The organism is Bacillus salipaludis (assembly GCF_004358205.1).
In genome coordinates, this window is sequence record NZ_SMYO01000005.1 from 57672 (window position 1) to 173014 (window position 115343).

Annotated in this window: 110 protein-coding genes, 1 other RNA gene, 1 pseudogene and 2 other annotated features (2 of these 114 cut by a window edge); of the genes and pseudogenes, 87 read left to right on the plus strand and 25 right to left on the minus strand. The window is 38.6% G+C overall.

The window, feature by feature from the left end; genetic code table 11:
- Together leuS and E2K98_RS10930 are read left to right on the plus strand one after the other, a co-directional pair.
- Nucleotides 1-2268: the 3' portion of a leucine--tRNA ligase gene (gene leuS / locus E2K98_RS10925; RefSeq protein ID WP_133334279.1), read on the plus strand. The gene continues 150 nt to the left of window position 1, outside the view; the window shows 2268 of its 2418 coding nt (coding positions 151-2418); its start codon lies off the left edge, out of view; it ends in the stop codon at nt 2266-2268.
- 58 nt (nt 2269-2326) lie between these two features.
- Entirely contained in the window at nt 2327-2632 is a 306-nt protein-coding gene (locus E2K98_RS10930) for a rhodanese-like domain-containing protein (RefSeq protein ID WP_133334280.1), read from the plus strand.
- A gap of 30 nt (nt 2633-2662) precedes the next feature.
- Here E2K98_RS10930 and E2K98_RS10935 read toward each other — a convergent pair whose 3' ends face one another.
- Nucleotides 2663-3559 carry an FAD:protein FMN transferase gene (locus tag E2K98_RS10935; protein WP_133334281.1) on the minus strand — a complete coding sequence of 299 codons (897 nt, stop codon included), beginning with the start codon at nt 3557-3559 and terminating at the stop codon, nt 2663-2665.
- On the minus strand, nt 3559-3918 hold the full coding sequence (locus E2K98_RS10940; protein WP_133334282.1) for a hypothetical protein: 360 nt from the start codon (nt 3916-3918) through the stop codon (nt 3559-3561). The genes E2K98_RS10935 and E2K98_RS10940 overlap by 1 nt, the downstream gene beginning before the upstream one ends.
- Before the next feature lie 140 nt (nt 3919-4058).
- Between E2K98_RS10940 and E2K98_RS10945 the strand changes: the two genes are divergently transcribed.
- Complete coding sequence (locus E2K98_RS10945; protein ID WP_133334283.1) at nt 4059-4244, plus strand: sporulation protein Cse60; 186 nt, start codon at nt 4059-4061, stop codon at nt 4242-4244.
- A 10-nt stretch (nt 4245-4254) separates the two neighbouring features.
- On the opposite strand, the gene E2K98_RS10950 is transcribed toward E2K98_RS10945, so the two are convergent.
- The gene (locus tag E2K98_RS10950; RefSeq protein WP_133334284.1) at nt 4255-5526 is read right to left on the minus strand and encodes a BaiN/RdsA family NAD(P)/FAD-dependent oxidoreductase; all 1272 of its coding nucleotides are present in this window, start codon (nt 5524-5526) and stop codon (nt 4255-4257) included.
- 371 nt (nt 5527-5897) lie between these two features.
- Between E2K98_RS10950 and E2K98_RS10955 the strand changes: the two genes are divergently transcribed.
- Nucleotides 5898-7508: a putative polysaccharide biosynthesis protein gene (locus E2K98_RS10955; protein WP_133334285.1), complete on the plus strand. Its 1611-nt coding sequence runs from the start codon at nt 5898-5900 to the stop codon at nt 7506-7508.
- A gap of 26 nt (nt 7509-7534) precedes the next feature.
- Complete coding sequence (locus E2K98_RS10960) at nt 7535-8254, plus strand: pseudouridine synthase (RefSeq protein ID WP_133334286.1); 720 nt, start codon at nt 7535-7537, stop codon at nt 8252-8254.
- 50 nt (nt 8255-8304) lie between these two features.
- Here E2K98_RS10960 and E2K98_RS10965 read toward each other — a convergent pair whose 3' ends face one another.
- Nucleotides 8305-9570, minus strand: a complete 1266-nt coding sequence (locus E2K98_RS10965) for a TolB family protein (protein WP_133334287.1) — start codon at nt 9568-9570, stop codon at nt 8305-8307.
- Between the two features lie 148 nt (nt 9571-9718).
- Here E2K98_RS10965 and speD (E2K98_RS10970) point away from each other — a divergent pair, with 148 nt between their 5' ends.
- Nucleotides 9719-10528 (plus strand): adenosylmethionine decarboxylase, encoded by an 810-nt coding sequence (gene speD, locus E2K98_RS10970; RefSeq protein ID WP_026572142.1) that lies wholly within the window; start codon nt 9719-9721, stop codon nt 10526-10528.
- A gap of 317 nt (nt 10529-10845) precedes the next feature.
- On the opposite strand, the gene E2K98_RS10975 is transcribed toward speD (E2K98_RS10970), so the two are convergent.
- Nucleotides 10846-11592 (minus strand): AAA family ATPase, encoded by a 747-nt coding sequence (locus tag E2K98_RS10975; RefSeq protein WP_208025355.1) that lies wholly within the window; start codon nt 11590-11592, stop codon nt 10846-10848.
- Nucleotides 11593-11715: 123 nt separating this feature from the next.
- Here E2K98_RS10975 and E2K98_RS10980 point away from each other — a divergent pair, with 123 nt between their 5' ends.
- The 3 genes from E2K98_RS10980 (at nt 11716) to E2K98_RS10990 (ending at nt 13343) form a co-directional block, all read left to right on the plus strand.
- Nucleotides 11716-12237, plus strand: a complete 522-nt coding sequence (locus E2K98_RS10980; protein ID WP_133334289.1) for an LURP-one-related/scramblase family protein — start codon at nt 11716-11718, stop codon at nt 12235-12237.
- Between the two features lie 314 nt (nt 12238-12551).
- Nucleotides 12552-12968 carry an SRPBCC family protein gene (locus E2K98_RS10985; RefSeq protein WP_133334290.1) on the plus strand — a complete coding sequence of 139 codons (417 nt, stop codon included), beginning with the start codon at nt 12552-12554 and terminating at the stop codon, nt 12966-12968.
- Nucleotides 12969-13343 (plus strand): ArsR/SmtB family transcription factor, encoded by a 375-nt coding sequence (locus tag E2K98_RS10990; RefSeq protein ID WP_133334291.1) that lies wholly within the window; start codon nt 12969-12971, stop codon nt 13341-13343.
- A gap of 93 nt (nt 13344-13436) precedes the next feature.
- Here E2K98_RS10990 and E2K98_RS10995 read toward each other — a convergent pair whose 3' ends face one another.
- Nucleotides 13437-14774 (minus strand): amino acid permease, encoded by a 1338-nt coding sequence (locus tag E2K98_RS10995; protein WP_133334292.1) that lies wholly within the window; start codon nt 14772-14774, stop codon nt 13437-13439.
- Between the two features lie 226 nt (nt 14775-15000).
- Between E2K98_RS10995 and E2K98_RS32030 the strand changes: the two genes are divergently transcribed.
- The gene (locus E2K98_RS32030) at nt 15001-15135 is read left to right on the plus strand and encodes a hypothetical protein (RefSeq protein WP_268884070.1); all 135 of its coding nucleotides are present in this window, start codon (nt 15001-15003) and stop codon (nt 15133-15135) included.
- A 108-nt stretch (nt 15136-15243) separates the two neighbouring features.
- Here E2K98_RS32030 and E2K98_RS11000 read toward each other — a convergent pair whose 3' ends face one another.
- Complete coding sequence (locus E2K98_RS11000) at nt 15244-15465, minus strand: DeoR family transcriptional regulator (protein WP_071358441.1); 222 nt, start codon at nt 15463-15465, stop codon at nt 15244-15246.
- Nucleotides 15466-15897: 432 nt separating this feature from the next.
- On the opposite strand from E2K98_RS11000, the gene pepV reads away from it, so the two are divergent.
- From pepV to E2K98_RS11025, 5 genes are all read left to right on the plus strand, one after another.
- Nucleotides 15898-17319, plus strand: a complete 1422-nt coding sequence (pepV, locus tag E2K98_RS11005) for a dipeptidase PepV (protein ID WP_133334293.1) — start codon at nt 15898-15900, stop codon at nt 17317-17319.
- Between the two features lie 406 nt (nt 17320-17725).
- On the plus strand, nt 17726-18295 hold the full coding sequence (thpR, locus tag E2K98_RS11010) for an RNA 2',3'-cyclic phosphodiesterase (protein WP_133334294.1): 570 nt from the start codon (nt 17726-17728) through the stop codon (nt 18293-18295).
- A 15-nt stretch (nt 18296-18310) separates the two neighbouring features.
- Nucleotides 18311-19261: a diacylglycerol/lipid kinase family protein gene (locus E2K98_RS11015; protein WP_133334295.1), complete on the plus strand. Its 951-nt coding sequence runs from the start codon at nt 18311-18313 to the stop codon at nt 19259-19261.
- A 15-nt stretch (nt 19262-19276) separates the two neighbouring features.
- Entirely contained in the window at nt 19277-21421 is a 2145-nt protein-coding gene (pulA, locus tag E2K98_RS11020; RefSeq protein WP_133334296.1) for a type I pullulanase, read from the plus strand.
- 239 nt (nt 21422-21660) lie between these two features.
- Nucleotides 21661-22434 carry a phosphotransferase family protein gene (locus tag E2K98_RS11025; protein WP_133334297.1) on the plus strand — a complete coding sequence of 258 codons (774 nt, stop codon included), beginning with the start codon at nt 21661-21663 and terminating at the stop codon, nt 22432-22434.
- On the opposite strand, the gene E2K98_RS11030 is transcribed toward E2K98_RS11025, so the two are convergent.
- A complete protein-coding gene (locus E2K98_RS11030; protein ID WP_026572154.1) occupies nt 22435-22713 on the minus strand; it encodes a YtzH-like family protein in 279 nt (92 codons plus the stop codon).
- Nucleotides 22714-22881: 168 nt separating this feature from the next.
- Between E2K98_RS11030 and trmB the strand changes: the two genes are divergently transcribed.
- Nucleotides 22882-23544: a tRNA (guanosine(46)-N7)-methyltransferase TrmB gene (trmB, locus tag E2K98_RS11035; RefSeq protein WP_133334298.1), complete on the plus strand. Its 663-nt coding sequence runs from the start codon at nt 22882-22884 to the stop codon at nt 23542-23544.
- Between the two features lie 66 nt (nt 23545-23610).
- Nucleotides 23611-24447 carry a YtnP family quorum-quenching lactonase gene (locus tag E2K98_RS11040; RefSeq protein ID WP_133334299.1) on the plus strand — a complete coding sequence of 279 codons (837 nt, stop codon included), beginning with the start codon at nt 23611-23613 and terminating at the stop codon, nt 24445-24447.
- Nucleotides 24448-24491: 44 nt separating this feature from the next.
- Here the strand turns inward: E2K98_RS11040 and E2K98_RS11045 are convergent, their stop codons facing one another.
- Nucleotides 24492-24806: a PepSY domain-containing protein gene (locus E2K98_RS11045; RefSeq protein ID WP_133334300.1), complete on the minus strand. Its 315-nt coding sequence runs from the start codon at nt 24804-24806 to the stop codon at nt 24492-24494.
- Between the two features lie 183 nt (nt 24807-24989).
- Between E2K98_RS11045 and E2K98_RS11050 the strand changes: the two genes are divergently transcribed.
- The 7 genes and pseudogenes from E2K98_RS11050 to murC all read left to right on the plus strand — a co-directional run bounded on the left by E2K98_RS11050 (nt 24990) and on the right by murC (nt 32965).
- On the plus strand, nt 24990-26063 hold the full coding sequence (locus tag E2K98_RS11050; protein WP_133334301.1) for a M42 family metallopeptidase: 1074 nt from the start codon (nt 24990-24992) through the stop codon (nt 26061-26063).
- Between the two features lie 56 nt (nt 26064-26119).
- Entirely contained in the window at nt 26120-26635 is a 516-nt protein-coding gene (locus E2K98_RS11055) for a DUF84 family protein (protein ID WP_133334302.1), read from the plus strand.
- Nucleotides 26636-26814: 179 nt separating this feature from the next.
- Nucleotides 26815-27249, plus strand: coding sequence for a hypothetical protein (locus tag E2K98_RS11060; RefSeq protein WP_133334303.1), 435 nt, complete (start codon nt 26815-26817; stop codon nt 27247-27249).
- A 16-nt stretch (nt 27250-27265) separates the two neighbouring features.
- Nucleotides 27266-27580: a thioredoxin family protein gene (locus E2K98_RS11065; protein WP_133334304.1), complete on the plus strand. Its 315-nt coding sequence runs from the start codon at nt 27266-27268 to the stop codon at nt 27578-27580.
- 267 nt (nt 27581-27847) lie between these two features.
- Nucleotides 27848-28642, plus strand: coding sequence for a DUF1444 domain-containing protein (locus tag E2K98_RS11070; RefSeq protein ID WP_235824786.1), 795 nt, complete (start codon nt 27848-27850; stop codon nt 28640-28642).
- Between the two features lie 1412 nt (nt 28643-30054).
- A pseudogene (locus tag E2K98_RS32310) lies at nt 30055-31479 on the plus strand (DNA translocase FtsK); the annotation flags it as partial.
- A gap of 187 nt (nt 31480-31666) precedes the next feature.
- On the plus strand, nt 31667-32965 hold the full coding sequence (gene murC, locus E2K98_RS11080) for a UDP-N-acetylmuramate--L-alanine ligase (protein ID WP_133334306.1): 1299 nt from the start codon (nt 31667-31669) through the stop codon (nt 32963-32965).
- Between the two features lie 36 nt (nt 32966-33001).
- On the opposite strand, the gene E2K98_RS11085 is transcribed toward murC, so the two are convergent.
- Nucleotides 33002-34117 (minus strand): aminopeptidase, encoded by a 1116-nt coding sequence (locus E2K98_RS11085; RefSeq protein WP_133334307.1) that lies wholly within the window; start codon nt 34115-34117, stop codon nt 33002-33004.
- Nucleotides 34118-34320: 203 nt separating this feature from the next.
- Between E2K98_RS11085 and E2K98_RS11090 the strand changes: the two genes are divergently transcribed.
- From E2K98_RS11090 to ccpA, 5 genes are all read left to right on the plus strand, one after another.
- Nucleotides 34321-34782, plus strand: coding sequence for a DUF948 domain-containing protein (locus E2K98_RS11090; RefSeq protein ID WP_133334308.1), 462 nt, complete (start codon nt 34321-34323; stop codon nt 34780-34782).
- 29 nt (nt 34783-34811) lie between these two features.
- On the plus strand, nt 34812-35300 hold the full coding sequence (locus tag E2K98_RS11095; RefSeq protein ID WP_133334309.1) for a YtxH domain-containing protein: 489 nt from the start codon (nt 34812-34814) through the stop codon (nt 35298-35300).
- Nucleotides 35301-35464: 164 nt separating this feature from the next.
- The gene (gene ytxJ / locus E2K98_RS11100; RefSeq protein WP_133334310.1) at nt 35465-35797 is read left to right on the plus strand and encodes a bacillithiol system redox-active protein YtxJ; all 333 of its coding nucleotides are present in this window, start codon (nt 35465-35467) and stop codon (nt 35795-35797) included.
- A 303-nt stretch (nt 35798-36100) separates the two neighbouring features.
- The gene (locus E2K98_RS11105; RefSeq protein WP_133334311.1) at nt 36101-37177 is read left to right on the plus strand and encodes a bifunctional 3-deoxy-7-phosphoheptulonate synthase/chorismate mutase; all 1077 of its coding nucleotides are present in this window, start codon (nt 36101-36103) and stop codon (nt 37175-37177) included.
- A 265-nt stretch (nt 37178-37442) separates the two neighbouring features.
- On the plus strand, nt 37443-38432 hold the full coding sequence (ccpA, locus tag E2K98_RS11110; RefSeq protein WP_026572169.1) for a catabolite control protein A: 990 nt from the start codon (nt 37443-37445) through the stop codon (nt 38430-38432).
- Nucleotides 38433-38468: 36 nt separating this feature from the next.
- On the opposite strand, the gene E2K98_RS11115 is transcribed toward ccpA, so the two are convergent.
- The 3 genes from E2K98_RS11115 to E2K98_RS11125 form a co-directional block, all read right to left on the minus strand.
- A complete protein-coding gene (locus E2K98_RS11115) occupies nt 38469-39641 on the minus strand; it encodes an acetoin utilization protein AcuC (RefSeq protein WP_133334312.1) in 1173 nt (390 codons plus the stop codon).
- Nucleotides 39638-40285 (minus strand): acetoin utilization AcuB family protein, encoded by a 648-nt coding sequence (locus tag E2K98_RS11120; RefSeq protein WP_133334313.1) that lies wholly within the window; start codon nt 40283-40285, stop codon nt 39638-39640. The genes E2K98_RS11115 and E2K98_RS11120 overlap by 4 nt, the downstream gene beginning before the upstream one ends.
- Nucleotides 40286-40443: 158 nt before the next feature.
- Complete coding sequence (locus tag E2K98_RS11125; protein ID WP_133334314.1) at nt 40444-41076, minus strand: N-acetyltransferase; 633 nt, start codon at nt 41074-41076, stop codon at nt 40444-40446.
- 199 nt (nt 41077-41275) lie between these two features.
- Between E2K98_RS11125 and acsA the strand changes: the two genes are divergently transcribed.
- Nucleotides 41276-42994 (plus strand): acetate--CoA ligase, encoded by a 1719-nt coding sequence (gene acsA, locus E2K98_RS11130; RefSeq protein WP_133334315.1) that lies wholly within the window; start codon nt 41276-41278, stop codon nt 42992-42994.
- A 38-nt stretch (nt 42995-43032) separates the two neighbouring features.
- Here the strand turns inward: acsA and E2K98_RS11135 are convergent, their stop codons facing one another.
- Nucleotides 43033-45822: a transglycosylase domain-containing protein gene (locus tag E2K98_RS11135; protein ID WP_133334316.1), complete on the minus strand. Its 2790-nt coding sequence runs from the start codon at nt 45820-45822 to the stop codon at nt 43033-43035.
- 149 nt (nt 45823-45971) lie between these two features.
- Nucleotides 45972-46188 (plus strand) — a binding site (T-box leader).
- 44 nt (nt 46189-46232) lie between these two features.
- Here E2K98_RS11135 and tyrS point away from each other — a divergent pair.
- Nucleotides 46233-47489 (plus strand): tyrosine--tRNA ligase, encoded by a 1257-nt coding sequence (gene tyrS, locus E2K98_RS11140; RefSeq protein WP_133334317.1) that lies wholly within the window; start codon nt 46233-46235, stop codon nt 47487-47489.
- A 214-nt stretch (nt 47490-47703) separates the two neighbouring features.
- Nucleotides 47704-47886, plus strand: a complete 183-nt coding sequence (locus E2K98_RS11145; protein ID WP_407921210.1) for a DUF6954 family protein — start codon at nt 47704-47706, stop codon at nt 47884-47886.
- Between the two features lie 43 nt (nt 47887-47929).
- Here E2K98_RS11145 and rpsD read toward each other — a convergent pair whose 3' ends face one another.
- Complete coding sequence (gene rpsD / locus E2K98_RS11150) at nt 47930-48532, minus strand: 30S ribosomal protein S4 (RefSeq protein ID WP_026572176.1); 603 nt, start codon at nt 48530-48532, stop codon at nt 47930-47932.
- Between the two features lie 389 nt (nt 48533-48921).
- On the opposite strand from rpsD, the gene E2K98_RS11155 reads away from it, so the two are divergent.
- Nucleotides 48922-50358 (plus strand): sensor domain-containing diguanylate cyclase, encoded by a 1437-nt coding sequence (locus E2K98_RS11155; protein WP_235824787.1) that lies wholly within the window; start codon nt 48922-48924, stop codon nt 50356-50358.
- Nucleotides 50359-50479: 121 nt separating this feature from the next.
- Nucleotides 50480-51664, plus strand: a complete 1185-nt coding sequence (megL, locus tag E2K98_RS11160) for a methionine gamma-lyase (RefSeq protein ID WP_133334320.1) — start codon at nt 50480-50482, stop codon at nt 51662-51664.
- Nucleotides 51665-51710: 46 nt separating this feature from the next.
- On the opposite strand, the gene E2K98_RS11165 is transcribed toward megL, so the two are convergent.
- Entirely contained in the window at nt 51711-52193 is a 483-nt protein-coding gene (locus E2K98_RS11165; RefSeq protein WP_133334321.1) for a GAF domain-containing protein, read from the minus strand.
- A 159-nt stretch (nt 52194-52352) separates the two neighbouring features.
- Between E2K98_RS11165 and refZ the strand changes: the two genes are divergently transcribed.
- The 7 genes from refZ to rarD all read left to right on the plus strand — a co-directional run bounded on the left by refZ (nt 52353) and on the right by rarD (nt 60711).
- Nucleotides 52353-52982 (plus strand): forespore capture DNA-binding protein RefZ, encoded by a 630-nt coding sequence (refZ, locus tag E2K98_RS11170; RefSeq protein ID WP_133334322.1) that lies wholly within the window; start codon nt 52353-52355, stop codon nt 52980-52982.
- A gap of 171 nt (nt 52983-53153) precedes the next feature.
- On the plus strand, nt 53154-54842 hold the full coding sequence (gene ezrA / locus E2K98_RS11175) for a septation ring formation regulator EzrA (RefSeq protein ID WP_208025356.1): 1689 nt from the start codon (nt 53154-53156) through the stop codon (nt 54840-54842).
- A 153-nt stretch (nt 54843-54995) separates the two neighbouring features.
- A complete protein-coding gene (locus tag E2K98_RS11180; RefSeq protein ID WP_133334324.1) occupies nt 54996-56138 on the plus strand; it encodes a cysteine desulfurase family protein in 1143 nt (380 codons plus the stop codon).
- Between the two features lies 1 nt (nt 56139).
- Nucleotides 56140-57348, plus strand: coding sequence for a tRNA uracil 4-sulfurtransferase ThiI (gene thiI, locus E2K98_RS11185; RefSeq protein ID WP_133334325.1), 1209 nt, complete (start codon nt 56140-56142; stop codon nt 57346-57348).
- Nucleotides 57349-57438: 90 nt separating this feature from the next.
- Entirely contained in the window at nt 57439-57645 is a 207-nt protein-coding gene (locus tag E2K98_RS11190; protein ID WP_133334326.1) for an alpha/beta-type small acid-soluble spore protein, read from the plus strand.
- A 185-nt stretch (nt 57646-57830) separates the two neighbouring features.
- Nucleotides 57831-59414, plus strand: a complete 1584-nt coding sequence (gene mbcS / locus E2K98_RS11195) for an acyl-CoA synthetase MbcS (protein WP_133334327.1) — start codon at nt 57831-57833, stop codon at nt 59412-59414.
- A gap of 367 nt (nt 59415-59781) precedes the next feature.
- On the plus strand, nt 59782-60711 hold the full coding sequence (gene rarD, locus E2K98_RS11200; protein ID WP_133334328.1) for an EamA family transporter RarD: 930 nt from the start codon (nt 59782-59784) through the stop codon (nt 60709-60711).
- 41 nt (nt 60712-60752) lie between these two features.
- Here rarD and E2K98_RS11205 read toward each other — a convergent pair whose 3' ends face one another.
- The gene (locus E2K98_RS11205; RefSeq protein ID WP_133334329.1) at nt 60753-61553 is read right to left on the minus strand and encodes an NAD kinase; all 801 of its coding nucleotides are present in this window, start codon (nt 61551-61553) and stop codon (nt 60753-60755) included.
- Nucleotides 61554-61715: 162 nt separating this feature from the next.
- Here E2K98_RS11205 and sppA point away from each other — a divergent pair, with 162 nt between their 5' ends.
- From sppA to E2K98_RS11250, 9 genes are all read left to right on the plus strand, one after another.
- Nucleotides 61716-62726: a signal peptide peptidase SppA gene (gene sppA / locus E2K98_RS11210; RefSeq protein WP_133334330.1), complete on the plus strand. Its 1011-nt coding sequence runs from the start codon at nt 61716-61718 to the stop codon at nt 62724-62726.
- A 131-nt stretch (nt 62727-62857) separates the two neighbouring features.
- Nucleotides 62858-63298: an RDD family protein gene (locus tag E2K98_RS11215; protein ID WP_235824798.1), complete on the plus strand. Its 441-nt coding sequence runs from the start codon at nt 62858-62860 to the stop codon at nt 63296-63298.
- 162 nt (nt 63299-63460) lie between these two features.
- Nucleotides 63461-64075 carry a DUF2953 domain-containing protein gene (locus E2K98_RS11220; RefSeq protein WP_235824788.1) on the plus strand — a complete coding sequence of 205 codons (615 nt, stop codon included), beginning with the start codon at nt 63461-63463 and terminating at the stop codon, nt 64073-64075.
- 17 nt (nt 64076-64092) lie between these two features.
- Nucleotides 64093-64575, plus strand: a complete 483-nt coding sequence (gene ytfJ / locus E2K98_RS11225) for a GerW family sporulation protein (RefSeq protein WP_133334332.1) — start codon at nt 64093-64095, stop codon at nt 64573-64575.
- A gap of 168 nt (nt 64576-64743) precedes the next feature.
- Entirely contained in the window at nt 64744-65244 is a 501-nt protein-coding gene (tpx, locus tag E2K98_RS11230; RefSeq protein ID WP_026572190.1) for a thiol peroxidase, read from the plus strand.
- Between the two features lie 61 nt (nt 65245-65305).
- Nucleotides 65306-66298, plus strand: coding sequence for a class I SAM-dependent methyltransferase (locus tag E2K98_RS11235; RefSeq protein ID WP_133334333.1), 993 nt, complete (start codon nt 65306-65308; stop codon nt 66296-66298).
- Between the two features lie 1139 nt (nt 66299-67437).
- Nucleotides 67438-68625, plus strand: a complete 1188-nt coding sequence (locus E2K98_RS11240) for an acetate kinase (RefSeq protein ID WP_133334334.1) — start codon at nt 67438-67440, stop codon at nt 68623-68625.
- Between the two features lie 109 nt (nt 68626-68734).
- Nucleotides 68735-69592, plus strand: a complete 858-nt coding sequence (locus tag E2K98_RS11245; protein ID WP_133334335.1) for an EcsC family protein — start codon at nt 68735-68737, stop codon at nt 69590-69592.
- Nucleotides 69573-70088: a MogA/MoaB family molybdenum cofactor biosynthesis protein gene (locus E2K98_RS11250; RefSeq protein WP_133334336.1), complete on the plus strand. Its 516-nt coding sequence runs from the start codon at nt 69573-69575 to the stop codon at nt 70086-70088. Before E2K98_RS11245 ends, E2K98_RS11250 begins: the two co-directional genes overlap by 20 nt.
- Nucleotides 70089-70116: 28 nt before the next feature.
- Here E2K98_RS11250 and E2K98_RS11255 read toward each other — a convergent pair whose 3' ends face one another.
- Nucleotides 70117-70431 carry a hypothetical protein gene (locus tag E2K98_RS11255; RefSeq protein WP_133334337.1) on the minus strand — a complete coding sequence of 105 codons (315 nt, stop codon included), beginning with the start codon at nt 70429-70431 and terminating at the stop codon, nt 70117-70119.
- 247 nt (nt 70432-70678) lie between these two features.
- On the opposite strand from E2K98_RS11255, the gene E2K98_RS30910 reads away from it, so the two are divergent.
- Together E2K98_RS30910 and ald are read left to right on the plus strand one after the other, a co-directional pair.
- The gene (locus E2K98_RS30910; RefSeq protein ID WP_165976245.1) at nt 70679-70828 is read left to right on the plus strand and encodes a hypothetical protein; all 150 of its coding nucleotides are present in this window, start codon (nt 70679-70681) and stop codon (nt 70826-70828) included.
- 163 nt (nt 70829-70991) lie between these two features.
- On the plus strand, nt 70992-72113 hold the full coding sequence (gene ald, locus E2K98_RS11260; RefSeq protein ID WP_133334338.1) for an alanine dehydrogenase: 1122 nt from the start codon (nt 70992-70994) through the stop codon (nt 72111-72113).
- Between the two features lie 49 nt (nt 72114-72162).
- On the opposite strand, the gene ssrS is transcribed toward ald, so the two are convergent.
- Together ssrS and E2K98_RS11270 are read right to left on the minus strand one after the other, a co-directional pair.
- A non-coding RNA gene (gene ssrS, locus E2K98_RS11265) (6S RNA) lies at nt 72163-72358 on the minus strand.
- A gap of 54 nt (nt 72359-72412) precedes the next feature.
- The gene (locus tag E2K98_RS11270) at nt 72413-73510 is read right to left on the minus strand and encodes a M24 family metallopeptidase (RefSeq protein WP_133334339.1); all 1098 of its coding nucleotides are present in this window, start codon (nt 73508-73510) and stop codon (nt 72413-72415) included.
- A gap of 222 nt (nt 73511-73732) precedes the next feature.
- Here E2K98_RS11270 and E2K98_RS11275 point away from each other — a divergent pair, with 222 nt between their 5' ends.
- The 3 genes from E2K98_RS11275 (at nt 73733) to E2K98_RS11285 (ending at nt 76340) form a co-directional block, all read left to right on the plus strand.
- Complete coding sequence (locus tag E2K98_RS11275; RefSeq protein WP_133334340.1) at nt 73733-74413, plus strand: metal-dependent hydrolase; 681 nt, start codon at nt 73733-73735, stop codon at nt 74411-74413.
- A gap of 79 nt (nt 74414-74492) precedes the next feature.
- Nucleotides 74493-74729 (plus strand): hypothetical protein, encoded by a 237-nt coding sequence (locus E2K98_RS11280; protein ID WP_133334341.1) that lies wholly within the window; start codon nt 74493-74495, stop codon nt 74727-74729.
- 291 nt (nt 74730-75020) lie between these two features.
- On the plus strand, nt 75021-76340 hold the full coding sequence (locus tag E2K98_RS11285; RefSeq protein WP_133334342.1) for a CBS domain-containing protein: 1320 nt from the start codon (nt 75021-75023) through the stop codon (nt 76338-76340).
- 298 nt (nt 76341-76638) lie between these two features.
- Here E2K98_RS11285 and E2K98_RS11290 read toward each other — a convergent pair whose 3' ends face one another.
- Nucleotides 76639-76944 (minus strand): YtpI family protein, encoded by a 306-nt coding sequence (locus E2K98_RS11290; protein ID WP_133334343.1) that lies wholly within the window; start codon nt 76942-76944, stop codon nt 76639-76641.
- A gap of 100 nt (nt 76945-77044) precedes the next feature.
- Here E2K98_RS11290 and E2K98_RS11295 point away from each other — a divergent pair, with 100 nt between their 5' ends.
- A complete protein-coding gene (locus tag E2K98_RS11295; protein ID WP_133334344.1) occupies nt 77045-77986 on the plus strand; it encodes a DHH family phosphoesterase in 942 nt (313 codons plus the stop codon).
- 299 nt (nt 77987-78285) lie between these two features.
- Here E2K98_RS11295 and ytrI read toward each other — a convergent pair whose 3' ends face one another.
- The gene (gene ytrI, locus E2K98_RS11300) at nt 78286-78789 is read right to left on the minus strand and encodes a sporulation membrane protein YtrI (RefSeq protein ID WP_026572203.1); all 504 of its coding nucleotides are present in this window, start codon (nt 78787-78789) and stop codon (nt 78286-78288) included.
- Complete coding sequence (locus E2K98_RS11305) at nt 78786-79121, minus strand: YtrH family sporulation protein (RefSeq protein ID WP_133334345.1); 336 nt, start codon at nt 79119-79121, stop codon at nt 78786-78788. Before E2K98_RS11305 ends, ytrI begins: the two co-directional genes overlap by 4 nt.
- Nucleotides 79122-79503: 382 nt before the next feature.
- On the opposite strand from E2K98_RS11305, the gene dnaE reads away from it, so the two are divergent.
- From dnaE to E2K98_RS11345, 8 genes are all read left to right on the plus strand, one after another.
- The gene (dnaE, locus tag E2K98_RS11310; protein ID WP_133334346.1) at nt 79504-82869 is read left to right on the plus strand and encodes a DNA polymerase III subunit alpha; all 3366 of its coding nucleotides are present in this window, start codon (nt 79504-79506) and stop codon (nt 82867-82869) included.
- Between the two features lie 117 nt (nt 82870-82986).
- Nucleotides 82987-84225: an NAD(P)-dependent malic enzyme gene (locus tag E2K98_RS11315; RefSeq protein WP_133334347.1), complete on the plus strand. Its 1239-nt coding sequence runs from the start codon at nt 82987-82989 to the stop codon at nt 84223-84225.
- 56 nt (nt 84226-84281) lie between these two features.
- Entirely contained in the window at nt 84282-84866 is a 585-nt protein-coding gene (locus tag E2K98_RS11320) for a FadR/GntR family transcriptional regulator (protein WP_133334705.1), read from the plus strand.
- A 187-nt stretch (nt 84867-85053) separates the two neighbouring features.
- On the plus strand, nt 85054-85929 hold the full coding sequence (gene accD, locus E2K98_RS11325) for an acetyl-CoA carboxylase, carboxyltransferase subunit beta (RefSeq protein ID WP_133334348.1): 876 nt from the start codon (nt 85054-85056) through the stop codon (nt 85927-85929).
- The gene (gene accA, locus E2K98_RS11330; RefSeq protein WP_133334349.1) at nt 85923-86900 is read left to right on the plus strand and encodes an acetyl-CoA carboxylase carboxyl transferase subunit alpha; all 978 of its coding nucleotides are present in this window, start codon (nt 85923-85925) and stop codon (nt 86898-86900) included. Before accD ends, accA begins: the two co-directional genes overlap by 7 nt.
- Nucleotides 86901-87209: 309 nt before the next feature.
- Nucleotides 87210-88169: a 6-phosphofructokinase gene (pfkA, locus tag E2K98_RS11335; RefSeq protein ID WP_133334350.1), complete on the plus strand. Its 960-nt coding sequence runs from the start codon at nt 87210-87212 to the stop codon at nt 88167-88169.
- Between the two features lie 28 nt (nt 88170-88197).
- Nucleotides 88198-89961 (plus strand): pyruvate kinase, encoded by a 1764-nt coding sequence (pyk, locus tag E2K98_RS11340; protein ID WP_133334351.1) that lies wholly within the window; start codon nt 88198-88200, stop codon nt 89959-89961.
- 82 nt (nt 89962-90043) lie between these two features.
- The gene (locus E2K98_RS11345) at nt 90044-90430 is read left to right on the plus strand and encodes an FxsA family protein (protein ID WP_133334352.1); all 387 of its coding nucleotides are present in this window, start codon (nt 90044-90046) and stop codon (nt 90428-90430) included.
- Nucleotides 90431-90460: 30 nt separating this feature from the next.
- Here the strand turns inward: E2K98_RS11345 and ytvI are convergent, their stop codons facing one another.
- Nucleotides 90461-91576, minus strand: a complete 1116-nt coding sequence (gene ytvI, locus E2K98_RS11350; RefSeq protein WP_133334353.1) for a sporulation integral membrane protein YtvI — start codon at nt 91574-91576, stop codon at nt 90461-90463.
- Between the two features lie 145 nt (nt 91577-91721).
- Between ytvI and E2K98_RS11355 the strand changes: the two genes are divergently transcribed.
- From E2K98_RS11355 to E2K98_RS11465, 23 genes are all read left to right on the plus strand, one after another.
- On the plus strand, nt 91722-92183 hold the full coding sequence (locus E2K98_RS11355) for a DUF441 domain-containing protein (protein WP_133334354.1): 462 nt from the start codon (nt 91722-91724) through the stop codon (nt 92181-92183).
- Between the two features lie 360 nt (nt 92184-92543).
- Nucleotides 92544-93662 carry a citrate synthase gene (gene citZ / locus E2K98_RS11360; protein WP_026572215.1) on the plus strand — a complete coding sequence of 373 codons (1119 nt, stop codon included), beginning with the start codon at nt 92544-92546 and terminating at the stop codon, nt 93660-93662.
- Between the two features lie 145 nt (nt 93663-93807).
- A complete protein-coding gene (icd, locus tag E2K98_RS11365; protein ID WP_133334355.1) occupies nt 93808-95076 on the plus strand; it encodes an NADP-dependent isocitrate dehydrogenase in 1269 nt (422 codons plus the stop codon).
- A gap of 90 nt (nt 95077-95166) precedes the next feature.
- Nucleotides 95167-96105 (plus strand): malate dehydrogenase, encoded by a 939-nt coding sequence (gene mdh / locus E2K98_RS11370; protein WP_133334356.1) that lies wholly within the window; start codon nt 95167-95169, stop codon nt 96103-96105.
- Between the two features lie 78 nt (nt 96106-96183).
- Nucleotides 96184-96660 (plus strand): MaoC/PaaZ C-terminal domain-containing protein, encoded by a 477-nt coding sequence (locus tag E2K98_RS11375; RefSeq protein ID WP_133334357.1) that lies wholly within the window; start codon nt 96184-96186, stop codon nt 96658-96660.
- Between the two features lie 160 nt (nt 96661-96820).
- The gene (locus E2K98_RS11380) at nt 96821-97534 is read left to right on the plus strand and encodes a response regulator transcription factor (protein ID WP_133334358.1); all 714 of its coding nucleotides are present in this window, start codon (nt 96821-96823) and stop codon (nt 97532-97534) included.
- Nucleotides 97531-98946, plus strand: coding sequence for a two-component system histidine kinase PnpS (gene pnpS, locus E2K98_RS11385; RefSeq protein ID WP_133334359.1), 1416 nt, complete (start codon nt 97531-97533; stop codon nt 98944-98946). Before E2K98_RS11380 ends, pnpS begins: the two co-directional genes overlap by 4 nt.
- A gap of 280 nt (nt 98947-99226) precedes the next feature.
- Nucleotides 99227-101863: a DNA polymerase I gene (polA, locus tag E2K98_RS11390; protein WP_133334360.1), complete on the plus strand. Its 2637-nt coding sequence runs from the start codon at nt 99227-99229 to the stop codon at nt 101861-101863.
- 16 nt (nt 101864-101879) lie between these two features.
- Complete coding sequence (gene mutM, locus E2K98_RS11395) at nt 101880-102707, plus strand: DNA-formamidopyrimidine glycosylase (RefSeq protein ID WP_133334361.1); 828 nt, start codon at nt 101880-101882, stop codon at nt 102705-102707.
- Nucleotides 102708-102797: 90 nt separating this feature from the next.
- On the plus strand, nt 102798-103433 hold the full coding sequence (gene ytaF, locus E2K98_RS11400) for a sporulation membrane protein YtaF (RefSeq protein WP_133334362.1): 636 nt from the start codon (nt 102798-102800) through the stop codon (nt 103431-103433).
- 173 nt (nt 103434-103606) lie between these two features.
- On the plus strand, nt 103607-104209 hold the full coding sequence (coaE, locus tag E2K98_RS11405) for a dephospho-CoA kinase (protein WP_133334363.1): 603 nt from the start codon (nt 103607-103609) through the stop codon (nt 104207-104209).
- A gap of 217 nt (nt 104210-104426) precedes the next feature.
- On the plus strand, nt 104427-105458 hold the full coding sequence (locus E2K98_RS11410) for a glyceraldehyde-3-phosphate dehydrogenase (protein ID WP_133334364.1): 1032 nt from the start codon (nt 104427-104429) through the stop codon (nt 105456-105458).
- A gap of 316 nt (nt 105459-105774) precedes the next feature.
- A complete protein-coding gene (speD, locus tag E2K98_RS11415; RefSeq protein ID WP_026572226.1) occupies nt 105775-106149 on the plus strand; it encodes an adenosylmethionine decarboxylase in 375 nt (124 codons plus the stop codon).
- 114 nt (nt 106150-106263) lie between these two features.
- Nucleotides 106264-106662 carry a hypothetical protein gene (locus tag E2K98_RS11420; RefSeq protein ID WP_133334365.1) on the plus strand — a complete coding sequence of 133 codons (399 nt, stop codon included), beginning with the start codon at nt 106264-106266 and terminating at the stop codon, nt 106660-106662.
- 99 nt (nt 106663-106761) lie between these two features.
- Nucleotides 106762-107223: a transcriptional regulator NrdR gene (nrdR, locus tag E2K98_RS11425; protein ID WP_026572228.1), complete on the plus strand. Its 462-nt coding sequence runs from the start codon at nt 106762-106764 to the stop codon at nt 107221-107223.
- A gap of 68 nt (nt 107224-107291) precedes the next feature.
- Nucleotides 107292-108689 carry a replication initiation and membrane attachment family protein gene (locus E2K98_RS11430; RefSeq protein WP_133334366.1) on the plus strand — a complete coding sequence of 466 codons (1398 nt, stop codon included), beginning with the start codon at nt 107292-107294 and terminating at the stop codon, nt 108687-108689.
- 13 nt (nt 108690-108702) lie between these two features.
- Nucleotides 108703-109632 (plus strand): primosomal protein DnaI, encoded by a 930-nt coding sequence (gene dnaI / locus E2K98_RS11435; protein ID WP_133334367.1) that lies wholly within the window; start codon nt 108703-108705, stop codon nt 109630-109632.
- Nucleotides 109633-109883: 251 nt separating this feature from the next.
- Nucleotides 109884-110765 carry a putative sporulation protein YtxC gene (locus tag E2K98_RS11440; protein WP_133334368.1) on the plus strand — a complete coding sequence of 294 codons (882 nt, stop codon included), beginning with the start codon at nt 109884-109886 and terminating at the stop codon, nt 110763-110765.
- 436 nt (nt 110766-111201) lie between these two features.
- Nucleotides 111202-113136: a threonine--tRNA ligase gene (thrS, locus tag E2K98_RS11445; protein WP_133334369.1), complete on the plus strand. Its 1935-nt coding sequence runs from the start codon at nt 111202-111204 to the stop codon at nt 113134-113136.
- Between the two features lie 161 nt (nt 113137-113297).
- Nucleotides 113298-113430: a sequence feature (ribosomal protein L20 leader region), on the plus strand.
- 132 nt (nt 113431-113562) lie between these two features.
- Entirely contained in the window at nt 113563-114081 is a 519-nt protein-coding gene (infC, locus tag E2K98_RS11450; protein ID WP_165976260.1) for a translation initiation factor IF-3, read from the plus strand.
- Nucleotides 114082-114098: 17 nt separating this feature from the next.
- Complete coding sequence (gene rpmI / locus E2K98_RS11455; RefSeq protein ID WP_026572234.1) at nt 114099-114299, plus strand: 50S ribosomal protein L35; 201 nt, start codon at nt 114099-114101, stop codon at nt 114297-114299.
- A 35-nt stretch (nt 114300-114334) separates the two neighbouring features.
- Nucleotides 114335-114694 carry a 50S ribosomal protein L20 gene (gene rplT, locus E2K98_RS11460; protein WP_133334370.1) on the plus strand — a complete coding sequence of 120 codons (360 nt, stop codon included), beginning with the start codon at nt 114335-114337 and terminating at the stop codon, nt 114692-114694.
- 60 nt (nt 114695-114754) lie between these two features.
- Complete coding sequence (locus E2K98_RS11465; RefSeq protein WP_235824790.1) at nt 114755-115030, plus strand: DUF1294 domain-containing protein; 276 nt, start codon at nt 114755-114757, stop codon at nt 115028-115030.
- Here E2K98_RS11465 and E2K98_RS11470 read toward each other — a convergent pair.
- Nucleotides 115027-115343, minus strand: partial view of a sigma-w pathway protein ysdB gene (locus E2K98_RS11470; protein WP_133334371.1) — the 3' portion only. It continues 43 nt past the right edge of the window; only the last 317 of its 360 coding nucleotides appear in the window; the start codon falls outside the window, past its right edge; it ends in the stop codon at nt 115027-115029. The genes E2K98_RS11465 and E2K98_RS11470 overlap by 4 nt on opposite strands.

Below are 115343 nucleotides of genomic sequence, written 5' to 3' on the forward strand. Positions count from 1 at the left end.
CACCCTGAAGGCTATACAGCAACAGATATTCTTTCACGTACGAAACGGATGCAGGGCTATAATGTTCTTCACCCAATGGGCTGGGATGCCTTTGGTTTACCTGCAGAACAATATGCGTTGGATACCGGAAATGACCCGGCAGAATTCACCGAACACAATATTAACACGTTCCGCAGACAAATTAAATCACTAGGTTTTTCTTACGATTGGGACCGTGAAGTAAACACAACTGATCCTGAATATTATAAATGGACCCAGTGGATTTTCTTGAAACTATGGGAAAAGGGTCTTGCTTATATTGATGAAGTGGCGGTTAACTGGTGTCCGGCACTTGGAACCGTATTAGCAAATGAAGAAGTCATCGATGGAAAAAGCGAACGTGGAGGACATCCGGTAGAACGCCGTCCAATGAAGCAATGGATGTTGAAAATTACTGCCTATGCTGACCGTTTGCTTGAAGACCTTGAAGAACTTGATTGGCCGGAAAGTCTGAAAGAAATGCAGCGCAATTGGATTGGCCGCTCTGAAGGTGCTGAAGTCACCTTCCAAATCGATGGACATGATGAAACCTTCACTGTATTCACAACCAGACCCGATACACTATATGGAGCAACCTATGCAGTACTTGCCCCTGAACATACTTTTGTTGAAAAAATTACAACCGCTGAGCAACGTTCAGCAGTGGATGCTTATTTAGATAAAGTAAAAACCAAAAGTGATCTTGAGCGGACAGATCTTGCAAAAGAGAAAACAGGCGTATTTACAGGTGCTTATGCCATAAATCCAGTAAATGGTGAAAAAATGCCGATTTGGATTGCTGATTATGTATTAGTAAGCTATGGAACTGGTGCAATTATGGCGGTTCCGGCACACGATGAACGCGACTACGAATTCGCTAAACAATTCGACCTGCCTATTAAGCAAGTAGTTGCTGGCGGTGATATTGAAAAAGAAGCGTACACAGGTGACGGGGAACATATTAACTCTGAATTCTTAAATGGTTTAGATAAAACAGAAGCAATTCAAAAGATGATTGCTTGGCTTGAAGAAAAAGGAATTGGCACTAAGAAAGTAACCTTCCGTTTACGTGACTGGTTATTCAGCCGCCAACGTTACTGGGGTGAACCAATTCCAATTATCCATTGGGAAGATGGCGCAATGACCGCTGTGCCGGAAGAAGAACTTCCGTTAATGCTACCAAAAACAACGGAAATACGACCTTCTGGAACAGGTGAATCACCACTTGCTAATATCGATGACTGGGTAAATGTGGTTGATCCAGAAACTGGTAAAAAAGGCCGTCGTGAAACCAATACGATGCCGCAATGGGCAGGCAGCTGCTGGTATTATTTACGCTATATTGATCCAAAAAATAATCAGGCACTTGCTGCTGAAGAAAAATTAAAGCATTGGCTTCCAGTTGATACCTATATTGGCGGAGCAGAGCATGCGGTGCTTCACTTACTTTACGCTCGTTTTTGGCATAAGTTTTTATATGATATTGGTGTTGTGCCAACGAAGGAACCATTCCAAAAGCTATTTAATCAAGGAATGATTTTAGGCGAAAATAATGAAAAAATGAGTAAATCTAAAGGAAATGTCGTCAATCCGGATGATATCGTGGATAGCCATGGTGCTGATACGCTCCGCTTATATGAAATGTTCATGGGACCTCTTGATGCCTCAATTGCATGGTCAACGAATGGCCTTGACGGTTCACGACGCTTCCTAGACCGGATTTGGCGTTTATTAGTGGAAGAGAATGGCGAGGTAAATCCGAAGATCCAGCCAAACGAGGAAGCCGCTAATTTGGAAAAAATTTATCATCAAACTGTAAAAAAAGTTACAGAGGATTATGAAGGTTTACGTTTTAATACGGCTATTTCACAAATGATGGTATTTATCAATGAAGCATATAAATCAACGGTCCTTCCAAAGGATTATATGGAGGGCTTTGTGAAATTACTTTCACCAGTCTGCCCGCATATTGCAGAAGAGCTTTGGGAAAAGTTAGGCCACAGTGGTACAATTTCCTATGAAACATGGCCAGCATATGATGAGGCAAAGCTTGTCGATGAAGAAGTTGAAATTGTCATCCAAGTAAATGGCAAAGTGAAAACAAAGCTAAAGGTACCAACAGATGCGAGTAAAGAAGCGTTAGAAGGTATCGCCATGGACGATGACCGGGTGAAGGAACAAATCGAAGGAAAAACTATTCGCAAGGTCATAACGGTTCCGGGTAAGCTAGTCAATATCGTGGCAAACTAATACAATTGAACATCCTCCAGCAAAAAGCTGGAGGATGCTTTCTGAAAGGATGGTTAATATGGAGGAAATTCAAATTATTACTCCGGAAGAATTAAAGTCGAAGCTTGAGCAAGGGGAAAAGCTGGAGCTTGTTGACGTAAGGGAAGATGAAGAGGTTGCTGAGGGAATGATTCCGGGTGCAAAGCATATCCGGATGGGAGATATCCCGGTCAACCTTGATTATTTCGATAAGGATAAAGAATATATCTTCATATGCCGCTCAAGCCGCCGTAGTGAAAATGTCTGCTACTACCTGCAGGAACAAGGCTATAAAGTTCGCAATATGATTGGCGGCATGATGAACTGGACAGGTGAAACCAAATAAACGATTCCACAAGTGGAATCGTTTTTTCTTTTACCTAACATTTCCCTCAAAAATTCCTCCTCTCCAAATTTTTCCCTCCTGATCAATGAGTACTGCTTGGGTTCTTTTTTCGCGGATATAACTCTTTCCATCCTTATCTCCTAATAAAAGAACGGTCTTTGCCCATACATCCGCTTCAACAGCGGTGGGGGCGGTCACGGTCGCTGAAACAATATTGCTCTCAGACGGCTGGCCGGTTCGAGGATCTATCAAATGATGCTGCCACTCCCCGTTTAACTTCCACCTTCTTTTCATGGAAGTTGAGGTTGCAACCGCACCACTTTCAATCTGAATGGAGGAGAGGAGGTTGGAAAAATCAAATGGACTCTCAATTCCAATATTTAATGACCGCGGCAATGCTCCAAAAATGCGTATATCCCCGCCGACATTAATAAAGCCAAATCCTATTTTTTCTAATAATTCTGCTGCCCGGTCAATCACCCAGCCCTTAGCAATTCCGCCTAAGTCAATTTTTGAAAAAAGAATGGCTGATTGCTGTTTCTTGTCTAAAACAAATGGTTTATTATTATGAAATACATTCGGGGAAAGGCCGGGTAATTTAAATGATTGTCCTTTAATATGCTCAATTGATTTTACATAACCGCTGCTTTCAAGCGAAGTTAATACTCCCGGATTGAAAACACCACAAGTTTCAAGAAAATATTGTTCAGCATCTGTTAGGATCGAAAACATTTCAGGAGAAACGGTTACTTGTTTGCCTATTTGTTTATTTAATTGGGATAATTCGCTATCCTCTATAAACCGGCTGCAGGTGGACTCGATTAAATCAAAAAGTTTATAGATCGGCATCAAATCATTCGCAAACATTTCTTGGTTAATCGAGATTTTCACCATTGTACTCATGGAGTTAAATTGATATTGATACATCAGGTACCACCCGTTGTTGTGTCAAAGCCATCATGATGCCCAAATGAATGACTACCGCCAGAAAATTGATCTTGATTTTGCTGAAAAGAATCATCGCGGTTCCCTTGCCCATATTGCGATGCTTGATCATCATCAAAACTAAAATTTGAATTCGAATTGGAATCTCCTGATGACTGATTTCCACTGGAATCAAGATTATTTTGTGCTTGTTGATTTGTATTTTGATTAGCCTGAGAGTTTTGACTCACTGCTGCTTGATTATTATTTCCATTTGATAGTCCGAGATAGGATACCATCCCTGCGACTAATGCCAAGCTCCCAAAGCTGACGCCCCAAGAGATTCTTTGTTTTTTATCCAATTTTCTTATCTCCTTTCCTTCTTTCTGATAGTAGTTTAAAAGCCGAACCTTAAATTATTCTTAAATTTTTGCGGGTTTTGATTTTTAAAATTCTGAAAATGAGGAAATAATGATAGGAAAAAACAAAAGGAGAGAGTAAAGTGATTCAGGTTAAACTGTTTGACCGGGAGCATGAAAAGGATTTGGAAAAGGAAATGAATCGTTTTTTAAAAGGTTTAGATGAGAAAAGCCTGCTGGATATAAAATACAATGTTGCGGCAATGACAGAGGATGAAGAGGAGGAACAAATTTATTGTTTTTCTGCGATGATTATATATAGATCCTGACAATTATTTGTCAGGATCTAGCTTTTGCAGAAAGTGCGGCATTTGTACCGGCAAGCCTTCCGGTTACAAGTGCAGAGGTAATATTGTATCCTCCTGTATATCCATGGATATCAAGTATTTCCCCACAAAAATATAAACCATTCATCATTTTAGAGCCCATCGTTTGTGGCTCAATTTCTTTTACTGAAACTCCGCCACCGGTGACAAATGCTTTTTCAAGTGGCAGGGTGCCATTCACTTTAAAGGTAAATTGCTTGCAGCTTTTTGCGAAATTACGAATTTTTTCATGAGAAACAGTTCCACACTGTACAGCAGGATCTATCTCATTGTTCTCCAGTAAAAATAGAAGGTATCGCTCTGGAAACATCCCTTTTAAGGTGTTTTTTATACTCCTCTTTGGTTCATTTTTTACCAGCTTACTAATTTCTTGAAAAAGGACCTCCTCTTTTTTGTCCGGGATGACATCTAGGCTCATCGTTACCTCTTTTAAATTCCACTTCTTCATCGCTTTGACAACAAATTGGCTGCAGCGTAAAACAGCTGGGCCGCTTACCCCAAAATGAGTAAAAATCATATCCATACGATGAGATATAATTGGTTTGCTTTTTGGATTTAAAACACTTAATTCAATATCCCTTAAAGACAGTCCCTGAAGGGTTTTCTTTTGGATAAACGCTTCGCTTGAAGTGACAGGTACTTCTGTCGGGAACAACTCGGTCACATTGTGCCCGGCTTTTTCTGCCCATGCGTATCCATCCCCGGTTGACCCGGTATGGGGAACAGATTTTCCACCTACCGCAATTACAACCGATTTTGAGGTTAGCTTTTGACCATCCCTTAGTGTAACGCCTGATACCTGCCCGTTTCCATAGAGGACTTCCTTTACGGCCGTATTTTTAAAAACCCGGACCTTCAGTTCTTCTAATTTTTGCAAGAGAGCATCTACAACTGATTGAGCTTTATTCGACGCTGGAAACATCCGCCCGTGATCTTCCTCTTTTAAGGTTATCCCGAGTTTTTCAAAAAAAGCAATAATATCCTCATTACTAAAAATGGAAAACGCACTATATAAAAATTTACCATTCCCTGGAATATGTTTTATAATTTCATCAACAGGGAGCCGGTTTGTCACATTGCACCGTCCTCCCCCTGAAATAGCAAGCTTTCGTCCAAGCTTGTCTCCTTTATCAATCAAAAGAACTCTTGCACCCTTTTCACCGGCGGCTATTGCTGCCATCAGGCCTGACGGACCACCGCCAATGACTATACAATCAAATTCCATTCTCTCACCAACTTTATGTTCCTAGAAATTTTTGGTTAAACTATTGAAATACATTATTTTATTATAAACCTTACCATTTTTTCTGAAAAGAAAACGGAAAGTCAATATTTAAAAAAATTTAATATGGTTGCTAGTAGCGTCAAAGGGAAAACAGTTGTAAACTACTATAGTGTGCAAAAAAAGTCGAATTAACTTTGAGGAAGAACATATTTTAAAATTATAACATGAATACTGTCTAGCTCCAGCGCCTGGCCCTCGAGGTCGCGTCGGGCCAGCCGATGAATTCAAAGAACGACTTCACCGGCTGGCCCGCAAGCAGCTGCCTTAGGCTGAACAAGGCGCTTACGCTTTTCGAAGTAGGAAGGGATTCTATGTCGTCTAAGCTTTTAAGAGGAACATTTATATTAACCTTTGGAACGATTTTATCAAAGGTTCTTGGCTTATTCTATGTCATACCTTTTTATCAAATTGTCGGGTCTTCGGGAACAGCGCTTTATCAATACTCGTATGTTCCTTATACGATTTTTATCAGTATTGCAACAGCTGGGGTACCGCTTGCCGTTTCAAAGTTCATTTCCAAATACAATGCTCTAGAAGAATACGCTGTTGGCCGCAAGTTATTTAAATCAGGCTTAGTGATTATGCTGTCGACCGGATTTGTCTCATTCTTAATCCTCTATTTTTCTGCCCCGCTTTTCGCAGAAATGATGTTTACGAAAAATGAGGATGTTGGTTCAAGTTTAAAGGATATCACAACGGTTATTAGGGCAGTAAGCTTTGCATTGATCGTCGTTCCGTTTATGAGTCTAATCCGCGGATTTTTCCAAGGCCATCAATCGATGGGGCCATCCGCAGTTTCGCAGGTAATTGAGCAAATTGTCCGGATTGCCTTTACACTTGCAGGTGCATATGTTGTCTTGCATTGGTTAAATGGCAGTACGGTTCAAGCGGTTAGTGTTGCAACCTTTGCTGCATTTGTTGGAGCTATCGGAAGTCTATTGATGCTATTTTGGTATTGGTATAAGAGAAAACATTATTTGGATGAACTTCTCATCCATGATAAAGGAACCATTAATATTTCATTGAAAGAAATTTATAAAGAAATCGTTCTTTATGCAGCCCCATTTGTATTTGTAGGAATCAACAATCCGTTATTCCAGGCCATCGATCAATTCACCTTTTACCGTGCATTAGGGGCAACGGAATTTGCTAAATCAGCTTTTTCCATTTTAAACTTTGAGTCTCATAAGATTGTTATTATTCCAGTCTCACTTGCAACTGGATTTTCGTTGGCACTGGTGCCAAGTATTACGAAAGCATTCGTTGAGCAAGACCGAAGTGGTTTGAATCGCCAATTAAATCAAGCATTTCAGGTACTTCTTTATTTAACTTTGCCAGCAGCCATTGGACTTTCTTTACTGGCTGAGCCTGTTTATACCGTATTTTATGAGCATAAAATGCTGGGAGTGGAAGTATTAAGAGCATATGCTCCTGTAGCAATCTTGTTTTCCTTGTATTATGTAACGGCCTCCATTTTACAAGGGATTAATGAGCAACGCTTTACTGTTTTAACCTTGCTGGTAGGATTATTGATAAAATTATCATTAAATATTCCACTGATACAAAAGTGGGGACCACAAGGGGCAGTACTGGCAACGACTCTTGGATATATGGCAGCCATTGCGATTAACTTATTCGTAATTAAAAAATTTGTAGGGTTTCAGTATCGGCTTGTCTTTCGGAGAAGCTTACTAATCTTCATTTTTGCCGGCTGTATGTGGGCAGGCTGTGAAATCGTTTATCGGTTATTAACGTTATTCCTTTCACCTGCTTCTAAAGGGCAGTCTCTTATTATCATTGTCATTACGGCAGCAGTGGGAGCAGTAATCTATTTTTATCTTGGTTTAAAATCAGGATTGATCAACCGATTATTTGGTGACCGCGTTGACCGGATAAAGCAAAAGCTGCATTTAAGAGTTTAAAAACCTTCTCAAAAGGGGTGTAAGCCATGAGAATTGATAAAATGCTGGCGAATCTTGGATATGGGAGCCGTAAAGAAGTAAAACAGCTTCTAAAAAGCGGTGCCGTAAAAGTAAACGATGTTGTTGTAAAAGATGCGAAACAGCATGTGGAGCCTAATCAAGAAACCGTGACACTAAATGGTGAAGTAATTGAATATAAAGAGTTTATTTATTTGATGATGAACAAACCGCAAGGGGTTTTATCAGCTACTGAGGATAATTCCTGTGAAACGGTTATTGACATATTGGAGCTTGAGGATCAAGTGTATGAGCCCTTTCCTGTCGGTAGACTGGACAAGGATACAGAAGGTCTGCTTTTGATTACGAATGATGGTCAATTGGCCCATCGCTTACTTTCTCCTAAAAAGCATGTCCCAAAGACATACTTTGCCGTAATTGACCAAGAGGTAACGGAGGAAGATGTCCGTGCTTTCGGAGATGGGGTCACACTTGATGATGGCTATAAAACAAAGCCAGGCGAGTTAAAAATTTTAAAATCAGGGATTCGTTCTGATATTGAACTTACGATTACCGAAGGGAAATTTCATCAAGTAAAGAGAATGTTCGAAGCGGTTGGGAAAAAGGTCGTATACCTTCAGCGAATTTCGATGGGGCCGCTGGCTCTGGATGAGACACTCGAACTTGGCGAATATCGCGAACTAACGAAGGAAGAAGTGGAGTTATTGATGGAGTTTCAAGTGAAATAGAATAAAGCTAGGAAAAAGCAGCCAGTCCTGGCTGCTTTTCCATTTGGTTGCTAATGTTTTTGATTTTCGTAAACCGAATAACCGCCGATATTTTTAATCCATAGCTTTGCATTTTTTCCATCCTGATCTGCAATCCATAAATCTTCCTCAGCAGATGCAATATCTTTTTTTCGCAACCAAGTTACCTTGCTGACAGAAGGAATATAAACCGGGCTGTAATCCCCCAAGCCTGCTGGTGGATGAGTAATCTGAGTCTGCTTCTGGTCATTTATATTGATTAAAAATAAGGATGGATCGGGGCGTTTGATTGCTTCGTTTGACCACTCTTTTTCTTTTACCCTTGAAACGTAAAGTGCATTGTCATCTTTCCATCCGAATCCTAATTCAGCAAAATTCACTGGGGTCAGACTGAGGGTATTGTAGGCCGGAAGTTCAGTGACCTTCATGGTTTTATTCTTGAAACCAAAAACAATTCTTCCACCACCGGCAATGTAACCGATTAAATCTTTATGTAATGCCCACTGTGGATGATCCACTCCAAGGATAACCTCATCTAAGACCTCGAAATTCTTTCCATCCGAAGAAATAACACAAACCATATTACTGTCCATTGACCAAGACGCTGTTGGCCCCACAATAAAAGAAATCCACTTGCCATCAGGAGAAAACTGAAAATCAGTTCCATCAATTGCGATAATACTGATATTGCCTTTCTTCAATTCTTTCGGGATTGTATAAAAAGGCTTTACGTTTTTAGTTAAGCTTGTAATCTTTTTTAAATTCTTTTCCAGTGTTATTTTATAAAGGACTGGATTTGTCCATCCATCAGGGCGTAATGATGCACTTGAGGAAGTAATTAAGGAACGGCCATCAGGGAACCAATTATAATCCCCAACTCCTAAAGCAATATTATAAAAATGTTTAAGATCCGAGACATTTAACACGCCACCGCTTTTAAAGGCTACCAAATCCTCGACAGGTGACCATTTCGGATTCGTGCCATTCACCGTAATCCTTTTATGCTTTTTCGTTTCGATATTATAAACCCATATTTCTGTACTATGTTCAGAGGCCGAGCTGGCTTTTTCTTTTGTTTGGATTTGGTACAAAATCCACTTTCCATCATGCGACCATTGTGGGGCATAAGGGTAAGTACCCGGTTCTTTCGTTTGTTTCTCTTGCTTGCCATTCATCATTGTCCAAAGGAAGCCATTTTTGATATAGGCCATTTTTATATGAGCCTCAATTGGTTCTGCCTTTGCAAAGGTTGGCATGAGCAAAAATAAAATAAATACGATGGAAATTTGTTTTTTCATTCTTTCACCTCATCTTCAATTATTTTCCACAATAAAGGGAAAATTATGTTGGAAAAAACAAATGAACAATATTTGCAAATAACATGATTAGACAGTGGGTAATCTATAAATATTTACTTGGGATTTTTGAAAAGGGGGAAAGTATATCATGAAGCTAACACATGAGCAGCGGATTGAGTTACATGGCTTTAATAACCTGACAAAATCACTTAGCTTTAATATGTATGATATTTGTTATACAAGAACGAAAGAAGAACGTGAGGCCTATTTGCAATATATTGATGAGGAGTACAGTGCGGACCGATTAACCAAAATGTTAAAACATGTTTCGGACATCATTGGAGCCCATGTCTTAAATATTGCCAGTCAGGATTTTGAGCCGGCTGGAGCAAGTGTGACTCTATTAGTATCAGAAGGTCCTGTTGAGCACGCGCCATCTGAATCCTTTGAGGAATCTCCTGGGCCGTTGCCGGAATCAGTCGTCATGCAGTTGGATAAAAGTCATATTACCGTTCATACATACCCGGAATATCATCCAGATGAAGGCATTAGCACCTTTAGGGCGGATATTGATGTTTCTACCTGCGGAGAAATTTCACCGCTTAAGGCACTTCATTATTTAATCCGGTCGTTTGAGACAGATGTGATGATTGTTGATTATCGCGTTCGCGGATTTACTAGGGATAAAAGTGGCCATAAGTTATTTATTGATCATGAAATCAGTTCGATTCAAAATTATATTCCTGAAGATGTTGGCGAAATGTTTGATATGATTGATGTAAATGTTTACCAAGAGCATATTTTCCACACAAAATGTAAGCTGCGGGAATTTGATTTAAATAATTACTTATTTGGTTACACAAAGGACAAGTTATCCCCTGACGAACACATTGAAATTACCGAAAGAATTAAAATGGAAATGGACGAAATTTTTTATGGGAAAAATATTGTTCAATAGCCAAGAAAGAGGGTGCCCCAAAAGTATAACTTATAGGGGCGCCCCCTTTTTGCAAATGGTTCCTTTGACTTGTCCGTTGATTTACGCTTCAGGCGCTTCGCCTTTCCGCGGGCGTGCCGGGGAGCCTCTCCTCGTCGCTTTCGCTCTTGCGGGGTCTCCCCAGCCCCTTACTCCCGCAGGAGTCTCGCGCCTTCCGCTCCAATCAACTTTGTACAAAAAATAAGAAAATCATATTCATGAATAGATCCCCGTTTCGGTAATAGGAAATCAAAAAAGAGAGCAACAAAGTTTACGAAATCAGCCTTCTTTTATGGAAATTATCCATTTAACAAATGATGAAGCATTCTTTCCTTGTTATCAAAAAACTGTTTCATCATTTTATAGTGATTGGTCTCTTCTAGAGGGCATTCATGAATCCCTTCTTCTGTAAACTCAAAAATTTTCGCATTAGGATATGCCATGATTATTGGAGAATGGGTTGCAATAATAAATTGGGAATGATCTTTAACTAGGTCATGAATTCTTGTTAGCATCGACATTTGCCTCAGCGGTGAAAGAGCGGCCTCAGGTTCATCCAATAGATAAACCCCATTGCCACGAAACCGATGAAGAAATGTGGCAAAGAAGGCCTCTCCGTGAGATTGTTCATGCAATGAGACTCCCCCAAAAGAATCGATGACTCGAGGACCGCTGCCTTCCATATCTAATTCCTCAATAGTTGAAGCAACATTATAAAAACTTTCTGCCCGCAGGAAAAAACCATCACTCGGTCGATTAACTCCTTTTATAACCCTCATATAATCCCCAAGAGGTGAGTGAGAATCATAGGTTGAAAAATTGAAGTTTAGGGAACCTCCTTCTGGATTAAAACCTAATGCAAGGCCAATTGCTTCAAGCAAGGTTGATTTTCCCATCCCATTTTCCCCAATGAGAAAAGTTACATTTGGGTGGAATTCTAATTCATCCAACGACCTAAGACTGGGCAGGTTAAATGGATATTTTTTAAAAGAAGGCACTTGACTCCTCTTTAATTGGACGCATCGTAAGTATTGATTTTTTATCATAAATATACCTCAAGAGGAAATTTTACTTTGATTGTATCAGAAACTTCTGCTTCTATTAAATGAAACTTTTTCCAAAATTTAACGTAATATTGGTAGAGAGAAAAAGTTACGAGGAGTGGCAGAATGAACAAGGATTCACTTTATTTTAAAGATAATTTTTTTTCGTCTGGCAGGACGGAGGTTTATAATAGTTTAAAAGAAAAGGTAGGGGATTTAGATCTTAAGAGCGCCTTTTCTTCTAGTATTGACGTAATAGATGGGAATGGGAAAAAGATTATTAGTGGTAGATTTGGTTTATTTAGCAATAAATGGAGAATTTTAAACGGCTGTGAGCAAGAAATAGGGATCCTTAAACAAAAGTTAACCTTCTTTGCTAAAAAATATGAATATAATGCCTTTGATCGAGGTGTTTATATCATTGAAGCAGAGGCTTTCTCCCGTGAATATGAGGTATTTGATGAACAATCGAACCAAATAGCCAAATTTGAAAAAGTAAGCGGATTCTTTGCCTCCCCAGCTTTTCAATTAACTAATCTTAAAGAGAGTCTCCGTTCAGAGGAATTAATTGCGGTTATAATGGGAGTCAATGCCATTCAAAAAAGAAGAAGTAGTAATGGAACTGCTGCAGGCAGTACGGGAAATTGATTTTTTTTAAGTTTTTAATAAATCTATTTATTGAATGAAACAGGTCTATTAAGGTGACTTTACTAATTGTAGAGTTGCCTTTTTTATTAAAAGGCTTTGTTAAAGAACAATGTTGATTTTTTAACAAAGTTGATTGGGGTGGAAAGCGAGCGCCTGGAGAGGAAATCAACAACTATGTTTAACATCCTATTAAAAAAATAATTGACATGAAACCAAAGGGTGTTATATATTTTAAATGCGAAACCAAATGGTTTCTTATTTGTTTGTACAAATCTCTTATTAAAACCGGAACATTTTGAGGAGGACTTTTAAAAATGACGAATGAAACACTACAGGATATTAGATATACAGAAATCTACAATGCTCCCATTGATAAAGTATGGGCCGCTGTTGCCACTTCAGAAGGTCTTTCTGCATGGTTCATGCCGAACGATATGGAACCGGTAGAAGGCCATGAATTTCATTTGAATGCCGGACAGTTTGGAATGTCCCCTTGTAAGGTTACACTAGTCGACCCGCCTAATCGTCTTTCTTTTAATTGGGGAAAGGATTGGACCCTTACATTTGAATTAAAAGAGTTAGAGGGCAAAACTGAATTTACCTTAATCCATGGCGGCTGGGATGCGAATAAGGTTACTGAATTTGGTGCACCGCATACTCCAATCCGTGAAAATATGAACCAAGGCTGGGCAGGTCTTGTTAAAAAATTACAAGGATATGTTGAAGCATAAATGGAAGCTTCTTCGGCCAAACATGATGTCTTTCAAGCCATCGCTGACCCAACTCGCCGAAGGCTGCTAAAACTTTTAAGCCAGCAGGAAATGCCTGTTAAAGATATAAGCGATCAATTCCCAATTAGCCGGACCGCCGTTTCCAAGCACTTAAGAGTATTAGCTGATGCAGGTCTGGTTAAGGAGCGAAAGGTTGGAAGAGAAACTCGGTACAAGCTTGAACCTGAGCCATTATATGAATTAAAGGACTGGCTCCAATATTTTGAAATCTTTTGGGAGAACAAACTCTCGGCGCTCAAGCGCTTTGTGGAATCCGATGAGCCCAATAATCGTAATTTATCGGGACCTGCCGGGGAAATCAAGTCTGAAGAATAGAAAAAGTGATACCCATAACAAATGGGTATCACTTTTTGGTTTAATATGAAGTGTCCACTACCTTTTTAGAGTGCTGGATATGGTTTTTTATTGCTAATTCATTTTTCGAACAGTAAAAGAAAGAACAATCAAAATTCCCATGATTACCAAACAAACAGTTGATCCTATTAGATTATTTGAATTTAAGAGAAATCCAATAAAAATGACACTTAAAGAAACAATCGCAAAAATAGTAATGAATGGGAATCCTATTACCCTGAAAAACGGTTTGCTTTTATAATGTGGTCTAAGCTTTAACTGAGCTGCACAGATGCTAATCCAAATTAACATCACTGTAAACCCTGGAATCGTCATTAAGTAACTAATTACCTGGTCTGGGGTGATATAGGCTAAAAAGATTCCGACTAAAATCCATGCACTTGTAATCAAAATCCCAGCAATCGGGGTTCCATTTTTAGAAATTTTTAATAGACTTTTCGGTGCTACACCGCTTTGTGCCATTGAAAATAAGGTTCTTGATGTAGCATAAATACCGGAATTGGCTGCTGAAAGAACTGCCGTTAAGAGCACAAAGTTCATAATATGTGCGGCACCTGGCAGCCCGGTAATACTCAATACCTGGACAAAGGGACTATCTACGCCTGATACCTTGTTCCATGGTATCATTCCGCAAATGATAAGGATTGGGAAGATATAAAAGATAATGACTCGCCATACGGCCCCTTTAATGATCTTTGGCAAAACTTTTTCAGTATCTTTTGTTTCCGTAACAGCAACCCCAATTAATTCTGCTCCGCCATAGGAAAACATTACAACTAAGAAGGCGCTGGCCACTCCGTGAAAACCGTGCGGGAAAAAACCGCCATATGCCGTATAATTGGACAGCGGGTCGTGAATCGAGCTTGGGATTATTCCTACTAGGATTAATACACCCAAGATAATAAAAGCCGTTAAAGCTAAAATTTTGATTCCTGCAAACCAAAATTCAAGCTCTCCATAGTATTTAACTTGAAATAAATTAATTCCCACAATCAATAATCCACAAAAAAGACTTAACAGCCATAATGGCGCAGAAGGGAACCAGAATTGCAGGAAACTTCCCGCAGCGAGCAACTCAACGACGGTAACAATGATCCAGTTAATCCAATAGAGCCAACCAACAATGAACGAAACTTTGAATCCAAATGCTTTATTAACCAAAAGCTGTACGTTTAAGTTTGGATAGGAAACTGCCATTTCCCCTAATGCTGCCATAATGATTAGCAATAATATTCCGCCAATAAAGTATGTTAATACAACACCTGGACCAGCGATATTTAATGTATCTGAACTTCCTTTGAAAATTCCGGTCCCAATCATTCCAGCTAAGGCAATAAGCTGAACATGACGAGGTAATAACCCTCTTTTTAATCCTTGATGATTTTTTTCCAAAATGCTCCAACCCTTCTATATTCAACAAGTTTTCTTTTGCGCTTAAACGCTTTTATGTGTTAAAGATTTTTATATTAATATAATATATTTTAAAAGTTTATAAATCAAGTATAGTCTGATATCTTTGCCATAATGATAAATAATTTCACTTTAAGAATTTTTTTGCCTAAAGGAAACTTTTTAGATTTCACGAATAAAATAATAGTAAAATTGGAGGGTGATAGAAATGAATTCGACACCGCGTATCCATAAAAAAATCTTAAAATATTCTTTCCTTTTTAAAATGCTGGGCATTATAAATGACCAGGAATTTAAAGCAATAACGGGTGTAGATTTTTTACATGCTGACGGTAAAAGGTAAGTGGCGGAATTTTTCTAGGAATGACTTATTTTAAAAAGGGCAAAAAAATAGCAAGCGAAATCATCGCATGCTATTTTTTCATTATTTTGTTATTCATTAATAAACTGTTTAAGAAGTCATTTTTACTTTCTTTTCTGTGGTGGTCCATTTTCCGCGGCTTGGGCTTATAACCAAGTCATTATAGGCTAAGACATTTAAATCTCGTTGTATGGTGCGAGGAGTGATACCAAATTCCTCTACAAGTTCCTGCGTTGTCACAGTGCCATTATTGCGAATAAACATGTAGATACATTTGATGCGGTTTAACATCCGGTTAGTTGAAGGTTTCAAAGAACCACTCCCTATCCTTTTTTCAAACCTATGGCGAATTCCCTCTACCGACAGCCTCTTTGAAGAAGTATTCTTCAAGAATATGTAGTTTCTTTTCCGCAGACATCTCCTTTGCATGGACGTTTAAGTGGACACTTAGATGTCATACATCTAACCTTATTGTACCCACAATTTCTGAAAATTTCCACCATTATACATCATTTTACAAATAATCTTTTTTTATTTATAGATAGTGGTTACTCCCCCTCCTTTAAATTCTCTTAGTATAGAATATGGGGAATCAAGCTAGAAATATGATAAATTAATTGAATTTTTTGTAAATTTATCATAACAAAAACTATCCGGATTTCGCTTTTGTTATGAAAATTGGTAAGATATTTGCAATAATAATATTGTCTTTACGTATCATATTTGCTTTAGGAGGCATTTGAATTGACAAAGATTGATTGGATCATTGAGGTGGAAAAAAGAAAAGAGGCACTGCTCAAAGATGCACAGGGACTATTACATATTAAAAGCCTATTAGATGAAGAAAATGCTACGCAGGATGCCCCACTTGGTAAAGGGGTGAAAGAAGCATTAGATTACATGCTGACTCTAGGGGAGAAGGATGGGTTTATCCCTAAAAATGTTGGGAATCTAGCTGGTCACCTGGAGTTTGGAGAGGGGAGGGATTTGCTAGGAATTCTCTGCCATGTCGATGTTGTTCCAGAGGGGGACGGCTGGACAAGTAATCCTTATGCAGCTGAAGTGCGAGATGGAAGAATCTATGCAAGGGGAGCGATTGATGATAAAGGGCCGACAATAGCAGCTTATTATGCCATGAAAATTGTGAAGGAACTTGGTCTGCCGTTGAAGAAACGGGTACGAATGATTATTGGAACGGATGAAGAAAGCAATTGGCGCTGTGTGGAACATTATTTTCAGCATGAAGAAATGCCTTCTCTTGGGTTCGCTCCGGATGCTGACTTTCCGATTATTAACGCAGAAAAGGGAATTTCCGACTTTGATATGGTTCAAATAGGAACGGATCAGGTTAATACAGATGCAAATGTTGAAGTTCAAACCTTTCTTTCAGGGAAAAGATATAATATGGTTCCTGATTACGCAAAGGCAGTAATTCAGATTAAGGAGAATCAGGCAGAGATCACTGAAATGTTTACAAATTTTATGAACCAATATAAACTCGATCATCAATATTCAGAAGAAAATCAAGAGCTCACTTTAGAAGTAAAGGGAATTTCTGCTCACGGAATGGAGCCAAGAAACGGTAAAAATGCAGGCCTATTCTTATCAGAGTTTCTTTCAAAGCTCAATTTAGATCGAAAAGCAGCCCGATATTTTCAATTTGTTTCCCGTTATTTTTTTGATGATTCAAGGGGAGTTCATTTGGGAGTTGCTTTTTCGGATGATATTTCAGGGGAATTAACCATCAATCCTGGTAAGTTCTCTTATACAAAAGAGTCCGGTGGGACAATCGGAATGACATGCAGATACCCTGTCACTAACAAGATGGAAGCAACAAAAGAAAAATTAGACGCGCTGTTGAAAAACGAAGGTTTTACGATTGAAAACTTTTCAGATTCTAAACCGCATTATGTTGATGAAAAGGATTTCTTGATTCAGACGTTAAAGAAGGTTTACGAAGAGCAAACGGGTGAGCAAGCGGATCTGCTGGCAATTGGCGGTGGAACCTATGCACGTTCTCTTAAGGCAGGTGTAGCCTTTGGGCCATTATTCCCGGGAAGACCGGATGTAGCCCACCAAAAGGACGAATATATTGATCTTGAGGATTTATTCAAAGCCACAGCCATCTACGCACAAGCAATCTATGAACTGGCAAAAGAAGAATAAGCAAAAAAGTAAAGACGTGTCAGCAACCCACTGCTGCACGTCTTTTTTTAAGGATATTTGTGAAGTTTGCAAAATCCAATTATTTAAAGATTACCTATGTTAATGGGCCTGTTGATTTCCGCTCCAGGTGCTTCGCTTTCCGCGGGCGTGCCGGGGAGCCTCCTCGGCGCTTTGGCGCCTGCGGGGTCTCCCCTGCCCCGTACTCCCGCAGGAGTCTTCGCACCTTCCGCTCCAATCAACAGGGAGCGATTCAATATAAAACTTGCCACACACCTTTTCCAATCAGTTTGTTGCAATTTTTTATAAAACTCTTAAACAATGTAAAAAATATCGGAAACCTCTGGATTTTGTTTTAGATACAAATGGAGGCAAATCGACTAAAATTAAGTAAAGGAAGGAATTAGAAATGAATCATCAAACTCATTTTTTTTACGCTGTACCAATTCCAAAAGAAATAAAATTAATTATGAAAGACCATTGTGAAAAATTAAAACAGTCCCTTCCTTTTAACCGCTGGGTACATCATGAAGATTTACATATTACTTTAGCCTTTTTAGGATTTGCACCTTCAGATCAACTTGAAAAATCAATAGAAAACGTCAGTAAAGAACTATGGGGAACATCTTCTTTTTCACTGCAAATCAACCAACTTGGAACTTTTGGACGTAAAGAATCCCCCCGTATCTTTTGGGCGGATACGATAAAAAGTGATGAACTTCAATTGGTAAGAAGAAAAGTATTTACAGCATGTGAAAATTCAGGTTTTCAGCTTGAAACAAGACCGTTTCGTCCTCACATCACCCTTGCAAGGAAATGGACAGGGGATCAAGCCTTTCATCATGATAAACTTGATGTTTGGCAGGAACTACAGCCGGAACCCCTTGCTTTTATAGCTAGTGAAGTGGTTTTATTTCAAACCCATTTAGAGAAAACACCAAAATATGAAGTAAAGGAAATTTTCCCTCTAATAAAATAAAAAGGTTGATTCGGTATGAAGACCATCTACTTTATTATTAATCCCAAGGCAGGAAACGGGACCTGTAAAAAAATCTGGAGGAAGATTGAGAGCCAATTAAAGGTCGAGCAAATACCATATATAGCGTTTTTTACGAATTCCCCGGGACATGCAAAAACACTTGCATCGCAAATTGCGGAGAGTGTTGAGGAGCACACCATCATCGTTGCACTTGGCGGTGATGGAACCATGCATGAAGTGATGAATGGAGTTGTAAACTATAATAATATCACTCTTGGATTTATTCCGGGAGGATCAGGAAATGATTTTTCGAGAGGATTTGAAATTCCTTCTAATCCGAAGCTGGCCCTTAATGCACTACTCCATTTAATGCAAATTGAAGCCAGCGTTGATATTGGGAAAATCGATAGGGGGAATCAAGCAGTTTGCTATTTTATAAACAATATGGGTGTTGGGTTTGATGCGCTGATTTCATATGATGTGAATCGTTCAAAGATTAAATCCGTCTTAAATAGCCTATCCTTGGGAAGGTTAGTATATGTTTATTTTTTATTGATTAAACTTTTTAAGTATAAACGTTCAACAATTCGTTTATCAATTGATGGTAAAACGCATATATTTGAACATACATGGTTTGTCACAGTTTCGAATCAACCCTTTTATGGCGGTGGTATGAAGATTGCTCCAGATGCCAAGCCAAATGATGGCGTTTTTGATATTACAGTTGTCCATCAATTATCAAGGCTGAAACTGTTATTAGTATTTATTAGTGTTTTTTGGGGAAAACATGTTCTTTTTAAGGAAGTAAAAATGCTTAAAGGCAAGAATATTTCTATTCAATCATCAGCCCCCCTTTTTGCCCATGCTGACGGGGAGTTTATTGGTTATACTCCGATAAAGATACAGCTCAAATCAAAGGCATTAAAAATTCTGACAGTAAACAAAATTTACAAGAATTTGGTTTGAAAGAGAGGGATTCGAATGATTTCCAGTGAACGAAATTTTCTTGCCTACTTGGATGAGATGAAGATCATTGCGATTCTTCTTCCTCTTTCATATTACCAAGGTATGTCCGCAACATTTTCGATAAGTGATGGAATTAAGACACAGCCTCTAAAGATACTCGAGAAGAGACGAATTGAAAATAATAATAAATATGTTTGTCAGCTTGCAGATGAAATTAGTTTTGGAAAAGTATACTGGATAATGGATGAGCATGGTGGTAAAACAGACCTACAAATAGGTGCAGTGATTCGTACAGAATTATTCGATAAAAAATATTATTACGATGGAGATGACCTTGGGGCAAAATGTACGGAAACTTATACCCAATTTAAACTATGGGCACCGACTGCTACCCAAGTGAAAGTCAAACTACGGCAGCCTCAGGGTCCATATGCTGAAATTGTAAAAATGAAGCGACATGATAGAGGGGTTTGGTCTGCAATAGTCCATCGTGATTTAGACTATCATCACTATACTTTTCTAGTCCTTGTGAATCAAGTATGGCAGGAAGCTGTTGACCCATATGCTACAGCTGTTTCGGTCAATGGGGAGCGAGGAGTAATCGTTAAGTTGGAAAAAACGGCGAGACCGAAAATCCCCTTGCCTGAATTGGAAAATCCAGTCGATGCGATTATTTATGAAACACATATCAGGGATTTTACCATCCATCCCAATAGTGGAGTAAGGCACAAAGGGCTTTATCTTGGTGCAGGGGAAATTGATACAAAAAGAAAAGAAGGAGACGTGACAGGTCTATCTTATTTAAAAGATTTAGGAATAACTCATATTGAATTTTTACCCTTTCATGATTTTGCCGGGGTAAATGAATTAGAAGCAAAAAAGGAATATAACTGGGGCTATAACCCTGTACATTTTAATGCCCCTGATGGAAGCTATGCTACCGACCCAACTGATCCCTATTCCAGAATTAAGGAACTAAAGCAGTTAATTGATCAAGTTCATTATAAAGGTTTAAAGGTAATAATGGATGTCGTATATAATCATGTGTACAGTCGTGAAAACTCCCCATTTGAAAAAATAGTACCGGGCTATTATTTCCGTCATAATGAATTTGGGATGCCCTCAAACGGTACAGGAGTTGGAAATGATATTGCATCAGAAAGAAAAATGGTAAGAAAGTTTATTCTTGATTCCATTCGTTTCTGGCTGGAAAAATACCATATTGATGGTTTCCGTTTTGACTTAATGGGAATTCTTGATGTGGAAACCATGTCCGAAGTCAGAAAGATGTGTGATCGATTGGCTAAGGGGATTTTGTTAATTGGTGAGGGTTGGAATTTAAATACGCCCCTTCCGCTTGATAAAAAGGCAATCATTCAAAACCAGTCCAAACTTCCCACTATTGCTCAATTTAATGATAAATTCCGGGATACGATTAAAGGGAGCACCTTTAATTTATTTGATAAAGGATATGCCTTTGGAAATGAACATCACTATGAGGCAGCAGCCGATTTAATTGCCGGCAGTGTTGGGGTTTTGAAAAAGGAAAATAAGTTATTTAATGAGCCCTCTCAAACAGTCAATTATGTGGAATGTCACGATAATCATACAATGTGGGATAAACTATTGGCATGCTATCGAACGGAAGATGAATCCATTCGAATAAAATATCATTTGCTTGCAACAGCCCTGGTGATTTTGTCACAGGGAGTTCCTTTTCTTCATAGCGGGCAAGAATTCTTTCGCACGAAGCAAGGTGAAGGGAATAGCTATCGATCACCTGATTTTATAAACCAAATGGATTGGAATCGAAAAAGCCGTTATATAAATAGTGTTCAATATATAAAAGGTTTAATAGAAATTCGAAAAAAATTATCCTGTTTTAGATTACGCACCGCTGAGGAAATCCGCTCATCCATGAAACAAAGTCCCCTTCACGCTCCGCTCATCACCTTTGTCTATCAAAATAAAAATGGAGAATATCGTGAAGTCATTCTTGCCATAAATCCAAGAAAAAATGAAGAAATAATCAGCCTTCCAGAAGGAGAATGGTACGTGTTAGCTGACCATTATGAGGCTGGGATTTCTATGAGCAAAAGGATTTCTGGGGGAGAAATAAAAATTCAACCTATCAGTATAAATATTTTTGCGAAAAAATAGATTCTTTAGATTTACTTGACGAAAAAAGCTCTTTGGGGATAAAATTTATTAAGATGGCTATTGTGTGAAATGATATCAATAGCTTTTTTTATTTTAATTATTTAGTATAAATTCTCCTTAAATTTTTAAGCTGTGAAGTATTACAGGGAAAGAAAGAACCTTCCAGCAGCAAGGATTTTACTTCGGAATAAAATGGGCTAGTACCCCATTAGAACGGTCATAATTGAAGGTGAACAATTTTGGAACATTTACTTGGACAAGAATGGGAAATTGTCCCGGCTGGTGGAGCGACTGGAGAAGCTTTTTTTGCCCGGTATCAGGATCAAAAGCTTTTTCTGAAACGTAATTCTTCTCCATTTCTTGCAGTCTTATCTGCTGAAGGCATTGTCCCGAAGCTTGTTTGGACAAAACGATTGGAAAATGGTGATGTGATAACAGCACAGCAATGGCTTTCCGGAAGAGAACTTAAGCCGGCTGAAATGGATCAAGAAGTCGTCGCAAAACTTTTGAAGAAAATTCATCGCTCGGAGCCAATGCTAGGCATGTTAAGCCGCCTGGAAAAAACGGCAATGTCTCCTGAAACGATTTTTCAATCCGTGCAATCACAATTAGATTCAGAGGTCCTGGGATTACCGGAAGTGCAAAAAACGATGGACTTTTTAAAAGAAGAAGTATCAAATATTTATAGCGAGGAAAAGGTTGTTTGCCATGGTGATGTTAATCATAACAACTGGCTGCTCGATGAAAACAACCAGTTGTATTTGATTGATTGGGACGGTGCCATGATTGCTGACCCTGCTATTGATTTAGGATTACTGCTTTATTGGTATATTTCAGAAGAAAGCTGGGACAAATGGTTAGCGATGTATGGAAAAATGTTAACAGACGATTTAAGACTGAGAATGAAATGGTATGTGGCCATTCAAACTATATCTTCCATACAATGGCATAAAAATAAAAGTAGATTTCAGGAAATGGATAAGTGGGTTAAGTTTTTAAATGTCATTCTTTAATTATGAGAATTGATCAATATTACTAACCCACCCGGATAGGTTTTCTTGGTTTGAAAGGATATGCTGGTCTAAATCAGCAGTCTGAGCTCCATTTTGGCTGTACTGATAAACTTCCTGCAAAATGCTTTTTACATTTTGATCGACTTGTGTATTAACCATAAGGGATTTTACTAAACGTTCCAATTGTTCACATTCAGCAACAGATCCACAGCAATCTGTTTGATGATTGCTTAATATATCTTTTAGTAACGTAACTTGGTCTTGGTGACTTAATGGCATAGCGTAACACCCTTTCAAGTGATAATAAGTAGAATTCACAGTTAGGTTGTGAATTCTTTTTTTGTTTATACATTGCATCTAAGTTACTTGATTTCCAAAAGATTCGCCTTGCACTTATGGATCATAGCATGTTAAAGTTTGAACGAAAATATTTTTAGGAGTGTAAAAATGAGACTTCGAAATAAGCCTTGGGCAAAGGAGAAAATAGAGCAGCACCCACAATATATAGTTCCCAATCCTGAAGATTTTAAAGGAAGATGGAAGGAAGCATTTGTGAAAGATCAGCCGCTTCACATCGAAATTGGAACAGGCAAAGGCCGTTTTATTACAGAAATGGCGAAGGCTCACCCGGACATTAATTATATGGGGATTGAGGTATACGACAGCGTGATTGTTGCGGCTTTAGATCGCTTAATTGAAGCGGATTTACCGAACCTTAAGCTATTAAATGTTAATGCAGAGGATTTAGAAAAATACTTTGCAAAAAACGATGTGGCTCGCGTGTATTTGAATTTTTCCGATCCATGGCCAAAAGTACGTCATGAAAAAAGAAGATTAATGTATAAAGACTTTTTGAAAAAGTATGAGGACATATTAATCGATGGTGGGGAAATTCATTTTAAAACGGATAATCAAGGTTTATTTGAATATTCGTTAAGGAGCTTTTCGGAATATGGTTTATTATTGAAATTTGTCAGTCTCGACCTTCATAACAGTGATTATGAAGGGAATATCATGACAGAATATGAACAAAAATTCTCTGAAAAAGGCAACCGCATATACCGTTCAGAAGTAAAATATCAAAATGAAGGAAAGGACAGTTCTTTATAGGGCTGTCTTTTTTGTTTTCCTGAATTATCAGACAATGGTAAAATAAAGGAAGAGGAGGAGAGGTCCGTGGAAAAATTACAAATTGGAAGGGTAACGCTTACATGGCTTACCGGAGGAGTTACAAACTTGGATGGCGGTGCGATGTTTGGTGTTGTTCCAAAAATATTGTGGGATAGAAAATATCGGGCTAACGAAAAAAACCAAATTGAATGTCCGACAGATCCGATATTAATTCAAATGGATGGGATGAAAATATTAGTTGAGTCCGGAATCGGAAAAGGAAAATTAACAGAAAAACAATTGCGGAATTTTGGGGTAACAAAAGAATCGGAATTGGATTCATCTCTTGAAAAAGTAGGACTAAAACCGGAAGAAATTGATTACGTTCTTATGACTCATTTGCATTTTGATCATGCAGGCGGTCTTACGAAACTTGTTGATGGGGAATATGTTTCAGCTTTTCCAAATGCGAAAATTATTACGTCAAAAATTGAATGGGATGAAATGCGTACCCCTAATATCCGCTCCAAAAATACATATTGGAAGGAAAATTGGCAGGCAATTGAAAAACAGGTCATACCCTTTGATGAAAAGTGGAACTTAGGTTCCCTCACCTTGATTCATACCGGTGGACATAGTAATGGACATTCGATTTTACTCATTGAAGATGGCGATGAGGTTGCCATTCATATGGCGGATTTACTGGCAACTCACGCCCATCAAAATGTGCTCTGGGTAATGGCCTATGATGATTACCCAATGGATTCGATTGCCGCAAAAGAAAAATGGCTGCCATATGCCCTTGAGAAAAATGCCTGGCTTACCTTTTATCATGATGCTTTTTATCGTGCAGTTAAATGGGATCTAGACGGACAACTAACGGATGCCATTAAAAGAAACTAAAAAAAATGGGGCGTACCTATCAGTACGGCCCGTTTTTATTCTATTTACTTGGTAACATGAACGTCTATGACCGTTCCCGTTTTAGCATCAGCGACAAATTCATATTGCTCGGCTGTACCCTCGTTATTTTTGGATATGCCGCCTTTATATACTTGATAATGGATATGTTGCTTTTGGTAGGGCACAGCTTCCATATGTATCCATGACCCGTTGATGTCTCCGTTTTGTTTAAACTGTTTTTTTACATTTGCTAATACCCGCTCAGGTGAAACTGTTGAATTTTTTGAAATGATTTCTCTTACTGCTAAACTGCTTATTGCTCCTGCTGCCGCACCAATGATAAATGATTTCCAGTTCATACCTTCTGTACCTCCGAAATATGATTTAGAAAAGAAAACGTTTCGGTTAAGAATTCTCCTTTTAGTATATCGTATTTAATGGTCTGAACATAATATAACCATTGGCGATTTGAAATGTTGGTCATCTAGGAAATGATTCTGTAAAATAAATGTATACATAAATAAATTTTAAGGAGTTTGAAAATGAACGAACAAACATTAAAGCTTTTTCAAACCTTGACAGAGCTTCCCGGCGCTCCTGGAAATGAACATCTTGTGAGAAAATTTATGCGGGAACATTTAACACCTTATGCGGATGAAATTATTCAAGATAACCTTGGAAGTATTTTCGGTGTGAAAAGGAGTAATGAGAGTGGTCCCACCGTAATGGTAGCAGGACATATGGATGAAGTGGGCTTTATGGTTACTTCCATTACCGATAACGGAATGATTCGTTTCCAAACACTTGGCGGCTGGTGGAGCCAGGTTCTTTTAGCACAGCGGGTTCAAATCATGACGAAAAATGGCCCAGTTATTGGCGTCGTGGGCTCAATTCCTCCTCATTTACTCGATGATTCAAAGAAAAATAAACCGATGGAAATCAAGAATATGCTGATTGACATTGGTGCGGATGACCGTGAGGATGCGAAGAGGATTGGCATTAAGCCAGGTCAGGCAATTTTACCGATTTGTCCATTTACTCCAATGGCCAATGAGAAGAAAATTTTAGCGAAGGCTTGGGATAATCGTTATGGCTGCGGATTAGCGATTGAACTACTTCAGGCAGTAAAGGATGAAATTTTGCCAAATACTCTATATTCCGGAGCTACGGTCCAAGAAGAAGTAGGATTAAGAGGTGCACAGACTGCTGCCAATATGATTAATCCTGATATCTTTTTTGCACTAGATGCAAGCCCTGCTAATGATATGTCAGGGAAGAAGTCAGAATTTGGCCAGTTAGGAAAAGGGACATTGCTGCGAATCCTTGATCGCTCAATGGTTACCCATCGTGGAATGAGAGAATTCGTCCTCGATATGGCTGAAACCCATAGTATTCCATATCAATATTTCGTGTCGCAAGGCGGTACAGATGCAGGAAGGGTTCACTTGTCCAATGAAGGTGTTCCAAGCGCCGTAATCGGAATATGCTCTCGCTACATCCATACCCATGCTTCGATTATTCATGTAGATGATTATGCCGCAGCTAAAGAATTATTAGTCAAACTTGTAAAAGCATGTGACAAATCAACGGTAGATTCTATAAAAGCAAATAGTTAAATATTAAGAGGGGGCATTTGGATATGCCTCTTTTTAGCGAAAAAAGGAGCGGCACCATGAAAATCATTATCGGAACTAAGAACCCTGCTAAAATTTCCGCAGTTAAAAATGCATTTGTTGAAACAGAAGCGGAGTTTCTCTCCTTAGATATCCCGTCAGAAGTAAGTGACCAGCCGTTTTCGGATGATGAAACAATTCAAGGAGCAATCAATCGGGCACAGGGGGCTCTAGGACAAGGAAATGGTGATCTAGGTATTGGACTTGAAGGCGGTGTCCAAGAATCCAAACATGGGCTATTAATTGTAAATTGGGGGGCACTTGTTGCAAAAGGCAGAGAACCGATTATTGCTGGAGGAGCAAGAATTCTGCTCCCTGAAGAAGTTGCGGCACGTTTGAGGGCAGGAGAAGAATTAGGGCCAGTAATGGAGGATTTCTCCAACAAGGAAAATGTCCGTAAAAAAGAAGGTGCAATCGGAATTTTTACCAATGGATTCATTAAACGGGATGAAATGTTTACCCATATCGTGAAGCTGCTAGTTGGACAATACACCTATCAAATAAATAGGGAATAAAGAAATTTCTCCTTGTTTCGACAACAAATATCGACAAATACCTTGTCATGTAAAGAATGTGAAAGGTATGATGTATATAGGAATGGTCGAAAAAGGAGGGAAATCATCTGAAATTCTTTAAGACAATTTTTATTTGTATCCTAGCTATTCTCATATTAAGTTCCTGTGGGAAGCCATCATTGAAAGAGGCAAGTAAGACCGCTGTTGAAACTGTCAAAACTACTTTTAATGAAGACACGAAGAAGCCTAACAAAAAAAGCGGAGAATTCCAATTTTACCTGCCATTTGGCTATGAGATTAATGATAAATCGCCTAATAATATAGTTTTAAAAAATGGTTCAAGAACTTTTATCCTATTTAATAATCCGCAAGAAGATTTGGCAAGTGAAGTAGTTTACAAAGCAACAGTGGCACAATATAAGCATCTTTATACAAATGAAAAATTTAAGAAAAATAATGAACTTGGATTTATCTTGGTAAAACATTTGAAGGATGATTTGAATGAAGTTACGGTAGGAATTGGTGGAACCAAGATGACCACTCAAACTAAAACAAGCAGTTTAGCAGATGACGCTAAAACGATGATGCAGATTGTTCATTCAATAAAAAAATAAGCAGGAGGTAATGAAATTGAAAAATTTAGAGTCTATGGAGCAATTTGAACAACTTCGGGATAAGGGAAAAACGATTTTTATGTTTTCAGCAAACTGGTGCGGGGATTGCCGTTTTATTGAACCGTTCCTGCCTGAAATCGAAGAAAATTTTAAAGAATATACTTTTGTTCATGTTGACCGCGATCAGTTTATAGATCTTTGCCAGCAGCTTGATGTATTTGGAATTCCGAGCTTTATTGGCTTTGAAAATGGAAAAGAACTTGGTCGCTTTGTTAGTAAGGATCGAAAAACCCAAGAGGAAATCGAAAACTTCATCAAGGGCCTAAAATAATTACGTTTCTCTCTCCATCTCCTTTTGAGATGGAGTTTTTTTAAAAGAAAATTTAACATTCGACTTTGAGAATTGTCCAGCTCCAGCGCCCAGCGACTAGTGTACTTCACTCGCCTCCCTACGATAAGTCAACATCGAATCGCTAACGCTCTTCGTGTTTCCTTTATCTCAATCGACTCGCTCCAGTCCTGTCGTGTGCTAAACGGGCGCTTCCGCTTTTCTTATGTTACAATAAGTGCGCATCTCCTTTGATATGGAGGGATAAGGATGAAAATGGATAGTAAGAAAATGCGAAAAGAATTAGAACAGCGATTGGCGGCTCCTGGTCGGAACTTTACGTATAACCGTGATAAAGATCAGCTCCGAATCGAAAATTCTGCGGCTGGAAAAGGAATTACGGTTTCTTTATCTGGAATAATTGCTAATTGGCATACCAATAAAGAAAAAGCGATTGATGAAGTGGTTTATTATGTTGAAGAAGGCCTAAAGGCGATGGAAGATAAAATCCAGTTAACAAACCACGAGAAACATATTTTCCCTGTTATTCGTTCTACATCATTTCCGGCTGAAGCAGAAGAGGGTGTTCCTTTTTTAGTCGATGAGCATACAGCGGAGACGAAAATCTATTATGCGATTGATATGGGAAAAACGTATCGTTTAATTGATTCACGTGTGCTGGAAAATGAGGGTTGGGAAGCAAATCGGATAAGAGAAATTGCGTTATTTAATGCCAGATCCCTTCCAACCCCATTAAAGGAAGATCATGTTGCTGGAAATGTCTTTTATTTCCTTAACACAAATGATGGGTATGATGCCAGCCGGATTTTAAATAAAGGCTTTTTAAATGAGATGCAAAAGAAAGTTTCAGGAACAATGGTATTAGCTGTACCGCATCAGGATGTGCTGGTCATTGCGGATATTCGAAATGACAGAGGCTATGATGTTCTAGCACAATTAGCGATGAGCTTCTTTGCTAATGGCCATGTGCCCATCACGGCATTGTCATTTTTGTACGAGGATGGGGAACTAGAACCAATCTTTATTTTAGGAAAAAATAAGTGACAAAAATGAGGAAGGATCACAACAAAAAGTGGTCTTTTTTCATTTGTATTTTAAGAATTCCAACCTATTCCACTATATTTCGACTGATTTTTAGATTTCTTGTCGAAATATTATCAAATACTGCTAAAATAGAATAATAGATGAAAGTAGAAAGAGTGATAGTTTTGAGCTGGATCCAAAACTTTTTTCAAAGGTTTAAAAATGATGAGGAAGATGAAAATGATTACGAATATGAACTGAACCATTCTAGAATACATAATGAAATGAGAGACTTTCCCTCTAAAAAAAATAATGAAGGCGGCAGGGATATAGATGCCCGTATTTCCTACCAATATCCAAAAGGGAAAATTCGTTTACCTATTATCCCGGATGAAAAGTCAATCGAAAATAAGGGTGCAGCTTCAAAGAAGCGAACAGAAAGACAGCAAAAAAGTAAAGAGACAGAGCATTTTGAGGTTGTGCAAGAGAAAAAGGCAGCTCCTAAAATACAAAAGGAGCAGGAGCCAAAAAAAAGCAGACCTTTTCATGCAACCGAAATTCCATCTCCAGTTTTTGGATTTAAAAGACCTGTGAAAAGCAGCAATTCAATCATTGTTGAGCACGAGCTGACTCATTTTATAAAAGAGGATACAGAATCAACCCAAAACAGTCAAAAAATGATGGAAGAGATTCAAGTTCCACCACAGGAACAAAATGAAAATCCTGTTATCCTGGTAACAGAACCCGGTCCGTTAGTTGAGGAGATTGAAAAAGAGGAAGATTCAAGGTTGGAGCCATCCTTAAATATTTCATATTCAATACCGGATCGTGAGCAAGAGATTCCTTCAGTTCAAGCGGTTGAACCTGAAAACTTACCACCACAAATAAGTGTAGAAACCGTTCAGGTGCATACGGAGAACCCAAGACCAAAACAGTCCCATTTACCATTCAATGTCATGATGTTAAAGCAGGATAAGGAGAAATGGGAAGAAAGAAAAATACAAAGAAAAATGGGCATGGATTCCCGAATACCGCCTGAAATAAACAAGCCGATAGAAACGGTTAAGAAAGTAAAAGTGGTTCATGAGGAATTGAAGGAAGTGCCAATTTTTCAAATAGAGAAGGCTGCACCGAAAAAAGAGGCATTCATTAATGATGAAATCAAGGTCCATTTTGAAGAGGCAACCACTCATGATGAACCTGATGCTCATAAAGAAGAGGCAACCACTTATGATGAACCCGATGCCCATAAAGAAGAGGCAACCACTTATGATGAACCCGATGCCCATAAAGAAGAGGCAACCACTTATGATGAACCTGATGCCCATAAAGAAGAGGCAACCACTTATGATGAACCTGATGCCCATAAAGAAGAGGCAGCCACTTATGATAAAACTGTGGCCCATGAAGAAGTGGCTATTTCGGCAGCGGATACCTATCAATTTCCTGAATTTTCTTTGTTGAGTCCACCAGTTGTAGTTGAAAAAGATACAGAGTGGATTCAAAACCAGGAAAATTTATTAAACCAAACCTTACAAAATTTTAACGTTGGAGCAAAGGTGGTTAATGTAACACAGGGTCCAGCCGTTACACGCTTTGAGGTTCAGCCTGAGCCGGGTGTCAAGGTAAATAAAATTACAAACCTTAGTGATGATATTAAATTAAGTCTTGCAGCTAGAGATATCCGGATTGAGGCTCCTATCCCAGGAAAGCATACGATTGGTATTGAAGTTCCTAATCAAAAGTCACGGCCGGTCTTTATAAATGAAATTATCCAAAGTAATGTTTTTAAGGAATCCACCTCGCCCTTAACGGCTGTATTAGGGCTCGATATTTCAGGAAAACCAATTGTAACTGATTTGAAAAAAATGCCGCACGGCTTAATTGCCGGAGCTACGGGGTCGGGAAAAAGTGTTTGTATTAACACAATCCTTGTTAGTTTATTATTTAAAGCTAGTCCTGAAGATTTAAAGTTATTGCTGATTGATCCCAAAATGGTTGAATTAGCTCCTTATAATCGAATCCCACATTTGGTCAGCCCGGTTATAACGGATGTAAAAGCTGCAACAGCTGCCTTAAAATGGGCTGTTGAGGAAATGGAAAGACGCTACGAGCTTTTTGCCCATACAGGTGTCCGAGATATCAACCGCTTTAACGAACTAGCAATGGAACATAAGAGATATTCCGACAAGCTGCCGTTCATTGTCATTATTATTGATGAGTTAGCTGATTTAATGATGATGTCACCGGCAGATGTTGAGGAAGCCATTTGCCGAATTGCCCAAAAGGCTAGAGCGTGTGGGATCCATTTAATCGTGGCTACCCAAAGACCTTCTGTAGACGTTATTACAGGGCTAATCAAAGCAAACATTCCAACACGAATTGCTTTTTCCGTTTCATCACAAATTGATTCGCGAACAATCATTGACATAAGCGGGGCGGAAAAATTGCTTGGACGGGGGGACATGCTCTTTTTAGAAAATGGTTCATCGAAGCCTGTCCGTTTGCAAGGTACATTTGTTTCTGATGAAGAAATTGACCTTGTTGTTGCACATGTAAGGGAGCAGCAGGAACCGGATTATTTATTTGAACAGGAAGAACTTTTAAAGAAGGCGCAAGTGACAGAGGAGGAGGATGAACTTTTTTATGAAGCCTGCGAGTTTATCATTGACCATGGCACGGCCTCAACCTCTAGTTTGCAACGCCGTTTTAAAATCGGGTACAACCGTGCAGCAAGATTAATGGATATGCTTGAAGCAAATGGGTTTATTTCCAGTGCAAATGGAAGTAAACCGCGTGAGGTTTTAATTACGGCATCGGATTTAGAAGCCTTTTATGAGGCGAATTCAAATGGATAACCCAATACTCTTTGAATTAAAAAATGAAATATTTGAAATAAAAGTAAATAGTTCTTAAATAGTTTTTAAGAACGAAGAGTGTTATAATATATAAATGTGATTACAATGAGAATATAGTTAAAATTAGCAAATAAAGTAAGATGTCATATACTGTTTTACAGATAGACGTTTGTTGGAGGTTCTTTAGATGACTATTTACCATTTTGTAGGTATTAAGGGGTCTGGAATGAGTGCGTTGGCACAGGTTCTGCACGATATGAATTTTGAAGTGCAAGGCTCCGATGTCGAAAAGCGCTTTTTCACTCAGGTAGCCCTTGAGCAATCAGGAATAAAGATCCTTCCCTTTCAAAAAGAAAATATTAAACCGGGAATGACCATTATTGCAGGAAATGCTTTTCCTGATACCCACGAAGAAATTCAAGAGGCGATGAAGCTGGGGCTTCCGATTGTCCGTTACCATCGCTTCTTGGGAGATTTTATGCAAAACTTTACAAGTATTGCGATTACAGGTGCCCATGGAAAGACGTCCACTACTGGGTTGCTTGCTCATGTTATGGAAGGAGCCAAACCTACATCGTTTTTAATTGGCGATGGTACAGGGAAAGGGCAGGAAGGCGCTGAATATTTTGTATTCGAAGCATGCGAATACAGAAGGCACTTTTTATCGTACTTCCCTGATTATGCAATCATGACCAATATAGACTTTGACCATCCTGATTATTTTGCCAATATTGATGATGTTTTCTCTGCCTTCCAAGAGATGGCCATACAGGTAAAAAAGGGAATTTTTGCATACGGTGATGATGAGCAGCTTCAAAAAATCCAAGCAAAGGTTCCGGTATTATTTTATGGTTTTGATGAAGAGAATGACTATCAAGCCAAAAATCTTGTGAAAACAACAGATGGAACTAGCTTCGATGTGTTTATCCGGAATACTTTTTATGATTCCTTTACAATTCCAACCTTCGGTGATCATAGTGTCTTAAATTCTCTTGCTGTCATTGCCCTTTGCCACTACGAAGAAATTGATGTGGCTATTGTCAAGGAGCAATTAAGCACGTTCCAGGGAGTAAAAAGAAGATTCTCGGAAAAAAGAATTGGTTCACAAATTTTAATTGATGATTATGCACACCATCCTACTGAAATTAAAGCAACAATTGAAGCGGCTAAACAAAAATATCCTGATCGTCAGTTGATTACCGTTTTCCAGCCGCATACCTTTACAAGGACGCAGGCGTTTCTTGAAGATTTTGCTGAAAGCTTACGCAAGGCGGATAAGGCCTATTTATGCGAAATTTTTGGTTCTGCACGTGAAAACCATGGAAAGCTTACAATCAAGGATCTTCAGGACAAAATAGAGGGAGCGGAGATTCTTTCAGAAGAGAATACATCTGTCCTTAAAAATTTTGATAATGGTGTGATTATTTTTATGGGTGCAGGAGATATTCAAAAATTTCAAGAGTCCTATGAAAAGCAATTATCTTAAAAAAGGATGCCAGGCAATACCTGGCATCCTTTACCTTTATACTAAATGATCTGGGTTTAATTTTTCTAATTCGGGGATCACGAATAGACCGTCCTTGCGAATTAAGACATCATCAAAATAAATTTCGCCTCCGCCATATTCAGGACGTTGAATATTGACCATATCCCAGTGAATATTTGAATGGTTCCCGTTAAAGGCATCATCATAGCATTGACCAGGTGTAAAATGGAAGCTTCCTGCAATTTTTTCATCAAATAAAATATCCTGCATTGGATTTAAAATGAATGGATTTACGCCAATGGCAAATTCCCCGATATAGCGTGCTCCCTCATCCGTATCAAAAACTTTATTGATTCGTTCTGAATCATTTGCTTCTGCTTCAACAATTTTTCCATCCTTGAAGGTTAATTTAACATTTTCAAACGTAAATCCCTGATAGGGGGATGGGGTATTATAAGAAATCATGCCGTTTACAGAGTCACGAACAGGAGCTGTATATACTTCTCCATCCGGAATGTTTAATCTTCCTGCACATTTAATGGCTGGGATATCTTTTATGGAGAAGCTAAGATCTGTTCCCGGTCCGGTTAAACGAACTTTGTTAGTACGGTTCATAAGTTCAACAAGGCTGTCCATTGCCTCATCCATCTTTCCATAATCCAAGTTACAGACATTGAAGTAAAAATCTTCAAATCCTTCAGTGCTCATTTTAGCTAATTGAGCCATAGAGGATGTTGGGTAACGAAGCACAACCCATTTTGTTTTTGGCACCCGAATGTCACGGTGGACTTTCTTGCCAATTGTATTCCCGTGAATCTTCATTTTTTCATCTGGTACGTCTGCATGCTCATTTATGTTATTGCCGGAACGCAGTCCTATGTATGCATCCATTTGACTCATTACATTGGCCTCAAATTCAGCCATCATATTATATTGTTCTTCCTTTGCACCGAGTAATAAAGAGCGGTCCACTTGATGATCTTTTAAAAGAACAAATGGGTAGCCTCCAGCTTCATAAGCTTCTTTTACTAAAGCGGTTACAAGTTCACGCTGCAATCCGAAATTCTCAATTAGTACCTTTTCACCTTTTTGAAGCTGGACAGAATAGTTAATTAAATTTTTTGCGAGTTTCTCAATCCGTGTATCCTTCATTTCATACGCCTCCGAAAGAAAATTTCTTATACTGCTTCTCTATTTTACCCGAATATGGATGAATGTTGAAAAATAACGATATTTTATAAATGTGTTGGCAGGAAAACAAGACAAAAAGATTGAAGTAGTATAAAATGTTGATGAGGTTTATGCCCAACATCGTTGGGTAATACATATAGGTAGAATCAAGCGGAGGTGCCACAATGATTATTATTTTATACTTAAGTGTTGCATTGATTGCAATTGCCTTTCTAGTACTTGTGATTTATGTTTCCAAAATGCTTACGTCTCTAAGGGAGACATTGAAAAGCGTTTCAAAAACTCTTGAAGGGCTCGAAACACAGCTTGAAGGAGTCACAACAGAAACAACCGTACTTTTACAAAAAACGAATGCTCTTGCAGATGATTTAAAATATAAGTCAGAAAGCTTAAATAGTGTTGTGGATGCTGTAAAAGATGTTGGTACAACAGTGAGTAAGTTTAATGGAACTTTACAGGACATTACCCAATCCTTTGACAAGCAAGTTGAAGAAAGTAAAGAAAAAGTTTCTCAAGTTATTCAATGGAGTAATGTGATTCTTGAACTTAGGGATAAATGGAAGGCAAAAAGGCAAGAAAAAAATATGATTACCCCAAGTGAAACCGGCAGAGTTAGGTCAAGATAATATAGGTTAACTCAAGGAGGGCGTTTTTTATGTCTAATAAAGATAACGAAACACGAGAAACGAACCAAAAAAGAAACGAAGATTCCGGTAATAGTTTTTTACTTGGCGCCTTAGTAGGCGGGATGGTTGGTGCGGCTGCCGCACTGTTTTTTGCACCAAAAGCAGGGAAGGATTTGCGAAACAAACTAAGTAACCAAACGGGTTTTCTAATGGAAAAAACCGCAGATTTGCGGGGAAATATGATGAACAAAAGCAGCCAGCTTGCTTCCAAGACAACATCGATCACACAGGGCATCGTTCAACAATCAAGTGATCTTTTAAGCAAAACAAAAATCAAACCGAAGGCAAGGGAAGAAAAAGAGGACAAGTCAGATGTCATTTATATTCCCATTCAAACCCACCAACAAAAAAATGTAAGCATAAAGACAGAGGCACCACTAAACAACGAGGATATTAAGAGAAAACTAGACGAAGCAAAAAAAGCCCTCGATGAAGAAGAGTTAAAGGTAAAACAGTAAGAATTTTTAAAATTTAAAAGACAGTGTTTTCTTTTGAACAACGTTGATTGGAGCAAAAATCAACAACTAGGTTTAAGACAGCCAAAATCTAAACTGATTATTTGTGATAGAAACGGTGAAGTGATAAAATGACTTCACCGTTTATTTTTTAGGAGGGAATAAGAATGGTTGACAAAATAGAAACACAAGAACAGTTTGAAACATTACTGGAAAAAGAAGAGAAATTTCTTCTTTTAAAACATAGCTTAACATGCCCGGTTAGTCAGGCAGCTTATCAGGAATATCAAAAATTTGCCGATAATGAAAATAGCATTCCTGCTTACTTTTTAGCTGTACAGGATTCACGCCCATTATCAAATGATATTGCAGAGAAGTTTAATATTAAGCATGAATCACCACAGGCTATTCTTTTTACAAATGGGGAGCCACGCTGGAATGCCTCGCATTGGAAAATTACCAAGCGTTCATTGACAGATGCAGTGGGTGAAAATCAGTAGTATTTAAAGGCATCCATAATATGGGTGCTTTCGTTTTGAAAAATGTACAATTTTTTCTATAAGCATCACATAATTCAAATATCAACATATTTTAATTTAATATCCCTTATAAATACTTTAGTGCTTAAAAGCGTTTAATCAATAAAGAAAAAAGTGGTGACAAAAATAATTTTTTCCGCTATAATAAAGCCTAATTATTGAAAAAATAGAAAATTTATTTCAATACAATCTTAAAAAAGTAGGACACCGTTCAGTATTTATGAATATAAATATCTGATGGGTTATGAAAGGACGGGGAAAATATTGAGCACAAATGAATTGGATCACTTACGATCACGTGTGGATGAATTAAACTTGGAATTGTTGAGGTTAATTAATGAAAGAGCTCGACTCGTCCAAGAGATTGGGCAAGTAAAGGGGAACCAGGGAGTTTACCGTTACGATCCAGTCCGTGAAAGAAAAATGTTGGAGGTTATTAAGGAGCATAATGATGGTCCTTTTGAAAATTCAACAATTGATCATATTTTTAAAGAAATTTTTAAAGCTGGGTTAGACCTGCAAAAAGATGATCATAGTAAAGCATTATTAGTTTCGAGAAAGAAAAAGCCTGAAGATACAATTGTTACGTTAAAGGGTGAAAATATTGGAGACGGTAAACCGCACTTCGTTTTTGGTCCTTGTGCAGTTGAATCTTATGAGCAAGTTGCAACGGTAGCTAAAGCAATGAAGGAAAAAGGACTAAAACTTCTACGTGGCGGTGCATATAAGCCAAGAACCTCTCCATATGATTTCCAAGGTTTAGGCGTCGAAGGCTTAAAAATTTTAAAACGTGTTGCAACTGAATTCGATATGGCTGTAATCAGTGAAATTGTAAACCCTGCGGATATTGAAATGGCAGCTGAGTACCTTGATGTGATTCAAATTGGTGCCCGTAATATGCAAAACTTTGAATTATTAAAAGCAGCCGGAGCTGTAAAGAAACCTGTTTTATTAAAAAGAGGCCTTGCAGCAACCATTGAAGAATTTATCAATGCAGCAGAATACATTATGGCACAAGGAAACGGACAAATTATTCTTTGTGAACGCGGTATTCGCACATATGAGCGTGCAACAAGAAATACATTAGATATTTCTGCAGTACCAATTTTGAAACAAGAGACACATTTACCAGTTATGGTGGACGTAACACACTCCACTGGAAGAAGAGATTTATTGCTTCCTGCTGCTAAGGCGGCGATTGCAATTGGAGCTGATGGAGTTATGGCTGAAGTTCATCCAGATCCAGCCGTAGCATTATCCGACGCCCAACAGCAAATGAATCTTGAACAATTTGATAATTTTTACAATGAGTTACTAGCATCACACTTTGTTCGGATCTAAAATTAATAGTAATTATTTCTAAAAAACCTTCTGCAAACTTGTGCAGGAGGTTTTTTTACTTAAAATATCCGAAAATAGAGGAATCTCATTGCGGCTTCTACGTTCTTGTCGTATCATTAAATAGATAATTAAGATTGTTTATTATATCACAAATTAAAATAGCGGAAACGATAGACTAAGCTAAGGAAAAAGAAAATGACTAGGCTTTGTTAAACTGCTATAAAATAAAGAAAAATAATGTATCGTTTTAAGGAGAGTGTTGAGCGTGAATGTGACGATTTACGATGTTGCCCGGGAAGCAAATGTTTCGATGGCAACCGTTTCACGTGTTGTGAATGGAAATCCCAATGTTAAACCGGTTACCCGTAAAAAAGTATTAGAAGTAATTGAACGGCTTGGATACCGTCCGAATGCTGTTGCAAGAGGATTAGCTAGTAAAAAAACTACTACTGTAGGTGTCATTATCCCGGATATATCAAATATTTTTTATGCTGAATTAGCACGGGGTATTGAAGACATTGCAACAATGTACAAATACAATATTATCTTAAGTAACTCTGACCAAAATAAAGATAAAGAATTACATTTGTTTAACACGATGCTTGGGAAACAAGTGGACGGCATAATTTTTATGGGAGGAAATATTACTTCTGAACATGTAGAGGAATTTGAAAAATCACCTGTCCCTATTGTGCTTGCCGGCTCTATGGAAGAAACCGAAACGATTCCTTCCGTGAATATTAATTATGAACAAGCCGCTTATGATTCGGTTAAAGAATTTATCGATAAGGGCCACAAGAATATTGCCTTTGTCGTCGGTCCATTATATGAACTGGAGAATAAGGTAAAAGGGTATCAAAGAGCGCTTGAGGATGCCGGGATTCCATTTAACGAAGAATTGGTTGTTGAAGGAGATTACACATACGATTCAGGAATTGAAGCCTTTGAAAAGTTATTGGAAGCACAAGAACGGCCAACTGCCATTTTAGTGGCATCTGATGAAATGGCACTTGGGGTTGTCCATGGTGCTCAGGATAAGGGGTACAATATACCTGAAGACTTTGAGGTCATTACCTCGGATAATACAAGATTGGCCCTTATGGTACGTCCACAGCTAACAACTGTTATTCAGCCATTATACGATATCGGCGCAGTGGCAATGCGTCTGTTGACTAAATATATGAATAAAGAAAAAGTGGAGCGGCATACTGTTGTTCTTCCACACCGAATTGAACATCGTCAATCAACAAAATAAATTTAAAAGGGCTATCTGCAGATAGCCCTTTTAATATTAGCTGGATTGACTCTTTTGCTGATTTCGAATCGGATATAAAGCCTTTTCAAGCGTCTGTAAATTTTTTTCAGTAATTTCTGCCTTTCTTGGAATCGGCAAATATAGATTGTCTGGATCGTCCCATTCTCTTGGTATTTCAACAGGGGAGTCCTTCTGCCAGAAGTGGACCCATTCCTCGGGTAAATTACCATAACAATTGGAGTTTTCAGTCATTTCCAGCCAAATAAGGGCCCATGCACGTGGCACCACTCTCCAGATGTCATACCCGCCGCCGCCAACAGCAATCCAGCGGCCATTACAATATTGATGGGCGATTTCATGGGCAAGCTTTGGTATTTCGCGGTAGATTTTCATCGTTGCGGATAAATGTGTCAATGGATCAAAGTAATGAGCATCTGCCCCATTTTGGGTGAGAATAACATCTGGCTTAAAGAAATCAGCGACTTCCCTAATTGCATGTGAATAGGTGTGAAGCCATGATTCATCTTCGGTAAAAGCATCAACAGGGATGTTAAACGAATAGCCATAACCTTTACCTTGGCCGCGTTCATTTACGTTTCCTGTTCCGGGAAATAAATATCTGCCTGTTTCATGTATAGACAGGGTACATACATTAGGGTCATCATAAAAAGACCATTGGACACCATCCCCATGATGAGCATCCGTATCGACATATAAAACGCGCGCATTATATTTTTGCTGCAGATACCTAATTGCTACAGAGCTGTCATTATAAATGCAAAACCCGGAAGCTTTTCCTCGAAACCCGTGGTGAAGCCCCCCTCCCAGGTGAACTGCATGAACTGCTTGTCCTGTCATTACCTGGTCAACTGCTGTTAATGTTCCGCCAACTAGTAATGAGCTTGCCTCATGCATATTTGGAAAAATTGGAGTGTCCTCGGTTCCTAAACCATAATTTTCTGCTATTTCAATAGGTAGTTGATCATGACCAGCCTTAAATACGGCGTCAATATAATTTGGATCATGAATAAGGCTGAGATCCTCTAAAGTAGCCGTTCTGGGTAAGATAATTTGCTTTTCATCCAGTGCATTTAATTTTTTTAGTAAATCTACTGTTAATTTAAGCCGAAACTGATTAAAAGGATGATGGCTGCTGAATTTATAATTCAACAGTTCTTCTGAAAAAACAAATGAACATTTATCTGTCATAGTGAAATCCCCGGAAGATTTGGCCATAGAACATGGTGTCCTGCTTTTTTTAAATCTTCAATTAGCCCCGTTGGGTTCATCATTTGCACGCGAATAACGAGTATTTTAAATTGATCATCCTTTTTGTCTGGGTAAACAAGCACACTAAGAATATTTGCGTTACGTTTTCGTATTATACAAGAAATTTCACTAAGCATTCCGGTTATATTTGGGACCTTTATTTCAATTTGTGACCCGGGCTGATGGGCACCGGTTAATTCCACCATTGTTCTTAGCAGGTCTGTTTCTGTGATAATTCCAACGAGCTTTTGATCATTGATGATGGGAAGGCAGCTGATTTTATGTTCATAAAATAGACCTGCCACCTCTTCTACAAAATCAAGCGGATGGCCTGTAATCACATTTTTTTTCATTATCGTCACAACTGGTTTTTGTAAATCCTCCAAGTGTTCATTGGCATGAAATATAGAGGGCATTGCATCACGGATATCCACGACTGTAACTAACCCTACTAAATGATTTTCGGAGTCTATAATGGGCACATGGCGAATTTTTTTTGATTCCATAAGGCCTAAGGCATCCTTAATCGAATCTGTTGGAAAAAGTGTTGCAACGTTTGGTTTCATGATTTCTTCTACGATCATTGGAAAATCCCCCTTCATAAAAACAGTTTCAGTGTCCAGCTCCAGCGCCTAGCCCCCTCGATGGTCTACAGTCAATCCGTCAAGAAGGTTAAAGAGCAACCTTCTCGCCGGCTTGTCTTATGCTTGTCGGGGCTGACCAAGGCGCTTCCGCTTTTCGTTTAATACATAAACCGATTCATAAAGCGCAGGCGGTCAAATTTTTGGACGGATTCGTTATCTACCCTTTTGCCGATCTTGACCATTAAGCAATTTGCAGGATGGGAACAAATTTCAGGATCATCGGTTGCATACCATTCAAGTCCACCGGCATTCATCATTTTCTCCATAACCTTTCGATATTCCCATACATTCAGACCTGTTCCTTTTAGATCCCAGTGCCAATAATATTCAGTCGTAATCGTAATATAATCTTCCATCGCATCATCCATCATTGCCACGAATATGAGATTTTTCCCAACAGCACAGCCCCTAAATTGAGGAATGACTTCAATGGCACCTAATTCTATTAAATTATCCATTTTTCCTTCAGACCATCTTTCAAGCGGGTCTGGATAGAGGTAGGTAACATAGCCAACAATTGTATGGTGAGATCTGGCGATAATAATTCTTCCTTCCGTAAGATCGGCAATTCCCACCAATGCTTGGTGTTGCTGCCTGGGCGGACGAAAGGCGGTAAGGTCCTCATGAAATTCGTAACCTGCAAGCTTTTCCGCTGAGATTGGTCCTTCTATAATTAAATTTCCGTGAGGGGTCTTTAATTCTTTTGCATTGTACGTTTTCTTATGTTCCATTTGATCACCACCTGGAAATGTGTTTCAAATATAATTCTATTATACAAAAAATCTATTTATTAGAAGCGTTTTCACAAAATTTTTAGACACTTTTTATAGATTTCAAAAAAATTATCATACAAAAAAATAATTTTAAAAATTGAGAATAGTCTCTTTTTGTAATATAATTATCTCAATAAAACTTAAGGGGGAGAATTAGATGAGAGTGGAAGCGCTGCCAGTGGTACAGGGAGAGTATAACCTACCAAATTATGAAGAATTGTATAAGAATTTTAATTGGGAAGAAGCTGAAAAGGAATTTTCTTGGCACGAAACAGGATTGGTAAATATGGCTTACGAGGCGATTGACCGCCATGTAAAAACCTTCCGGAAGAACAAAATTGCTCTTTATTATCGTGATGGAGTAAGGGACGAAAAGTACACATTTAAAGAAATGAAAGAACTGTCAAATAAGGCAGGCAATGTTTTGAAAACCTATGGCGATGTCGATAAAGGCGACCGTGTATTTATTTTCATGCCTCGCTCTCCAGAGCTTTACTTCACTGTTTTAGGTGCGATTAAATTAGGAGCGATTGTTGGTCCGTTATTTGAAGCATTTATGGAGGGGGCCGTCAGAGACCGTCTTCAGGACAGTGGTGCAAAGGTACTTGTTACCACTCCGGAATTGCTTGATCGTGTTCCTGTAAGTGAATTACCTGATTTAAAGCATATTTTTGTAATCGGTAAAAATGTAGATGAGCAGGGACCGGTTATTGACTTCTTGAAAAAATTGGAAGAAGCAGAGAAAGAGTTAAGAATTGAATGGGTTGAAAGAACAGACGGCATGATTCTACACTATACCTCCGGTTCTACTGGGAAACCTAAAGGAGTTTTGCATGTACATAATGCGATGGTTCAGCATTACCAAACAGCTAAATGGGTTCTTGATTTAAAAGAAGACGATGTTTACTGGTGTACAGCGGACCCTGGCTGGGTTACAGGAACCTCATATGGTATATTCGGACCATGGTTAACAGGAACCTCTAATGTCATAGTTGGCGGACGTTTCAGCCCTGAATCATGGTATCAAATGATTGAAGATTTTGGTGTTACAGTTTGGTACAGTGCCCCAACTGCTTTCCGGATGTTAATGGGAGCCGGCGATGAACTTGTGAAAAAATATAATCTTAGCTCACTCCGTCATGTTTTAAGTGTAGGGGAGCCGCTAAATCCTGAAGTTGTAAAATGGGGAGCAAAGGTATTTAATAAACGAATTCATGATAACTGGTGGATGACGGAAACAGGGGCACAGCTGATTTCAAATTACCCATGTATGCCGATTAAACCAGGATCAATGGGGAAACCGATTCCAGGAGTAACCGCAGCGATCGTTGATGACCAAGGTAACGAATTGCCACCTTACCGTATGGGCAATCTTGCGATTAAAAAAGGCTGGCCTTCCATGATGTACACAATTTGGAATAACTCAGAAAAGTACGAGTCCTATTTTATGCCTGGTGACTGGTATGTTTCTGGCGATTCAGCGTATATGGATGAAGAAGGGTATTTCTGGTTCCAGGGACGTATTGATGATGTGATCATGACTTCCGGTGAACGTGTTGGTCCTTTTGAGGTTGAAAGCAAGCTTGTTGAGCACCCAGCAGTCGCGGAAGCAGGCGTTATTGGAAAGCCGGACCCAGTTCGTGGGGAAATTATTAAGGCCTTTATCGCCTTAAGAGATGGCTTTGAAGAAACGGAAGAATTGAAAGAGGAAATTAGACAGTTTGTGAAAAAAGGTCTTGCAGCACATGCGGCACCTAGAGAGATTGATTTCCGAGATAAGCTTCCAAAAACTAGAAGCGGTAAAATTATGAGACGTGTTTTAAAGGCATGGGAGCTTAATCTGCCTACTGGTGACCTTTCAACAATGGAAGATTAAAAAGTAGAAAAAACCGCACTCTGTGCGGTTTTTTCTACTTATTTATTTTTCTCTTTGTTGTTATTTTCCTTTTGGTCGGTGTTTTTATCGGTACCCCCCACCTCCACCAAATTAGAGGGCGGGGATTCCTTACCGGCAATATCGACTGCCGTAACATAATAGGTTCCGCTTGGGACCGAAAGAGAAAGGCTTGATCCGCTTTTAATACTGGCTATCTTCAATTTTAAAAGCCCCGCGTGATAAACCCGGTAGCCAATGACATCATTTTCCGAAGATGTTGACCAAGCTAGTGTATTTGCGTCAGCACTTAGCCTTACGGATCCCGGAGTCTTGCCGTTATCAACAATCTTAGCGGTTGGGACAAGAATATGCGCCCAACGGCTTCTGTTTGGAATGAGCTGGCTTGGATTATGAAAGTTCCTTCCAACCATTCGGGTAATGAAATCGGGATTTAAGACAAGACCTCTTTGCGCAAACTCTGCAGGTGTTGAATCCAATGCTAAATATTTTCTGTCGCCAATCATAACATATTTTCCGGCAACTAAACTATCATCCACTTTTGTCGGGACATATTTAGCATTGAAGTAGTCACTCTCAACCAAGCCCGCATTTACGCAAGCTGCCGATGGCAAGAGACCTGATACAGCGCAATAAGAGCGTCTAACAATTCCGTTTGGCATTTTAAATTGCTTTTTCGGAGCAATTAAGGACGGCTTGATCTTATAGGCAGAATTGATTAAATCAACCCAAAGATTGTTTGTCCGCTGACTATACGACATATATCCGTAAGATTGAAGGGATTTTGGCGTATCATAACCCGTCCAGATTCCAAATGTTACATTCGGATTGGTTCCAACCAGCCATGAGTCTTTATAATCGACTCCTGTACCTGTTTTTCCGGCCCAGTCTGTTCGAAATTTAAGACGGTAATTAATGCCCGCAGCCGTACCCATTCGCATAACATCACGCATCATATCTAATGTTAAATAAGCGGTCTGAGGTGTAAAAACCTTAACAGGTTTAACCTGATGCTGATAAATCACTTTCCCATTTTTATCGACGATACTGTCAATCATATAGGCGTCGATAAATTTCCCGCCATTTGCAAAAGTTGTAAAAGCATTCGTATTTTCTTCAACTGTAACTCCGTTGCTTAAAGAACCAATAGCCGTTGAAAGGTTCGTATAGTCTTCACTTCTAAGTGAAGAAAAACCCATTTTTTCCAGGTATTTAGCCGGCCGTTGATTAACAATGTCCCTGTATAACTTCACAGCAGGCACGTTATAAGACCATGCCAGGGCGTATCTTGCAGAGACTAAACCACTATACCTCATGTCATAGTTATGGGGCCATGGGCTGCTGCTTGCCGGGTTAAGGCTCAAAGCAACATCTGGTAAAGTTGTCCCGGGGGCAGCCTTTCCCATTTCAATTGCCGGTCCATAAACAAGGAGCGGTTTCATGGTCGACCCATTTTGACGAATCGCGTTGGTAGCGTGATTAAGCTGCTGTTTATCATAATCTCTTCCGCCAACAAAGCTAATGATTTTACCGGTTTTATTTTCAATCAAGATAGCCCCAACTTCCACGGGCTCCATGACGGTTTTGACCTTACCTGTCTCCGGATCCTTCTTTTCTTCCGGTTTATCAGGTCCATAATATGGATATCGATCCTTAACTTTTTGCATGGCGTCATACATTTTTTTGTTAATGGTTGTGTGAATCTCATAACCATTTTGTTTTAAATCATGACTGGCTAAAGTTTGGTACTTGTATTGGAGATTGCTGTCTTTCTTTAATTCTTTTTCACTGATTCCGTCCTTTTGGGCCAAAACCGTAGCAAGAACATCGATTGAACGTTTTTCAATTTCAAATGTCAACCAAGGATATTTTTCCAAAGGATTTGGACGCGGTGGTGTAAAATCTTTTGTAATGTCATAGGCCGCCGCTTCAGCATACTGCTTTTTGTTAATGTAACCGCCATCATACATCCTTTTTAAAACGGTTTTCATCCGGTTGATTCCCGGTTCCAAATTTTCTTTCACTTTTCCGTCTCTTGTAAAAGGGGTGTATCCGAAGGGGCTTTGCGGTAACCCTGCGATAAAGGCTGCTTCTGGTAGTGTGAGCTTGTTTGCGCTTTTCCCGAAGATTCCTTTTGCTGCTGCCTGTACCCCTGCAATATTTCGTCCGGATGAATTTCGACCGAATGTTGAAACATTTAGGTAGGCCTCAAGAATTTCTTTTTTGGAGAAAAATTTTTCTAAACGAAGGGCAAGTAAGATTTCATTTGCTTTCCGTTGAAAGGAGACCTCATTGGTTAAAATTTGGTTCTTAATAAGCTGCTGAGTTAACGTACTGCCGCCTGATTGAACTGCTGAATTGGTGACTTCCTGAAATAGGGCGCGAAAAACGGCTTTTGGAACCACACCATGATGCTTGTAAAAATACTCGTCCTCTGTTGAAATGACGGCTTTTACAAGGTAATCAGAGACCTGATCCAAATTTACTTCTTCACGTTCAAGATCTGATCTTAGTTTTCCAAGGTAAACATTATCAGCAAAATAGAGGTCAGAAGTCTCAGTATAATTATAAATATCTTTTTTCAAACTACTGTAAGAGCGGACGGGTTCATCCTTCACAAGTGAGGCAAAGTACCCTGCACCAACACCGGTAGCAAAAGAGCCTCCAAGAATAAATACAGTTAAAAAGATTAGAAAAAGATTCCAAACCACAGAATATGTAATTCGAGCACTCTTTACTGTTTTTTTATGTGTAATCAAGTTTAGGGATGATTTTAAAACTTCCATCCAAGCCTGCAGTCTTTCTTTCATTAAGAGCATCACCTCGACTTAAATCACATACATTATAGCATATACATGTTCAAAAAAATGACAAAGTTCTACATTTATCTTAATTTTCCAATTCAAGTTTGACAAAAGTCATGGAAATATGGTAAAAAAGGTATAATCAATTTTATAATTTTAATGCTGTGAAGGGAATCAACAGTAGATTTTCTATCCCTGTTTGTAGAGAGTCAGCGGAGGGTGAAAGCTGATACATATAGAAAATTGAATTACGTCCTGGAGCTTTCTCTGTGAAGATTAGAGTAGCAGAGAACGGATAAGCCGTTAATTTTTCGAGGTGGAGGAATTTTTTTCCTCAAGCCGGGTGGTATCGCGTATTTATACGTCCCTGCATGTTTGCAGGGGCGTTTTTTATTTTCTTTTAGGAGGCTATTTTAATGAATTTATTAGAGGATTTGGCATGGCGGGGAATAATCTATCAGCAAACCGATGAAGAAGGTTTAAAAGATATTTTATCAAGTGAAAAAATTTCATTATATTGTGGTGCAGACCCAACAGCAGACAGCTTGCATATCGGCCACTTAGTTCCGTTTTTAACACTTAGAAGATTTCAGCAACACGGGCATCGTCCTATTGTGCTAGTCGGTGGGGCCACGGGTTTAATCGGTGATCCTAGTGGTAAAAGTGAAGAGCGTAACTTGCAAACATTAGAAGCCGTACAAAAAAATGTTGAAGGCATTCAAAAGCAATTAGCAGCGATTTTTGAGTTTGACGGAGAAAATGGAGCCACTATGGTAAATAACTATGACTGGGCTGGTTCCATGGATATCGTTTCGTTTTTACGTGATATCGGGAAACATATCGGTGTAAACTACATGTTGGCGAAAGATACTATTGCGAATAGACTTGAAACAGGGATTTCTTTTACTGAATTTACTTATACGATTTTACAAGCGATGGATTTCAACCATTTATATGAGCACCATAATTGTAAATTACAAATTGGCGGCAGTGATCAGTGGGGGAACATTACCTCTGGGCTGGAATTGATCCGTAAAATGCAGCCTGAAGGCTCAAAAGCTTTTGGATTGACAATTCCATTAGTAACAAAAGCGGATGGTACCAAATTCGGTAAAACCGAAGGCGGTGCCGTTTGGCTGGACCCTGAAAAAACAACACCATATGAATTTTATCAGTTCTGGATCAATTCAGCTGATGCGGATGTGGTTAAATACTTGAAATACTTTACTTTCCTGTCGCATGAGGAAATTGAGCAACTAGAAAAGTCGGTAAAGGAAGAACCTCATCTACGTATGGCGCAAAAGGCTTTGGCTGAAGAAATGACTCGATTAATTCATGGTGAAGAGTCATTGCAGCAGGCAATTAAAATCACCCAGGCATTGTTTAGTGGTAATGTGAAAGAGCTTTCTGCTGCAGAAATTAGACAAGGATTTAAAGATGTTCCTTCATTTGATGCTTCCGATTTTGAAGGGAATCTCGTTGACCTGCTTGTGGAAGCAGCGATTTCACCATCAAAACGTCAGGCGCGTGAAGATATAACAAATGGAGCGGTGTCTGTTAACGGTGAACGTATTACAGATGCTTCCTACTCCCTAGCTGAGAATGAGCGGATTGAAGGACAATTTACCATCATCAGAAGAGGGAAGAAGAAATATACATTAATTAAATACTAAAATAAAGGGGCTCTTGGAGAATTTCCGAGGGCTCTTTTGTTTGAGTTTTTGATGGGAGCCTTTAGGAGACAAAATAGAGGTGGAAAGTGTCGCCAATACTGTGTTAAGAAAAGAAATCTGTAACTAAATAGTAAATTTCATTTTATGTTACAACAGATTAAATTAAATCGTCTAATATTATAGGAGAAAGACGGGGGTGAGGTATTTGCGGTTAATGTTTCATGCTATTTTTATCATTGTGCTCACACTTATTACATTTTTTGGTTTAGGACCAATTATGTTAGCAGATGGAAGTTTAGCAGAAAGAATCATCACAGCATTCATTGTATTAATTTTATATGTAATCATTGTCTTTTTTTATCGAAGGTCACTTCAATCCATTAAAAAACGAAAATAAAGAGATCCTGAGCAAATTGCTCAGGATCTCTTTATTACAAAGATTAACGAGAATAGAACTCAACGATAAGAGTTTCGTTAATTTCAGCTGGTAATTCAGAACGCTCTGGTAAGCGAGTGAAAGTACCTTCTAACTTATCAGCATCGAAAGTTAAGAAATCAGGAACGAAGTTGTTTACTTCAATCGCTTCTTTCACAACGTCAAGATTGCGTGATTTTTCACGAAGGGTGATAGTTTGTCCAGCAGTTAAACGGTATGATGGGATATCAACGCGTGAACCATCAACAAGGATATGACCGTGGTTAACTAACTGACGTGCAGCACGACGAGTACGTGCTAAACCTAAACGGTAAACAACGTTATCAAGGCGTGATTCAAGTAGAATCATGAAGTTTTCACCGTGTACGCCGCCTAATTTACCAGCTTTGTCGAATAGGTTGCGGAATTGACGCTCATTTACTCCATACATATGACGAAGTTTTTGCTTTTCTTGTAATTGCAAACCATATTCAGAAAGCTTTTTGCGTTGGTTAGGACCATGTTGTCCTGGAGCGTAAGGACGCTTATCTAATTCTTTACCTGTGCCGCTTAGAGAGATTCCAAGACGACGGGATAATTTCCAGCTAGGGCCGGTATAACGAGCCATGAGAGACTCCTCCTTCGTGTTTTTATTTTGGTAAAATAAAAACGGTTATGAAACAACGATGATAGCCATTTTGTTTTCAGATACCTTCGCCCTAGCAGCAGAGGGTTACAAGATACCCCATCATTTGAAAAAGTGTTCAAGTGAGGAACAAAATGAACGATTAAAGTGTTCACATAAGCTGCAATATTTTACACAAGGAGTATTATATAATTTTATTTACTGAGAAGTCAAGAATATTTTGTTATAATAATGTATAGCCAAAATTTTGAAGTCTTTATAAAAGTTAGAAAAAATTCAAAAAAGTAATTAAAAAGGCGATGGATTTTCACTATAATAAAGTGAGGGTGTATATATTTGGAATTAGATCGAGAAAATTGGGTGAGCTAATAATGGACGTGTTCGGTGATCATGTAACCATACAAAATGACGAAAACAGATATAAGCGGTTATTTCATATAACTGAAAAATTCCATTCTTTAATGGATAAGGAATCTCTTTTACGAGAAATAATTGTTTCTCTCGAACAGTTGTATCCCTCATTTTCCTGCTATTTGCTTCTTTCTCAAGATTATCACAATCAAAACGAATTGCCCATTATTGATCTGGAATATGATAGTGAAAATATTATAGCCATGGAGGCTTACGTTTCAGGGAATACCAAAATGGAAAATTCTCTTGAAGAGAGGCGCTCTATCCTTTATGCGCCGTTAAAAGGGAAACAAGGGGTTTATGGAGTTCTGCAGATCATTGCTCCTAACATCCTTGTATTTCCAAAAGACGAAATTGAATTTATCACTTTACTGGCAAATGCGGCTGGCGGTGCATTGGAAAATACCAAGCTTTATCAGCAGTCCAGGCAGGTTATTTCCGATTTACAGTTAATTAATGAAACAACACATCGTTTAAACTCAAAACTCAGGCTAAAAGATATGATTAGCTATATGACAAATCAAATTAAACATTCCTTCCAAGCAGAGGAAGCAGGTTATTTCCTGCTGACAGACAATTTGATTAATAGTAAACTACTGCCAGGATCTACCCCATTCTTTTATACGAAACAAGCATATCCATATATTGAATACATAAAAAATAAAATACTGTTGGAAAAAGAGGCGCTTTTTTTCGGAGATATAAACATTCCTAGTATTAATGGAATAAAGTGTTTTCGTTCCATAATGGCGGTTCCAATGGTCCAAAGAGGAAAATTTAAAGGTTTTAGTATTGTTATGAATCAAGAACCCTATTTCTTTTCATTTGAAGCCTTTAAGCTTCTGCAATCGCTGATTCATCATTCCGCACTGGCGCTTTCCAATTCGATGCTTAGGGAAGAATTGGAGAGAATGATTATTACAGATCATTTAACGAAACTTCATTCGCGAAATTATCTTGATGAAAAGATTCAATTGTCAATGAAAGAGGACGAGCAAGGGACATTCATTCTGATTGATATTGATAATTTTAAGAACATAAATGATACGTATGGACACCAGGTTGGTGATGAAGTATTGGTTCAAGTGGCCAATATTATTCGTGGAAATATTCGCGATCATGATGTTGGAGCACGCTGGGGTGGTGAGGAAATGGCCATCTACCTTCCTAAAGTGTCATTAGAGACAGGGGTTGCAATCGCTGAGCGCTTAGTAAAAGCTGTGGCCGAATGCTCTGTCCCATCAATTACCGTATCTTGCGGTGTATCCTATTGGCATATGGACATGCTTGATTCCTATAACTATTTATTTAAAAGGGCTGACGAGTCCCTCTACACAGCAAAAGGGACAGGGAAAAATAAAGTCATTAATCAAAATGATCGCATAAAAGCAAGTTAAGGCATCTATGGATTCATGGGTGCCTGAATCCATATAGGTTGAAATTTTGTTTACGTACTTTATCTATATAGGCTTCATATTCTATAAAAATGGAAGCGTTTTCAAAATAGGAGGGGTAAAATTGGAGGATAAAAACTTACGCTTTGAAACAGAGGTCATTCATTCAGGTTATGTTTCAGATGAACATCAGGGGAGTCTCGTTCCACCCTTGTATCAAACATCAACCTTTACCTTTTCCACTGCTAAGCAAGGGGAAAAACGGTTTTCCGGAGAGGAAGAAGGCTTTATTTATTCACGTTTAGGGAATCCAACTGTAAAAATACTTGAAGAACGGTTGGCAATACTTGAAAAAGGGGGTGCTGCTTTAGCCTTTTCATCCGGAATGGCAGCTGTTTCTGCTGCATTAATTGCTTTAACGAAAACAGGTGACCACATTCTTTGTTCACAGGGTGTCTATGGCTGTACCTTTGGATTCCTGCAACTTTTGAAAGAAAAATATGGGATTGAACATGATTTCTCTTCAATGGATTCAATAGAAATGGTGGAAAAAGCGATCCTGCCAAACACCGCATGTATTTATATTGAAACACCAATAAACCCTACAATGAAACTGGTTGATTTAGGGCAGGTGGCTAAAATTGCGGATGAAAAAGGCATACCGGTGGTGGTGGATAATACATTTTGTTCTCCTTATTTACAAACCCCGCTTACCCATGGCTGTGATGTCGTCATCCATAGTGCCACAAAATATATTTGCGGACATGGCGATGTCCTTGCCGGTATCGTCGTTGGTAAAAAAGAATGGATTCAAAAGGTTTCAAGAACAACGCAAAAAGATATTGGAGGAATTATTTCACCCTTTGATGCGTGGCTTTTGCTAAGAGGATTAAAAACCTTACCAATTCGAGTCGATCGTCATTGTGACAATACAGAAAAAATCTTTCAGTTTTTAAGAAATCATCCTAAAATTGATGCAATCTATTACCCTGGTGATGCTGATCACCCGGACTATCAAATTATGAAAAAACAAATGAAAAAGCCCGGGGGCCTTATTTCTTTTTCAATAAGAGGTACAAAGGAAACAGCGCAGCGGTTGATGAATGAGCTAAACTTAATTAAAATTGCTGTTAGTCTTGGGGATGCAGAAACTTTAATCCAGCATCCGGCTACGATGACACATGCAGTTGTTCCGGAAGAAGAAAGACGAAAAATGGGGATAACGGAAAATTTACTTCGGCTTTCGGTAGGGCTTGAAGCCTGGGAGGATATTATCGACGACCTCGAACAGGCCCTAGAAAAGATATAATAATAAAAAGCAAGGAAGAGGAAAGACTCTTCCTTGCTTTTTATTATTAAATATGCTGGACTAAAATTTCAACAAACTCTTCTAATTTCTGCTGATCAAGTTCGTCGAAGCGGTTTGTTTCTGGTGAATCAATATCCAAAACACCAAGTAATTTTCCGTTTTTTAACAATGGGATAACAATTTCAGATTGTGATGCAGCATCACAGGCAATATGGCCTGGAAACTGATTCACATCTTCTACTCTGACTGTTTCCCTTAACTTTGCTGAGGTGCCGCAAACGCCTTTTCCAACAGGAATTCGAACACAGGCAGGGAGACCTTGAAAGGGTCCTAATACAAGTTCTTCCTTCTCATCCATTAAATAAAACCCGACCCAGTTGGTACGGTCAAGAAATTGGTTTAACAAGGAGCAGGCATTACTAAGATTCGCAATTTGATTTTTCTCATCATGAATCAAGGCATGCAATTGTTTTTTTACAAGCTCATAATTTTCCTCACGACTACCCGAATACATTTCGACGTTAAACATGTTTTTTCACCTATGTTTCTTTAGTTTTTTATGTTATTTTAGCAAATTACCGTGAAACTAGGTAGAATTTGTCGATTTTTTATTAAAGGAATAAGCGGCAAAATAAAGAAACCTTATTTAAGGAGTAAAAAGTTCGATCCACTTTCGAGGGGGAAAGACATGAAAAAAAATATAAAGGAAGCAATTATTGAAGCAGCGATTAAATTATTTAATTCAAATGGATACTCTGGTACATCAATCAGAGATATTGCAGGCTATGCGAATGTAAACTCTGCAACTGTTGCTTACTATTTTGAAAATAAGCTCGGTCTTTTAGAATATTGCTTTACGCACTTTTATGAACAATACCTCGGGATAATGGAAGAGGAATATGCCCTGGTGGGACTCGGTGCCAAAGATTGCGTAAAACGAATGACTGCCAAATTGCTCCATTATCAATGTGATAATATTCATTTAGCAAATGTCGTGTACCGTGAAATGTCATTGGATTCTCAAATCGTTAGGGAAATAATGTCAACGTATAATCTTAAAGAAAAATATTATTTTCAAAAAATATTTGAAAAAGGGATGGAATGGAAGGAATTCCAGCCTCACTCTGTTCCTTATTTGATTATTCAGCTTAAGGGTTTACTAATGATGCCATTTATGAATTCTCATTATCTAAGAGAAGTAATGTATATTTTTCCAAATGAACGTTTCTTTGAGCAAAAATATTTAAATGAAATGTACAATTGGATTGAAAATACCCTTTGTAATGGTGTTGTAGTAAAGAAAGAGGCTATTTTATGATGAGCCTCTATTTTTTTGATTTCTTTTGCAAAAAAATTGAAAATTATAGTCAAAAATTGTCGTTTACATGGTATCATAAATACATTGAATTGAACATATTGTGCTATTTTTATATAAACTGACACCTAAAGAGAACTTGAAACGATGTTTTCCGGAACAGGAGGCTTACATGTGAAGTATTTCATAGGATTTTTTATCCTTATGCTAGCTTTATTTGTATTAGGATATCTAATAAAGAAAAAGTATTTTAAAGAAATGGATCGGTTAGAAGCGTGGAAAATCGATTTGTTGAATCGTCCAATTTTAGAAGAAATGTCCAAGGTCAAGCAACTTAATATGACGGGGCAAACAGAAGAACTGTTCGAAAATTGGCGTAACCAATGGGATGACATTGTAACAGTAAAGCTCCCGAAACTAGAGGAAATGTTATTTGATGCGGAAGAATACATAGACCGCTACCGATTTAACAAGGCGAAAACAGTTCAACGTACAATCAATGATACCTTGCAGGAAACCGAAAATCAGATCACAAAAATACTGGAAGAATTGCATGAACTAGTCGGCAGCGAGGAAAAAAACCGGGTAGAAATTGAACAATTAAAAGAATTATACCGGGAAACAAAAAAAGTACTTCTTGCCCACCGGCATACCTTCAGCAAGGCTGAAAAAAGTCTGGAAAAACAACTGGAAGAGATCACGAAGAAGTTCCAAGAGTTTGATGAAAAAACAGAGAATGGAAACTACCTTGAGGCTCGAGAAATTGTTTTAACAATTAGCAGCCATTTAGGGACCATTAAAAATGTGATGGAGCTTATTCCACAGCTGTTAATTGAAGTTCAATCCATCCTGCCGGCACAACTTTCCGAAGTCTATGATGGGTTTAAGGAAATGGCTCAGCAGGGCTATTACCTAGAGCATATTCAATTGGAAAAAGAAATTAAAGCATTAGAAGAAAAGCTTTCAGAAGCAATTCGCTTGATTGAGGAAACGGACTTAGATAAAGCAGTTGAAGGTGTAAAAGAAACCAAGGATCGAGTGGATATCCTTTTTGATTTACTTGAAAAAGAGGTACATGCTAAGCACTTTATCATTAAAAATGAGAAAATTACCTATGATCTACTGATAGAAGCACAGGAAGAAAACGACCATCTTGTTGATGAAGTGTCGAATGTCCAGCAAACCTATCATTTAAAAGAATATGATTTTGAAACACAGAGACATTTGGAAAAAGAGCTTTCAGCAGTGTTTAAGCATTATGAAATCCTTGTTGAAAAATTAAAAATTAATGAAACAGCTCAGACCAAAATAAGTGAAGAATTAAATGAGATAAAGGAACAGCTTGAAAACATCAGAGAAGAGCAACAGCAGTTTGCAAATAATCTTCAATCATTACGTAAGGATGAGATTGAGGCAAGGGATGCGGTTAGAGAACTGACAAAAAAAGTGGGGGAAGCCGTTCGGCTTGTTTCCAAAAGTAATGTACCTGGATTGCCCGAGGATTATAAATATTTGTATGAGGACACAAATGAGAGCATACAAAATGTGAAGCTGCAGCTTGAGGAAAAACCGCTTAATATTTCTGCCCTTAATCAATATTTAGAAATTGCAGTTTTAACAGTCGAAAAACTTACTCATTCTACATTGGAATTGATTGAAAATGCGATGCTGGCAGAAAAGGCTATTCAATATGGAAACCGGTACCGCAGCAAATTCCCTTCCGTTGCAAAGGGATTAATGGATGCAGAACAAGCTTTCAGGCATTATGAATATCAAGAGGCTTTAGAACAGGTCGCAGCATCATTAGAAGGGGTTGACCCTGGAGCCTTAAAGAAAATCAAAGCAGCAATTGCAAATGACTAATAAAGATAAGCAAAAAACCGAATCAGCATCTGCTGTTCGGTTTTTTGCTTTTGTTAAACAGAAATTTCACTTGAACCATCTTTCTAAAATGAAGCAATGTATGATAAGATTATTTTTTGCATAAGGGTTTTCGGATTCGTTAGGGGGAAAATCATGATTTATTTTGACAATAGTGCGACAACTAAACCATATAAAGAGGTTCTCGATTCATTTTTGACGGTTTCTAGTGAATACTTTGGAAACCCGTCCTCACTAAACGCATTAGGTGGACAGGCTGAGAAACTTTTAACAAAGTCAAGGGAACAGGTGGCAAATCTTTTATCTGTAAAGCAAACAGAGATATTGTTTACATCGGGAGGAACCGAAAGTAATAATTTAGCGATTAAAGGTGCTGCCTATATTCATAAAAATAAGGGCCGCCATTTAATTACGACAAGCATTGAGCATGCCTCTGTCAGACAATCATTTGAGCAGCTTGAGCAGGATGGATTTGAAGTAACGTACCTTCCAGTTGATTCAACCGGTCGGATTCAAATAGAAGACCTCGAAAAGGCAATTAGGAAAGACACCATCCTCATTTCGGTTATGCAGGTCAATAATGAAGTTGGGACCATCCAGCCAATAAAGGAAATCGGAGAATATTTAAAAAGCCATCCTAATATTTTGTTCCACGTGGACGCTGTTCAAGCTGTCGGAAAAGTCCAGCTATCATTACATGAAAACAGAGTGGATCTATGTTCTTTTTCCGCCCATAAATTCCACGCCTTGAAAGGGACTGGAGTTTTATATGTTCGGGAAGGTGTACGATTGTCCCCATTATTAGCTGGAGGAGGCCAAGAGCGGAAACTCCGCAGCGGTACAGAAAACGTTGCAGGGGCAGTTGCCCTATCTAAGGCGTTACGAATGGTATTGGCGGAAGGGAAAAACGGGATGGAAAGAATGAAAAAAATTCGGGAAATCCTAAGGAATGGGTTAAGTGAATTAGAAGAGGTTCAAATCCATACGCCCATTGAGAATGCCGCTCCACATATTTTAAATTTTTCCATTAAAGGAATAAAACCCGAGGTTCTGATTCATGCACTAGAAGAAAAAGAAATCTATGTTTCCACCACAAGTGCATGCTCATCTAAGAAGAAATCCTCAAGTGCAACATTGCTTGCTATGGGGGTTCCGGATGAACTGGCTGAAAGTGCAATACGAATTAGTCTCTCCTTTAATAATACAGAAAATGAAGCCATTGATGCTCTTTCAGCAATGAAAGAAGCTTCTGATCATTTACGAAAGGTAATGAAATAATATGAATTATGATCGAATAGTCATTCGCTATGGAGAATTGTCAACGAAAGGCCGTAATCGAAATAAATTCGTTGGTAAATTAAGAAAAAGTGTTAAATTGGCCCTTTCCGCTTTTCCAAAAATAAAAGTGGAAGCAACACATGATCGTATGTATGTTTTATTAAACGGTGAAGATGTACAAGAAATTAAAATGATTTTAAGAAAAATATTTGGGATCCAAACATTTAGTCCGGCTGTTAAGGTAGAGAGTGATTTGGAGAAAATGAAAGAAGCTGCTCTTGAATTAGTTGGTTCACTTTATCAAGAAGGCCAAACCTTTAAAGTTACCGCGAAAAGATCAGATAAAACTTTTGAATTGGATACGGACGGAATCAACCAACTATTTGGTGCTCATCTGCTGTCAAACCTTCCTGGTCTAAAAGTAAATGTGAAGAAGCCGGATATTAACTTATTGATTGAGGTACGTAAAGAGGCTGTTTACCTTTCATGTGAAACAATAACAGGGGCCGGGGGATACCCGGCGGGCTCCGGTGGTAAAGCGATGTTAATGCTGTCAGGTGGAATCGACAGCCCTGTTGCTGGGTTTATGGCCATGAAGCGAGGTCTTGAGATTGAGGCCGTTCACTTCTTCAGTCCGCCGTTTACAAGTGAACGGGCTAAGGAAAAGGTGATTGACCTTGCTAAAAAGCTAGCTGAAGTGTATGGTCAAATGACGCTTCATATTGTTCCGTTTACGGATGTACAACAGGCAATACGTGAACAAGTTCCTGAAAACTATACGATGACATCCACAAGAAGATTCATGCTTAGAATTACCGATAAAATTAGAGAAAAGCGGGAAGGGCTTGCCATTATTACCGGCGAAAGCCTTGGTCAAGTGGCTAGTCAAACACTTGAAAGCATGTTTACCATTAATGAGGTTACCAATACCCCCATCATACGGCCGCTTGTAACGATGGACAAAACCGAAATTATTAAAATCGCTCAAGAATTCGATACCCTTGAGATTTCGAATAGACCGTATGAAGATTGCTGTACGATTTTTGTCCCTGCGTCGCCAAAAACAAAGCCCCGCAGAGAGAAAGTCCAGCAATATGAAAGCTATTTTGATTTCGATCCTTTGATTGAAGAAGCAGTTAATGACACGGAGACTATTACAATTAAACCGGATCTGGGTAACGATGATTCAGAGTTCGATGAATTATTTTAAAATGAATTTTTTGTGAACAATTACCAATTGATATTAAGAATGAACCTTGTGAGTTCTACACATTATATACTCACAAGGAGGTGATATCAAATGGCAAACAACAATTCTAATCAATTACTAGTTGCTGGTGTTGAACAAGCTCTTGGCCAAATGAAATACGAAATTGCTACTGAATTTGGTGTACAACTTGGTGCTGATACTACTTCTCGTGCTAATGGTTCAGTTGGTGGAGAAATTACTAAGCGTTTAGTCGCTATGGCTGAGTCTCAATTAGGCGGCAGCGGATTTACTCGATAACAAATAAATAATATGGCTACAGAGAGCAGGAATTATTCCTGCTCTCTTCTTTTTTTGTTTTATCTCATTTGATTGTATCAATAACGAACTTAAAAAATGTTTTTCGAATAATAATAATTTAAAATTTTAGGACAATTTTGTATAATAAAATTGGACGTAAATTTTTATTGCTGAGGGGGAGAGTTATGAAACGTGAGGATTTAATTGCACCGGAGAACTACAATCTTGTTTCTGAAGTAGAACGTTTTGCAAAAGACCCGAACAAATTAGCATTAAAATGGGAAAATGAAACAGGTGAAACAAAACAGGTTACATATGAAGAATTATTGAAAAAAGTAAATCAAGCAGGTAATGTGCTGATTCATAATGGTTTACAAAAAGGTGATACAGTTTTAGTGATTGTTCCAAGACTGATTGAAGCCTATATTGTCTACCTCGCTGCATTAAAAGCGGGGATGGTGGTAATTCCAAGCTCTGAAATGCTAAGAGAAAAGGATTTACAATACCGGATTACACATGGAGATGTTAAGGCTGTTATTAGTTATTATCCATACGTGGATCAATTTGAAAATATTAGTACTGCCCAATCTCTTGTGAAATTTTCCCTTGGAGGAAAAATGGAAGGCTGGAACCATCTGGATGAAGAAATGAAAGCGGCTTCAGAGAATTTTGATATTGCCGATACGAAAAGAGAGGATATGGCCTTTTTATCCTATACCTCGGGTACAACTGGGAATCCTAAAGGAGTGGTGCATACCCATGGCTGGGCATTTGCCCATCTGAAAACGGCTGCGTCTAAATGGCTTGGCATTAACGAAGGGGATACCGTTTGGGCAACGGCCGGTCCAGGCTGGCAAAAATGGATTTGGAGTCCATTCTTATCAGTCCTTGGGTCAGGCGCAACAGGTTTAATATATAATGGCAAATTTGAGCCTAAAAAGTATTTAAGCCTGCTACAAAAATACGATGTAAATGTTCTTTGCTGTACACCGACAGAATATCGATTAATGGCAAAGGTAGATAACCTCGCAGAATATCAATTGCCAAACCTTCATAGTGCAGTATCCGCTGGGGAACCACTCAATCGCGAGGTAATTGATACCTTTAGGAAATACTTCCGTGTTGATGTTCGGGACGGCTATGGTCAAACAGAAAACACTTTACTTGTTGGGGTTACCAAGGGAATGCCGTTAAAACCTGGTTCCATGGGCAAACCAACTCCGGGAAACCGTGTTGAAATCATTAATGAAGAAGGACAAGTTTGTCAAGTAGGTGAGGTGGGCGATATTGCCGTTCATGTTGAAACGCCTGCTTTATTCAAAAATTATTATAAAGACCCAGAACGAACAGCGATGCAATTCCGTGGGGATTACTACGTAACGGGCGACAAAGCGAAAATGGACGAGGAAGGCTATTTCTGGTTTGAAGGGCGCGGCGATGATATTATCATTAGTTCCGGCTATACAATTGGACCATTTGAAGTAGAGGATGCGCTTGTTAAACATCCATTTGTCAAAGAATGTGCCGTAGTGGGAAGTCCTGATGAAATTCGCGGGTATATCGTCAAAGCGTTTGTTGTTTTACAAGAGGGGATTGATTCGAACAATCCTGAATTAACAAAGAATCTTCAAGAGCATGTAAAGGAGCTTACAGCACCATATAAGTATCCTAGAAAGATTGAATATGTATCGGATCTTCCGAAAACCACTTCCGGAAAAATCCGCCGTATCGAACTTCGCCAAAAAGAAATGGAAACTTTAAAAAGTTAATTAGATAAAGAAAATCGGTAAATTCCGATTGTTAAGACTGTCGACAAATCCGAAGGATTTTGGGTTTATCGACAGTCTTTTTTGGTTGTCTACGTTAAACTCCGCTCTAGGACCTCCCCGCGGAAAGCGAGTGACCGGAGCGGAAATCAATAGGCCCTTTTGCATGGGAAATCCATTAAATAGTATTAGATTTGACAAAGTAGAAAGTTGCTGAGAAAAATACCCTTTCTTGAAAATCTGGCAATCGGTTCTCGATTGTTTTTTATTTTGGGCAAAAATTGGTGAATTAAAATTCCCCCTTTTCCTTCCGTTTCACGTTATAATAATAAATATTTCGAAACTAGAAAGATTGGGGAACAGAACAACAATGAATAAATCAGAGATAAAAAAGGGAACCTTCCATGCAGGTTTCTCCTATTTCTTATGGGGGCTGCTGCCCATCTATTGGAAGCTCATCGATCAAGTAAGTGCCTTTGAAATTCTTGCGAACCGAATTTTTTGGTCGTTTATTTTTATGGTCCTAGTACTTTTATTAACAAGAAAATGGAGATTATTTACTCAAACCCTTAAAGGATTTGCACAAAATAAAAAACAGCTTTATGCCCTGGCCATTGCCTCGTTATTAATAAGCATTAATTGGTTTGTCTATATTTGGGCAGTTAACAGCGGTCATATGCTCGAAGCAAGCTTTGGCTATTATATCAATCCGCTCGTGAGTGTCCTATTGGGAATGATTGTCCTAAAAGAAAAATTGTCAATTGCACAATATATCTCATTTGGCCTAGCCACTATTGGGGTATTGATCATTTCAATTTCCCATGGGAAATTTCCTTGGATTGCCATTAGTCTAGCACTTTCTTTTGGGTTATACGGCCTTGCAAAAAAATTAATCAATGTAGAGTCAGCCGTGGGATTAACTCTTGAAACATTAGTTGTTGCACCGATTGCAGCAATATATATGTGTTTCCTATTTATTAATGGTACGAATTCATTTTTATCAGCAAGTGCGGTAACCGATTTACTGTTAGTAGGCGCCGGAGCGGCAACGGCTGTACCACTGCTTTATTTTGCAAAAGGTGCACAAAAAATTCCGTTATCCTTACTTGGATTCTTACAATACATTGCGCCGACTTTAACCTTAATTTTAGGCGTGTTTGTCTATAAAGAACATTTTTCAAAAACACAGCTGCTTTCCTTTATTTTTATTTGGTCCGCTTTAACGATTTATTCTTTATCTAAAACAAAACTATTTCCTCAGAGAGGATTAAATATCCAAAAAGAAAAATTAAACGGATAAAAATAGCAGCCACCGAGTTTAATTCTAGGGTGGCTGCTTTTTTATAGAAATTGTCTTTTCACTTTATGCCAGAATGAATTGTCTTTTAATTTAAGCGTCTTAATTTTTTTATTGCTCATTTTTATTTGAATTTTTTCCACATGGCGAATACTTAATGCTTCATTGTCCATACCCATTACGGGATGGTCATTTCCTTCTGAAATCACTTTAAGTGTCAGCGTACGTTCCTCTCCAATGATAAATGAAGACCCCAGTGTGCGGTACCGATTATTATTTAACGAAGCAACCTCACTGATTTGCATACAGGAAATTAACGGGTCAACAACGGAACCATTTAGTGATTTATTATAAGCAGTGCTGCCTGTAGGTGTGGCCACCACCAGCCCGTCTCCACGGAAGGTTTCAAAATGCAGCTGGTCAATGAACACGTCAATTACCAGCGTTTTAATAATGGAGGAACGGATGCTGAACTCATTCAAACATGGGAACATCCCTTGTCCATCCACTGTCACTTCAAGAAGAGGGTAACGACGGACTTCAAATTGTTCATTTACTGAAGCTTCAACCATTTTTGAGGTATCATCAATCCGAAAATCACAGTACATACTTAAGTTTCTAGTAGTCGAAATACCAGCGTAAAGACAATCCTCTCTAAAACCTGTTTTCCGGACGGCCTGCAGGAAAGTTCCGTCATGCCCGATGCTGGCAATAATATTTGCTTTCAGTTGATCATCAACGATCGTAAAACCATATTGTTCAGCTAACTCATAAATATGCGAAGCTTTTGAAAGCATATCGGCATCACGTGTGTGGTAAAAGTAAATATTGCGGCGACTTTCCATAAATGGACCTCCTAAATACAAAAATAATTTCCAATTTTTAACGTTTATAAAAATATCTTTTGATAAAATGATGATAATCTTATTTAGTTTAGCATTTTTTTGAAACAATATGAAAATACGGACGTAAATTTAACTGGATTGACACAGGTGGGGGGAAAGAATATGAATGGAAAACGCTGGGCAGCACTCGGAATTGCAGCAGCACTATTTTTTGTCTCAGTGGTTATTAACTTTTTATCAGCTTTTGCCTTTAAGGGTATTGAGACGGATATAGGTGAATTTTTATCAACAAGTGAGCAGCCTTTTACTGAAGAGGTAGTTAAAGACGGAAGCGAGCTAAAAAAAATTGCAGTCCTAGATGTGGATGGGGTTATTCAAGATACGGGTGAAACAGCCTCTTTATTACAAAGTTCCGGCTATAACCATCAGGACTTTATGAAAAAATTAAACTATATCAAAGAGGATGATACAGTCAAGGGTATCATCATAAGAGTCAATTCTCCCGGGGGTGGAGTCGTCGAAAGTGCCGAGATCCATGATAAACTAGAGGAGATTCAAAAAGATACGAAAAAACCGGTCTATATTTCAATGGGGTCAATGGCAGCGTCGGGAGGATATTATATTTCAACAGCAGCTAAAAGGATTTATGCAAGTCCAGAAACACTTACTGGATCTCTTGGAGTTATTATGGAAGGGATCAATTATGAAGGATTAGCGAAGAAGTATGGCGTCGATTTTGTCACGATTAAAAGTGGAAAATATAAAGACATTATGAGTCCAACTAGAAAAATGACCGAGGAAGAGCGGCAAATTCTTCAACGAATGATTAATAATTCGTATCAGGGATTTGTCAAGGTTATATCTGAGGGCCGCCATTTAAGTATTGAGCAGGTAAAAAAGATTGCGGACGGGAGAGTATATGACGGTCGGCAGGCGAAAGAATTGAATTTAATTGATGGCTATGGATATTTGGATGATGTTATTAAGAAAATGAAAAAGGATGAGAATTTGAAGGGAGCAAAGGTTATTCGCTATTCAGATGACCTTGGATTTGGTTCATTATTCAGTATGCAGGTTCATAAATGGATGGGAGAAAACGCGGAAATGGCCGGAATGCTAAAAATTCTCTCTAAACCCAATTCACCAAGGCTCATGTATCTTTATGCGGAATAGGGGCGAAGTAGATGGAAAGCAATTATGATCAAGAAAACAAAAATCAAATAGAGGATCATCGCTCCGAAGAAATGATGATACATCAAGAAGAAGAGATTAACAGCGAAAACAACGTCCAACTAAAAAAGGAAATGATAAAGGAATTACCGCGATATCCAATTCGATATGCCGGATTTTGGATGCGTTTTTGGGCATATCTACTTGACTTAATTATAGTTGGGAGCCTAGTCAGGCTGTTGATTAAGCCTGTATTTCGCATACTTGACATCTCTTTAGCTGAATTTAATATGTTTGCTCCCATTTCTATTGCTTCTGCGGTTATTTTTTATTTATATTTTGTCTTGATGACGAAATATTTCCAGCAGACACTTGGCAAAATGGTATTTGGGATAAAAGTAGTTGATTTGAATAAGGATCAATTAACTTGGGGAACTGTTTTATTCCGTGAATGGATCGGCCGCTTTATTTCGGCGACAATCATTGTCGGATATGTAATTGCTGCCTTTCTTCCGAAAAAACAAGGATTGCACGATCTCTTTTCAGACACTACGGTAATCCACGCAGAAAAGTAATTTTTAAGCCTATCAACTTTTTGTTGATGGGTTTATTTTTTTGCCTTAAAGCCATACTAATAGGCTGAAAGGCTGTGAATGAAATTGATCTGGGTCCTTCTAATCTTTGTTATTCTTGTGCTCTTATTCTTACTGATTATTTTTACAAAGCTGACGATTAAAGTGAATTATTATCACCATAATGACAATGATGATTTAAAAATCGAGTTTAAGATTTGGTTTGGCCTGATTAAATTCAAAAAACATATTCCATTAATTAAAGTGGATGATGATTCACCAAGTATTGTTGTCAAAGATAAAAAGAAAAAAGGCCATTCTTCTGAAAAATCCTCAAATGATGAGGTACATCAAATTACTCCCGATGAAATGATTACGAATTTTAATAATACAAAAGAAATTCTAAAGCATATAGTTGATATGCATATAATCATCCGTAAGTTTTTAAAAAAGGTCTCTATACAACAATTTGAATGGCATACGATGTTTGGGATAGGGGATGCTGCACATACAGGAGTATTATGTGGAGGACTTTGGACGATTAAAGGAGGTATTGTTGGTTTACTAAGTAACTATTTTAATTTAAAAGAAATGCCTATTTTACAGGTTACACCACACTTTCAAGCAACCGTTATTCAAACACAATTTTCATGTATGTTTCAGTTTCGAATCGGGCAAGCTATTTTAGCAGGATTAAAACTAATAAAATTCTGGAAGGGCGGACGCCCGAAATTAAAATCAAACACTAATTTTTCAAAGGAAAAAACTAAATCCGTTTGAAAGAGGAGGAAACTACGATGTCTGACCATCCAATTCAAGGTTTGATGACAACGGCAATGGAAAGCTTAAAAGAAATGATTGATGTAAATACAATTATCGGGGATCCTGTTGAAACCCCGGATGGAAGTGTCATTTTAACAGTTTCAAAGGTTGGTTTTGGATTTGCGGCCGGTGGAAGTGAATTTAAAGGAGGCGGCGGTGGAGGCCAACAAGGTCAGGGCCAAAATCAAGGTCAGGGCCATAATCAGTCAAGCCTCCCATTCGGAGGAGGAAGCGGAGCCGGGGTTTCTATTACACCCATTGCCTTTTTAATTGTAAATTCTCAAGGTGTGAAAATGCTTCATTTGGACGAAAGTACTCATTTGTATGAAAAAATATTGGAACTGGCACCACAGGCAGTGGATAAAATCCAGCAAATGTTTTCGAAAAGAGATCACCTACATTCAACCAGCCAGCAAAATAGCCATCAGTCTCAAGAAAAACATGATCTTGATTTATAATGAAAAGGTTAATCTTCCGAGAAAAGGAGGATTAACTTTTTTCATGGATAGGTTTCAGGTTGAAATAATTGCAAAAAAGATTCTGAAAAGATATATTTACACTGTACATATTAGCGGTATGACATTAAATTGCCGCTCAATTTGATAAAAACAAAGGAGGATGTAAATATGGCAAACGTGACATTTGGCGGTAAAGCGGTAACATTATTAGGCAGTGAGGTAAAAGTAGGGGAAAAGGCACCTAATTTTACTGTGCTTGCAAATGATCGTTCAGAGGTTACTTTAAATGATACAAAGGGACAGGTGCGTTTAATTACTTCTGTACCTTCTTTGGATACAGGTGTATGTGATGCAGAAACACGTCGTTTTAACGAGGAAGCAAACAATTTAGGGAATGTAAAAATCCTAACGATCAGCTGCGATCTTCCATTTGCACAAAAGCGCTGGTGTGGAGCGAACGGAATCGAAAACGTACAGACATTATCCGATCATCGTGACCTTTCTTTCGGTGAAGCATATGGTGTTGCTATGCAAGAACATAGATTATTAGCACGTGCAGTGTTCGTGGTTGATTCCAGCGATACTGTGACATATGTTGAATATGTGAGTGAAGCAACGCATCATCCTAATTATGAAGCAGCAATCGAAGCAGCTAAAAGTGCGAAATAATTAAATGTAGAGGAGGCCTCGTCAATGGCGGGGTCTTTTTTGATTATATGGAGGTTATAGGATGAAAGTTTCTCCAGTTGAAGAGCTTTTTACGGTATTTAATCAGACGGCCCTCGTGATTCAGGAGGAATTAGAATGCAGCTTTTTAGAGGCATTGGCTGAAACAGGGGAGAACCTTTTTCAGGGTTCTATCCTTCAGGAGGAGTTAAGTGAATTAACCGTAAAAAGACTAAAAAAACATTATGAAGAAATTCAGATTAATAAATATTCAAATGAAGAAATTCGAAAAGCGTACCAGCTTGTGATTTTAAAAGGGATGCAGGAAAATGTGCAGCCAAATCATCAAATGACGCCTGATTCGATTGGTATGCTTATTGGTTATTTAGTTCAAAAGTTTGGCGTGCAACCATCAATGCGCTTGCTTGACCCGGCAATTGGAACAGGTAATTTATTAACGACTGTATTAAACCATTTACAAAAGGAAGTGGTTTCAATCGGCGTTGAGGTTGATGACCTTTTAATAAGGCTGGCTTACATTAATGCTAATTTGCAACAGCATCCCGTAGAGCTTTTCAATCAGGATAGCCTCGAGCCATTATTTATTGATCCAGTTGATGTGGTAATTGGAGATCTACCTGTTGGTTACTATCCGAATGATGTTCGGGCCGCGGATTATCAATTGCAGGCAAAAGAAGGGCATTCCTATTCACACCATCTATTTATTGAACAAAGTGTCAAGCACACAAAACCAGGAGGGTATCTATTTTTCCTGGTGCCAAATACACTTTTTGAAAGTGACCAAGCCAAAGGGCTTCACGAATTTATAAAGGAACATGTTATTATACAAGGGTTCCTTCAATTGCCAAATAGTATGTTTAAAAATAAGAGTACGGCAAAAAGTATTTTAGTTTTGCAGAAGAAAGGTGAGGAAGTTCTGCCTCCAAAGCAAGCTTTACTTGTTAATCTGCCAAGTCTGTCAAATGCTGCAGAAATGGATAAAATCTTATTAAAAATGGACAAATGGTTCCAAGAGAATAAACCAAAAAACCGATAAAATATCGGTTTTTTTTCAGGCTGTCGAAAATCTTTCGATTGCCTTTTATTTTATTTGATCTCTTAAAAAATGCACTGCTTTAATTCATTATATATTATTAGAGTTTGGTCTCTGCAACAAGTCTGTTGATTTCCGCTCCAGGTGCGTGCGGTTCGCGGGCGTGCCGGGAAGCCTCCTAGGCGCTTTGGCGCCTGCGGGGTCTCCCCTGCCCCGTACTCCCGCAGGACAATGAATTGCTTCCTTGAATCCGCCCACGCACGAAGAAAATGCGTTAGCATTTTCGAGGAGTCTTCTCGCCTTCCGCTCCAATCAACAGATGCATTTTTAAAAAAATTTCACTCCATGAATATTTAAAATAATTGGTGAATTTAATTTTAGGCCAAGAAGAGTTTCGCCAAAGTGAATAGAATTCGTTTCTGATGGATTAGACCCAGATGACTACCTTCTATGCTTGATTGACAAATCTATTGGTTTTTCGTCTATTATTTAAAAAGTAAATCTGGAATAATGCTTTATAAATTTATAAAGGAAAAAATTGGGCGAAGCTTCGCAGGCTGGAAAGAGCTCTTCGTGGGCTTTCCGATTCCGGTTATGGGATTTGGACAGAACCGGTGAACAGGTTATTACCGCAGCCTGCCAAAATTATAGAAGATTACAATACAGTTAACAAGGTTTGAAAAAGTGTGTTGTAATACATTGTTTTACTAGCTTGTTGATTGGAGCGGAGGGCACTCGACTCCTGCGGGATAGAGAGGTCACTGGAGACCCCACAGGCGCACGCGCCGAGGAGGCTCCAGGACCTCCCCGCGCGGAAAGCGAGTGACCGGAGCGGAAATCAACAGGCCCTATTGCAGGGAAATCAAAAGACAAAGTAAAAAATCGCTAAAAAAATACCCTTTCTAAACAATCTTAACCGATGAATTTTTGTTTTTTTGTTTTTTACTAATAGTACAAAAACTTTGAATAAAATTATATTTTAGATGTAACCGCTGACACTTAAATTACTCCTTGAAATGTGACAAATCGAGTGTTTAAATGAGTAATTGAGAGATATATTCAATTTCGGTTTGCAAAGGCTAAAGATGAGAGAAAAGAGTCCTTTAAAACCGATGTTTTTATATAAAAGGAGCTGTAGCAAAATGTCTAAAATTATTGCAATCAATGCCGGCAGTTCATCCTTAAAGTTTCAATTATTTGAAATGCCAAGTGAGAATGTTATTACAAAAGGGTTAATTGAGAGAATCGGTTTAAAAGATTCTATTTTTAATATCACTGCACATGGTGAAAAAGTTCAAGAAATCATCGATATTCCAAATCATGATGTGGCCGTTAAAATGTTGTTAGATAAACTTACGTCGCTCAGAATTATTGAATCACTGGATGAAATTGAAGGAATCGGACATCGTGTAGTACATGGTGGAGAAGCCTTTAATGATTCTGTTCTCATTACCGATGACGTATTGGCAAAAATCGAGGAGCTATCGGAATTGGCGCCACTGCATAACCCGGCAAATATTACTGGAATTCAAGCATTTCAAGGAGTATTGCCGAATGTTCCGTCAGTTGCTGTCTTTGACACAGCCTTCCATCAAACGATGCCTGAAAGCTCTTTTTTATATAGTCTTCCATATGAATACTACAAAAATTATGGAATTCGAAAATATGGTTTCCATGGTACGTCCCATAAATATGTGTCACAGCGTGCCGCTGAGCTATTAGGTCGTCCAGTTGAACAACTGCGCCTTATATCCTGCCACTTAGGGAATGGGGCAAGTATTGCAGCTATTGAAGGCGGTAAATCAATTGATACTTCAATGGGCTTTACACCACTTGCAGGGGTTACAATGGGAACGCGTTCAGGAAATATTGACCCAGCGTTGATTCCATATATCATGGAAAAAACGAATAAAACGGCTGAAGAAGTTCTTGATATTTTAAATAAAAAGAGTGGAATGCTGGCTGTTTCCGGTTTTTCAAGTGATTTACGGGATATTGAAATTCAAGCGAAACAAGGAAACGCCCGGGCAAAACTTGCGTTAGATGTATTCGCAAACAGAATTCATAAATACATTGGTTCCTATGCATCCCGTATGTATGGTGTAGATGCGATTATTTTTACTGCGGGAATCGGCGAAAACAGCGATGTGATTAGAGAAAATGTTCTTAAAGGGTTAGAATTCATGGGAGTTTACTGGGATCCTGCCCTTAATAAGGTTAGAGGAGAAGAAGCCTTCATTAATTATCCTCACTCACCTGTTAAGGTATTGATCATCCCGACAAATGAAGAAGTAATGATCGCCCGCGACGTGGTTCGCTTGGCAAATTAGGATTTAATATAAAAGGCAAAGTCTCTCTAAAGGGATTTTGCTTTTTTTAATCCTTCTGTTTCTTTATGCTATACTTAAAGAAAGAATTGGAAACAGGAGGAGTGTTTTCATGCCGCTCTCAGACAGGGAGAAAAACGTCTTAAAGGAAATAAGGGAATGGGAAAATCATTTATTCAGTTATGAAGTAAATGACTTTCAATTGACCTATGAAAAATACTTAGAGCGTTCCTTTTTACTTTTACCCAAAATGGTTCAAAAAAAGTTTTTTCTATTAGTCGACAACTGGTTGTTTCACTTACATGGCTTGATTCAGGGTTCCCAGCTTCAGATGGATGCGAAGGAACGAATTCTTTCATCCGGAAGGATTTTTTACAAGGAGTTAGAAAAAATAGATGATCTAAAAAAATTAGATATCAATCAACTGCAATACATAGCCCAGCAACAAATTGCCAAGCATCGGCTGTATTCCTTTGCACAAGGTGGACTATCTGGAACAGGCGGTACCCTGCTTTTAGGAATGGATATTCCGGCAATTGCCGTGATTAATTTACGAGCTGTGCAATTAATTGCCATGACTTATGGATTTGAGGTCAATACTCCTTTTGAAATGATGACTTCACTGAAGGTTTTTCATACTGCTACACTTCCTCCTAGGATTCAGAAGGATGGATGGGCGGCGCTCATGCATGAATTAGACGGAAACGATGATTTTTATTTTTATCAAGGGAATGAAGAAATAACGGATATTACCTGGCTGGAGCAGCCTGTCCAACAGCTGTTAAAGGCAATGGTCATTGCTTTATTTCGAAAAAAATTGATTCAGGGCATTCCGCTTGTCAGCATGGCGATTGGGGCAGGGGCAAATTATCAGTTAACAAGGAAAGTTACGGAAGTTGCCCACAAATATTATCAGCTTCGTTATTTAAAAGAAAAAGAGGAGTATCCGGATGAGTACGAAAGAGCATAAAAAAGAAGCGCCGAAAACCGTTCATTGTAAAGTAATTACGGTTAGTGATACACGAAATGAAGAAAGTGACAAAAGCGGGAGATTGATGATTGACCTCCTAGAGCAAGCAGGTCATAAGGTCCTTGATTATTGTATAGTAAAAGATGAAAAAGCCCCTATTCAAGAAGAAATTTTAAAGGGCTGTGAACGAGAGGATATCGAGATTATTATCACCAATGGAGGCACAGGTATTGCCAAACGGGATGTGACGATTGAGACCGTCAAGGCGCTAATTGAAAAAGAAATTGTTGGGTTTGGAGAATTGTTTAGAATGTTAAGCTACCAGCTAGATATAGGATCTGCAGCCATACTTTCACGAGCTATTGCAGGGGTTGTGAAAGATAAAGCCGTTTTTTCTACCCCGGGCTCTTCAGGTGCCGTAAAGCTTGCGATGGAAAAACTTATTCTTCCAGAAATAGGGCATGTGGTAAGAGAATTGAAAAAGGACTTGAAATAAAAGAGGCTCCCATAAGCGGGAGCTTTTTCTAATGGTGCATTTTTACTGAAACAGTTTGATTTGCGCGATACCAAATCCATAAATCATTAATAATGGAAGCGAGATCCGCGATTTCACTGTTTAGTTCACAGGAACGAGGGAAGTCGCTTTCATCTGAAAGTTGTGATTGTTTTTGATTAATCGTATGTTCAAGTTCTGCAATTCTGTCAGGAATGGTGCCGCGAATTTGCTCCCAATAGAACAAGATAGCAGCCTGGGTCTGGCGGGAATACTGTTCCCAATCTAGTTGAATGTCAGGGAGTTGAATTCCCAGACGTTGATCGAAAGAAAAATGTTCTTCCATACATTTGCCTCCACATGTATAGTTTTTTTTATTTTACTACACATTATCGGAGCTTTCACTGGAAAACTATTAATCTAACCTAAAATATAAATGTAAAACAATTACACAAGTTAATAGCATTATGTATTTTTTATTAAGTCGATGATTCATCATCTCTTTTACCCGAATTATACAACAATTGGAAATGTATAGATGTGCCAATTTTTCGAACAATAATGGGGTATTAATTATTGAAGGGGGCAGGCACATGAGCAAGCGTAATCCGAATAAGCAAAATATTTTTGAGTTTGATGAACAGGGGACAAATGAGGTAAGCGAGCAAATCTTGAATTCGTATAATAGCGGATTTATCGGAGAGGGAACCGAACAGACTGAAAGCAGCAGTACAGAAGGTTAGGCAGGGAAGGATGGAAGGCTGTCCGAATGAGGGCAGTCTTTTTCTTTTTTTATTCTATTTTCAATAAATCACTGGAATCTATATTCATAACAGGCTTTGACATTATTAAGCTTATGGGTGGATATAATAGTAAATATGGATGATTTAAAATGGAGGTAAGGATATGCGGATTGGAGTACCTAAAGAGATAAAAAATAACGAAAATCGTGTAGCGATGACACCTGCCGGGGTAGTAAACCTATTAAAATTTGGTCATGATGTATATATTGAAAAAGGAGCGGGGCATGGATCTGGTTTTTCTGATGAGGATTATGCTTCAGCTGGAGCAAAGATAGTAGATTCGGCCGGAGAAGCTTGGTCGATGGAAATGGTTATGAAGGTAAAGGAACCACTCCCAAGTGAGTACTCCTATTTTCGTGAAGGGCTAATATTATTTACATATTTACATTTAGCCCCGGAACCGGAATTAACCAAAGCTCTCATCGATAATAAAGTGGTTGGAATTGCCTATGAAACCGTTCAGCTATCAAATAGAAGTTTGCCATTATTGACTCCTATGAGTGAAGTAGCTGGTAGAATGGCAGCACAAATTGGTGCTCAGTTTCTTGAAAAGGTTCATGGCGGTAAAGGAATATTGCTTTCCGGAGTGCCGGGGGTTCATCGAGGAAATGTGACAATTATCGGTGGCGGGGTTGCCGGTACCAATGCAGCCAAAATGGCCATTGGATTAGGTGCGAAGGTTACGATTATTGATTTGAACCCCGACAGGCTTCGTCAATTGGATGATATTTTTGGTTCAGACGTGACTACGTTAATGTCTAACCATTATAATATTGCCGAAGCTGTTAAGGAATCAGATCTTGTAATTGGAGCTGTCTTAATCCCGGGAGCAAAAGCACCGAAGCTTGTCACGGAAGAAATGATTCAGTCAATGAAACCGGGCGGTGTTGTCGTAGATATCGCCATTGATCAGGGGGGGATTTTTGAAACAACAGACCGGATTACGACACATGATAATCCAACATATGTAAAGCATGGGGTAGTCCATTATGCTGTTGCAAACATGCCAGGGGCTGTTCCGCGTACCTCCACCATTGCTTTAACAAATGTAACGGTTCCGTATGCATTAGACATTGCGAATAAGGGATATAAAGCGGCTTGCCTTAAAAATGAAGCATTGTTGAAAGGAATTAATACACTTGGCGGCTATGTAACCTACGAGGCAGTGGCAGAAGCACATGGTCTTCAATTTAAGGATACAAAGACATTGTTAGAAAAGGTGTAAGGTATATAAAAAAACCAGCTTCAATTTGAAGCTGGTTTTTAGTTACTAATATGTAGCCGCAATTGCCGTATTCATATAAGAAAGTTTTAAACCACCACTCCTCAAAGTGGGTGTTCGCAGAAACCTTCCTGCCTGTCCTCCATGTCTTGTAGACAGAGGCATGTCATTTCAGTTTCAATGTTAAAACTCCCTTTTACAGCTTAAAGGTTAAAACTTTATTATCATTACGTACAATGCAGCTTGTATTATTATTTTACTGCAGATTACTCGATTGTTCAATAGATAAAAATTCCATATGGTTATTTAATAATTTGTAATTCTTTCGGGAAGTTTGTTAATACTTTAGCACCGTCCGCGGTAATAAAGAGATCATCCTCAATTCGAACCCCGGCTACCTCAGGTACATAAATTCCTGGTTCAATTGTATATACCATGCCTTCTTCGATGACCAACTGATTTGTTTCAGTCATGGAAGGATATTCATGAACACTAATTCCAAGTCCATGTCCTAAACGGTGTGGAAAATACTCTCCATATCCTGCATCAGCAATAATTCTGCGGGCGGTTAGGTCAACCTCTGCTGCTGTCACACCAGGCTTACTAGCCTCAATTGCGGCAAGCTGCGCTTTTAAGACAGTGTCATAAATTTCTTTTTGCTTATCATTAATGTCTCCGTATGCAACGGTTCTAGTGATATCAGAGCAATAGCGATCAACGACAACACCGAGGTCAAATAAAACCAAATCGCCTTTTTTTATTTTTGTTAACCCCGGGTTGCCGTGCGGAGATGCAGCGTTTGTACCAGTTAAAACCATCGTTGCAAAGGACATTTCGGTAACGCCCTTTTGTTTTAATGCATATTCGACTGCATTAAGAACATCTAATTCTGTTTTGCCTTCTTTGATTTCACTTGCGCCGAATTCGACAGCATAGTCTGCGAGTGCACAAGCCTCCTCGATAACTTTTAATTCCTTAGCATCCTTAATCATTCGAAGAATACGTAATTTTTCTTCAGCAGAAATAAAAGCAGCTTTTGGGAAAAGGCTCGATAGTTGTTCGTACCGTTCCACATTCATATGTTCTTTTTCAATCGCTGTTTTCGATACGATTCTGATTCTTTTTTGAATAGAGCTTTGAATCATTTCCCAAGGATTTTCGATGTCATTATATCCTATGATTTCATGGTCCCATCCGGAGCGTTTCGCATCATGAACTTCCATGGCCGGACAAACAAGAAATGGTTCCTCTTGTTGAAAAACAACAAGAGCCAGCAGGCGTTCATGCGGATTCGTAAAATATCCGCTTAGGTAAAAAACATTTTCTGAAGAGGTGATGAAGCTTACTTCGATTTCATTTTCTTTCATCCAAGCTTGAAGCTTTTCTACACGTTGATTCATGTTAGTTCCCCCTTAAAAATCATTTCCACTTTTGAGATTATCAATTTAACGCCTGAATGTAAACAAACTGGGCTTTAGAAGTGATAGTTTATTATAGGACTGTTACAGTTCAGTTTTTTGCTAAAAGTGTTATCTTTTGGGTAAAGTTATTTTGTGAGGAAGGAATTCCTAATTTTAGTATGGAAGTAATTATAAAACTATTTAATGAGAGGAGTTAAAACAATGAAAATTTCTTATCATGGCCATTCCATTGTTCAAATTCAAACGGAAGGGAAAACAATTTTAATTGACCCGTTCATTCGAGGAAACTCTTTAACGGATCTAAATGTGGAAGCGGTAAATCCTGATGTTATTCTGTTAACACATGGTCATAACGACCATGTCGGTGATACGGTTGAAATTGCAAAAAGAACCGGTGCCCTTGTTGTTGCCAACGCTGACCTAACCACTTATCTCAGCTGGCAAGGTGTTCAAACCCATGGGATGAATATAGGCGGTGCCTATCAATTTGATTTTGGAAAGGTCAAACTGACACAGGCTTTTCATGGATCAGGTTATGCAACTGTTAACAATGAGATCGTGTATTGCGGCATGCCAACGGGTATTTTGTTTAGCAATGAGGGTAAAACAATTTACCATGCCGGCGATACAGGGCTTTTCTCCGATATGAAGTTAATTGGTGAGCGTCATCCAATTGATGTTGCCTTCCTGCCAATCGGTGATAATTTTACGATGGGCGCGGAGGATGCGGCTTATGCTGCCAAATTATTAAACGCGAAAACAGTTGTGCCGATTCATTTTAATACATTCCCGCCAATTAAGCAGGACCCGAATAAATTTATTGAACTACTTGAGGAACAAAACGGTAAAGTTCTTCAGCCAGGGGAAGCTATAGAATTATAATGAATTAAGGTATTTGTCTACTTTTTTTCCTCTTTCTAGCATAAATATGAAACAAGCAGTTTTTAAGGGAGGAAAAAATGTGAAGAAAAACAGATATTTATTATGTCTTTTACTTTGCGGAGCAATGCTTTATTATGCAGTGCCTCAATTATCGGTAACCGCACCGGGGCAGAAAGGGATTTTTGCTTTAGCGTGGCTTGCCTTTGCTCTAATGGTGATTGCCGGTAATTTAACGGGAATTCTTTATAGCCCGAAAAAAGCAGCTCAAAAACATCAACCAAACCGCAGTAAAAGAAAATCCCGCATGTTTCATTAAAGAGTATAAGAAAAGCTCCGGTAGAACCAATACCGGAGCTTTTTCGTAATAATGTAACAATCCTCATTGTCTAGCTCCACCGCCTAGCCTCTCGAGTCGCTTCGGTCCTGCCCATGAAGTCAAAGAACGACTTCACAGTCATGCCCGCAAGCAGCTGTCGGGGCTAACCAAGGCGCTTCCGCTTTTCTTGTATTGTATCAAGGCTTTTTTAACTCTATAATTAAATTTACACACGGAATCCGGGAAAGTCATTACTGGATGAATGGGAATTTAAAATAAAGGGTGACGGTCTTGGCTACAAAACATGAACAAATTTTACAATATATAGATACACTTCCTGTAGGCGAAAAAATCTCTGTCCGCCAAATTGCAAAGGCGATGAATGTCAGCGAAGGAACTGCCTATCGAGCCATTAAGGAAGCTGAAAATAAAGGATATGTCAGCACCATTGAACGGGTTGGGACCATTAGAATAGAGAGGAAGAAAAAAGAAAACATCGAAAAACTTACCTTCGCAGAGATTGTAAATATTGTGGATGGTCAAGTTTTAGGGGGAAGAACGGGACTCCATAAAACACTTAATAAATTCGTCATTGGAGCAATGAAATTAGAGGCAATGATGCGCTATACCGAAGCGGGCAACCTATTAATCGTCGGCAACCGGACGCAAGCTCATGAGCTTGCCTTGAAAGAAGGAGCGGCAGTCCTGATAACTGGGGGATTTGATGCCGAAGACCAAATCAAAAAGCTTGCAGATAATCTTGAATTGCCAGTTATCTCAACGAGCTATGATACGTTTACTGTAGCAACGATGATTAACCGTGCCATTTATGACCAATTAATAAAAAAAGAAATTATCTTGGTGGAAGATATTTTAACTCCTTTGTCTGAAACATTTTTTCTAAAAACATCAGATAAGGTTTCAAAATGGCATGAATTAAATCAACAAACCACCCACAGCCGTTATCCGGTTGTAGACCATAATATGAAGGTTCAAGGGATGGTTACCTCAAAGGATATATTAGGGCAGGATTTTGAAACAACTATTGATAAGATTATGACAAAAAATCCAATGACTGTAAGCGGAAAAACAAGTGTTGCTTCCACAGCCCATATGATGGTGTGGGAGGGAATAGAGGTTCTTCCGGTGGCAGATGATTCGAACCGTTTAGAAGGGATTATCAGCAGGCAGGATGTGTTAAAAACGCTGCAAATGAATCAACGGCAGCCGCAAGTCGGTGAAACGATTGATGATATCGTAACCAACCAGATGGAATTAATTCAAGGGAAGGCAAAAGGGGAAGAGGTTTATTCCTGTGAAGTCAGCCCGCAAATGACGAATCATCTTGGAACCATTTCCTATGGTGTCTTTACCACGATTGTCTCTGATGCGGCAAATCGAATTTTACGAAGCTATAAAAAAGGCGATCTTGTCGTTGAAAATATGACCATCTATTTTCTTAAACCCGTTCAAATGGAAAGTACACTAGAAATTTATCCAAAAGTGCTTGAAGTAGGGCGGAAGTTCGGTAAGGTGGACGTTGAGGTATTTAATGACGGCATATTGGTTGGGAAAGCGATGATGATGTGTCAGCTAATTGATCGAACCTAAAAAATACTATGTTAAAGAACCATGTTGATTTTTAAACAAAGTTGATTGGAGTGGAAGGCACGTAGACTCCTCGAAAATGCTAACGCATTTTCTTCGTGCGTGGGCCGATTCAAGGAAGCAATTCAGTGTCCTGTGGGAGTATGGGGCAGGGAAGACCCCGCAGGAGCAAAGTGACGAAGAGGTTTCCCAGACCGCCCACGAACCGCTTGTGCTAGGAGCGGAAATCAACAACTAAGTTTCACAGTGCCAAAAATAAGAAAAGCCGCTCCTGATATTAATGGAGCGGCCTTTCATTTATTTACTGTCTTTTTAGGGCCTCGGCTTCTTTAACAGCAAATGGCAGGTAATGTTTATAAGCTTTATACCCTGTCCAAGAGCTTATGCCGCCAATGATAATAAAAACAGCAGCAACAATAATGGTAACGGTTGTTTGCGATAAATATACAGTATTAATACCGAAAGAGAAGACAAAAAGACCAAGGGCAATACTCGATTTAGCCGAAAGCCATTTCTTTTCAGCAGGACGGTTGCTTCTAAAGTACTTTGTTTTATAAAATAAGTATAGTACAAATAATAGGACAATTAAAATAACGAGTACTGACATTTTTAGCTCCTCCGAACTTTTAAAAAATCATCTACTATTGTACAGGTTATCATCAAAAAATGCCAGAACCGGTTCAAAATGAACAGAAAAAGGAGACGCCATGCAAGAAAAAATCTTAGAAACAATTAAAAAATATGAAACCATTATTGTTCATCGCCATGTTCGTCCAGACCCTGATGCATATGGTTCCCAATGCGGACTTGTCGAAATGTTGAGAGCATCTTTTCCAGAGAAAAAGATTTATGCGGTGGGCCGCGAAGAACCATCCCTTCATTTTATGCAGCGATTGGATACCATCGAGGATGCAGTATATAACGGTGCACTTGTGATTGTGTGTGATACAGCTAACACAGAAAGAATTTGCGACAGCCGGTATACTTTAGGAGATATGCTGATAAAAATTGATCACCATCCAAACGAAGACCCGTATGGAGACCTTTTATGGGTGGATACGAGTGCAAGCTCTTGCAGTGAAATGATTTATGATTTCTATTTATTTGGGAAAGAGCAAGGTCTGAACATGAATGATAAAGCAGCAAGACTCTTGTATGGAGGGATTGTTGGCGATACTGGCAGATTTCTTTATCCAAGTACAACAGAAAAGACTTTTTCACATGCAGGAGAATTAATCCAATATAATTTTTCACGAACAGAACTCTATGACAAGATGTATGAGCTGGATTTAAATATCATTAAGTTAAATGGATATATTTTACAGAACTTTGAGCTGCAGGAATATGGAGTGGCCTCGGTTATTCTTACAAAGGAGCTTTTAGAGGAATTTGGGGCGAAACCGCCGGAAGCCTCCTTATTAGTTAGTACATTAGGGGACGTTAAAGGAATCACAGCCTGGGTCTTTTTCATTGAAGAAGATGACCAAATTAGGCTTCGCCTCCGCTCAAAAGGACCGGTAATTAATGGAGTAGCACGCAAGTTTAAAGGCGGCGGTCATCCCCTTGCTGCAGGTGCATCCATTCATTCTTGGGATGAAGTGGACTTAGTTTTAAACGAACTACGAGAGGTTTGCAAATCTCATTCCTAATTATTAAAATTAATGGCTGTATTAAAGGATAATGTTGATTTTTGACAACGTTGATGGGAGCGGAAGGCGCGAAGACTCCTCAAAAATGCTAACGCATTTTCTTCGTGCGTGGGCGGATTCAAGGAAGCAATTCATTGTCCTGTGGGAGTACGGGGCAGGGGAGACCCCACAGGAGCGAAGCGACGAGGAGGCTCCCTTGGACCGCCCACGAACCGCTTGCGCCTGGAGCGGAAATCAACCTCCAAGTTTAACACAGCCAAATTAATAAAAATTCGGCCCTTTATTGTTAGGGCCGAATATTATTCATCAAAATTAATTTCAAGCTCAATGGAAAGAGTGGTATAAACAATCATTTCTTTCACTTCCAGCTTGTATCTTTTATTGTTAATTTTCACTCTTTTATTTTCAATGATTTTTTTAATCAAATCCTTACTTTTATAAACAGTTTCGAGGTCCTTGGCCAGCATCATGCTAATATCGTCCTTTACGGATTCCTCTGTTTCAAATGTACTTAGCTGATCAAGCTTATATTTCTCCCAGTTTGTAATCCGAACATTTATTTTTTGAACTGTAATTTGTTCAATATTGCGTTTATTACTCTCTTTATATTCCTGTTGCCAAATATTAATATCCTTTTTCAATTCCAGGATTTCATCCTCCTGAAGACGGATTTTATGCGTATGCTTTTCTTGCCATACCCCAAAAATATATAAAAAAATGACCCAACTAATTGCACCGCCAACAGCCATTCCGGAAAAAAATCTTTGCCATGCGGGCCTTCTATAGTAAGGCGGGATTCTCATGATAAATGCTCCTGTGTCAACCAATTGATTATTAGAGCACCTGTTTGGGCACCGCCAAGTGCGGAAAGAATTAAGAGGATCTGTTTAAATACATCCTTTGTCTCAGCATTAAAAATTCCTCTCTCAAAGCTGTACACAGCATCAAAGGTCCCGCCAATCGCTGCTACAATTGCCCATATTCGAAGGGCTGAAGACAAACGAGCAACGGCTGTCAGAGGCGGCTGTCCAGTTAGGAAAGAAGCAATTCCCCCAATTAATGACCCGCCAAGTAAAACGCCTAAGGCAATAAAGTAGCTTTCGATAAAAGTAGGAAAAAACCCAATCTCTTTCATGATTTCAACCGCCCTTACACAAAATCAGTAATCTCTTACTCATTTATATGGACAAAGCCTAACGAATATGTTTTTTGCACTAAAATATGAGTAATGTCTAGCTCCAGCGCCTAGGGACTCTATGGTCTACAGCCAATCCGTCAAGAAGGTCAAAGTACAACCTTCTCGCCGGCTCGTTTTATGCTAGGCTACAAAAAGCTAACGCTTTTTGTACGCATTAAGTGCGGCTAATCACTGGATTTGCTACGCTTGCCAGTGATTAGCCGCACTATATTGCCCCTGACCAAGGTGCTTCTGCTTTTCTTTAGGGGAACATATTTTCTTTTTTTCAATGAAGTTCTATAATAAGAAATAGATAATCGTTTTAAGGGTGTGATGACTAATGTCTTTTATTCACCTGCATGTATATAGCGCGTACAGCTTATTAACGAGTACGGCATCTGTTCCTAATTTGGTAGAAAACGCAAAGAAAAAGGGTTTTTCCGCCATAGCGATAACAGACCGAAATGTCATGTACGGAACAATCGAATTTTATAAATTATGTAAGAAATTTGATATAAAACCCATCATCGGTTTAACCATAAATGTTCAAAGTGAAGAAGCAGAGGCGGAGTCTTTTCCGCTTGTCTTACTGGCAGAAAATGAACAAGGCTTTAAAAACCTATTAAAAATATCAAGTGCGGTTCAAACTAAATCACCAAGTGGTATTCCTTTCAAGTGGTTAAAACACTATGCAAAAGGGTTAATTGCTATTACCCCGGGAATCGAGGGGGAAATTGAACAATATCTAGCAGAACGGAAGGAAGAATTAGCAGAAACTGCTGCCAGAAAGTTGAGGGGAATTTTCGGTAATGACCATCTTTTTTTCTCGATTCAAGATCATCATTTGGAGAAAGAAAGATTGATAAGAGATGGAATTCTATCACTTTCCCAAAAGTTAAATATACCCATTGTTGCAACAAACTCTGTTCAGTATTTAGAAAAAGATGATTCTTTCGCACATGAAGTCATGCTGGCCATCAAAAATGGTGATAAAGTAAATGATGAAAATCATGAAAAATTGGGGAGTGACCATTTTTATTTAAAAACACCAGAAGAAATGGTTGAGACTTTTTCTGAAATACCGGAAGCCTTAGAAAATACAATCGCCATTGAAAAACGCTGTCAGGTAAACATTGAATTAAACAAGACTTTTCTACCTGTATATCCAACAGAAAATGGTATGCAAGCAGAAGATTATTTGGACATGCTTTGTAAAAAGGGATTAGCTGAGCGTATAACTAATCCTTCAGAAGAATATCAAAAAAGGCTTGCTTACGAATTATCGGTCATTAAACGAATGAAGTTTAGCAACTATTTTTTAATTGTTTGGGATTTTATGAGATATTCTCGTGAGAATGGGATTTTGACCGGGCCGGGCCGGGGGTCGGCAGCAGGTTCTCTTGTTGCCTATGTACTGTACATTACGGATGTAGACCCGATTCAGCATCATTTATTATTTGAACGTTTTTTGAATCCGGAACGAATTTCCATGCCTGATATTGATATCGATTTTCCGGACCATCGCCGCGATGAAGTCATTGAATATGTTGCAGATAAATATGGGGATTTGCATGTTGCTCAGATTGTCACGTTCGGAACAATGGCGGCAAAAGCAGCATTGCGGGATGTCGGCAGAGCATTTGGATTCAATTCAAAGGAATTGGATCATCTTTCAAGGCTTATTCCCACTCGATTAGGAATAAGTCTAAATGCTGCCTATAACGAATCAGAGGCATTAAGAAATTTTATTCACGAAAATCAATTGAACCGGCGTCTCTATGAGACTGCCTTGAAACTTGAAGGGCTCCCGCGGCATACATCCACGCATGCGGCAGGAGTAGTGATCAGTGAAAAGCAGCTTGTTGATTTAATCCCCATTCAACAGGGAAGCGGAAATGTTTATTTAACGCAATATTCAATGGAATACCTTGAAGAAATTGGCCTGTTAAAAATGGACTTTCTTGGATTAAGAAATTTATCGCTGATTGAATCCATTTTAGCTTCCATAAAGAGAAAAACCGGTAAAAAAGTAGAGATCGGTTCCATATCACTAAACGATTCTGAAACGTTTGAACTGTTAGCGAGCGGGGAAACCACAGGAATTTTCCAGCTGGAATCGGAGGGAATGAGAAAGGTGCTAGTCCGCTTAAAGCCCTCACGATTCGAAGATATTGTGGCGGTTAATGCGTTGTACCGGCCAGGTCCAATGGAAAATATCCCGCTGTTTATTGATCGCAAACATGGAATAAAGCCCGTTAGTTATCCACATCCGGATTTAAAAAACATCCTTGAGAATACATATGGAGTCATCGTCTATCAGGAGCAAATCATGCAAATTGCCTCGACAATGGCCGGATTCTCGCTGGGAGAAGCCGATTTATTGAGAAGAGCTGTTGGAAAGAAGCAAAAAGAGACACTGGACCGTGAGCGAAACCATTTTGTCCAAGGGGCTTTAAAAAAGGGTTATGAACAGAGTTTGGCGAATGAAATATACGATTTGATTGTCCGCTTTGCCAATTATGGATTTAATCGAAGCCATGCAGTTGCCTATAGTATGATTGCCTATCAGCTTGCTTATTTAAAAGCACATTATCCATTGCATTTTATGGCGGGGTTATTAACGGCTTCGATTGGAAATGAATCAAAAATATCGCAATATATTATGGAATCAAGGCAAAAGGGGATTAAAGTACTTCCTCCTTCCATAAATAACAGCGGGTATTCATTTCAAGTGGAACCGGAAGGGATTCGTTATAGTTTGGCGGCTATCAAGGGTATCGGTGCAGCTGCCTTGAAAGAAATCTTTGGAGCAAGAAAAAAGAAAAAATTTGAAGATTTATTTGATTTTTGCAGCCGTATTTCATCGAAAGCAATTAATCGTAAACAGCTTGAAACCCTGGTTCATTCCGGAAGCTTTGATGAATTTGGGGAAGACCGTGCGGTCCTGCTCGCCAGTTTAGATGTTGCAATTGAACATGCCCAGCTGGTGAATCCGGATGACTCCAGCCAAATTGACTTTTTTTCCGGTGAAGAGTACTTTCCGAAACCAATGTATGTACAGGTTGATCCAATTAGGTCCGAGGACAAGCTTTCCTTTGAAAAAGAAGCACTCGGATTTTACCTTTCCAATCATCCTGTTTCCACGTATGAACAGGAGTTAAAACAAAAGGGGGCTCAAGCGATATTTGAGCTTACTATGAATAGGAACAGGGCAATTTCAGGAATTTATGTTACTGCCTCAAAAAAAATTCGTACGAAAAAAGGTGAATCGATGGCCTTTCTTACCATTAGTGATTCAAGTGGTGAAATGGAGGCAGTGGTTTTTCCTGCTGTTTATAAACGCTTTTCAGCAATTTTAGACCAAGGGAAATTTGCCGTCGTCGAGGGAAAGGTAGAAGAAAGGGAAGGGAAACGTCAATTTATTATCCAGCAGGCAGCAGAAATGCAGCACTGGCTTCAGGAAAAAAAGCAAAAAGCCTCTGTGTTATATATTAAAATTGTCGAGGGAAAACAGGATGAACTTTCTTTAAGGAAATTATATTATTTTTTAAAGGAGGAAAAGGGGGATACTAGTGTTGTCTTACATTATGAATCCACCCGAAAAACTGTCCGATTAGCAAGTGAATATAATGTACATCCCACTTCTAAATTATTGACAAACTTGGGGGACTTTCTTGGTCCCGATAATGTCGTATTGAAAGAATAATTCTTTACAACTTTCGCAGATATGTTATAGTGATAAAGAGACGAGTGTGGTCAGACCACTCATAGTCGGAGAGATTTCAAAAAAACTTTTTGGTGATAATTTAAGGGGTGACTTAGCTTGACTTTACGTGAAGAAGCATTACATATGCACCGCATTAACAAGGGGAAATTAGAATCAAAATCAAAAGTTCAAGTTCGAAATGCTAAGGATTTGAGTTTAGCATATTCACCAGGTGTAGCGGAGCCTTGTAAAGATATCTATGAAAAACCCGAAACTGTTTACGACTATACAATGAAGGGGAATATGGTTGCCGTTGTGTCCGATGGGACAGCTGTACTTGGTCTTGGAAATATCGGCCCTGAAGCTGCATTGCCTGTTATGGAAGGAAAAGCAGTCCTATTCAAAAGCTTTGCAGGAGTGGATGCTTTCCCAATCTGTTTAAATACTACAGATGTTGATAAAATCGTTGAAACTGTTAAGCTGATGGAACCAACCTTTGGCGGTGTCAATCTTGAAGATATTGCTGCTCCACATTGTTTTGTTATTGAAGAAAGATTAAAAAAAGAAGCCAATATCCCAATTTTCCACGATGACCAGCACGGTACAGCGATTGTTACGGCTGCTGGATTAGTCAATGCCTTAAAGTTAATTGGTAAAAAGATGACTGAAATTAAAGTGGTTGCGAATGGCGCCGGTGCTGCCGGGATTGCAATCATTAAATTGTTATATCATTATGGTGTAAGAGATATTATCATGTGTGATACAAAGGGAGCCATTTATGAAGGCCGTCCTGTCGGAATGAACGCCGTTAAGACTGAAGTGGCGAAATTCACTAATCATGATAATTTAGCTGGAAGTCTTGAAGATGTAATTAAAGGCGCGGACGTCTTTATTGGGGTTTCTGTTGCTGGTGCCCTTACAAAAGAAATGGTTGCATCTATGAACGAAGATGCGATTATCTTTGCCATGGCTAACCCTGATCCAGAAATTATGCCTCATGTAGCAAAAGAAGCCGGGGCAAAGGTTGTTGGGACAGGAAGATCAGACTTCCCAAACCAAGTAAACAATGTTCTTGCATTCCCTGGGATTTTCCGTGGAGCGCTTGATGTTCGTGCGACACATATCAATGAAAAAATGAAAGTGGCTGCTGTTGAGGCGATTGCTGGTTTAATCTCAGAAGCTGAGCTTAATGAGGATTATGTCATTCCGGGACCATTTGATCCCCGTGTTGCACCTGCAGTAGCATCAGCTGTTGCAAAAGCTGCAATGGAAACAGGAGTTGCACGTATTAAAGTTGACCCTGAAGAAGTAAAAGAAAAAACGATGAGACTTGCTATTATTGGAAAAAGTGAGTGAGATCGTAAGTGTCAAATACGAAAGTTTACCTCGAAATTGTAAAGCAGTTGAGAGAAATGATCACTGCTGACGGACTTAAGTCCGGCGATAAAATACCATCTGAACGGGAATTATCAGAGCGCCTGAATGTCGGGCGCTCTTCCGTTCGAGAGGCCCTTAGAGCATTAGAATTGCTGGGGTTAATTGAAACGAGACGCGGGGAAGGAACCTTTATTAGAGATTTCCGCGGGAACCAGCTTGTACAACTTTTAAGTACCTTTATTTTACAGGATGAAAAAGCGAAACAAGATGTTTTTGAAACAAAAAATTTAATTGAAATGGATTGTCTCCGATTAGCCATTCAACGAATGGGTAAAGAAAGTATTTTGAAACTCATTGAAAAAGTTAAATCCGGTCAATTGGATGATGATGAGTTTTTTTACCGAATCATTGAAAACGCTGATAACCATTTATTTTTAAGAATGTGGTTAATTTTAAAGGATTATTACAACTCACTCCATTTAAGAAAAGTTGAATATAAACGGGAAGATTACCTTATTTTACTCGAAGCGTTAGCGGAAAAAAATGAGCAAAAAGCGCTTTCAGCCTACCGGAATCTGCGAAAATTGTCTTCTTTAGCGACAAATACTAACAAAATTTGAACCCCAAATCCTTTATAGTGGATACAGACAAGCGATGCCCGGATAATGGGATTTTTGATATGTGGGTGGTCTGACCACTTTTATAAACCCGCAAAGGTATGAAGTGATTAAAGAATAGAAAGACTTTTGATTAGAAGATGTAGCTCTTGCCGATTGGCCTAAGAACTACAACGAGGGAGGTTATTTTTTGCTTAAAGACCTTTTTACAAAAAATAATACAAAGAAAAGAAAATATGCAACCATTCCAACTGAAACGGTAAAAAGTGATGTACCTGAAGGAATTATGACAAAGTGTCCTTCATGTAAAAAGATCATGTATACAAAGGAATTAAATAAAAATCTAAAAGTGTGTATACATTGTGGTCATCATTTCCAAATGAATTCAAGAGAGCGGCTTGAAAGTTTTCTGGATGAAGGTAGTTTTGAAGAAATAAATGAAAATATGATTTCAAAAAATCCTTTGAATTTTCCTGATTATCTGGAAAAGCTGGATAAAGACCGCGAAAAAAGTAAACTAAATGAAGCGGTTGTAACTGGAATTGGAACTGTGAATGGTCATAAAATTGTTGTAGCCATTATGGATGCCACCTTCCGAATGGGAAGTATGGGATCGGTTGTTGGTGAAAAAATAACACTTGCGATCGAAAAAGCGGATGAGCAATCCGTACCATTTATTATTTTTACTGCTTCCGGCGGTGCCAGAATGCAAGAGGGAGCACTAAGTCTTATGCAGATGGCCAAAACCAGTGTTGCCTTGAAGAGGTTTAGTGATAATGGCGGTCTAATTATTTCAATGATGACACATCCAACTACAGGCGGTGTTTCCGCAAGCTTTGCATCGCTAGGTGATTATAATTTTGCAGAACCAGAGGCTCTGATTGGCTTTGCAGGTCGAAGGGTTATTGAACAATCCATCCGTGAAGAATTACCGGAGGATTTTCAAACAGCTGAATTCCTTTTAAAACATGGGCAGCTTGATGCAATTATTTCTCGTTTGGATTTAGTAGATCAAATTACTAACATTCTTGAAATCCATCAACCTGGAGGTGAAATTGAATGGTAGGAGAACTAGAATTTGAACGTCCAATTATTGAGCTTAGAAAGAAAATCAGCGAAATAAGGGAATTTACCAAAACAGCTGATGTTGATCTAAGTTCGGAAATTGAAAAATTAGAGACACGCTTAGAGAAACTTGAAAAAGATATTTACGAAAATATTAAGCCATGGGATCGCGTGCAGATTGCCCGCCATCCAAACAGACCGACAACACTCGATTATATTGCGGAAATCTTTGAAGGCTTTTTTGAATGTCACGGCGACCGGACCTTTTCGGATGATGAGGCAATTGTCAGCGGAATTGCTAAATTTAAGGGATTACCTGTTACCATCATCGGCCATCAAAGAGGTAAGGATACGAAGGAAAATATCCGCCGGAATTTTGGAATGCCGCATCCGGAGGGGTACAGAAAAGCACTTCGTTTAATGAAGCAGGCAGATAAATTTAAACGGCCGATTATTTGTTTTATTGATACAAAAGGTGCCTATCCTGGGAAAGCCGCTGAAGAACGTGGGCAAAGTGAAGCGATTGCAAAGAACCTTTTTGAAATGGCTGGTCTGCGGGTACCTGTAATCTGTATTGTTATTGGTGAAGGCGGAAGCGGTGGAGCCCTCGCACTTGGTGTCGGCAATCGGATTTATATGTTGGAAAACTCTACCTATTCAGTTATTTCACCCGAAGGGGCAGCAGCTATTCTGTGGAAGGACGCCGCTCTTGCAAAGAAAGCGGCAGAAACGATGAAGATTACCGCACCAGACTTAAAAGAACTGGGTGTAATTGATGATATTATCCCTGAGATTAAGGGCGGTGCCCATAAGGATGTTAAAAAGCAGGCAGAGGAAATTGAAAATATGTTAAAGACTTCCTTACAAGAACTTCTTAAACTTTCAGAGGATGAATTGATTGAAGATCGCTATAATCGATTCAGGACAATAGGTGAGTTTTCACTTGCAAAGGATTACATTGGTGTTCAGTAAAACGTGTCTTTTTTAGACACGTTTTTTTATATCAAGGTCATTTTTTGTAACATAATATTCATTGAAAATTATTAAAAAAGACAATGATAACGGTTGCATTTACAATTAAATCGCTTGCAGTTGACAGACTATTCCGTCTATTTATTTTTGCATTATGAATCAGTTGTTATCGTTATTTCTTCATGTTATTTTATAAATATTCAAGTGTTTTATGCGAATACTAAAAGCAGTTATCAACAAAATAGGCTGAGAGTCTAATTTTTTTTTTGCAATACATAAATTTAGGTATTTTATAATGGGGTGTTTACCATGAAAAAAATTGGGGTACTTACGAGTGGTGGAGATTCACCCGGTATGAATCCGGCAATTCGTGCAGTTGTTAGAAAAGCAATTTATCATAATCTTGAAGTTTACGGTATCTATGGTGGCTATTCAGGATTGATTTCCGGTAATATAAAAAAACTTGAACTAGGTTCAGTTGGAGATATCATTCATCGGGGTGGGACCATGCTTCATTCAGCCCGCTGCCTGGAATTTAAAACAAAAGAAGGTCAGCTTCAAGGAATTGAGCAATTAAAGGCTCATGGAATTGACGGGTTAGTGGTAATCGGAGGAGATGGTTCGTACCGCGGAGCAAAAGCTTTGACTGAGCAAGGTTTTCCTTGTGTAGGTGTACCAGGAACGATTGATAATGATATACCAGGCACAGAGCTTACTATTGGATTTGATACGGCGCTCAATACGGTAATTGATGCTTTAGATAAAATCCGTGACACAGCTACATCCCATGAAAGAACGTTTGTGATTGAAGTAATGGGTCGCAATGCAGGTGATATTGCTCTTTGGGCAGGTCTTGCCGGCGGAGCCGAAACTATTTTAATTCCTGAAGAAAATTTTGATATGGATGAAATTGCTGACCGTCTTCGCAAGGGTCAAGAGCGTGGTAAAAAACATAGTATTATTATCGTGGCTGAGGGTGTTTGCAGCGGCGTTGAATTTTCTAAAAAACTAGAGGAAGCGACAGGCTTTGATACTAGGGTTTCCGTTTTAGGACATATTCAACGGGGTGGATCACCAAGTGCTGCCGATCGTGTCCTTGCCAGCCGTTTAGGAGCAAGGGCTGTGGAGCTTCTACTTGAAGGTAAGGGTGGACGTGCAGTCGGAATCGAAAATAATCGGCTTGTCGATTATGATATCATCGAAGCGTTAGGGAAGAAACACACATTAGACCTGCAGCTTTATAACCTTTCAAAAGAATTATCCATTTAATCATGCTCAATCTAGGAGGAAATAAAGGATGTTACGGAAAACAAAAATTGTTTGTACAATCGGTCCTGCAAGCGAGTCGGTTGAAAAATTAACACAATTAATTGAATCGGGAATGAATGTAGCAAGATTGAATTTTTCCCATGGTAATTTCGAAGAACACGGTGCACGGATTAAGAATATTCGTGAAGCCGCAAAAAAAACAAATAAAACAGTCGCTATTTTGCTTGATACTAAAGGCCCTGAAATCCGTACAAATAATATGGAAAACGGTGCAATTGAATTAAAGTCCGGGGAAAATATAATTATATCGATGACAGAAGTAGAAGGAACACCGCAAAAATTTTCCGTTACATATGCCGGGTTAATTGAAGATGTTCACGTAGGCTCGAAAATTTTATTGGATGATGGGCTAATTGGTCTTGAAGTAACAAAAATAGATCAATCTGCAAATGAAATTCATACAAAAATTTTGAATAGCGGTACATTAAAAAATAAAAAGGGTGTAAATGTACCGGGAGTTTCTGTTAATTTACCAGGAATTACAGAAAAAGATACAAAAGATATCCTTTTTGGGATAGAGCAGGACATCGATTTTATCGCTGCCTCCTTTGTTCGACGTTCCAAAGATGTTTTGGAAATCCGCCAGCTTTTAGAAGAAAATAATGCAGCCCATATTCATATTATCCCTAAGATTGAAAATCAAGAAGGTGTTGATAACATTGATGAAATCCTGGAGGTTTCCGATGGTTTGATGGTCGCACGCGGTGATCTTGGGGTCGAAATTCCTGCAGAAGAAGTTCCACTTGTACAAAAAATGTTAATTAAAAAATGTAATGCACTAGGTAAACCAGTTATTACGGCAACGCAAATGCTTGATTCGATGCAGCGTAATCCAAGACCGACACGTGCAGAAGCTAGTGACGTTGCTAATGCCATTTTCGATGGAACAGATGCTATTATGCTTTCAGGGGAAACGGCTGCCGGCACGTACCCTGTAGAAGCCGTACAGACCATGCATAATATTGCCTCAAGAGCTGAACAAGCACTAGACCACAAAGAAATCCTATCAACCCGCAGTAAGGATACGGAACATAATCTGACTGATGCGATTGGGCAATCAGTAGCACATACTGCACTTAATCTTGATGTAACCTCAATTGTTACGCCAACGGCGAGTGGTCATACAGCAAGGATGATTTCGAAGTATCGTCCGAAAGCACCAATTGTTGCTGTTACATCAAATGATTCGGTGTCCCGCCGTTTATCCCTTGTTTGGGGCGTGTACCCGCAGCTGGGAAGAATGTGCGCAACCACGGATGAAATGCTCGAAATTGCTGTTGAAGAAAGTGTAAATAGCGGTATTGTCAAACACGGAGATTTAGTGGTGATTACGGCTGGTGTTCCTGTTGGGGAAGCCGGTACGACCAATTTAATGAAGATTCATGTTGTTGGTGATATCATTACAAAGGCTCAAGGCATTGGACGGAAGTCTGCTTTTGGAAAAGTAGTGATTGCACACAATGCAAAGGAAGCTATGGAAAAAGTAAAACCAGGATGTATTCTAGTTACAATTGGCTCTGACCGTGATATGATGCCTGCGATTGAAAAAAGTGCCGCACTTATTACAGAAGAAGGCGGTTTAACCAGCCATGGTGCTGTAGTAGGCTTAAATTTAGGGATTCCTGTAATTGTCGGTGTTGAAAATGCCTTAAACCTATTTACAGATGGTCAGGAAATCACCGTGGATGCAGCAAGGGGCGTTATTTATAACGGACATGCGAGTGTTCTATAATAAAAAAAGAAGGGCTTTTGCTCTTCTTTTTTCCTTTTCAATGGTATGATTGTCTTAACAGGTAGTAGGGGGGAGAAGGAAAATGCGTTACTTATTTTTATTGATTATCATTATTCCGGCTGCTGATATTGGGCTGCTCCTTTTTTCAGGCAAAACAATTGGAGTATGGCCAACACTTCTCTTTATCCTTTTGACAGGGGTCCTAGGTGCCTATTTGGCAAAAAAACAAGGCATACAAACCATTCGAAGAGCACAGGAACAGCTGCGCTACGGACAGATTCCTGGTGAATCAGTACTAGATGGTGTGTGTATTCTGATTGGAGGAACGCTCCTTCTTACACCCGGATTTATTACCGATATCCTGGGATTTCTCATGCTTTTCCCACCAACTAGAAAACCAATTAAATTCTTAATGAAAAATTCGTTCCGCAAATGGATTAATAAAGGCAATATTAAAATAATAAAATAAAAAAACGTCAGCAGCGGAGCTGACGTTTTTTTATGCTTCTTTTCCCACAATGAATCCCCATAAATCATGAAAGACATTTGCACGGTAAAGTGTACTGATAATGACAAGGGTAACTGGGCCAAGGATTAATCCTAAAAACCCAATTAATTTAAATCCGACGAATAAAGCAATTAGGGTTGCTAATGGATCAAGGCCAATATTAGAAGATAGAATTTTCGGCTCCATAATCTGTCTTTGAGCTAAAACAATCACATATAGAACACCTAACCCAATAGCAAGTCCTGTATCTCCAGAAATGACCTCATAAATAATCCATGGAACAAAAACAGCCCCTGTCCCTAGATAAGGAAGTACATCGACAATCCCAGTGACGAGCGCAATCGTGATTGCATAATCGACACGAAGGATAAGCAATCCGATTAAAATAATAACAGTAGTGATGGAAATAAGGGTTAATTGTGCTTTGATAAACCCAAATAAGGCTTTCTTTAAATCAATAAAAACAGTTTTTCCACTGGACTTTGCTTTTTCAGGTAATAATTTTCCACCAAGGGCTGACAGACGATACCAATCCTTGCTGATAAAGAAGGTTGCCAGTAAAGAAAAGATTAAGACGGTAGCGGCAGTTGGAAACCATGATAAAATGTTAGGAATAATCCCGAAAAGGTTTTGGATGAATGAACCGACAGTGGAACCAATATTCTTCCCTACATTTTGAATATTTCCGATAATGGTATCCTGCTGTCCGGCATCAAGCTTGTTAAAAACACTCGTTAATTGATTATAGAAGGGAATAATCTGGGCAGTGACGACTTTTTCAATATAATCGATTAATGTATCAAGATGTTCCGGTACTACTGCGGCAAGGTAATTTGCTCCAGAAACAATTTCTGCAACTAATAATGTAATCAATCCCGCAAATAGAGCAAAAATAAAGATTAGCGATAGGAAAACAGCGAGTACCCTCGGCATTTTTGCTTTTTTCTCCAATATATTAACCAAAGGATTAATTATAAAAGCAATAACGAGCCCAATTAGAAATGGATAGGTAACCTTTGATACATAATAAAAAGATAAAAATCCAAGAACCACAATTCCTACTACTAAAAGGAATCTTAACGTTCTATATAAATACTTTAGATTCAAGCTTAAACCTCCTCTCTAGAATGATCTATTTTAATTAGATATATTTTAACATTTTTGAATGAAACTGCATATTTTTCCAATCTTATTTTTAAGGACCTTTTTATAATGTTATACTGATATATTTATAATGGGAGGTGCACAACAAATGATGAGTCATTCATTATTGTTTTTATTGTTATTACTCGGAATTGGTTTTATAGCTAAAAATAACTCCTTAATGATTGCGATTGCAGTTTTGCTTTTACTAAAATTTAGCGGATTAGGGGCAAAATCGTTCACCATTTTGCAATCGAAAGGAATCAATTGGGGTGTTACGATTATTACAATTGCAGTACTAGCTCCGATTGCAAGTGGAGAAATTGGTTTTAAGGATTTAACAGGCGCATTTAAATCCTCATTTGCCTGGATTGCCCTTATCTCCGGTATGGCCGTTGCCTTATTAGCAAAAGGGGGGGTCTCATTACTTGCGAATGATCCTCAAATTACGACAGCACTAGTTTTAGGAACCATTTTATCCGTTTCGATTTTTAAAGGTGTGGCAGTCGGACCGCTTATTGGGGCAGGTATTGCCTATACAGTGATGAAAGTTGTTGATTTTTTCACTTAGAAATTTTGTAAAAATAATATTTTTTCTTTTTTTCAAGTCCTTCTCATTCACAAAACTCTGATAATTGTTTATAATAGAACGTGTAAGCGTATCCTTTTTTTACATATCTCACTCATATATGATAAAATACCTTTATAATAAGCAATTTATTATGAAGGAAAGATTTTGCTTTTTTCCGAGCAAGCGCTCACTCTATTTCAATCTATTGGAAAAATGGGTGAGATGAGTAAACACTATAAATGGGAAAAGTACAACCTACTTTATTCTTTTCATCCAGGATAGCTTTTGCTAACTTTTTTTGAAAGCCATAATAAACAAATGGGTAATGGGGAATTTTAGAAAGCAAAGGAGAGATTTACGATGACGGTAACACGTGGACTTGAGGGGATTGTAGCAACAACTTCCTCCATCAGCTCAATTATCGATGACACACTAACTTACGTAGGTTATGACATTGATGATTTAGCAAAAAATGCTAGCTTTGAAGAAGTTATTTATTTGTTGTGGCATCGTCAGCTGCCGACAGCAGAGCAATTGAAAGAACTTAAAAAAGAACTTTCTGAAAATGCAGCACTTCCTCAAGAAGTAATCGAACATTTCAAAATGTATCCTATTCAAAAGGTACATCCAATGGCAGCGCTCCGCTCAGCCGTTTCTCTATTAGGGTTATATGATGACGAAGCCGATGTAATGAATGAAGAAGCAAACTATAAAAAAGCGGTTCGTCTGCAAGCAAAGATGCCTACAATTGTAGCAACATTTGCGAGGGTTAGAAAAGGTCTAGAACCTGTTGCACCAAAAAAGGATTTAAGCTTTGCAGCTAATTTTCTTTACATGTTAACAGGAAATGAGCCTAAGCCTATTGCCGTGGAAGCAATTAATAAAGCACTTGTCTTACATGCAGACCATGAATTAAATGCCTCTACCTTTACTGCACGTGTTTGTGTGGCTACATTATCAGATGTTTACTCCGGAGTTACAGCTGCAATCGGAGCATTAAAAGGTCCGCTTCACGGTGGAGCTAATGAAGCTGTTATGAAGATGCTTACTGATATTGGTACAATTGAAAATGTTGAACCATATATTCGCGGCAAGCTGGAGAAAAAAGAAAAAATCATGGGCTTTGGTCACAGAGTATACCGCCAAGGAGACCCTCGTGCAAAGCACTTAAGAGAAATGTCAAAGAAATTAACAGAACTTACCGGCGAACCATTCTGGTATGACATGTCTGTTAAAATTGAAGGCATTGTTACCGGCGAAAAGAAATTACCGCCAAATGTTGACTTCTATTCAGCATCTGTATATCACAGCCTTGGTATTGATCATGATTTATTCACACCAATCTTTGCTGTCAGCCGTGTTTCAGGATGGCTTGCTCATATTCTAGAGCAATATGAAAACAACCGCTTAATTCGTCCGCGCGCTGAATATACTGGTCCTGGAATGCAAAAATACATTCCAATTGAACAAAGAGGATAATTTTTATTTTACTTTTTGCTCAAAAATTGATGTAATAGTATTGTATGAAAAGGTTAGAGGTAACTCTCTAACCTTTGATTAAGTCGTGGAATACGGGTTATGAAACTTTAATCCGACAGTTATACATAATAGGAGGAGAACATCTATGCAAGGCGAAAAAATTACTGTAAAAGATGGCGTATTAAATGTTCCAAACAATCCAATTATCCCGTTTATCGAAGGAGACGGTACTGGTCCTGATATTTGGGCAGCTTCGTATCGCGTATTAGATGCAGCGGTAGAAAAAGCCTATAAGGGTGAACGCAAACTTGTCTGGAAAGAAGTTTTAGCAGGGGAGAAAGCATTCAATCAAACAGGGGAATGGCTTCCTTCAGAAACTCTTGATGTAATCAATGAATACTTAATTGCGATTAAAGGCCCATTAACAACTCCTGTTGGCGGTGGAATTCGTTCATTAAACGTTGCACTTCGTCAAGAATTAGATTTATTTGTATGCTTACGTCCAGTAAGATGGTTTGAAGGGGTTCCTTCACCGGTTAAACGTCCTCAAGATACAGACATGGTTATTTTCCGTGAAAATACTGAGGATATCTATGCTGGTATTGAATATGAAAAAGGTTCAGATGCAGTTAAAAAAGTGATTGAATTCCTTCAAAATGAAATGGGCGTTAAGAAAATCAGGTTCCCTGAAACTTCAGGTATTGGAATTAAGCCTATTTCTGAAGAAGGAACCAAACGTCTTGTTCGTGCAGCCCTTAACTATACCATTAAAGAGGGACGTAAATCTCTTACAATTGTGCACAAAGGTAATATCATGAAATTTACTGAAGGCGCATTTAAAAACTGGGGCTATGAAGTGGCTGAAAAAGAATTCGGCGATAAAGTCTTCACTTGGAATCAATATGACCGCATTAAAGCTGAACAAGGCACTGATGCTGCAAATAAAGCACAGGCTGATGCTGAAGCAGCAGGTAAAATTATTGTAAAAGATGCAATTGCGGATATCTTCTTACAACAAATCCTTACTCGCCCTAAAGAATTTGATGTTGTTGCGACAATGAACTTAAATGGTGATTATATCTCCGATGCGCTTGCAGCACAAGTCGGCGGAATTGGTATTGCACCAGGAGCAAATATTAACTATGTAACAGGACACGCTATCTTCGAAGCAACTCATGGAACTGCACCAAAGTATGCAGGTCTTGATAAAGTAAATCCTTCATCTGTTATCCTGTCAGGTGTTCTTATGTTAGAACATTTAGGCTGGAATGAAGCTGCCAATTTGATCACGAAATCAATGGAAAAATCTATTGCTTCTAAAGTTGTAACATATGATTTTGCCCGTTTAATGGACGGAGCAACAGAAGTGAAAACTTCAGAATTTGCCGATGAGCTAATCAAAAATATGGAATAAGTTTATTTCCTTCAGGGCTGTTTTTAAAACAGCTCCTGAAAGGTTATGCATTTTAGATTTAATACTTTTTTAAAAAAGGGGAGAGTCAAAATGTCTTTAAAACGTAAAAAGGTTTCTGTAATCGGCGGAGGTTTCACTGGTGCAACTACTGCATTCTTACTTGCACAAAAAGAACTTGCAGATGTAGTTTTAGTTGATATTCCTCAAATGGAAAATCCAACTAAAGGAAAAGCATTAGACATGCTTGAAGCAAGTCCTGTTCAAGGCTTTGATGCGAACATCACAGGTACTTCTAATTACGAAGATACGGCTGATTCTGATATCGTTGTTATTACAGCCGGTATTGCCCGTAAACCAGGCATGAGCCGTGATGATTTAGTTCAAACAAACCAAAAAGTAATGAAAAGTGTAACACAGGAGATTGTTAAGTATTCACCAAACTGTACAATTGTAGTTTTAACCAACCCAGTTGATGCAATGACCTACACTGTTTTTAAAGAATCTGGCTTTCCTAAAAATCGCGTAATCGGCCAATCAGGAGTTCTTGATACAGCTCGTTTCCGTACGTTCGTTGCCCAAGAATTAAACCTATCTGTCAAAGATATTACAGGTTTTGTTCTAGGCGGACATGGGGATGACATGGTACCGCTTGTTCGTTATTCCTATGCAGGCGGTATACCTCTTGAAACATTAATACCGAAAGATCGCTTAGAAGCAATTGTTGAACGTACAAGAAAAGGCGGCGGAGAAATCGTTAACCTTCTTGGAAACGGCAGCGCATACTATGCTCCTGCAGCATCTTTAGTGGAAATGTCTGAAGCAATTCTGAAAGACCAACGCCGCGTCATTCCTTCCATTGCATATCTTGAAGGTGAATTTGGATATGATGGAATCTACCTTGGCGTACCAACTATCCTTGGTGCAAATGGAATTGAAAAAGTTATCGAACTTGAATTAACTGCTGACGAAAAAGCAGCATTAGATAAATCCGCTGAATCGGTACGCAATGTTATGGGTGTACTAGCTTAATAAATTTGTGAATTCGGGGTTTATGCCCCGAATTTTTTTCGAATTGGATTGAAACCGTTTACATAAGGGGGAGATTAAATGCTTTTAGGGAAAAAGAGAAAACTGGGCCGGAAAATTAAAGAAATGACCGTTGGAGAAAAATTATCGCTAACCGAAAAAATTGAAGATAAAGACCTTTTACTCTATTTAGGATTAACAGATGATGCCAATCCCCTTTATATTCAACATGACTATGCATCACAAACACCATTTAAAAAACCAATTGTCCCGGCTATTATGCTGACAGGAATCCTCACTTCCGCTATTTCGAAGTATTTACCGGGTCCTGGAAGTCGCATTCTGAGTCAGGAAATTGAGTTTCCAAAACCGGTTTACCATTATGGAACCGTTCATTTTTTATTTGAGGTAATCGAAGTAAATCAACCCGATCATTTCGTCATGATTCAAGTATTGGGTCACAATGAAATTAATGAAGTGGTCATCCAAGGAAAAGTAAAGGTATGTCCGCCATACCCGCTCGAAGGTTTGGATGGACAGGCATTGGAAAATTTTTAATACGAACAGTTAAGGGAATGTAGTCTGCACATTCCTTTTTTCATTTTACCGAGGTTAAAGGTTATTGGAGAAATTTTTTAAGGTTTATATTATAATAAAAATTGGAAACTTGGATAGGACAATAAAATAGGGGCAAATTTATATAAAAGCGGAGGATTCTATGAAAAATAAAGTACTTGTTGTGGATGATGAGCAATCAATCGTAACCTTGCTTCAATATAATTTTGAACAGGCTGGTTTTGAGTGTCTTACAGCAATGGATGGTGAAGAGGGAAAAAGATTAGCTGAAACAGAGTCACCTGATATCATCATTTTAGACCTTATGCTACCAAAACTAGATGGAATGGATGTTTGCAAACAGCTTCGCCAAAACAAAGTCATGACCCCTATTCTAATGTTAACAGCAAAAGATGATGAATTTGATAAAATATTGGGCCTTGAATTGGGTGCAGATGACTATATGATTAAGCCATTCAGCCCAAGAGAAGTAATTGCTCGAGTGAAAGCAATTCTAAGAAGAACACAAGTACAGCCCGAACTTAATGAAAATACAAAAGATATCGAGCAACTTGTAATCGGGGATTTAAAAATTTATTCAGAAAAACATGAAGCTTATTTTCGAGGGGAACGATTAGAGCTAACATTAAAGGAATTTGAACTTTTGCTGCATCTTGCACAAAATAGTGGAAGGGTTTTAACCCGGGACCAATTATTAAGTGCTGTCTGGAATTATGATTTTGCCGGAGATACAAGGATTGTCGATGTCCATATATCGCATTTAAGGGAAAAAATTGAAGATGATACCAAGAAGCCAATCTATATCAAAACCATTCGCGGACTGGGGTATAAAATGGAGGGGCCAAAAGGAGAATGATAAATTTTCGTAAAAGGCTTCTAATTGCACTAATTGCTACCATAGTGATTGTCTTAACTGGATTAGGAATAATGCTTAGTCAGTTATTGAAAGGTTATTATTCTAATTCATTTTACCAACTAAAACAGGAATATGGACAATATGGGTGGATTTTATTATTTAGCCTGGGAATTATCTTACTTATCATTCTTTTTCTTGGATATTTGATTACAGCAAGATACACGAAACCGATTGAAGCCGCGACACAAGTGGCAATGGAACTTGCTAAAGGAAATTATCGAGCAAGGACTACTGTGGGTGGATTTAACGAAACAGGAATGCTTAACCAGTCGATAAACATTTTGGCAAAAAACATTGAAGAAATGGTCAAATCTAAGGAAATGCAGCAGGATCGGTTGACGGCTCTGATTGAAAATATTGGGGCAGGCTTAATTTTAATTGACAGCCGTGGATTTATAAATTTGATAAATCGTGGCTATAGTGAAATATTTCATGTGGATCCTGCAGATTATTTGTTTAAACGTTATTTTGAAGTGATGGACCATGAAGAAATCTGTAATTTAGTTACAGAGGTTTTCAGAACTGAGCAAAAGATTAGAAAACAAATGTTGCTTCCATTATTTATTGAAAGAAAGTACTTTGATGTTTACGGGGTGCCAATCATTGGGAAAAACAATGCTTGGAAAGGCATCTTGCTAGCTTTTCATGATATAACAGAAATAAAAAAGCTTGAGCAAATGCGTAAGGATTTTGTTGCAAATGTTTCGCATGAATTAAAAACACCGGTCACATCAATCAAAGGATTCACTGAAACACTTTTAGATGGGGCGATGAACAATCAAGAAACATTGGAAGCTTTCCTCTCGATTATTTTAAAGGAAAGTGACAGGCTGCAAACGCTGATTCAGGATTTATTGGACTTGTCAAAAATTGAACAGCAAGGATTTAAATTGGCTTTGCAAGAAGTAGATTTGACATTATTACTTAATGAAGTGATCACAATGTTGAGTGGAAAAGCACAAGAAAAGAAAATGAACATTGATTTTTATCCAAACCAGGAACAGGTATTGATTAAAGGCGATTTGGATCGATTAAAACAAGTGTTTATTAATTTGATTGCAAATGCGATTACCTATACACCTCCTGAAGGAGAGGTAAAGGTCATATTACTTGAACATGGAAAGAATGTTCGAATTCATGTGAAAGATTCTGGAGTGGGAATTGAAAAGGATGAAATTCCTCGAATATTTGAGCGCTTTTACCGTGTAGACCGGGCTCGAAGCAGGAATTCCGGCGGAACTGGTCTAGGTTTAGCCATCGTAAAGCATTTAGTTGAGGCTCACCATGGAACAATTAGTGTAAGAAGTAGTGTAGGCGAAGGCAGTGAATTTATTATCGAATTTAGTAAATAGTGAAAGTAACCTTGGATTGGTTGGTGTAATAAATTTACATAAACTTAATAGTTTCTATATATTTAGTTAACATTGTCGTTATATGATAATTGTACAAGCCCCCAATCCAAGGGAACCAAAGAAAAGGTGAAAGTTACCCCGCTTTCACCTTTTCTTTTTTTTGCGTACTCAACGTTATTTTCTTTTCTTTTTCCAGTCATGATAGAATAAGAAAAGGAAATTATGTTTTTATAAAGATATATACATAATCGTTTATAAATGTAATATGAGGAGGTTCCTGATGGATCAGAAAAAGCTAGTATTAATAGACGGGAATAGTATTGCCTACCGGGCATTTTTTGCGTTGCCGCTGCTGAATAATGATAAAGGAATTCATACAAATGCAGTTTATGGTTTTACCATGATGCTGATGAAGATTATTGAAGATGAACAACCGACCCATATCTTAGTTGCCTTTGATGCAGGAAAAACGACCTTTCGTCACAAAACGTTTGAGGAATATAAGGGTGGCAGGCAAAAAACACCTCCAGAATTATCAGAGCAATTTCCGTTTATCCGTGAACTGTTAGATGCCTATGGGATTTCACGTTATGAACTCAACAATTATGAGGCAGATGATATTATCGGCACTCTCTCACTAAATGCTGAAGAGAATGGTTATGATGTAAAAGTGATCTCCGGAGATAAGGATTTAACACAGCTATCCTCGAATAACATTACAGTCGGAATTACCCGAAAAGGGATTACAGATATTGAAGAATATACTCCAGAGCATATTCAAGAAAAATACGGTCTTACTCCTGGGCAAATTATCGATATGAAGGGTTTAATGGGAGATTCATCTGACAATATCCCGGGGGTACCGGGAGTCGGTGAAAAAACGGCAATTAAATTACTTAAGGAATTTTCGACACTGGAAAATCTTCTGGATTCCATCGGGCAAGTCAGCGGTAAAAAACTGCAGGAAAAGCTCGAAGAATTTAAAGGCCAAGCGTTAATGAGCAAAGAGTTAGCAACGATTGAAAGAAAGGCTCCAGTCGAAATAAAACTAGATGAAATTTCCTATGAAGGGTTTACCAGAGAAAAAGTGGTGGCATTTTTTAAAGAATTAGGCTTTAATTCATTGCTGGATAAACTCGGAGAGTCTGAAGTAGGTGAAGTTCAGGACGATTTGGAAGAGATCGAGTTTCAGATTCCGGAAGAAATCACTGCGGATTTATTTGCCGATCATAATTATTTCTATGTGGAAATGCTCGATGACAATTACCATTATGCTGACATTATCGGTTTTTCACTGGTAAATGAAAACGGGAATTTTTATTTTCCAACGGAATTGGCAATAAAATCAGAGGAATTTAAAAAATGGGCTGAAGACGAAAATAAAACGAAAACGGTATATGATGCAAAACGTTCAGAGGTTTCTTTAAGAAGATATGGAATTCATTTAAAAGGTGTCGATTTTGATACTTTGATTGCTTCTTACATCATCAACCCGACTGAAAGCATTGAAGATCTTGCATCCATTGCAAAAAGAAATGATGTTCATAATATTCAATCTGATGAAGCCTTTTATGGAAAAGGAGCCAAACGGAAAATTCCCGATACCCAGCTGCATGCGGATCATTTAGTAAGAAAAAGCTTGGCAATGTCTGTTTTAAAGGAAAAACTGGAACATGATTTAATACAAAATGAACAATATGAATTGTTCACTGATCTTGAGATGCCGTTATCGCTTATTTTAGCAGATATGGAGGCATGTGGGATAAAGGTGGACAGCGAGCGGCTGCAGTTGATGGGGCAGGAGATTAACGACCGTTTAATCGACATCGAAAAGGTCATCCATGAATTAGCAGGTGAGAAGTTTAACATTAATTCGCCTAAACAACTAGGGATTATCCTATTTGAGAAATTGGGTCTGCCTTCATTCAAGAAAACGAAAACGGGATATTCAACTTCTGCTGATGTATTAGAAAAACTGGCGCCTGATCATGAAATCATTGAATATATTCTTCTTTACAGGCAATTAGGTAAGTTGCAGTCAACCTATATTGAAGGGTTACTTAAGGTCATTAATCCTGAAAATAGTAAGGTCCATACAAGATTTCAACAAACTTTAACTGCGACAGGAAGACTAAGTTCTATTGATCCGAACCTGCAAAACATTCCAATTCGTTTGGAAGAAGGACGAAAAATTCGGCAGGCCTTCGTTCCATCCGAAAAAGACTGGGTGATTTTTGCTGCGGATTATTCGCAGATTGAATTGCGTGTCTTAGCGGATATTGCCGGTGATGCCAAACTGATTCAAGCCTTTAAAGAAGACCTGGATATTCATACGAAAACCGCGATGGAAGTATTCCATGTCAGTGCGGAGGAGGTCACCTCTAATATGAGACGTCAGGCAAAGGCCGTAAATTTTGGAATTGTTTATGGAATCAGCGATTATGGTTTATCACAGGGATTAGGTATTACCCGTAAAGAGGCAGGAAATTTTATTGAACGTTATCTTAACAGCTATCCGGGTGTCAAAGATTATATGGATGATATCATTAAACTGGCAAAACAAAAGGGATATGTTACGACATTATTGCAGCGCAGAAGATATATCCCGGAAATCACCAGCCGTAATTTTAATATTCGCAGCTTTGCGGAAAGAACGGCGATGAACACCCCGATTCAAGGGAGTGCGGCTGATATTATTAAAAAAGCCATGATTGAGATGGATGCAGCACTGAAAGGGCACAACTTAAAAACAAGGCTATTGCTTCAGGTCCATGATGAATTGATCTTCGAGGCACCACAGGATGAGATTGAAATTTTAAAAACGTTGGTACCGGAAGTAATGGAACATGCACTGGAATTGAAGGTGCCATTAAAAGTAGACTATGCATATGGGCCAACCTGGTTTGATGCCAAGTAAAATGAGGTGAATTTGAATGCCTGAACTTCCAGAAGTCGAAACGGTGCGAAAAACGTTAAAAAATTTAGTTCTTCATAAGAAAATTAAAGATATCATAGTCCATTGGCCGAAAATCATAAAAAATCCCGTAGAAATCGAGCAATTCATTGATGCCCTAAAAGGGGAAACCATTTTGGATGTGGGGAGGAGAGGGAAATTTTTAATCCTATATACCGACCATTATGCGCTTGTTTCCCATTTAAGGATGGAAGGAAAATACGGACTCTATCCTAAAAATGAGCCTTATGATAAGCATACCCATGTGATTTTTCATTTTACCGATGAAACCGATTTAAGGTATCGTGATGTTCGTAAATTTGGAACAATGCATTTATATAAAAAAGGGGAAGAATTTTTCCGGCCGCCATTATTTGATCTTGGACCAGAGCCCTTTGATGATACCTTTACAAGAGATTATTTAAGCGAGATGTTAAAAAAGACAACAAGGAAAGTAAAACCGGCACTTTTAGATCAAAAGGTCCTCGTTGGGCTTGGAAATATATATGTAGATGAAGCCCTTTTCCGGGCAGGGATTCATCCGGAACGGATTGCGAATACATTGACTGAGGAAGAAACCACAAATCTTCATCGAGAAATTATTCATACATTAAGTGAAGCAGTGAAAAAGGGCGGAAGTACGATACGTTCTTATGTCAACTCTCAAGGAGAGATTGGCATGTTTCAGCTTGAATTATATGCCTATGGACGCAAGGGCGAAGCATGTAAACGATGCGGTACACCGCTTGAAAAAATAACGGTCGGCGGCCGTGGAACACATTTTTGTCCAAGCTGCCAAAAGATTTAATCATGATGTAAAAGCCGGTTTAAAGGCACACATAGGATAGGCTCCTTCCATATACTATCGTAGTGATTGACAGGAAGGAGCCCTAAATCAATGGTTCAATTGTTCTCACTTCTCTTGCTAGCTCTTGCTCTTAGTCTCGACAGCTTTAGTGTTGGATTTACCTATGGATTAAGAAAAATGGTCATGCCGGTTAAATCAGTTCTTATCATTGCTAGCTGTGCGGGATTATCTTTATTACTCGCTGTGTCAATCGGACATGGTCTTGCAAAAATATTATCACCAAGTATAACGGCAGGGCTTGGGGGATTCATCCTTATTGCTTTGGGTGCAGGAGTCATTTATCAATATTTTCGGCCGGAAAAAGAGAAAGAAGTTCAAAAACAAGAAAAAACAATTGTAAATTTTGAAATTCGCTCTCTCGGTTTAGCCATAAATATTTTGAAAAAACCAATGTCTGCCGATTTTGACCAATCTGGTACCATTACAGGAATTGAGGCATTAGCGCTGGGGTTTGCGTTGTCATTAGACTCTTTTGGCGCAGGAATTGGGGCTGCTATGCTTGGGTTTTCCCCTTACTATTTGGCGATAGCGGTAGCGATTATGAGCCCATCCTTTGTCGTTTTTGGAATTAAAATTGGAACATTCTTTCACAAATATGAATGGATTCAGAAATTTACCTTCTTACCGGGGGTCATGTTAATCTTAATTGGAATATGGAAATTATGATACGAAAAGCGGAAGCGACTTGTTCAGCCCCAGCAGCTGCTTGCGGGCCTGACAGTGAAGTCGTTTTTTGACTTCATTGGCAGGACCGAAGCGTCCTCGAGGGGCTAGGCGCTGGAGCTAGTTAATTCTTGTAGTCAAATGAATAATTTTTGTTAGATAGAAAGGATCAGAGCATGTCACTCGTTATTGGATTAACAGGCGGAATCGCCAGTGGAAAAAGCACGGTATCCAATATGTTTAAGGAAATGGATATCACCGTTATTGATGCAGATATCGAAGCACGCCTTGCAGTGGAAAAAGGTGAGCCTGCCTATAACAAAATTATTGAATCCTTCGGCAGCGATATTTTACTTCCGAATGAAGAAATTGATCGTCAAAAATTAGGTTCGATTATTTTTCACCATAAAGACAAGAGACAGCTCTTAAATGAGATTGTTCATCCCGAAGTACGAAAACGAATGAGACAACAAATGGAAGCGGCCATTTCGAATCAAGAAAAAATCGTCGTTCTCGATATCCCATTATTATTCGAGAGCAAGCTAACCTATATGGTCCAAAAAACAATTCTTGTTTATGTAGAACGTGAGGTTCAGCTCCAGAGGTTGATGGAGAGAAATCAGCTTTCGAAGGATGAAGCGGAGGCTAGAATCCATTCACAAATGCCGCTTGCAGAAAAAGTAAAACTGGCGGATGCCGTCCTCAATAATAATGGCACCCTAATAGAAACAAAAAAACAACTCCTTGAAGTTTTAGATAAATGGGGAGAAAATCTATAATGTATAACCTATTTGAGAAGGGATTTCCCTTCTCTTTTTTTATTGGAATCGCTAGTTTTTAGCGTTAAATCAAGGGATTTTCACCTGGGTGAATTATCTGAAAAATAAAACATTAAGAAAATCCGCATATTATTCATCACAATTACGGATTAATATGTTATACTAATTACAAGAAAACAAGTTAACAGTATAACACTTATGCGGAAGGGGCCGTAAAATGAAAGCAAGAATTGCAATTAACGGTTTTGGGAGAATCGGAAGGATGGTTTTTAGAAAAGCGATCCTTGAAAATAAGCTTGAAGTTGTAGCGATTAATGCGAGCTATCCGGCTGAGACATTAGCTCATCTTATTAAATATGATACAAATCACGGACCTTTTCAAGGGGAAGTTATTGCCTTAGATGATGAGTTAATCGTAAATGGAAAAAGAGTGAAATTATTAAGCAGCAGAAATCCGGAAGAACTTCCTTGGAAAGAGCTTAATATAGATATCGTAATTGAAGCAACAGGTAAATTTAATTCCCGTGAAAAAGCAGCATTACATTTGGATGCAGGAGCTAAAAAGGTAATTTTAACTGCTCCAGGTAAAAATGAGGATGTTACCATTGTTGTTGGGGTAAACGACGAAATGCTTGACCTTAACGAGCATGACATCATTTCAAATGCATCTTGTACAACAAATTGCCTTGCGCCAGTCGCAAAAGTATTGGATGAAAAGTTTGGAATTGAATCCGGTTTAATGACAACGATTCATGCCTATACAAATGACCAAAAGAATATCGATAATCCACATAAAGATTTACGCAGGGCTAGAGCGTGTGGACAATCTATCATTCCAACAACAACTGGCGCTGCTAAAGCATTATCCTTAGTTTTACCACAGCTTAAGGGCAAATTGCATGGAATGGCGCTTCGTGTTCCTACGCCAAATGTTTCTTTAGTTGATTTAGTAGTTGACTTAAAACAAGATGTTACAGTTGATGATATTAATCATGCATTTATTGAAGCAGCAGATGGACCATTAAAAGGAATTTTAGATTTTACAATGGAGCCGCTTGTTTCAGTTGATTTTAACACAAACCAACATTCAGCCATTATTGATGGTCTATCTACCATGGTAATGGGCACAAGAAAAGTCAAGGTACTTGCTTGGTATGATAATGAGTGGGGCTATTCATCACGCGTTGTTGATTTAACTCTATTTGTCGCACAAGAATTGGCGAATACAAAACAGGTGAAAGTGGGATAAAACCCGCTGAAACAAAAAATTGCTGTCAATTGGCAGCAATTTTTTTTACATAAACGGTATGTTAAAGATTTGCTTGGAGCGGAAATCAACAGGTAATTTATAATAGAATCTTTAAAAATTTTTATTTTGATAGGTTGCAAAAAAAATATAAACAAAGTATACTAGTCATCGTGAACTTCTTGAAATTAGGTAACGATCGATTACTTAAAGGGTTAGGACCTCTCTGGACTAACTTTCCCCCGTGGTAATTACTTTGCTACCGTCAATAACAGGATTTCAAGAACGAAGCAAAAATCCTTAGAGGGGGAAATTGAATATGGAAACTATGGGTAGACACGTAATCTCAGAATTATGGGGATGCGATTTTGAAAAATTGAATGATATGGACTTTATTGAACAAACTTTTGTTGAGGCAGCTCTTAAGTCAGGTGCGGAAATCCGCGAAGTGGCTTTCCATAAATTTGCTCCTCAAGGCGTGAGCGGTGTCGTGATTATTTCTGAATCACATTTAACCATTCACAGCTTCCCAGAACACGGATATGCGAGCATTGATGTGTATACTTGCGGCGATTTGAATCCGAATATTGCTGCCGACTATATCGCAGAAGCTTTAAATGCGGAAACACGTGAAAATATTGAAATTCCACGTGGTATGGGCCCTGTTCAAGTGAAACAGGCAAAAGTCCTTTAAACCTTATAAAAGTGAAAATGGCAGAAGAAGAGGCGTATCCGATGATACTCCTCTTTTTATTTTCATAATATTTGATGTAAACTAGGAAGAAAGATATTTTTTGGGAGGATGGATATGGCACTTTTTGGGAATATGTTCTTAAGGTTTAGTAAACAAATTGAAACCTCTGATAAGCACTCAGATGAACAGTTAAAAACACATTACTATAAATCCAGTTTTAATCAATTATTCCAATCTGTTGAGGAATTATTTAGGCAGGATGCGGATTGCCGGATCATAACCGTATCGAAAGAGCGAGGCGAAATAGCCGTTGAGGTAATGAAACCATTTCCTTGTTTTCTAATTGCTACGGTCATATCAATTAGAGGAATGGAAACGGCTGTGGATTTTAATCTTTCAACCGAACATTTTTCAGTCGGCGGGACCTATCCTGCTTTAAGGAAGAGAATCACTTCTTATTACGACAAGCTAAAACAACTACATACATATATTGGTACAGGTAAAAACGCCTAATAGTTCTACTTGTCTTAAAGGGTTGTTTTTTATAAGATAAAGGTAAGATATGATGACACTTGTTCGGGTTTTGTCGGATAGATTTGGAGCTGATTAACAATGAAATGCCCATCTTGTCAAAATTATGGTACACGTGTGCTTGATTCCCGTCCAGTTGATGAGGGGCGGGCAACACGGCGCAGACGAGAATGTGAAGAATGCGGCTATCGTTTTACAACCTTTGAGAAAATTGAAGAGATTCCCTTAATTGTTGTTAAAAAGGAAGGTACAAGGGAAGAATTCAGCCGGGATAAAATTTTAAGGGGCTTAATTAAAGCTTGTGAGAAGCGCCCTGTTGCATTAAAAGAATTAGAGGATATCACGCAAGGGGTAGAAAAAGAACTGCGAAGTCAAGGAGTCTCCGAGATTAAAAGTGATATGATTGGCGAAATGGTGATGGACAGACTCGTAAATGTGGATGAAGTCGCATATGTCCGATTTGCCTCTGTTTACCGTCAATTTAAAGACATTAATGTATTTATTAATGAATTAACAGAACTGATAAAAAAAGAGAAATCATAGGGAGCTAAAGAGACTTTGGCTCTCATTTTTTTCACTGGAAAAATTTTTATAAGAAGGGTTTGAAATATATGGCGCAGCATTGGCAGGAGCTTATTCCAATCGATCGTTATATTGTTGCGGCCAGTGGGTTACTACATGAATATGACCGAAAAGTGCTGACCTTATTGTATCAGCCATTAATTGGATCAACCTGCTCTAGTTTATATATGACACTATGGGCAGAGCTTGAAGAAAACAGAATGTGGTCTGAACCCTCCACGCATCATTTATTAATGAATTTACTAGGGCATAATCTAAAAGATATTTATGAGGCACGATTAAAGCTGGAGGGAATTGGTTTATTAAAGACATATGTGAAAACAGATGAGGAGCGCTCGTTTATTTACGAGCTTCACCCGCCGCTCACGCCAGAACAATTCTTTTTAGATGGAATGCTTAATATTTATTTATATCGAAAAATCGGCAAGAATCATTTCGCCCGGCTAAAGCGGTTTTTTAGTGATCAAAAAAAGCCGAATGAAGAGGGATTTGTTGAAGTTACAAAGGCATTTCAGGATGTCTTTGCCTCAGCTACCCCTGGAAGCCTGCAGTATATGCAGGACATTCAAAGTGAACTGGACCCTGGCAATGACCAGCAGTTTATCGGCCGGAATGAACAGAAACCAATTGTGGTTGATGTGAATACCTTTAATTTTGATTTATTACAAGCGGGATTAAATGATTCACTTGTACCGAAAAAAGCACTCACTCCAAAAGTGAAAGAGGTTATTAGTAATCTTGGATTTCTTTATGATATTGATCCGATTCAAATGAAAAATATCGTCATAGGGGCCGTTAATGAGGTAAATGAAATTGATGTCGAGGAATTAAGAAAGGCTGCCCGTGATTGGTATCAATATGTCCATTATGATCAGCTGCCGTCCTTAATTGAACGAACACAGCCGCACGTTTACCGCGTTCAGCTTGAGGAGCCAAAAACACAGGAGGAGCAGTTAATTCGTTCATTGGAGACCACTTCGCCTGTGAAGGTTTTTAAAGACTCCTCTGGCGGTGTCGAACCTTCAAAAGCTGACTTAGAAATTATCGAAGAAATGATGTTTAAACAAAAGCTTCTCCCGGGAGTTATGAATGTACTCATTCAATTTGTATTACTAAAAACAGATATGAAATTTACAAAAGGGTATGTTGAAAAAATCGCCGGGCACTGGGCAAGAAAGCAGGTTAAAACAGTTAAAGAAGCGATGGACCTCGCAAAGAAGGAGCATAACACCTACCTTGGGTGGAGTGAAACAAAGAAATCGGGAAAATCTTCTTCAAAGCAAAAGCCAATTCGAACCGAAGTACTTCCTGAGTGGTTTGAAGAAAAATCTCAGACAGCAGCTAAAGATGCTCCTGTCGAGAATAACAAGGAACTAGAAGCGAAAAAGCGTGCCATCGAGGAAAAATTAAAGGCATTTCGCAAATAGAGGGTGACGAATATTGGAAAGAATAAACCAAACCTTGAAGCGGTTGGCCTCAAATGAAAACTTTCAAAAACGCTATGAAAAGATGCGGCGGGATCTACTCCAGCATCCTGATATTAAAGCATTTCTTAATGAGCATCGGGAGCAAATAAACGATGCAATGATTGAAAAAAGCTTAAGCAAACTTTTTGAGTATACGAACCAAAGTAAGGAATGCAGCCGCTGCCAAAGTCTTGACAGCTGTATTAATATGATGAAGGGCTATCATCCTTCTCTTGTTTTAAGGCGTAATTCGATTGACGTGGTATATGAAAAATGTCCACGGAAGGTCATTGCTGATGAAAAAAGGAAAAACGAGCAATTAATTAAAAGCCTTTATGTCCCGAGAGATATATTAGAAGCGACCTTTGAGGATTATGAGGGTGATTCAGGCAGACTTGATGCAATTGATCATGCTGCCGACTTTTTAATGAATTATGAACAGAATAAGAGGCAAAAAGGGCTATATCTTTATGGCAAATTTGGGGTTGGGAAATCCTATTTATTAGGTGCAATTGCCAATGAGCTTGCAAAAAAGAAAATTTCCTCGATGATTGTCTATGTTCCTGAACTGTTAAGGGAAATGAAAAGCTCCATAGCGGATTCAACCTTAAATGAAAAAATTGAAGCATTAAAAAAAGAACCAATCCTAATGTTGGACGATATTGGTGCAGAAGCTGTGTCCAGCTGGACGAGGGATGAGGTATTAGGACCAATCATGCAGTTCCGGATGCTTGAAAATCTGCCGACGTTTTTTACCTCTAATTTTGATTATCAAGGGCTGGAACATCATTTAACCTATAGCCAGCGTGGCGAGGAAGAAAAAATGAAAGCCCGCCGGATTATGGAAAGAATCCGTAGTCTGACTGTGCCTGTACAGGTAGATGGCCCAAACCGCCGAAATTAAATAGGGATGATGAAAAAAGGATTGCTAATATAATATTGGCATTCCTTTTTCTTTTGGGATAACTGTCTAGCTCCAGTGCCTAGCCCCTCGAGGTTGCTTCGGTCCCGGTGATGAAGGCAAAGAGCGCCTTCACCACCAGGCCCTCCAGCGCTTTTCGGGGCTGATTAAGGCACTTCCGCTTTTCTTATTCTATTTTGGCCAAGTCCCCCATATATATTAAAAACAGAGTTTGGGACATAGGGGGGATTTGGTTGGCGGAAATCATCTTCCAAGGCAAGATGGATGCAAAGCGATTTTATAACCACTTGCTGACGTATTTAAAAGATTGTTTAACTGAACATGATATTCTTCTCCACGAAGATCGATATATAGTAAAAATTTTTGAAGGCGGATTATCTGCTTTAACGTTTGAAAAAGTAAAGGATGCCTTTTTCGGGTTTATTGTAAAAATAAAGACAGAAGACTGGTATAGGGACATACTCAAGGAACATTTTTATTATGATGACCCCGAAGAGCAGCAGCAAATTATCGATATTATTTATTCAATCCAGGAAGGGCATCGGGAGGATTTAGCCATTTTATTAAAAGAAACAGCTGAAGAACCGAAGGTCAAGGAAGCAATTGAACAGGTTTTTCAAGAAAATATTTCTTTTTCCTTCGATTCCTTTCTTAAATTTCGGCTGCGTCCCTACCTGCAGATGCTTGAAAACTATGTAGAAATTTCAATTGATGAATATAAAATGGAGCAGGAATATCAAATGTTTATTCAAACTCTACGTGAATTTTTGGCTGGACGAGAGCCGAAAATGGACACGCTCCATCTATTGTTTGATGAGGAAATCACTTTCTTTACTGCCCAATTTGCAGAAATCAAAAGGGGGGAGTTAACAAAAATGATTGACCGAAAATTACTGGTGAATCATCCGGTCTATGTTGACTCTGCATCGATTGCACCGCTTTTGTCGATTGCGCCCAAAACGATTTTTCTTTATGCAAAGGAACCTGATGCACCGCTAGTTCGAACAATTCAAAATATTTTTGAAGAAAGGGTTACGCTCAAATCCTTTCAAGCACTGCGGAAAGTAAAGGAGCAAGAGGAGTATAGGAATGAAATGGGGGAAAATCATGCGTGAAAAATAAAAATGCAAAAATGGGCTAAAGGAACTTGATTTTTCAAAATTGAATCATTATAATTACGTACATAGTTTACTTACAATCATACATGCGTAAAAAGTAATGATAAGGATAACAGTATTTTTTTACGGTTTCTAGAGAGGGAGGTCCTAGGCTGAAAATCTCCTATCACGAGAAAAATACTTACCACCTTTAAACTTCGGCAGTGAATACCTTTCTTTTCTGCAGGGTTAGTAAATGCTGACGGCTAATCATCCGTTATTTGTCCAAAGTCATTTTAAAAAGCAAAAGGTCTTTTAAAATGAAAAATTGGGTGGAACCACGTGTTAATTATAACCCGTCCCTTTCTTTAGGGACGGGTTTTTTTATTTTTATAAAAAGTGATACGGGATCAAATTTAATCCCGGACACTTAAAATATGAAGGAGGAATTATCATGTCAGACGTTGTTAAGATTTCGTTTCCAGATGGGGCAGTAAAGGAGTTCCCACGGGGAACAACAACGGAAGATATTGCTGCTTCCATCAGTCCCGGCCTCAAGAAAAAGGCGATTGCCGGCAAATGGAATGGTAAATTAGTTGATCTTCGCCGTCCAATTCCAGAAGACGGTTCAATAGAAATTGTTACACCGGATTCAAGTGATGCATTAGAGGTTTTACGTCACAGTACAGCTCATTTAATGGCACAGGCAGTTAACCGGCTTTATCCAAATGTAAATTTAGGTGTAGGCCCTGTCATTGAAGGCGGTTTTTATTATGACATGGATTTGGAAGATTCGTTAACACCTGAAGATCTTCCAAAGATTGAAAAAGAAATGGCGAAAATCGTCAATGAAAATCTTGAAATTGTTCGTAAAGAAGTAAGTCGTGCAGAAGCTGTACAACTGTTTAAAGAAGCTGGCGACCCGTATAAGCTTGAATTAATCGAAGCGATTCCTGATGAGGAAACAGTGACAATCTACGAGCAGGGTGAATTTTTCGACCTTTGCCGCGGTGTTCATGTACCGTCAACTGGAAAAATTAAAGAATTTAAGCTTTTAAGCATTGCAGGTGCCTATTGGCGCGGTGACAGCAACAATAAAATGCTGCAGCGTATTTACGGTACAGCCTTCTTCAAGAAAGAAGATTTAGCAGAACATCTTCGTCTGCTCGAAGAAGCAAAAGAGCGTGATCATCGTAAAATTGGTAAGGAATTAAGTCTTTTCACAAGTTCTCAATTAGTTGGGCAGGGATTACCATTATGGCTTCCTAAGGGGGCAACGATTCGACGTATCGTTGAGCGTTATATTGTTGATAAGGAAGTAAGCCTAGGATATGACCATGTTTACACTCCGATAATGGGGAATGTGAATCTTTATAAGACTTCAGGTCACTGGGACCATTACCAGGAAGACATGTTCCCAGTTATGGACATGGATAACGAACAATTAGTGCTTCGCCCAATGAACTGTCCTCATCACATGATGGTTTATAAAAATGCGATTCACAGCTACCGTGAGCTGCCAATACGGATTGCCGAGCTAGGAACTATGCACCGTTATGAAATGTCTGGTGCGTTATCAGGGTTGCAGCGTGTCCGGGGAATGACTTTAAATGATGCCCATATCTTTGTCCGCCCTGATCAGATTAAGGAAGAATTCCAGCGCGTTGTCCGCTTAATTTTGGATGTCTATAAAGACTTTAACTTAACAGAATACTCGTTCCGTTTGTCCTACCGTGATCCACAGGATAAAGCGAAGTACTTTGATGATGATGCAATGTGGGAAAAAGCACAAAGCATGCTGAAGGAAGCAATGGATGATATGGGTCTAGAGTATTATGAAGCGGAAGGGGAAGCGGCATTCTACGGACCTAAACTTGATGTTCAGGTTAGAACAGCATTAGGTAAAGATGAAACACTTTCTACTGTTCAATTAGACTTCTTATTGCCTGAGCGTTTTGATTTAACTTATGTAGGGGAAGACGGAAAGCAACACCGTCCAGTTGTTATTCACCGTGGTGTCGTTTCAACAATGGAACGCTTTGTTGCCTTCTTAATTGAGGAATACAAAGGGGCATTCCCAACATGGTTAGCACCTGTTCAGGTTCAAGTTATTCCGGTTTCACCTGCAGCACACTACGACTATGCTAGAAAAATTCAAGAACAGCTAAAAAGCGCCGGCTTCCGTGTTGAATTAGATGGACGCGATGAGAAGATCGGCTATAAAATCCGTGAAGCTCAAATGCAAAAAATTCCATATATGCTCGTTGTAGGCGACAAGGAAGTCGAAGAGAATGCCGTCAATGTCCGTAAATATGGCGAACAAAACTCAGAAACTATAGCCTTTGCGGCATTCCTTGATGCATTAAAGGACGAAGTAAGAAAAGGCTAATTTTTTAAAAGGAAGGATTTACCTTCCTTTTTGTTTTTGAAAAAACTATTGAATAATTTTTTGTTTCTTGCTAAAATAAATTTCGTTGCATGAACATAGTCTATTTGACATTACGTCTTTGCTTATGTTATAGTAATCAAGGTGAAAATAGAATACGATTTTAGGAAAAGAAGGAGCACCCGCTTCTCACCTGATTGACGCTTTTTAGCAGTTGGCAGGTTTTACGTGAACTTTTTGTTTTATTACTTATGTTTCGTAAAGTGTGGGTGGTTTCATCCGCACTTTTTTGTTTGGTTAAAAAAACAAAGCATTGCTTAAAAGTTTTAGTATCTGACGATTTGCTTAGTGTCATAAGTAACGAGGAGCCTTTTTAAGATCCTTCTTGACCTGGATGTTGTTTTCGTGATTAAACCTTGGAGGTGGCTAATTATTAGCAAAGACATGTTGTTAAATGAGGGAATTCGCGCTCGTGAGGTTCGCCTAATTGATCAAAATGGTGAGCAGTTAGGAATTAAATCCAAAAACGATGCGTTGGAGATTGCAGGACGAGTGAATCTTGATTTAGTGCTTGTAGCACCAACTGCAAAGCCTCCGGTAGCCCGAATTATGGACTATGGAAAATTTAAATTCGAGCAGCAAAAGAAAGACAAAGAAGCTCGTAAAAACCAAAAAATCATTACCACGAAGGAAGTTCGTCTAAGCCCGACAATTGATGAGCATGATTTTAATACAAAGCTTCGAAATGCCATTAAGTTTTTGGAAAAAGGCGACAAGGTAAAAGCTTCAATCCGATTCAAGGGCCGGGCAATTACCCATAAAGAAATCGGTCAGCGTGTGTTAGACCGTTTTTCCCAAGCGTGCAAAGAAGTTGCGACCATTGAGTCACATCCTAAAATGGACGGACGAAGCATGTTCCTAGTTCTAGCACCTAAAACAGACAAGTAATAAGGAGGAAGTTCCCAATGCCAAAAATGAAAACTCACCGCGGCGCTGCAAAGCGTTTCAAAAAGACTGGTTCTGGTCAATTAAAGCGTGACCACGCTTATACAAGTCACTTATTTGCTAACAAATCTACAAAAGCAAAGCGTAAGCTTCGCAAATCTTCACTTGTTTCAAAAGGCGATTTCAAACGCATTCGTCACTTATTAACTTACGTTAAATAATCTCGTATTTTCGATTTATATAGGAGGGAAATTACATGCCACGTGTAAAAGGCGGTACAGTTACGCGCAAGCGTCGTAAAAAGGTTCTTAAATTAGCAAAAGGTTATTTCGGTTCTAAACATACTTTATATAAAGTTGCAAACCAACAAGTAATGAAATCATTACAATATGCATTCCGTGATCGTCGTCAGAAAAAACGCGATTTCCGCAAACTTTGGATTACTCGTATCAATGCAGCAGCACGTATGAACGGTCTATCTTACAGCCGTTTAATGCACGGATTAAAGCTTGCTGGTATCGAAGTAAACCGCAAAATGCTTGCTGAATTAGCAGTAAGTGATATAAATGCATTCAATGAATTAGCAAACGTTGCAAAACAACAAATTAACAAGTAATTATATAAAAAGCCATTCTCTTCTTTGAGGATGGCTTTTTCTCATAAGGAGGAATCGTGAGTGGAGGGGAAAACAATCTTAATACTCGCTTATATTGTTATGAATTTCACGGGGTTAATCATTATGTGGGAAGATAAACAAAGAGCGATTCATCATAAATACAGAATTCAAGAAAAAACATTATGGCTTGTGGCATTGTTCGGCGGTGCAGTAGGAGCAACGATGGGAATGCAGCTTTATCGCCATAAAACGAAGCATGTTCAGTTTAAAATCGGTTTTCCGTTGCTAGCCGTTATAGAATTTATCCTAATGCTCTATTTATTTTTAAAATATTAAGTGTCTTTTAGGAATTCCTGAATCGGACTTTTCCAATGAATCTCGGCATATGGATATTTTTCACAGATCTTTTTTTCAATAAAAATAAAGTCTTCTTTAGCTAATCCACTTGGCTTATTTTGTGGCCAAATCGTAATGGAAATAGCGGTACTACCGTTATATTTTTCACCTGTAAACACAGCCCCTTTGTAGGTCAGCTGGAAGTTCCTTCTAACATCATCACTATCAAGAAGCAAAAAACGCTTTTGTTTCCGGGCAGATTTAAGCTTCCTAGAAGGGGTAAAAATGTTTTTGAGTATGACATAAAAAAAGA

Excerpts from the sequence above, each read along its gene's own strand:
- E2K98_RS10930 (WP_133334280.1), top strand. The coding sequence starts at position 2,327 with ATGGAGGAAATTCAAATTATTACTCCGGAAGAATTAAAGTCGAAGCTT.
- E2K98_RS10935 (WP_133334281.1), bottom strand. The coding sequence starts at position 3,559 with ATGTATCAATATCAATTTAACTCCATGAGTACAATGGTGAAAATCTCG.
- E2K98_RS10950 (WP_133334284.1), bottom strand. The coding sequence starts at position 5,526 with ATGGAATTTGATTGTATAGTCATTGGCGGTGGTCCGTCAGGCCTGATG.
- E2K98_RS10955 (WP_133334285.1), top strand. The coding sequence starts at position 5,898 with ATGTCGTCTAAGCTTTTAAGAGGAACATTTATATTAACCTTTGGAACG.
- E2K98_RS10960 (WP_133334286.1), top strand. The coding sequence starts at position 7,535 with ATGAGAATTGATAAAATGCTGGCGAATCTTGGATATGGGAGCCGTAAA.
- E2K98_RS10965 (WP_133334287.1), bottom strand. The coding sequence starts at position 9,570 with ATGAAAAAACAAATTTCCATCGTATTTATTTTATTTTTGCTCATGCCA.
- speD (WP_026572142.1), top strand. The coding sequence starts at position 9,719 with ATGAAGCTAACACATGAGCAGCGGATTGAGTTACATGGCTTTAATAAC.
- E2K98_RS10975 (WP_208025355.1), bottom strand. The coding sequence starts at position 11,592 with ATGATAAAAAATCAATACTTACGATGCGTCCAATTAAAGAGGAGTCAA.
- E2K98_RS10980 (WP_133334289.1), top strand. The coding sequence starts at position 11,716 with ATGAACAAGGATTCACTTTATTTTAAAGATAATTTTTTTTCGTCTGGC.
- E2K98_RS10985 (WP_133334290.1), top strand. The coding sequence starts at position 12,552 with ATGACGAATGAAACACTACAGGATATTAGATATACAGAAATCTACAAT.
- E2K98_RS10990 (WP_133334291.1), top strand. The coding sequence starts at position 12,969 with ATGGAAGCTTCTTCGGCCAAACATGATGTCTTTCAAGCCATCGCTGAC.
- E2K98_RS32030 (WP_268884070.1), top strand. The coding sequence starts at position 15,001 with ATGAATTCGACACCGCGTATCCATAAAAAAATCTTAAAATATTCTTTC.
- thpR (WP_133334294.1), top strand. The coding sequence starts at position 17,726 with ATGAATCATCAAACTCATTTTTTTTACGCTGTACCAATTCCAAAAGAA.
- E2K98_RS11015 (WP_133334295.1), top strand. The coding sequence starts at position 18,311 with ATGAAGACCATCTACTTTATTATTAATCCCAAGGCAGGAAACGGGACC.
- pulA (WP_133334296.1), top strand. The coding sequence starts at position 19,277 with ATGATTTCCAGTGAACGAAATTTTCTTGCCTACTTGGATGAGATGAAG.
- E2K98_RS11030 (WP_026572154.1), bottom strand. The coding sequence starts at position 22,713 with ATGCCATTAAGTCACCAAGACCAAGTTACGTTACTAAAAGATATATTA.
- trmB (WP_133334298.1), top strand. The coding sequence starts at position 22,882 with ATGAGACTTCGAAATAAGCCTTGGGCAAAGGAGAAAATAGAGCAGCAC.
- E2K98_RS11045 (WP_133334300.1), bottom strand. The coding sequence starts at position 24,806 with ATGAACTGGAAATCATTTATCATTGGTGCGGCAGCAGGAGCAATAAGC.
- E2K98_RS11050 (WP_133334301.1), top strand. The coding sequence starts at position 24,990 with ATGAACGAACAAACATTAAAGCTTTTTCAAACCTTGACAGAGCTTCCC.
- E2K98_RS11055 (WP_133334302.1), top strand. The coding sequence starts at position 26,120 with ATGAAAATCATTATCGGAACTAAGAACCCTGCTAAAATTTCCGCAGTT.
- E2K98_RS11070 (WP_235824786.1), top strand. The coding sequence starts at position 27,848 with ATGAAAATGGATAGTAAGAAAATGCGAAAAGAATTAGAACAGCGATTG.
- murC (WP_133334306.1), top strand. The coding sequence starts at position 31,667 with ATGACTATTTACCATTTTGTAGGTATTAAGGGGTCTGGAATGAGTGCG.
- E2K98_RS11085 (WP_133334307.1), bottom strand. The coding sequence starts at position 34,117 with ATGAAGGATACACGGATTGAGAAACTCGCAAAAAATTTAATTAACTAT.
- E2K98_RS11090 (WP_133334308.1), top strand. The coding sequence starts at position 34,321 with ATGATTATTATTTTATACTTAAGTGTTGCATTGATTGCAATTGCCTTT.
- E2K98_RS11095 (WP_133334309.1), top strand. The coding sequence starts at position 34,812 with ATGTCTAATAAAGATAACGAAACACGAGAAACGAACCAAAAAAGAAAC.
- ytxJ (WP_133334310.1), top strand. The coding sequence starts at position 35,465 with ATGGTTGACAAAATAGAAACACAAGAACAGTTTGAAACATTACTGGAA.
- E2K98_RS11115 (WP_133334312.1), bottom strand. The coding sequence starts at position 39,641 with ATGACAGATAAATGTTCATTTGTTTTTTCAGAAGAACTGTTGAATTAT.
- E2K98_RS11120 (WP_133334313.1), bottom strand. The coding sequence starts at position 40,285 with ATGATCGTAGAAGAAATCATGAAACCAAACGTTGCAACACTTTTTCCA.
- E2K98_RS11125 (WP_133334314.1), bottom strand. The coding sequence starts at position 41,076 with ATGGAACATAAGAAAACGTACAATGCAAAAGAATTAAAGACCCCTCAC.
- acsA (WP_133334315.1), top strand. The coding sequence starts at position 41,276 with ATGAGAGTGGAAGCGCTGCCAGTGGTACAGGGAGAGTATAACCTACCA.
- E2K98_RS11135 (WP_133334316.1), bottom strand. The coding sequence starts at position 45,822 with ATGAAAGAAAGACTGCAGGCTTGGATGGAAGTTTTAAAATCATCCCTA.
- tyrS (WP_133334317.1), top strand. The coding sequence starts at position 46,233 with ATGAATTTATTAGAGGATTTGGCATGGCGGGGAATAATCTATCAGCAA.
- E2K98_RS11145 (WP_407921210.1), top strand. The coding sequence starts at position 47,704 with ATGTTTCATGCTATTTTTATCATTGTGCTCACACTTATTACATTTTTT.
- rpsD (WP_026572176.1), bottom strand. The coding sequence starts at position 48,532 with ATGGCTCGTTATACCGGCCCTAGCTGGAAATTATCCCGTCGTCTTGGA.
- E2K98_RS11155 (WP_235824787.1), top strand. The coding sequence starts at position 48,922 with ATGGACGTGTTCGGTGATCATGTAACCATACAAAATGACGAAAACAGA.
- E2K98_RS11165 (WP_133334321.1), bottom strand. The coding sequence starts at position 52,193 with ATGTTTAACGTCGAAATGTATTCGGGTAGTCGTGAGGAAAATTATGAG.
- refZ (WP_133334322.1), top strand. The coding sequence starts at position 52,353 with ATGAAAAAAAATATAAAGGAAGCAATTATTGAAGCAGCGATTAAATTA.
- E2K98_RS11180 (WP_133334324.1), top strand. The coding sequence starts at position 54,996 with ATGATTTATTTTGACAATAGTGCGACAACTAAACCATATAAAGAGGTT.
- thiI (WP_133334325.1), top strand. The coding sequence starts at position 56,140 with ATGAATTATGATCGAATAGTCATTCGCTATGGAGAATTGTCAACGAAA.
- E2K98_RS11190 (WP_133334326.1), top strand. The coding sequence starts at position 57,439 with ATGGCAAACAACAATTCTAATCAATTACTAGTTGCTGGTGTTGAACAA.
- mbcS (WP_133334327.1), top strand. The coding sequence starts at position 57,831 with ATGAAACGTGAGGATTTAATTGCACCGGAGAACTACAATCTTGTTTCT.
- rarD (WP_133334328.1), top strand. The coding sequence starts at position 59,782 with ATGAATAAATCAGAGATAAAAAAGGGAACCTTCCATGCAGGTTTCTCC.
- E2K98_RS11205 (WP_133334329.1), bottom strand. The coding sequence starts at position 61,553 with ATGGAAAGTCGCCGCAATATTTACTTTTACCACACACGTGATGCCGAT.
- sppA (WP_133334330.1), top strand. The coding sequence starts at position 61,716 with ATGAATGGAAAACGCTGGGCAGCACTCGGAATTGCAGCAGCACTATTT.
- E2K98_RS11215 (WP_235824798.1), top strand. The coding sequence starts at position 62,858 with ATGATAAAGGAATTACCGCGATATCCAATTCGATATGCCGGATTTTGG.
- ytfJ (WP_133334332.1), top strand. The coding sequence starts at position 64,093 with ATGTCTGACCATCCAATTCAAGGTTTGATGACAACGGCAATGGAAAGC.
- tpx (WP_026572190.1), top strand. The coding sequence starts at position 64,744 with ATGGCAAACGTGACATTTGGCGGTAAAGCGGTAACATTATTAGGCAGT.
- E2K98_RS11235 (WP_133334333.1), top strand. The coding sequence starts at position 65,306 with ATGAAAGTTTCTCCAGTTGAAGAGCTTTTTACGGTATTTAATCAGACG.
- E2K98_RS11240 (WP_133334334.1), top strand. The coding sequence starts at position 67,438 with ATGTCTAAAATTATTGCAATCAATGCCGGCAGTTCATCCTTAAAGTTT.
- E2K98_RS11245 (WP_133334335.1), top strand. The coding sequence starts at position 68,735 with ATGCCGCTCTCAGACAGGGAGAAAAACGTCTTAAAGGAAATAAGGGAA.
- E2K98_RS11250 (WP_133334336.1), top strand. The coding sequence starts at position 69,573 with ATGAGTACGAAAGAGCATAAAAAAGAAGCGCCGAAAACCGTTCATTGT.
- E2K98_RS11255 (WP_133334337.1), bottom strand. The coding sequence starts at position 70,431 with ATGGAAGAACATTTTTCTTTCGATCAACGTCTGGGAATTCAACTCCCT.
- E2K98_RS30910 (WP_165976245.1), top strand. The coding sequence starts at position 70,679 with ATGAGCAAGCGTAATCCGAATAAGCAAAATATTTTTGAGTTTGATGAA.
- ald (WP_133334338.1), top strand. The coding sequence starts at position 70,992 with ATGCGGATTGGAGTACCTAAAGAGATAAAAAATAACGAAAATCGTGTA.
- E2K98_RS11270 (WP_133334339.1), bottom strand. The coding sequence starts at position 73,510 with ATGAATCAACGTGTAGAAAAGCTTCAAGCTTGGATGAAAGAAAATGAA.
- E2K98_RS11275 (WP_133334340.1), top strand. The coding sequence starts at position 73,733 with ATGAAAATTTCTTATCATGGCCATTCCATTGTTCAAATTCAAACGGAA.
- E2K98_RS11290 (WP_133334343.1), bottom strand. The coding sequence starts at position 76,944 with ATGTCAGTACTCGTTATTTTAATTGTCCTATTATTTGTACTATACTTA.
- E2K98_RS11295 (WP_133334344.1), top strand. The coding sequence starts at position 77,045 with ATGCAAGAAAAAATCTTAGAAACAATTAAAAAATATGAAACCATTATT.
- ytrI (WP_026572203.1), bottom strand. The coding sequence starts at position 78,789 with ATGAGAATCCCGCCTTACTATAGAAGGCCCGCATGGCAAAGATTTTTT.
- E2K98_RS11305 (WP_133334345.1), bottom strand. The coding sequence starts at position 79,121 with ATGAAAGAGATTGGGTTTTTTCCTACTTTTATCGAAAGCTACTTTATT.
- dnaE (WP_133334346.1), top strand. The coding sequence starts at position 79,504 with ATGTCTTTTATTCACCTGCATGTATATAGCGCGTACAGCTTATTAACG.
- E2K98_RS11320 (WP_133334705.1), top strand. The coding sequence starts at position 84,282 with ATGATCACTGCTGACGGACTTAAGTCCGGCGATAAAATACCATCTGAA.
- accA (WP_133334349.1), top strand. The coding sequence starts at position 85,923 with ATGGTAGGAGAACTAGAATTTGAACGTCCAATTATTGAGCTTAGAAAG.
- pfkA (WP_133334350.1), top strand. The coding sequence starts at position 87,210 with ATGAAAAAAATTGGGGTACTTACGAGTGGTGGAGATTCACCCGGTATG.
- pyk (WP_133334351.1), top strand. The coding sequence starts at position 88,198 with ATGTTACGGAAAACAAAAATTGTTTGTACAATCGGTCCTGCAAGCGAG.
- E2K98_RS11345 (WP_133334352.1), top strand. The coding sequence starts at position 90,044 with ATGCGTTACTTATTTTTATTGATTATCATTATTCCGGCTGCTGATATT.
- E2K98_RS11355 (WP_133334354.1), top strand. The coding sequence starts at position 91,722 with ATGATGAGTCATTCATTATTGTTTTTATTGTTATTACTCGGAATTGGT.
- citZ (WP_026572215.1), top strand. The coding sequence starts at position 92,544 with ATGACGGTAACACGTGGACTTGAGGGGATTGTAGCAACAACTTCCTCC.
- icd (WP_133334355.1), top strand. The coding sequence starts at position 93,808 with ATGCAAGGCGAAAAAATTACTGTAAAAGATGGCGTATTAAATGTTCCA.
- mdh (WP_133334356.1), top strand. The coding sequence starts at position 95,167 with ATGTCTTTAAAACGTAAAAAGGTTTCTGTAATCGGCGGAGGTTTCACT.
- E2K98_RS11375 (WP_133334357.1), top strand. The coding sequence starts at position 96,184 with ATGCTTTTAGGGAAAAAGAGAAAACTGGGCCGGAAAATTAAAGAAATG.
- E2K98_RS11380 (WP_133334358.1), top strand. The coding sequence starts at position 96,821 with ATGAAAAATAAAGTACTTGTTGTGGATGATGAGCAATCAATCGTAACC.
- pnpS (WP_133334359.1), top strand. The coding sequence starts at position 97,531 with ATGATAAATTTTCGTAAAAGGCTTCTAATTGCACTAATTGCTACCATA.
- polA (WP_133334360.1), top strand. The coding sequence starts at position 99,227 with ATGGATCAGAAAAAGCTAGTATTAATAGACGGGAATAGTATTGCCTAC.
- mutM (WP_133334361.1), top strand. The coding sequence starts at position 101,880 with ATGCCTGAACTTCCAGAAGTCGAAACGGTGCGAAAAACGTTAAAAAAT.
- ytaF (WP_133334362.1), top strand. The coding sequence starts at position 102,798 with ATGGTTCAATTGTTCTCACTTCTCTTGCTAGCTCTTGCTCTTAGTCTC.
- coaE (WP_133334363.1), top strand. The coding sequence starts at position 103,607 with ATGTCACTCGTTATTGGATTAACAGGCGGAATCGCCAGTGGAAAAAGC.
- E2K98_RS11410 (WP_133334364.1), top strand. The coding sequence starts at position 104,427 with ATGAAAGCAAGAATTGCAATTAACGGTTTTGGGAGAATCGGAAGGATG.
- speD (WP_026572226.1), top strand. The coding sequence starts at position 105,775 with ATGGAAACTATGGGTAGACACGTAATCTCAGAATTATGGGGATGCGAT.
- E2K98_RS11420 (WP_133334365.1), top strand. The coding sequence starts at position 106,264 with ATGGCACTTTTTGGGAATATGTTCTTAAGGTTTAGTAAACAAATTGAA.
- nrdR (WP_026572228.1), top strand. The coding sequence starts at position 106,762 with ATGAAATGCCCATCTTGTCAAAATTATGGTACACGTGTGCTTGATTCC.
- E2K98_RS11430 (WP_133334366.1), top strand. The coding sequence starts at position 107,292 with ATGGCGCAGCATTGGCAGGAGCTTATTCCAATCGATCGTTATATTGTT.
- thrS (WP_133334369.1), top strand. The coding sequence starts at position 111,202 with ATGTCAGACGTTGTTAAGATTTCGTTTCCAGATGGGGCAGTAAAGGAG.
- rpmI (WP_026572234.1), top strand. The coding sequence starts at position 114,099 with ATGCCAAAAATGAAAACTCACCGCGGCGCTGCAAAGCGTTTCAAAAAG.
- rplT (WP_133334370.1), top strand. The coding sequence starts at position 114,335 with ATGCCACGTGTAAAAGGCGGTACAGTTACGCGCAAGCGTCGTAAAAAG.